Genomic DNA, 115,343 nt, shown 5'->3' with positions numbered 1-115,343 from the left:
TGATATTGATGACTTTAAAAAGATTAACGATACCTATGGCCACGCCATCGGGGATGATATCTTGTGTGATATAGCGCAGTTAGTGCAGGAGACGCTGAGAGCTGATGATCATCTTGGTCGCTGGGGAGGCGAAGAGTTCGTCGTCATATCCAAGGAGCTTGACCAAGACGCCAGCTTGAAGCTGGCGAACCGGCTCTGCCGCTGTGTGGAGCAACACACCTTCTCCATCGCCGAGCAGTTAACGGTGAGTATCGGCCTGACCCTATTAAAGCCCGGCGACCAGCCTCGACAGCTATTTGAGCGGGCGGATCAAGGCATGTATCTGGCCAAAATGGCGGGTAAAAACCAAGTCTTTGTCTGCTAAACATCCCCTAGCTCCTTGCTTCTCTATAGGCGATGCCCATGCCGCAATTATTACTGATTGGTGCGGGCCATGCCCACGCCTTTGTCCTCGAAGCCTTTGCCCAACAGCCCGCTTCAGATATTGCCATTACTGTAGTGAGTGATAGCCCCTTAGCCGCTTACTCAGGTAGTGTACCCGCATGGCTAGCGGGGGAGTGTACGCTGCGGGAGACACAGATCGACGTAGCGGCGTTGTGTCAGCGGGCCAACGCCCGACTCATTCTTTCCCCAGCTAGCATGATTCACCCCCAGCAGCGTTATGTGGCGCTGGAGAATGGCGAGCGCATTAATTTTGATGTGGTCTCCTTTAATATCGGATCGACCCTGGTGCGCCCCCAGCAACACGGGGAGAACCTCCCCAAGCTACTCGCCATGCGACCACTAAGCAGCCTGCACCAGCGCTGGCAAACAGTAAACAATGAGCTTAGCCAATTACCCAGCGGCGGCGCCCAACGAGTGCTAGGCGTGGGTGGCGGTGCCGCAGGCTGCGAAACACTGATGTGCGTACTGACCCAGTTGCGCAAGCAGCGCCCGGATATTGATTGGCAGGGGCACTTACTCACTGCCGCTAATGCACTCTTGCCTGAAGCCGGGTACTTGCCACGCTGGCTTACCCGACGCGCGCTCTCCAAGGCAGGCATTACCGTGCACGTTGAGCAACGCGGCGAAACCTTGGTGGAAGGCGGGGTAACCACCCAGGACGGTACTCGTATTGATGCGGACATCGTGCTCTGGGCAACCGGGGCTATCGGCCACTCTTGGCTTACAAGCACCGAACTACCATTGGATAAACACCACTTTATTCAGGTAGAAAACACCTTGGCAGTCACCGGCCAGCCAACTATTTTCGCCGCGGGCGACTGTGCAGCGTTTACTCCAGCACTGCCCAATGCGGGTGTATATGCAGTGCGTATGGGGCCACACTTAGCGGACAACCTCCGCCGCGCCTGCCACGGCGAACCGTTACGCCCCTGGCAGCCGCCCAAACGAGTGTTGGCACTCATTGGCACTGGCGACGGCCGCGCGATTGCCAGCCGCGGTGGCTTTGGAGTTTCCGGCAGGTGGGTATGGCAATGGAAAAAGCGGATTGATGCGCGCTTTATCGCTCGCTTCAATCCGCCTTTTGAAGGCTAACTGGCTAAATCAGTTGCCTTCGCGCCAGCCGCCTAGCACCCGACTGTCTGGCCCAAAGAAGACCAATCGGTCATGGTCAATCAAATACCGATAGGCAGTCTCCAGCATCTCGGTCACTCGCTTGGCATCCCCCATTTGCGGGCACGCCATGCGAGTGGTAGCCAACTGACTAAACTCGATACGCTGGTTCTCACCAAGTGTTACTTCTCCGCTAAAGCGGTTACAGCCGTCGTGACCGCTAACTTTTCCCTCTTTTGAAATCTCGAAAAATGGCGTTTCCGGCATAGAGAGCCGCTCATCAGTTCCCACCAACAGCAGATTCCAACGCTGCTCAACAATAGCCCCCTCAAGCGAGGCATCGCTGGCGCCCTGTTGTGGCGTAGAACTTGGCCCTGGCGAGCTGCTACACGCACTTAACAGTAGCGCAGCAAAAGCGAGCAGGGGCAGTAAACGCCCACCTTTTATGGTCATGATGAACTTTCCTTGTGGCATAGTCTTAGTGGCATAGCTCTTGCTGGAATCACTACCAGCTACCGGTATTTTCCATGGAGGCCCAGGGCTCTTGCGGCGCCAGGGCATCACCTTTCTGCAGCAGCTCGACCGAGATTCCGTCCGGTGATTTAACAAACGCCATATGGCCATCACGGGGTGGGCGGTTAATCGTTACGCCGTTGTCCTGAAGGTGTTGGCAGAGCGCATAAATGTCATCCACCCGATAGGCTAGGTGACCGAAATTACGCCCGCCGGTGTACTCTTCGGGATCCCAGTTATAAGTGAGTTCAAGCTCTGGTGCGGTCAGCCGTTCTGAGCGTGGCTTATCTTCTGGCGCGGCCAGAAACACCAGCGTGAAGCGCCCTTTCTCATTCTCTTTACGACGTACTTCTTTAAGCCCCAGCAGATCGCAGTAAAAACGCAGCGAAGCATCCAGGTCACTGACACGCACCATGGTATGTAGATATTGCATATCGACTCCTGATAAAAAACGCTCTTAGTCATGCTTTACAACAACGTGACAGCGAAAATAAATCGCCGCGACGCTGTATAATTTAATCATAACGTTTATCTTAGCTGGGTTTACCCGTCGGAGAAACCTGTGGACTCAATGACTCAAGCCGCGCTGGGCGCAGCCATTGGCGGTGCCGTGTTGGGCCGACGTTTAGGCCGTAAGGCCATTCTCATCGGCGCCGTACTGGGCACCCTGCCCGACCTTGATGTAGCGTTGGATTATGGCGACGCCGTGGCCAATGTCACCGAGCATCGCGGTTTTAGTCATTCCCTTTTTGTACTAACAGGATTGGCGACTCTGCTGGCGTTGCTATGCGCGCGGTTGGCTCCCGCAAAAGCTATTAGCCTGCCTCACTGGTGGTGCTTTTTTGCGCTGATTCTGATTACCCATCCTCTGCTTGATGCGCTAACCACTTACGGCACCCAGCTATTTTGGCCGTTTGACCTCACTCCCGCCGCTTGGCCGATTATTTTCATTATCGATCCCCTCTATACACTGCCGCTGTTATTCGCTTTGGGGGTCGCTTTGATCTCTCAGCGGGTACGTAAAGCCTGCACATGGGGATTGGCCATCACCAGCGTTTACCTCATGCTGGCGGCGGGTGCGAAATTAATGGTCGAGCAACGTCTGGCACCGGCTCTGGCAGAGCTGGGATTGGAAGAGGCGCCGCTGTTGATACAGCCAACGCCGTTTAACATTGTGCTCTGGCGGGCTACGGTGATTGACGGGGATCGCTATTATGAAAGCCTGATCAGTGTGTTTGATGGTGACCGTCAGCCGCGTTTTGAGCCGCTTATTCGTAATGCTGCCCTTGAGGACGTCGCCCTGGCCAGCCATCAAGGGCGACGCCTGGACTGGTTTGCAGGCCCCTTTCTGCGCTACGAAACACGCCTGCTGGACGGCAAAGAGACGCTGATAGCCACCGATATTCGGCTTGGCTTCCCAGGCTTCCATCCGTTTAGCTTTACCCTGGCGACTCTCGAAGGTGAGCGCTGGGAACCACTTGCGGTAAGCGAACAGCTGGCGAGTACCCGCGGCATTCAAATGGCAACGCTTTCGCGTCTCGCCGCACGTGCCGCTGGCAACACCTCGGCCCTGTGCGCCAGCGATTTCGAGGCGCATGAGTGGCGGGCCGAGCGTGTTGTTTATCGCTGCTGAGCTAGTGCTTTATTAGGGAGCAATACCTTGGCCACAGCCACTATATTGCTCCCCACCATAGGTCAGCGTAACGCGGGCGGGAAAAGGCTTGCCGCTCATATTGTCGAAGCAGGCGCCAGCGTCAATGCGCACGCGGAAAAAAGGCTCCACATCGGCGTTTTCAATCACGACCCGGCCAGCCTCATTGTCCATCACACTGACCATATAGGGTAATTGAAGACGCTCTTCCCCATAGTTCATCTCCAGTGTCAGCGTCGGCGTGTCATTAGCGAGCGCAACCGTCCAGCCCGGCTCGTTGCCCTGGCCAAAGAGCATCACACCTGGCTTCTCCGCACGGGTTAAAGCATCACGCTGCTCGGCCAGCGAGCACTGCAGTTGGCCTCGTGGTGTTTCCACAAGCGCCTTGTCTCCTCGGTTCCAGAAACTGATCTCACCATCTTGGTAGCGGGCGCCGCTAGCCACGACTGCTTGGGGCAGCCGCCATGCGCCGTGTAGCGACCATAGGCGCAAATCTTTAGCATTAGTGGCAGTCACTAAGTGCTGCTGTGCAGGCTCGCAGTGCCACGCAGCAAACGCCTGGGCGGAGCCAGGAAAAAGCGCCGAGGGCAGAAAGGGCGCCCGGTTATCCAATGTTGCCTGGTTAGCGGCTGTCGTTTCTGCTGAGGGGGTGGCTGCACATCCCCCAAGTAGCAACATCATACTGGCTGCGGCGATGCCCCCGCCCCATGCTTTTAACGTATTCATACGCCTGCTCCCTGTAGAACTCATTCTATTGCTTGCTGAACTACTTACCCGCGTTTGAACGCCTGTAGATCGTGTGTATCGATACTTTCTACCTGCGGGGGCAATCCCAACTCTTCGCGTTTGATTTTAACCTGCATTTTTTCCGCTAGCCGCTCGGCATCATCGTCGGTGGTGCGCCCGTTAAGCTCCGCCAACTGTGCCATTCCCTGATGATAAAAAGTGAGTAGATCCAACGCCGCGCGATTATTCTCTTCCACCGCTTTGCGCAGTTGCGAAAGGTAGCCACTGACTTGCGACAGGTGATGTTTGAGCTGCCAGACGTAACGCACCTCCGTCATCCATGGGCGCTCGCGCAGCACGGCAAACAGCGCGCTGGTGGCCAATAGCCCAAGCAGCACACCCAAGGCATTGAGCCATAGGCTGCTGCCAAAGGTGGAGGTAAGGAGCATTGAGAACAGGAGGCCAAAAATAATCAGTTGCCCCGCCATGGCAAAGCTGATCATGCGGGCTTTGCGGCGGTAGGTCTCGGGGTCGTGATGTTCTAAGGTAAATACCATGGCCAGCCTCATTATCGCTACAAACGCCCTATGATACGGGGCTGGCCAGGGCAAACAAGTAATAGCGTTTGCAAATGCAATTACGCCAATCTATCGGCAGCCGTTTTAAGTAAGTGCTCGGTCGTTTCCCAGCCCACGCAGGCATCGGTGACCGATACGCCGTAGCGCAGGGCGCCAGGCTTGAGCGGCTGCTTACCTTCGAACAGGTGGCTTTCCAGCATCAGCGCGACCAGGTTGGCTTCGCCTGCCTGACGCTGCGCCAATACATCCAGCATGACTTCACTCTGTCGGCGATGATCTTTGCGGGCATTGGCATGGCTGCAATCCACCATGAGCCGTGGGTTTTGCCCGGCATTATGCAGCGCGGTGGTCGCCGCACGTATGTGTTGGGCCTGATAGTTAGGCTCACCGTGACCACCGCGTAGCACCACGTGGGTATGCGGGTTGCCCACGGTATGCTGGACGACCGGATGACCGTGAGCATCCACTGCAAAACGCTGGTGCGGATGGGTCGCCGCACTCATGGCATCAATCGCCACTTGTACATCGCCACTGGTGGCATTTTTGAACCCCACCGCCGCTGACAAATCACTGGCCAGCTCACGGTGCAGCTGAGATTCGGTGGTGCGTGCGCCAATCGCCACCCAGCTTAGTAAGTCGTCTACGTAGGGCGCCAACATCGGCTGTAGGAGCTCGGTAGCCACTGGCAAGCCGCGAGCAGCTACGGCATGCATCAGTTCACGAGAGAGCGCCAACCCACGGGGCATATCACCGCTGCCATCCAAGCCAGGGTCGTAGGCCAGCCCTTTCCAGCCCACGGTAGTGCGCGGTTTTTCAACGTAGACGCGCATGACCGGTAAAATACGTTCGCTGATCTCTTCGCTTAGCGCAGCCAAGCGGTCGGCGTATTCCAGCGCTGCATCTGGGTCGTGAACGGAGCAAGGGCCAACGACAACCAGCAGGCGGTCATCGTGACCACTCAAAATTTGCTGTACGGCGTGGCGCTGGCGGGCAATTTGTTCCGTTAGCGGGTCGCTTAACGAGATACGTTGCCTGAGTTCAGCGGGGGTAGGCAGCCGCTTGGCAGTGGGCTCAGGCGCTGAAGGCGTTAGTCGAGCAGTAGCGTGGGCAGTGGTTACAACAGTTTTATTAATAACAGGGCTGACAGGCGCATTCATGATTAACTCTCCGCGATCGTGTGACATCGTATGGCTGTGTGACCACCCAAGTAAACACGGTCGGAGGTGGCAGCTAGCACCGACCGCGCGTCGCTAAATCGCCAGCTATAGCCATAACCCACAAAATAGGTAGCGAAAGCGTTAGTCAGTGCGCGATAGATCATGATGCTGCTCCTTGATGAAATAATGATGAATAACTATTGCCGAAAATCGCTCAGTCTATAAATCGCTGGGGCCCTAAAACGCCAGAAGCCCCGGCGGGGTTACCGACCGGGGCTTCTGTGCTTGCGGCAGGCAACCGAGTGGTGTGCCTGGTGGCGCGACGTTAGGCGTCGGCCAGGGGCACACCGTGGCTAAACCAATACCCATAAAACGCAAAGCCACCAGCCAATACTGGCTGTGGGTTTACTGTATGTGGGGTGGTTAGTCGCTGCATGCCCATATTCCGTTAAATTCTGTTAGTTCCGCTGGCAATCGCTAGCCCAAGTAAATCGTATGATAGGGCTGCCGCCATGGCGTTGAGGTTTTATCCTGCCTGCAAGCGCTGCAAATGGCAACACTCAACCGCTAAAAGCTTGTACCCAACCAATGGTTGCGGGCAGCGCGCTCATGCTAACCAGCACCACCAAGCCTAGAAAGATGGACAGGAAACCAGAATCGTCTTTAAAGTTTTCGTCGTGTTGGGCCATGTTAGCCTCCTTTTTTGACAACGCTATATCAGGGGGAGCGTTACAACGCTGCGGTCATATTAAGTAGAACGGGGGGCGTAGGCAAACACATCCGAAAACACCCGCTCAAGCTTTGTGCCTTTTGTGTCGAGCACATCCAGGCAGGCGTAGACCATGTTGGGCGAACCCGAGATATAGACATCGTGGGTGTCTGGGGTGATATCGGCGCTTTTCAACACCTGATCAATACGGCCCAAGTGATGGGAGATCCGCTCGCCCGCTGCTAACGGCTCTTCCAAAGGCGATTCGGTTACCGCATGGAAGCAAACATTGGCGTGGGTTTGTGCCCAGTGGCTCGCCAGTTGCTCCAAATAGAGATCGCGGTGTTCGCGGGCTGCCCACCACAGCGAAATTTCCCGCTCAGGCTGTTCGTGCAGCACCGCTTCGATGATCGCTTTCATCTGGGAAAAACCGGTGCCCGCGGCAATCAGCATTAACGGACGTTGGCTTTGACGATCAAGCACGCACTCGCCGCTAGGTAAACGCAGCGTGAGCTGGTTGGCTACCTGCAGCAGTTCACGCAGCCGCGCTGAGTTATCCCGCTCCGGCCAGTGCTGTATATGCAGCTCGATAACACCATCACTGCGGTCGGCACTGGCGATCGAAAACGGCACCCAGGTGGCATCGTCCAGTTTAAGCTCTAAATATTGCCCTGGCGCGTGCTGCATGGCTTCAGCGCGCCCGGCGAGCGTCACACCAAACACATCGGGGCTTAAGTTCTCAACCTCGGTGACCTGGCACGTCAACGTCCTTGCACTCATGAAAGCCTCTTTTAACAAATTTGGTCAGCGATACATCGCATTCAGCGGCGAGCGGGCGGCAATTCAAGGTCAATCCCCAGCGCTTCCCAACGTTCATCCACCCGCGCTTTAACGGCATCGTCCATCACAATCGGGGTGCCCCATTCACGATCCGTTTCGCCTGGCCACTTATTGGTGGCATCCAGGCCCATTTTCGAGCCGAGGCCCGAGACTGGCGAGGCGAAATCGAGATAATCAATCGGGGTATTTTCGACCATCACAGTGTCCCGGGCGGGATCCATCCGGGTGGTGATCGCCCAGATTACGTCTTCCCAATTGCGCGCGTCCACGTCGTCATCCAGCACAATCACAAACTTGGTGTACATAAACTGACGCAGGAAGCTCCACACCCCCATCATCACGCGCTTGGCGTGGCCGGGGTACTGCTTCTTCATGGTGACCACCGCCATGCGGTATGAACAACCTTCCGGCGGCAGGTAGAAGTCGACAATTTCGGGGAACTGCTTACACAGAATGGGCACAAAGACTTCGTTGAGCGCCACACCCAGAATCGCCGGCTCGTCCGGCGGACGCCCGGTGTAGGTCGAGTGATAAATCGCATCACGGCGCATAGTCATCCGCGTGATGGTAAACACCGGGAAGTGGTCGACCTCATTGTAGTAACCGGTGTGGTCACCAAAGGGGCCTTCCGCCGCCATATCATCGGGGTAGATAAAGCCTTCGAGGATAATCTCGCTGGACGCGGGCACATCCAGATCAGCATGGGCGCACTTCACCAACTCGGTGCGCGAACCGCGCAGCAGGCCCGCAAAGGCGTACTCCGAGAGCGAATCCGGCACCGGAGTAACCGCACCCAATATCGTCGCCGGGTCGGCGCCAAGCGCCACTGCAACGGGGAAAGGTTCGCCTGGGTGGGCTTTTTGGAACTCCAGAAAATCCAGCGCGCCGCCACGATGGGAGAGCCAGCGCATGATTAGCCGGTTTTTGCCAATTTTCTGCTGGCGGTAAATACCTAGATTCTGGCGCTTCTTATGCGGCCCTTTGGTAATCACCAGTGGCCAGGTAACCAGCGGCGCTGCATCGCCAGGCCAGCAGTGCTGAATCGGTAGCAGGCCAAGGTCGACCTCGTCGTCTTCATACACCACCTCTTGCACCGACGCGTGCTTAACGTTTTTCGGCCCCATGCTAAGCACTTGCTTGAAGATCGGCAGCTTGTCCCAGGCGTCTTTCAAGCCTTTGGGCGGATCAGGCTCTTTGAGAAATGCTAACAGCTTGCCCACTTCTCTGAGTGCTTCTACCGACTCCTGCCCCATGCCCAGCGCCACCCGCTTTGGAGTGCCAAACAGGTTACCCAGCAGCGGCATGTCGTGGCCTTTGACGTTTTCAAACAGCAACGCCGGGCCACCGGCACGCAGTGTGCGGTCACAAATTTCGGTGATTTCCAGGTAAGGATCGACTTCGACATGGATACGTTTGAGTTCACCCTGGGCTTCAAGCGCCGCGATGAACTCACGCAGGTCTTTGTACTTCAAGGCACGCTCCCTGGCTGGCGAATGCGCCGCTAGATGACATTAGCGGCGTTGATCATAGCGGCGGTTCTGCACTACACGCTAGCGTCGCATTTGCGCTACCACTTAGCGACGTTTCATCGCTTCAAAGAACTCGAGATTGGTCTTGGTATCTTTCAGACGGTCAATCAGGAATTCAGTGGCGGCGGTATCTTCCATCGGATTGAGTAGCTTGCGCAGAATCCACATACGCTGCATTTCATCCTCAGAGGCCAGCAGGTCTTCACGACGGGTGCCACTGCGACGGATATTGATCGCCGGGAATACGCGACGCTCAGCCAGCTTGCGATCCAGGTGGGCTTCCATATTGCCGGTACCCTTGAACTCTTCGAAGATGACTTCGTCCATTTTGGAGCCGGTATCGACCAACGCCGTGGCGATAATCGTCAGGCTGCCGCCCTCTTCGATGTTACGCGCCGCACCAAAGAAGCGTTTCGGCTTTTCAAGGGCGTGGGCATCGACACCACCGGTAAGTACTTTGCCGGAGCTCGGTACCACGGTGTTGTAGGCACGCGCTAAGCGAGTAATCGAGTCGAGCAGAATGACCACGTCTTTCTTGTGCTCGACCAGGCGCTTGGCTTTCTCGATGACCATTTCAGCCACTTGCACGTGACGCGCCGGTGGCTCATCGAAGGTCGACGCCACGACTTCGCCACGCACGGTGCGCGACATTTCGGTCACTTCTTCAGGGCGCTCATCGATCAGCAGTACGATCAGATGACACTCTGGGTTGTTGCGTGTGATGGAGGTCGCGATGTTCTGCAACATCAGCGTCTTACCCGCCTTGGGCGGCGATACCAGCAGACCACGTTGGCCTTTACCGATTGGCGCGGTTAGATCGATGATCCGCGCGGTAAGGTCTTCCGTGGAGCCGTTACCGATCTCCATACGCATACGATCGTCTGGGAACAGTGGCGTTAAGTTCTCAAACAGGATCTTGTGCTTGGCATTTTCCGGACGGTCAAAGTTGATTTGACTGACCTTCAGCAGGGCGAAATAGCGTTCACCCTCCTTCGGCGGGCGGATTTTGCCGGAAATGGAGTCACCCTTGCGCAGATTGAAACGGCGGATCTGCGAAGGCGATATATAGATATCGTCGGGACCGGCGAGATACGAGCTGTCAGCGCTACGCAGGAAGCCGAAGCCATCCTGAAGAATTTCCAGCACACCGTCGCCATAGATATCCTCGCCACTTTTGGCGTGTTTCTTGAGGATGGCGAAAATGATGTCCTGCTTGCGCGAACGGGCCAAGTTATCAATACCCATTTCACGGGCGATATCGAGGAGCTCGGGAACGGTTTTTTGCTTGAGTTCAGTGAGATTCATCGGTGTGTTAGAAAGTTGCTCATGGAAGCTGGGCGCCAGGCGCCGGGAGTAAGACAGGAGGCGTGAAAGTGACGCCGTGTGATGCGTTCAGACCCCGGTAAAGGCACGCGCTCGAAGATGAAAGGAACGTCGCTGAACTTAACTAACAACGCTGCTGCTTGTTGTTATTAAGACTCAACTCGAGGGTGCTAACACTTGCCAACTCTGGTTCCCACAGGAGAGTGGTTGAACCAGTGGGTTATCTGACGACTTGGAATTTTGGCTGACGCTAACGGGATACACTGTGAGTAACGTCTGGGGCGACCAAGGTGCCGTACTTGAACGACGCATGCAAGATGTTTTACCTAAGCAACGTATCTAAGACGCTCTTTATCTCTGAGCTAGCTCTAATAAACTATTCCTAAGACGTTGCGCAATCTCAACCGCGGCGTGCTTGTGGGCACACTAACTAACCAGGTCAGATCAAGCCAGTAGGTCGATGGTAGTCAAGCGCCGCGACAAACGCAAGCCTTTAGGCGTCTGGCAATTGACAATAGATAAAGGTCGCCGCAACCTTGGCACAGCCAACACGAAGGAAAGCTCATGCCCAAGGACATTACGCTCCCCATTGCCCCCTCTGCAGCTGAGGTAGACAGCGGTGCGCCGCAGCGCTTCGCCGCTATAGATCTGGGCTCCAACAGCTTTCACCTACTGGTGGCTAACTACCAGCACGAGCGCCTCCAGGTGGTGGCCCGCTTGGGTGAAAAGGTACAGCTCGCTGCTGGCTTGGACGATGACGGCCTGCTCAGCGAAGAGGCGATGCAGCGCGCGCTGGACTGCCTGGGGCGGTTTGCGCCGTTTTTAAGCGATATTACCAACGCCAATTTGCGTATTGTCGGCACTAACGCCCTGCGCGATGCCGATAATAGCCAGGCATTTATCGAGCGCGCCGAGACCCAACTAGGTCACGCCATCGAAATTATTGCCGGCCGTGAAGAGGCGCGCCTGATCTATTTGGGTGCTGCCCACGCGCTGGCCGAAAATGGCCGCCGATTAATCGTCGATATTGGCGGCGGTTCAACCGAATTTATCATTGGCGAAGCCTTTGAGCCCAAAGCGCTGGAAAGCCTACGCATGGGCTGCGTGACCTTTTCCCGGCGCTTCTTCCCCGACGGCGAATTAAATGAAAAACGCATGCGCCGCGCCGAACTCGCCGCACTTTCCGAGCTGGCTAATATTCAGCGCCCCTACCAACGCCTGGGATGGGACGACCCGGTCGGCTCCAGCGGCACCATTAAGGCTGCCGCCAGCGTACTGCATGCCTACGGCGACACTCCCCATGAGGGCGTGATCACCCGCGACGGTTTGCAAAAGCTGCGCGAACGGCTGCTGAAGTGTAAACAGCTGGATAAAGTCGTGCTGGATGGACTTAAAGCCGACCGCGCCAAAGTCTTCCCGGCAGGTATTGCCATTCTTGGAGCGATTTTTGAGGCCTTTGATTTAACCCAGATGCGCTATGCGGATGGCGCGCTGCGCGAAGGCGTCCTCTACGACATGGCCGGACGCAACACGGCAGAGGATTCACGCTCCAAGAGCCTGGAGTCGCTGAAGCGTACCTACGACGTGGATAGCCGCCAAGGGCTGAACGTTGCTGATACCGCCACGCGCCTGTTTAACCAGGTTCGCCACGCTTGGTCACTCAGCCCCGAGCAAGGGCGCTACCTGCAGTGGGCCTGCCATGTACATGAAATAGGTCTGGCGATCTCGCATAGCCAGTTTCATCGCCACGGTGCCTACCTGTTGGAGCATTCCGATCTCGCTGGCTTTTCACGCCCGGAACAGCGCCAACTGGCGTTTCTAGTGCGCGCCCACCGGCGCAAATTTCCGCTCAAGGAGTGGCAGACCCTGCCCGAGGCGCAGCAGGCGACCACTCAAAAACTTGCCCGACTGCTGCGTTTAGCCGTGCTGCTCAACCATTCACGCCCTGAAACCGCTCCCTCGCTGCCAGAAATAAGCGCCGACAGCGATAGCCTGACCATCACTCTGCCCGCCAATGATGAACCCACCCTACTGAGCACTGATTTGGAGCAGGAGCAGGCCTTTATGGAAGCTGCCGGTTTTAAACTGGTGATCAAGCAGGCAAATTAAGACGCGTAAAGCGAGTGCCCTCTGCCTGCCATAACAGCTTAGCAGGGGGACGTATGACGCCGACACATGCCCCTGCTTGCATAATCACCACCAGCCGCTCGCGCTCCCAAGGGGGAATGCCCGCCTCTTGCAGTAACCGCTTTACATCCCGCCGTCCTCGTTTGGGCAGTTGAATCACCTCCCCACCCTGCCGCCAGGCTGCTTTCAGGGCCTGAGACGGCTGTTGTAACACCACCACTTGCCAGCCTAACGGCCCGATGGGCGTTTCCAGTGGCGTTTGACCATCCCAGTCAACTTCCCAAGCCGGGAGCGGTTCAAGCGGCGCCAGCAGATAGAGCCGCTGGCGCCACAAGCGCGCCTGAGCGCCCGGCCACTCGATGCATACTGCAGCATCCGCTTTGGCTGATAGCTGCTCAAGAAGGCTCTCTAGGCGCTTCTGGGGCGGTGTCGGCAAGCCTTGGCGCTGGCATAGAGTGCGTACCAGCAGCCGCTGGCGTGCCCGGGGGCGTTCGCCCAGTGCCGCCGCGTCGATGCATGAACCAAGGTGCGGGCTATCGAGCCGTAAGCGGTGCAGCTCTTCTTGGGCGTATTCGCGCAGCAACAAATCCGCTTCACCGACATGGGCAGCACTGCTCGCCAGGGCTGTATCGGCCGTTGGCCAGCGCTCACGTAATACGGGCATTAGCCGGTGACGCAGGCGGTTGCGATCAAAGCGAACATCCTGATTGGTGGGATCTTCGCACCAGCTCAAATCGAGCAACTCTGCAGCAGCTTCCAGTTCAGCCCGGCGCACGCTGAGCCATGGCCGCACCAGGGTAATGCCCTGGACATCGCGTCGGAAGGGCATGCTCGCCAGGCCAGGCAGTCCGCTGCCGCGCAGAGCGGCAAGCAGAAAGGTTTCCGCCTGATCATCCTGGTGCTGGGCCAGCCAGAGGGTATCGCCCGCGGCAAGGGTGGCAGAAAACGCCTTATAGCGGGCAGTGCGGGCGGCACCTTCGATGCCTTCACCTTGTGCATCTACCGACACACTGACCACCGTCAACGGCACGCTCAAACGCTCGCAGAGTGTTTGAGCGTGCGCTTGGAAGGTCTTTGCCGCCGCCTGGAGACCATGGTTAACGTGAATGGCTTGCAAGTGGCTGCCTGCTTGTTCGCAGACCTGGGCAGCTAAAGTGAGCAGCAGGCAGGAGTCCAAGCCGCCGGAGATTGCCACCCAAACAGAGCGCCCCGGCGGGGTTTCCGCCAGGGCGTCGTTGAGCAGGCCTTGCAGCGTATTAAGCGGCTGGGGCGCCATAGCTCATTAAGCGTTTGTAACGACGCTCTAGCAGCGCGTCGGTGTCCATCGCCTGCAGGCGTTCCAGGCTGGCAGTCAGCGCCTCTTTGACCCGCTCCGCGGTGGTCAGCGGGTGGCGGTGGGAGCCACCGAGGGGCTCTTTGATCAGTGAATCGACAAAGCCCAGCTCTTTTAAGCGTTCGGCGGTGATCCCCATGGCTTGGGCCGCTTCAGAGGCTTTTTCAGCGCTTTTCCATAAGATTGAGGCGCAGCCTTCCGGTGAAATAACCGAATAAGTAGAGTACTGCAGCATCTGCAGCTCATCGCAGACGCCAATAGCCAGCGCGCCGCCGGAGCCACCTTCGCCCACCACGGTGGAAATAATCGGCGTTTTCAGTCGCGACATAACGGCCAGATTATAGGCGATGGCTTCGGACTGACCGCGCTCTTCCGCATCGATGCCGGGATAGGCACCAGGTGTGTCAATGAAGGTCAGCACCGGCATCTTAAAGCGCTCAGCCATCTCCATCAGACGGCACGCTTTGCGGTAGCCTTCGGGGCGGGGCATGCCGAAGTTACGGCGCACTTTCTCTTTTACATCACGGCCTTTTTGATGGCCAATCACCATCACCGGGGCATCGTTCAAGCGTGCGATGCCACCGACCAGCGCCGCATCATCGGCGAAGTTGCGGTCGCCGTGCAGCTCGTCGAAGTCGGTGAAGATGTGTTCGAGATAGTCCAGCGTGTAGGGCCGCTGGGGGTGCCGGGAAAGCTGAGAAACCTGCCAGGGAGTCAAATCCTTGAAGATCGATTCCGTCAGCTTACGACTCTTCTCTTCCAGCCGAGAAATCTCGTCGGAAAGGTTGACTTGGCTATCGGAGCTGACTAACCGCAGCTCCTCAATTTTTGCCTGTAGTTCGGCAATCGGCTGTTCAAAATCGAGATAATTAGGATTCATCGGCGCTGCCTATAAAAAAGTAGCCTGATCAAAATAAGCATTGATAAGTAATAAAAGAGTAAGCGCATTATCGCACCCTGACCCAGCCACGCAAGTTGAGTGCCCGCCGCCCCTCTTTTAACGATAACGGAGTTGCACACCCGTCTGGCCCTGGACATCCCGCAGCGCCAGCAGCAAATCATCGCTAGGGGCAACCTTCCACTCATCATCCAGTTCAAGCCAGGCCACCGCCGCTGGGTGGCGGTACTGCAGCCGCACGGGCAAGCCCTCTTGATCGCGATAGGGTGTCAGGCTGTCGCGCAGGGTTTCGATTAAGCGACCATTGATCTGCCCCGCATCCAGCGCCAGCTCCACCGCCTGACCATAGCGAATGCGCGCCGTCACCATAGGCGTGACATCTTTACCGCGTAGGCGCAGGCCGCCAGAGAATTCATCGCTGGAGACCTCGCCTTCAACGATGAGTACCTGATCGGCCTCAATCTGACCGCGCAACTGCTCGAATAGCTCCCCAAACAGCGAAGCTTCAATACGTCCGGTGCGGTCATCCAGGGTGATAAACGCCATGGTATCACCACGCTTGGACTTCATGGTGCGCACGCCGACCACGAGCCCAGCCACGCGCTGGGGATCGCGGGAGGGTTTCAGATCGCTGATCCGGGTCGACACAAAGCGCTTTAACTCACGCTCGTACTCATCAATCGGGTGGCCCGTGAGGTAGAGTCCCAGGGTGTCTTTCTCTCCCGAGAGCCGCTCGCGATCAGTCCACTCACGGGCGTTGATATACTCGGCATAAACGTTGCTATCACCGTCGCCTTCATCGTCAGCGGCGAACGCATCACCAAACATGTCCAGCATGCCCAGGTTCTGATTGGTATGGTTCTGCGCGGCGGCTTTAAGCGCGTCTTCCATTGCCGCATACAGCACCGCACGATTGGGGCCTAGGGTATCCAGCGCGCCGGAGCGAATCAGCGCTTCCAGCGTACGTTTATTCATCCGTTTGGGATCAATGCGACGGCAGAAATCAAAGATATCCTTGAAAGGGCCATCTGCTTCGCGGGCTTCGACAATGGCGCCAATGGGGCCTTCGCCCACGCCGCGAATGGCGCCTAGCCCGTAGACCACCCGGGCATCGGTATCGACAGTGAACTTGTAGCCACCGACGTTGACATTCGGCGGCGTCACGGTGAGGCGGAGATTGCGGCACTCCTCAATCAGTGGCACCACTTTATCCAGGTTGTCCATTTCCGTGGACATTACCGCGGCCATAAAGGGCCCCGGATAGTGGGCTTTCAGCCACGCGGTTTGGTAAGAGACCAGCGCGTAGGCGGCCGAGTGTGACTTGTTAAAGCCGTAGCCAGCGAATTTCTCTACCAGGTCAAAGATGTTACCGGCCAGATCTTTATCGATACCGTTGGCGGCGCACCCTTCCATAAAGCCGTCGCGCTGCTTGGCCATCTCTTCAGGCTTTTTCTTACCCATGGCCCGGCGCAGCATATCGGCTTGGCCGAGGCTGTAGCCTGCCATGACCTGAGCGATCTGCATGACCTGCTCTTGGTAGAGAATGATGCCGTAGGTGGGTGCCAAGACAGGTTTCAACAGCTCGTGCTGGTAATCCGGGTGTGGATAAGAGACTTCCGCACGGCCGTGCTTACGGTTGATAAAGTCGTCGACCATGCCCGACTGCAGTGGGCCGGGGCGGAACAGCGCCACCAGGGCAATCATGTCGTCCAGGGAGTCAGGCAGTAGGCGCTTGATCAGTTCCTTCATGCCGCGGGACTCAAGCTGGAACACCGCCGTGGTTTCGGCGCGCTTGAGCATCTCGAAGGTAGGGGCGTCGTCCAGCGGGATGCTGTCGATGTTGAGCGGATCCTGGCCGTTAACGCTGCGCACCTTGTCGACCATCTCCAGCGCCCAGTCGATAATTGTCAGCGTACGCAGGCCCAGGAAGTCGAACTTGACCAGCCCGGCCTCTTCAATGTCGTTTTTATCGAACTGTACAACTAAACCAGAGCCATCTTCATCGCAGAGCAGCGGTGAAAAATCAGTCAGTTTGGTGGGGGCGATAACCACCCCCCCGGCGTGCTTGCCGGTACCGCGGGTGGTGCCCTCTAGCTTGAGCGCCATCTCCCAGATCTCTTCGGCTTCGTCGTCGTTGCCAATAAATTCTTTGAGCGCGGGCTCCTGCTCAATCGCTTTAGACAGGGTCATGCCCACTTCAAAGGGGATCAGCTTGGAGAGCTTATCCCCCAGCGAGTAGGGACGGCCTTGGGCACGGGCCACGTCGCGTACCACGGCCTTGGCCGCCATGGTGCCGAAGGTGACAATCTGGGAGACCGCATTGCGCCCGTAGCGCTCGGCTACGTACTCGATCACCTTGTCGCGCTTCTCCATGCAGAAGTCGACGTCAAAGTCGGGCATCGAGACACGTTCCGGGTTCAAAAAGCGCTCGAACAGCAGGTCGTAACCAATCGGGTCTAAGTCAGTGATCTTCTGTGCATAGGCCACCAGCGAACCGGCACCAGACCCCCGCCCAGGACCAACCGGTACACCGTTATCTTTCGCCCACTGAATAAAGTCCATTACTATCAGGAAGTAGCCGGGGAACCCCATCTGGATAATAACGTTGAGTTCGAACTCCAGCCGGTCGCGGTAGCGCTGGTCGATCGCCTGGTACTCTTCGCTGTCGCGGGGGTAGCGCTGCGCGGGAAACAGAAAATCCAACCGCTCGGTTAAGCCGTCATGGGAGACTTTGCGGAAGAACTCATCCTGGGTCATGCCCTCGGGAATGCCGAACTCGGGCAGGAAAATCTCGCCCAGGCGTACGTCCACACTGCAGCGCTCGGCAATCATCACGCTGTTTTCCAGCGCTTCGGGAATATCGGCAAACAGCGCCGCCATCTCCTCGGGGCTTTTTAGATACTGCTCTTCGCTATAGCGACGCTCCCGGCGCGGGTCGTCCAGCGCTTTACCTTCGCCGATGGCGACGCGGGTTTCGTGCGCCCAATAATCGTCACGCTCAAGAAAGCGCACATCGTTGGTCGCCACCACTGGCGTGCCCGTCTCAATGGCCAGCTTGACGCTGGCGTGAACACAGGCCTCTTCCAGCGCACGCCCGGTGCGAACTAGCTCCAGATAAAACCGATCCGGAAATGCCGCCTGCCACTCTTCGAGTAGTACCCGCGCATCCTGTTCATGATCAGACAGCAGGTGGCGGCCAATTTCCCCCTCCCGGGCGCCGGAAAGTGCAATCAAGCCTTCGCTCTGTTCCAGTACCCACTGTTTATCGAGAATGGCGCGCCCCTGGCGCTGGCCATGGGTCCAACCTTTCGAGATCAACTCGGTCAGATTGCGATAGCCAACATCGTTCATCGCCAGCAGCGTTAGCCGGTAAGGATGGGACTCGTCATGGGGATTCTGGAGCCATAAGTCGCTGCCAATAATCGGCTTCAACCCCGCCCCCTGGGCGGCTTTGTAGAACTTCACCAGACCAAACAGGTTGGTTTCGTCGGTCAAGGCCAGCGCTGGCATCGCCCGTTCAGCCGTGGTACTCACCAGCGATTTAAGCTTCACCAAGCCATCGACCAGGGAGTATTCACTGTGCAAACGCAGATGAACAAACGGTACCGTCATAACACTCTCGCTAAATAAATAAACAGGCTTAAAGCAGCGCCAACTGCCGCTGCACCGGCGCGAAGCTGCGGCGATGTTCGGCCAGTGGCCCGTGTGCTGCAAGCGCCGTCAGGTGCTCTTTGGTCGGGTAGCCTTTATGGCGCGCAAAACCATACTCAGGATAGCACTCATCCAAGGCGACCATCTGCGCATCGCGAGCGACCTTGGCCAAAATCGACGCCGCGGCAATGGCACAGTGGCGCGAATCGCCCTTTACCACGGCCTGCCCAGGCAGCAGATGGCCAGGTAATTTATTGCCATCGACAAGTAAATATTCTGCTGCAGGTGCCAGTGCATCGATGGCGCGGCGCATGGCCAAGTGGGTGGCATGGTAAATATTCAGCGCATCCACTTCGGCGGCGCTGGCTTCTGCTACGGCAAAAGCTAACGCCCGCTCTCGAATCTGACTATCCAGCGCTTCACGTTTGCGCGCCGTCAATTTTTTAGAGTCCGTAAGACCGTCGATGGGCTGAGCGGGGTCAAGAATCACCGCGGCGGCCACCACGCTACCTATCAGCGGCCCTCGGCCGACTTCATCGACCCCCGCCAGCCGCTCGCCGCTGTAAGAAATTTCTAATAGTGGAAAATCCTTGTGCTCGATCAACCAGTGCGCTGTCACCCTATCTTTAATGGCCATCAACACTCTCCAGTGGCTGACCCGCGGCCAACAGGCTAATCGCCTCGGCGGCGCGACGGCTGGCGTTACGCTGGAGCGTAGCGTGCATCTCGGCAAAGCGTATTTCCAAGGCATATCGACTTGCCTCGTCGGCCAACATGGCGCTGAGCTGGTCGGCAATCGCCTCCGGCGAGGCGGCGTCTTGAATCAGCTCAGGCACCAGCGTCTCCTGGGCAATCAAATTGGGCAGCGAGACCCACTGGGTTTTCACCATTCGTTTAGCCAGCCAGTGGGTGGCCGGAGCCATTTTATAGGCCACCAACATGGTGCGGTGACACAGCATGGCTTCCAGCGCGGCGGTACCCGAGGCCAGCAGTACAACATCGCTAGCCACCATCGCCTCACGGGCCTGGCCATCCAGCAGCGTAATCCGCTCCGCCAGTAGCGGGTAGTTGGCAAGCAGTGCGCTAATTTCCCGGCGGCGATCAGAGGTGGCCGCAGGAATAACCACTTTCAGCGCGGGGTGGCGCTGGCAGAGCTGTTCGGCAGCGTTGAGAAAAGTATCGCCCAAAAAGCGAATTTCATTGGCTCGGGAGCCGGGCAACAGCGCCAACACTTGGCTATCAGGCGCCAGCTCCAGCGCTTGGCGGGTGGCAGCACGGTCATTTTCTAGCGGCATTTCGTCAGCCAGGGGGTGACCCACAAAGGCGACGGGAACACGGTGTTCGCGATAGAAAGCGGCTTCAAAAGGGAGCAGTGTTAGCATGCCATTTACCGATTTAGCGATGCCTTTTACCCGCCCCTGGCGCCATGCCCATACGGAAGGACTCACGTAGTGAGCGGTGGTAATGCCGGCTTCGCGCAGTTGGCGCTCCAGACCTAAATTGAAGTCAGGCGCATCAATGCCCAGCATGATATCCGGCTGCCAGGCGAGCGCTTCGGCTTTCAACGTACGCCGTACCCGGATCAGTTCGGGGAGATGCTTTAGCACCTCAACCAGCCCCATCACCGCCAGGGTCTCTAAAGGAAAACGGCTCTCCATGCCCTCTGCCTGCATGCGCGGGCCGCCGATGCCGCGAAACTCGACGCCAGGATGGTGTGCTTTAAGCTCGCGCATCAGACCAGCGCCAAGAATATCGCCGGATAGCTCTCCGGCCACGAGATAGACGCGTTGCAGGGTCATAGGCAGATCAGCATGGGTTAGCGGGTGATGCCGCGGGTCGAACGCTCAATAGAGGCGGCAAAATGCTCGATTTCGGGCAGGTCAAAACGGCTACGCATTTCGACTAGTGCCTGCTCAGTGGTTAGCCCTTGGCGGTAGACCATTTTATAAGCAGCGGTTAAGGCACTAATCGCATCGCGGCTAAAGCCTCGGCGCTTTAAACCCACCAGGTTAAGGCCACGCGCTTCTGCTGGGTTGCCATTAATCATGATATAGGCGGGAGTGTCTTTGGTAATGATCGAGCCACCACCTGCCATGGCGTGATCACCAAAGTGGCAGAACTGATGCACTGCCGCCAAGCCACCCAGAATGGCATGATCGCCGACGGTGACATGGCCCGCCAGGGTGACCTGATTGGCTAAAATGCAGTCGTTACCAATCACACAGTCATGGCCGACATGCACGTAGGCCATAAACAGGTTGCGCGAACCAATGGTGGTTTCACTGCGATCCTGAACGGTGCCACGGTGAAGGGTGGCGCCTTCGCGAATCACGTTATCGTCCCCCATCACTAACCGCGTGGGTTCACCTGCATATTTTTTGTCCTGACAGTCTTCGCCTACCGAGGCAAACTGAAAGATACGCGTGCGCTCACCCAGGGTGGTGGGGCCTTTAACCACCACATGAGGGCCAATCACCGAACCCGCACCGATGGTGACGTTAGGGCCGATAATGCTAAAAGGGCCTACCTCAACATCGTCGGCAAGGCGCGCCGTCGGGTCGACCAGGGCAGTAGGATGTATCAAGCCACCTTCCTCTCGGCACAAATAATTTCCGCTTCGCAGGCCAGCTCACCGTCAACCGTGGCACGGCAGGCGAATTTCCAAATACCGCGTTTACCTTTAATCACATCGGCCTCTAGAGTGAGCTTGTCACCCGGCATTACCGGGCGCTTAAAGCGCACTTTGTCACTGCCTACGAGATAATATACATAGCCATCGGCAGGCAGTTTATTGACCGTTTTAAAGCCGAGAATGCCGCAGACCTGGGCCAGCGCTTCAATCACCAGCACGCCAGGCATGATCGGGTGATGCGGAAAATGGCCGTTGAAGAACGGCTCATTGATGCTGACATTCTTGTACGCAACGATGGATTCACCGATGGTGAGTTGCGTTACTCGATCCACCAGCAAAAACGGGTAGCGGTGGGGCAAGTACTCGCGAATTTCATTGATATCCATAACCATCGTAGCGACCTCTAAAATAAAAACGCCTGATGTACTCCTAAAGAGAGCCAGGCAAATACCAGCACGTCCGCTGATTAAAAGGCTGAGATTATACCCTGCCGCCATCTAGCCTCAAAACAGCAGCCGGCAAAATTCAATCAGCACTCATTAATCACGCTGTTTTTTTCCAATCTGGCTAGGCGCTTAGCGATGTCATCAAGCTGTTTAAAACGCACCGCGTTCTTACGCCACTGGCTATTGGCCATGGCGCCGGTTCCGGAGGAGTAGACCCCTGGCTCATGGATTGAGTTCGTTACTAAACTCATTCCTGTTACCTGAACGCTATCGCAAATCGTCAAATGGCCTGACAAACCAACGCCGCCACCCAGCATACAGTGCTTACCAACCTTGGTAGAGCCAGCAATACCGACACAACCCGCTAAGGCGCTGTGGTCACCAATGATAACGTTATGGGCGATTTGCACCTGACTATCAATTTTGACGTCATTACCAATCACCGTATCACCCAGCGCGCCACGATCAATGCTGGAGCAGCTTCCCACCTCAACATCATCGCCTAGCACCACGCCCCCCAACTGGGCAATTTTATGCCATCCAGCACCGTCATGGGCGAAACCAAACCCGTCACCACCGATGACACAGCCGCTTTGCAGGATGACTCGCTTACCCACCACCACCCCATGGCAGACAGTGACATTGGCGTGCAGCCGCGTTGCTTCACCGATAATGCTGTCGGCCCCCACCACGCTCCCTGCCCCAATCACTACACGGTCGCCCAATACCGCACCCGCTTCAATCACGGCGTGCGCTTGAACGCAGACACCGGTGCCTATCTGGGCGTCCTCTGCCACTACCGCCGTGGGGTGGATACCGACGACGTCGCGGGCAGGCAGCGGGTCAAACAGCTGAGATAGCTTGGCATAACCCAAGTACGGGTTATCGATTTCCAAACGCGCTACCGGGCAGTGTTTGCCATGCTCCGGGTGCAGCAATACCGCTGCCGCCTTGGTCGTCGCCAAATCTTTCAGATAGGCACGGTTGGCCAGGAAAGCGACTTGATCCGGCTGCGCTTCTTTTAGCGTCGCCAAACCACGTATCGGCTGCTGGGCGTTGCCGCTAACGGTAACGCCCAGTTGGCGCGCAATGTCTGCGAGGGTTAGGTGATGAGAAGCGTGCGTCATGGGAGCCCAGGGAAGCTTTAGTGTGGCTTGGCCACAGCATTCATCGTTTAAATTTAGTTCAAGGTATCAAAAATCTGCGTGACTTCGTCGGTCACATTGGGCAGATCCACACCGGAGTGCAGTACGCCCTGGGGCTCAACCAGTACATCAATACCGTGGCGCTCCAGTACCTGTTCGACGGCTTGCTCCAACTTCGGTTCAGCGCTTTCCAAAAACTGCTGTTCGGAGCGCTGCTGGGCCTGCATGACTTCCTGGCGAAGCTGCTCAAAACGGCTACCCTTCTCTTGTAGTTCGCTAATTAGCGACTCACGCTGAGACTGGGCCATGGTTTCGCCTTCGTTCTGCAAACGCTGCTGGAGTTGCTGCAACTCATTACCCAGGTTTTGCGCTTCCCGCTGCTGATTGCCGATTTGCCCTTCCAGAGTACTCATTGACGCCTGTGCAGACTGGGTATTCATCAATGCTGCTCGCCAGTCCAACACCGCGACTTCTGCAGCGTGAGCGGGCAAAATCATCGCGCCCAACAGGCATACCACCGCTGTCAGTTTACGCATCCTATTATCTCCTTAGGTCACGCCAGCCGCGCGCCACCATGGCACGCGGTCTAGCAAAATTAGCACGATTGCCCTTTAGAACGTTTGTCCTAATGAGAACTGGAAGAACTGAGTGTCGTCACCGCTCTCATCGTTCAATGGCTCAGCAACGCTAAAGGTCAGCGGGCCTACCGGTGTCAGCCAAGAGAGACCAATACCGGCACTGTAGCGCAAATCGCCTAGATCAACGCCGGAGTTGCACTGCTGGCGCCCTGCATCTTCATCCAGCACATCGTAGCAAGAGGTCAGGAAGGTGTTACCGCCATCCAGGAACAGTGATGTTTGCAGTGCACGCTGGTCTTCAATAAAGGGCAGCGGGAAAATGATCTCGGCACTGCCTTCTATGGAAACATTACCGCCCAGTGTACGGTCACGGCCGCCTTCGGTTGCTGGTGTGGTGCGCTGCCCCAGCGTATTCGACGTAAAGCCACGCACCGAGCCAAGACCGCCCGCGTAGAAGTTCTCATAGAAAGGGAACGGATCGTTGCCGCCCAGCGTATCGGCATAACCAGCGTTGCCGGTAAATTTGAACGCCCAGGTCTCATCATCGTTAATCGGGAAGAGCTGTTGCGCCCGCGCGCGCAACTTGTAGTACTCCGAATCGCTGCCCGGCACGCCGGTTTCCAGCGATAAACGCTGATAGTTACCATCGGTCGGCATAATACCGCGGTTGAGGTTGTTGCGTGTCCAGCTAGCGGTCAGCTTCAGGCTTTGCGCATCTTCGCCCTGATCTTCCACATAGCGACGAATTTCTGAGGCGGTGTCGAAGTAGGTTTTCACCGTTAGGTCTTCAACGCTTGCACCGAAGTTAAGACGCGACAGTTCGCTTACGGGGTAACCAAAGTTGATGCCGGCACCATAAGCGTCGGTCGAGAACGTCGAAATATCCGAATCGGCGTAATCGGTTTCGCGGTAAAAAACATTGTAGCCGCGAGAAATGCCATCCAATGTCCAGTAGGGATCCGTGAAGCCAAAGTTCACACTGGTAAAGGTGTCGCTACGCTGAGCCCCTACATTGACCCGGTTACCCGTACCCAGGAAGTTATTTTGTGACAAACCGACGCCGTAAATAACCCCGGCACTCTGGGAGAAGCCAACGCTTGCCGAGACAGAGCCAGAAGGCTGCTCTTCGACATTATAAGTCACATCAAGCAAATCCGGCTCGCCAGGCACTGACTCCGTATCCACTTCTACCTGGCTAAAGAAGCCCAGCCGCTCAAGACGCTGACGCGATTGAGTTATGGCCTCGGTGGAAGCGGGCGCGCCCTCCAACTGAATCATCTCACGCCTCAGTACTTCATCCTGAGTGGTGGTATTTCCGTAAAACTCGATACGGCGTACATAGGCGCGCTCACCGGGATTGACGGCAATCACCAGGTCGACCGTTTCACCGTCATCAGCCATTTCAGGCACGCCCTGAATATCAGCGAAGGCGAAGCCTTCGGCGCCTAAACGCTGGCGAAGGGCTTCCGTAGAGGTATTCACATCACCACGGGAAAAAATCTCCCCCTCTTTGACGGTGAGTAGCTGGCGGGCTTCATTTTCGCTGATCTGTAGATCACCTGCGAAACGGATATTGCCCACCCGGTACTGGGCCCCTCATCAACGTTGAGAGTAATAAATATTTCTGATTTTTCAGGGCCAATCGATACCTGAGTCGAGGTAACATCGAAGTTTACGTAGCCGCGATCAAGATAAAATGATCGCAGCCGCTCGATATCACCCGAAAGCGCTTCACGGGAGTACTCGTCGCTAGAGAACCAGCCGAAAAAGCGTCCTGGCCGATCATTTAACTCAAACACACCACGCAGCGTTTCATCATCAAACGCTTCGTTACCAACGATATTGATTTGGCGAATCTTGGCTACTTCGCCTTCGTTGATATTGATATTGACCTGCACCCGGCCCTCATCAACCTCCTCCACTTCGGTATCGATGCTGGCGCTGTAGCGACCTTGGGACTGATAGACGCCCTCCAGCTCGCGCTGAATCTCTTCCAGTGTAGAGAGCTCCAGTACCTGACCTTCGGAGAGTCCTGATTCACGCAAACCATTGCGCAAGTCCTCTTCGGAGATCTGATCGTTGCCGCTGATCTGAAGTCGCGCAATGGTTGGCCGCTCGACGACCTGAATAACCAGCACATCGCCTTCGCGTGCCAGGGAGACATCGTCAAATAGGCCTGTGGCGAACAAGTCACGGGCAGCGGCAGCTAACTGCTCTTCGCTGACGCGATCATTGGCACTCACCGGAAATGCATTGAAGACCGAGGCGGCAGATACCCGCTGCAGTCCTTCCACTCGAATGTCTGAAACATCAAAGGATTGTGCTTGGGCGCCGCTGGCGCCTGCCAGCAAGAGTGCCGCCATTCCAAGGGTCTTGATTTTCATGCAGTCAATTCGCTCGCGTTGGTCTGCCTATCATTCCAGAAAGGCACCATATACATTTGTGCAGGCAGATGACAAGGCATCCTGCGCGCTACACGCGTCATTACCACAGGCGCATCAGATCAAAATAGAGAGCCATCAACATCAGGGTGCCGACCATGGCAAGCCCTATGCGCAATCCTACGGCTTGGGTTCTTTCGGATACTGGCCGTCCACGCACCACCTCCATAAAATAATAAAGCAAGTGGCCACCATCGAGCACCGGGATGGGTAGTAAGTTAAGCACCCCCAGGCTGATAGAAAGATACGCTAGAAAACCAATAAACGCTTCCATACCCGCACGGGCAGAGTCACCCGAGACCTGGGCAATGGTGATTGGCCCCGACAGATTGGAGGGCGAAATCAGCCCAACCAACATCTTACGGATAGCGTCCAAGGTAAGCAGTGTCATTTCACCCGTGCGTGAAAGCGCCTGCCCTACCGCTTCAATAGGCCCATAACGGATTTCACGCTGGAACTCTGCTGGCCACTCGACCTGCTCAGCGCCTGCGCCGATATAACCAATCTCAACCCCAGTTTCCAAACGGTTACTCCCGGGGGTTAAGTCAACACTCGACTGCTCCCCATTTCGCTCATAGGTGAGCCGCAGCGTTTCACCTGGACTACTTCGCACCATATTAACGAAGTGCATCCAATCATCCACCGGTTCGCCATTAATCGCCACCATCTTATCGCCAGCTTCCAGGCCTGCTTGTTCTGCAGCCTCCCCGCTCACGACCTGGCCTAAAATGGCTGGAAACTCAGGCTGCCACGGGGTAATACCCAGTGTTTGCAACGGCTGAGGCGGATCCTGGCGCACCAAATAATCAGTTACCGACAACCCAAAGCGCTGTGGCTCGCTCACGCCTTCGGGGCGGGCGTCGATATCCAACTCTCCGCTGAAGCCAATAATCGACACCAGCTTGAGGTTAACATCCTCCCAAGAGCGCATCTCATCGCCCTGAATAGCGACAATTTCATCGCCATTGGAGAGCCCGGCCTCGGCGGCCGGGGAGTCAGGCGCAACGCTGCCTACCATTGGCGATACCACCGTGGTTCCCGCCACGAACAGCACCCAATAAGCCACGATCGCCAGTAAAAAGTTAGCAATAGGCCCTGCCGCCACAATCGCAATGCGCTGCCAAACGGTCTTGCGGTTAAACGCCTGATCGAGCTGCTCTTCCGGAACCGGTGCCTCACGCTCATCGAGCATTTTGACATAGCCACCCAATGGAATGGCGGCTATGGCAAATTCGGTGCCCTGGCGGTCAACCCGCGACCATAGCGGCTTGCCAAAGCCCACCGAAAAACGCAGCACTTTGACGCCACAGCGCCTTGCCACCCAAAAGTGGCCAAACTCGTGGAAGGTCACTAACAGGCCCAACACCACGATGACCGCTAAAATATTCTGTATTAGGCCCACATTCACTCCTTAACGCCCTGCACTAACGACCAACTCATCGAATGCTTAAGCGGACCACCTTGTTACCAGTTCCAGCGCCTGCTGCCGCGCCCATTGATCGGTTGCCAATACGCTGTCCAGGCTGTCGACCCGGCCTTGATAGGGGTGCGATAGGACGTCGGCCACCAGTTGTCCAATCGCCTTAAAGCCGATCCGGCGCTGCAGAAAGGCGTCTACAGCGATTTCATTAGCGGCGTTGAGCACAACAGGTGCAATACCGCCCTGTCGCATCGCGTCGCGGGCAAGCCCCAGGCAGGGGAAACGGACTTCATCGGGAGCTTCAAAATCGAGCCGTGCCACCTGAAAAAGGTCAAGGGTTTCAACGCCAGCGTCAATGCGCTCCGGCCAAGCAAGCCCATAGGCAATCGGTGTACGCATATCTGGATTACCCAACTGGGCAATCACAGAGCCATCGTGATACGCCGCCATGGAGTGAATCACGCTTTGGGGGTGGACTACCACTTGGATCTGCTCAGGGGTAGCGTCAAATAACCAGCAAGCTTCGATCAACTCCAACCCTTTGTTCATCAGCGTGGCGCTATCCACCGATATCTTACGCCCCATCGACCAGTTCGGGTGAGCGCAGGCCTGCTCGGGAGTGACATTGTTGATATCCGCCTGGCTCCAGGTACGAAACGGCCCCCCAGAGGCCGTTAGCAGCAGTTGTCGAACGCCGTGCTTGGCAAGCCCTCCGCGATGCTCCGCAGGTAGACACTGATAAATGGCATTATGTTCGGAATCTATCGGTAGCAGTGTCGCCCCCGAACGTGAAACTGCCTCCATAAACAGTGCGCCGCTCATCACCAGCGCCTCTTTATTGGCCAGCAGCACCCGTTTGCCTGCTTCCGCGGCGGCGAGAGCAGGCAGCAAGCCCGCGGCACCTACAATAGCGGCCATTACGCAGTCGACGCTGGCGTCCCTTGCAACATCACACAGCGCCTGCGGGCCTGCACTCACTTCGGTGGGTTGGCCCGCTCGCTTAAGCTCCTCGCGCAGCCAAGCGGCATCGGCTTCATTATCCAATACAGCTACCGCGGGGCGATGCACTAGACACTGCGCTAGCAGAGCCTCTTTGGAAGTGTGTGCGGTCAGTGCATGGACACTATAGCGGTCAGGGTGGCGACCAATCACATCCAGCGTGCTGGTGCCCACAGAGCCTGTCGACCCAAGTACCGTCACGCGCTGCATAGCCGTGGGCTGATTAGCGTATTGACTCATAGCGGCGGCACCTGAGCAAACACTTGAACCAGCACTTCTACATAGAACAGCGCAAACAGCGGAATCGCTGCGGTGAGACTATCAATGCGATCCAACACCCCGCCATGGCCGGGGAGCAACTGGCTCGAATCTTTGATATTGCGATAGCGCTTGAGCATACTTTCCAGTAGATCACCTAGCACAGAAGCCAGGGTGACCACGGCGGTGACGAGTACCAGGGTAATCCCGCCGACCAGGTTCAGCGGCAACCACAGCGCAAACAGGATGGCCAGAATCGCGGTCGCCGCCAAGCCACCGAATACGCCCTCCCATGATTTGCCCGGGCTCACGTGGGGAGCCAATTTGCGCTTACCCCAGAGTCGTCCTACAAAGTAGGCGCCAATATCCGCACTCCAAACCAGCAGCAGCACAAACAGCAGCCAGGCCATTCCAATGTCACGCAGAACGTTAAACCCCACCCAGCAGGGCAACAGTACCCATAGGCCCATCGCCAACCGCCGCCCAGTGGCCTGCCACTGGCTACCTGAAGCAGGATAGCGGGTAACCCAATAGAGATTCACCAGCCAGCCAGCGGCGGAGAGCCAAAGCGGCCATATCGATGTGGCGGCGCCGGTCAACCACATGGCCAGCATCAACGCCGCCATCCCGGCTACCAGCTGAACGCGTTGCCCCATGCGGGTAACACCCGCCAGATTGGCCCACTCCCAGGTGGCAAGTAGCACCATCAACGCCGTAAATAGCGCGAATGCGCCCCCGTCTAATCCAAACAGGCCAACCAGCACCAGGGGTGCCAGCCAGGCTGCGGTGATAATCCGCTGTTTAAGCACCCTGCGCCTCTATTTGTTCGTCCGTCATCCCAAAGCGACGACGGCGCTGACAGAAGTCGTTTAATGCCGCGTCAAACGCCTCCGCACCGAAGTCGGGCCATAGCAGCGGGGAAAAGTGCAATTCAGCATAAGCCAACTGCCAAAGCATAAAGTTGGATAGCCGCTGCTCACCGCTGGTGCGTATGCACAGATCCACCGGCGGTACGTCTTCAACCCCCATTGCAGTGTCAAAACACGCCTCGTCGATCTCCGCAGGTGATAACTCGCCAGCCGCCACCTGTTCGGCGAGCGTGCGTGCCGCACGCGCTATATCCCACTGCCCCCCATAGTTAGCGGCAATCACCAAATGCATACCCGTGTTGCCCGCGGTTAACGCTTCAGCACGCTGAATATGCTTCTGGATGGCGTGGGAAAAGCCCCGTTGTTCACCAATGATCGAGAGGCGCACATTACGCTCGTTGAGTTTTTTGACTTCGCGCTTTAGCGCCATCAAAAAAAGCTCCATCAAGGCGTTAACCTCTGCGGCTGGGCGCTTCCAATTCTCACTGGAAAACGCAAACAGGCTAAGCGTTTGCACTTCGCGCTCGGCGGCCCGCTGAATCACCGCACGCACGGTTTCCACTCCGGCCCGGTGCCCGCGCACCCCCGAAAGTCCGCGCGCGCGCGCCCAGCGGTTATTGCCATCCATAATGATGGCAACATGAGACGGCGGGGCTTCCCCGGCCAGAGAAGACGCACTGGCATCGTCCGGCTGTTTTTCAGGAAGCTGCGGTGACGTCATGGATTCTCGCACCAAAGATCAGTCATAAAAAAACCAGCCAGAGTGTGGCAAAACGGGCAGCCTAAGCTGCCCGCGGCTGAGCTGAATACAGCACTGGGCACAGATTTATACCTGCATGAGATCCTGCTCTTTTGCAGTTAGCGCCTTATCGATTTCAGCAATATATTTGTCGGTCAGCTTTTGAATCGCGTCTTCACCTTCACGCTGATCGTCTTCGGTGATCTCTTTATCTTTTAGCAACGATTTGAAATCACCGTTGGCGTCGCGGCGTACGTTACGCACGGCAACGCGGGCATTTTCAGCTTCGCTGCGGGCCTGCTTGATGTAGCCTTTGCGGGTCTCTTCGGTGAGCATGGGCATCGGCACACGAATCACGTTGCCAGCACTGGCCGGGTTCAAACCCAGATCAGAGGTCATGATGGCCTTTTCGATCTTCTGCACCATGCCCTGCTCCCACGGCGCAATCGTCAGCGTGCGGGCGTCTTCAACGTTGACTGAAGCCACTTGGCTAAGCGGTACCTGGCTGCCGTAATACTCCACAGTCACCGCGTCTAAAATGCTCGGGTGAGCACGACCGGTACGAATTTTATTGAAGTTGCTATGCAGTGCCTCAACGCTTTTCTTCATGCGCGATTCGGCATCTTTCTTAATATCGTTGATCACGTCATTACCCTCTGTATATCAGCGTGCCTTCCTTGCCCCCTACCACCATGTTCAGTAGGGCACCAGGCTTATTCATATCAAATACCCGCACCGGCATATTATGGTCACGTACCAGGCAGATTGCGGTCAAATCCATAACGCCCAACTTTTGATCCAGAGCGTCATCATAAGAGAGCTGGTCGTACTTCACTGCATCCGAATGTTTTACCGGGTCTTTATTGTAGACGCCATCGACTTTGGTCGCTTTGATCACCACATCGGCGTCTACCTCAATACCGCGTAAACAGGCAGCAGAGTCGGTAGTGAAGAAGGGGTTACCTGTGCCTGCAGAGAACAGCACTACGTCCCCTGAGGTTAAATAGCGAATGGCGGTACGCCGGTCATAGTGCTCTACTACGCCGCTCATGGGGATGGCCGACATCACTCGCGAGCGGATGTTGGAGCGCTCTAAGGCATCGCGCATTGCCAACGCATTCATTACGGTAGCCAGCATACCCATATGGTCACCGGTAACGCGATCCATACCTGCTTCATTGAGCGCCGCGCCACGGAACAAGTTACCACCGCCAATCACGATACCCACCTGTACCCCAATGCCGACGAGCTGGCCAATCTCCAGCGCCATGCGGTCAAGCACCTTAGGGTCAATACCAAAATCGTGCTCCCCCATTAACGCTTCGCCAGACAGTTTGAGCAAAATACGTTTGTATTTTGACTTGGTGCCCGCGGCTTTGCTGGGTGCTACATGGGGGGTAGGCTCTTGAACATCACTCGACATGGCATCTCTCCTGAGGCAGACCTGTAAACAGGCAGGCGGGGCAGCCCCTTGGTATAAAACCAGTGTATAAAGCCAGCTATATCTGGGCTGTTTATACTAGCATTCATTATACAGGGGCCGGATACGCGAAGGCGTGCGCTCGCGCGCACGCCATCTTCTTTCTGAAACCTCTGACCTCAGCGACGGCCAGCCTGTTCCATTACTTCTTTAGCAAAGTCGACTTCTTCTTTCTCGATACCTTCGCCAACCTCAAAGCGCGTAAAGCCAACCACTTCGCCGCCCGCCGCTTTAACGAACTCAGCAACTGTCTGGTTAGGATCTTTTACAAACGGCTGCTCGGTCAGGCTGTTTTCTGCCAGGTACTTTTTCAAGCGACCCTGAACCATTTTCTCAGCGATCTGCTCCGGCTTACCGGCCATATCCGGCTGCGCCAGAATAATCGCCTTTTCCTGATCCAACTGCTCTTGGGGCATATCGGCAGGATGCGCAACCGCAGGATTAATTGCAGCGACGTGCATCGCAACGTCTTTTGCGACTTCCGAAGTACCACCTTTCAGTACGGTCAGAACGCCAATGCGGCCACCGTGGACGTATTCGCCCACCAGACCACCGTCAGCAGCGTTCACAACGATGGCACGACGCACACCGATGTTCTCACCGATTTTCTGAACCAGCTGCTCGCGGGCAGCTTCCAGTTCGCCAGCCATAACGGCAGCGACATCTTCACTTTTGGCAGCAAAGAAAGCCGCGGCGATTTTGTCGGCAAAGGCGATGAAGTTGTCATCACGAGCAACAAAGTCAGTCTCGGAGTTGATTTCAACCATTACGCCGTAGCTGCCATCTTCCGCTACACGCGTAACCACTACACCTTCGGCGGCGATACGATCGGCTTTCTTCGCCGCTTTTAGGCCGGAGCTTTTGCGCAGGTTTTCAATCGCAACTTCGATATCACCGTCGGCTTCGGTGAGTGCTTTTTTACACTCCATCATGCCGAGACCGGTACGTTCGCGAAGTTCCTTGACCTGAGAGGCGCTGATAGCTGCCATGAGAATTCACCTCTGAAATGGTTCTATGAGAGTTAAACGCAACACAGAGTATAGGCATGATAAATGACCATCATGTATCACACGCCCTATGTCTCTCTGCATCACGGGGCCGGTATTGAGTGCCGGCAAATTCGTCCGCTCAGACAGTTCATCTGTAGCGGGAAAAAGGGGGCAAAGCCCCCTTTATCTTGATGCGGAACAACTGCTCACCGCACCCACTGCTGCACTTACTCAGCGGCAGTGTTGTCTTCAGCTGCAGCGGCCTCTTCGGTCACTTCAACGAACTCTTCAGCGTTGGCTTCTTTAGCACGACCACACGCATCCGCAATCGCTTTCACGTAGATCTGGATAGCGCGGATAGAGTCATCGTTGCCGGGGATTACGTAGTCAACGCCATCGGGGTTGGAGTTAGTATCCACCACGCCGATAACCGGGATGCCCAGCTTGTTGGCTTCGTTGATCGCGATACGCTCGTGGTCAACGTCGATCACGAACAGTGCGTCCGGCAGGCCGCCCATGTTCTTGATACCACCGATAGAGCGCTCAAGCTTTTCCTGCTCGCGAGTCGCCATCAAGACTTCTTTCTTGGTCAGCTTCTCGAACGTGCCGTCTTCGCGCATGGTTTCAAGATCACGCAGACGCTTAATGGACTGACGGATAGTCTTGAAGTTAGTCAACATGCCGCCCAACCAGCGATGGTTGACGAAAGGCTGACCAGCACGGTTAGCTTCTTCTTTAATTACCTTGCTAGCGCTGCGCTTGGTGCCAACAAACAGAATCTTGTTGTTGGATGCCGCCATCTTCTCGACCACATCGATCGCTTCGTTCAGCGCCGGAAGGGTGTGCTCAAGGTTGATGATGTGAATCTTGTTGCGCGCGCCGAAGATAAATTTGCTCATCTTCGGGTTCCAGTACTTGGTCTGGTGGCCGAAGTGAGCACCTGCTTTAAGCAGGTCACGCATATTAACGTGAGACATGGTAGAACTCCTAAAACTCGGGTTAGGCCTCCACGCACCCCATGGATCCGACCGTTGACCACGTTAGACGTTGCCAGCGGCACCCGGGACCATGTGCCGGTGCATGTGTGTTTTTAAGGCTTGATAGTGAGCATTGTGTCTCTTGAGAGGCATAATGCGGATTCATCGCCCTGCCCTACTGCGTCCTTCCCAGCCAAGAAGCTCGGAATCACGATTGCAGGAAAGCGCGCGGCTTTATACCATAGATCATTGCCAAGATGAAGTCGCACCCCGTTTGACGGTCTTAAATTGCGCCATTCAATTTTCCACTCTGCATTCATATCGAGCATTCATGAACGTTCCTATCAAGACGCCTTCTGAAATCGAACACATGCGCGAAGCCGGGCGCCAAGCGGCTAGCGTGATAGAAATGATCACCCCCCATATCCAAACGGGTATCAGCACGGGTGAAATCGACCGTCTCTGTCATGAGTATATTGTTAACGAGCTGGGTTCAGCCCCGGCCCCCCTGAACTACCACGGTTTTCCCAAAGCGACCTGTACATCGATCAACCATGTGGTGTGCCACGGCATCCCCGACGATGCCAAGAAGCTTAAAAATGGCGATATCATGAACCTGGATATCACCGTCAAAACCAGCGCCGGCTACCACGGCGACTCCAGCGTGATGTTCGTGGTGGGTGAGACGATCCAGGGCGAACGACTGTGCCGCATCACTCAGGAGTGCCTGTATAAAAGTATCGAGCGGGTGAAGCCTGGCGTCCGCCTCTCAGAGCTTGCCCGGGTGATCCAAAAACACGCCGAAAGCAACGGCTACTCTGTCGTTCGCGACTTCTGCGGCCACGGCATCGGCGCCGACTTCCACGAGGAGCCGCAGTTTCTTCACTATGATGGCTACGCACCGGATGCCGACATTAAGCTCGCCGCAGGCATGTGCTTTACCATTGAGCCGATGATTAACGTCGGCGGCTATAAAACCAAAGTGCTGCGCGATGGCTGGACCGCCGTCACCAAGGATCGCAGCCTCTCGGCCCAATGGGAGCACACGCTGCTGGTGACCGAAGGCGGCGTTGAAGTGCTGACCGCGCGCGGCGATGAAGACTTTAGTTTTCTGACCAACTGATGCTCCTTCACCACCACCGGTTTGAACCGGACACCACGCTTTACGACCTGGATCTTTTCCGCACCGAGCTTGCTGGCTCGCGCTCACCGGTGGCCCCCTTCAAGGCCGCACTACGCGAGCTGCAAACCCGGCTGGACGAACAGTTTCGCGCCGGTGCGGACATCCGCGACCTGGTGCGTGGCCGCGCCTGGTATCTGGATCAGCTATTGGCGATTGCCTGGGCACAGCATGAGTGGCCCGATGATGGTATCGCGCTGGTAGCGGTAGGCGGCTATGGCCGCGGCGAGCTACACCCCCACTCGGATATCGACCTACTGCTACTGCTGGAGCAGGACGATGACACCGCCTACCGGGAACCACTTACCGCTTTTATCACCTTTTTATGGGATATTGGCCTGGAGATTGGCCATAGCGTGCGCTCGCTCAACGACTGCGAGCGTGAGGCCGAAGCGGACGTGACGGTGATCACCAACCTGCTCGAATCACGCTTGATTGCAGGGCCAGAAAGCCTGCGCGAAGCGATGCGCGAGCGCCTCAGCGCCGAGCACATTTGGCCCGCCGACCGTTTCTTTGAAGCCAAGTGGCAGGAGCAGATCTCCCGCCACTACCGCTACAACAACTCTGAGTACCACTTGGAGCCGAACCTTAAAAGCTCTCCCGGCGGGCTGCGCGATATCCAGATGATCGGCTGGGTGGCCAAGCGCCACTTCGGCACAGAGCAGTACACCGACATTGTTGCCAACGGCTTTATGAACGACGCTGAGCTACGCATTCTAAGCCAGGGCCAGGCGTTCCTGTGGCAGGTGCGTTACGCCCTGCATATGCTCACCGACCGTGCCGAAGACCGCCTGCTGTTTGACCACCAGCGCACCATCGCCGAGATGTTTGGCTTTCGCGATACCCCGGAACGTCTGGCAGTTGAGCAGTTTATGAAGCGCTACTACCGCCATGTCACTGCGCTCGCCGGGCTCAACGACATGCTGCTACAACACTTTGACGAAGTGATCCTGCGCGGCAAGGAGACACTGGAAACCGTCAAACTCAACGAGCGCTTCGAGACCAAGGGCGGTTATATCCAAGTGCGTTCGCGAACCCTGTTCCGCGAGCGCCCAGCAGCGATGCTGGAGCTGTTTCTGCTGATGGCCAAGCACCCCGAAATCGAAGGGGTGCGCGCCGACACTATCAGGCTGATTCGCGACCACCGCCACCAGATCGACGATCACTACAGGGAAGACCCGCGCCACCAGCGGCTCTTTATGGCCATTATGCGCGCTCCCGGCAACGTGCCCCGCCAGCTACGGCGCATGAACCGCTACGGCATTCTGGGCAAATACCTGCCGGAGTTTGGCCGCGCGGTAGGCCTGATGCAGCATGATCTGTTCCACATTTATACGGTCGACGCCCATACCCTGCTGCTGCTCAAATTTCTGCACAATTTCCGCAAACCGGAAGCGAAAGGCGACTTCCCGGTAGCGGCAGCGCTAATGCAGCAACTGCCCAAGCTGGATCTGCTGTGGATTGCCGGCCTGTTTCACGATATCGGCAAGGGGCGCGGCGGCGATCACTCGGAGATTGGCGCCAGGGACGTTGAGCAGTTCTGCCAGCGCCATAACATCTCGGTTCACGATACCAACTTGGTCAGTTGGCTGGTGGAGCACCACCTGTTGATGTCAATGACTGCTCAAAAGCGCGACATCAGCGACCCTGACGTCATTCGTGATTTCGCCCTGATCGTGCGTAACGAAACCCGGCTGGACTACCTGTATGTGCTCACCGTCGCCGATATCAATGCCACCAACCCCACGCTGTGGAACGGCTGGCGAGCGTCGCTACTGCGCCAACTGCACGCCGAAACCAAACGCGCCCTGCGCCGCGGCCTGAACAATCCGCCCGACCGCGACGACTGGGTGCGGGAAACGCGCACCGAAGCGCGCTCTTTGCTGCTAACCATCGGCGTTAATCGGGAGCAAATCGATCATCTCTGGGAATCGCTAGGGGAGGACTACTTTCTGCAGTATGCGCCCAGCGAAATCGTTTGGCAGACCCAGGGCATACTCAATCACAACCAGTCGCCGCTGCCGTTGGTGTTGATCAGCGCACCTACTGCGGACATGTCCGAAGGCGGCACCAAAGTGTTTATCCACACCCGTTCGGTAGACGACCTTTTCGCGGCTACCGCCGCTGCCATGGAGCAGCTGGGGCTCTCGATTCACGATGCGCGCATTGCGACCTCCCATAACGATTGGACGCTAAATACCTTTATCGTGCTCGACAGCCATGGGCAGCCCATTCGTGACCCAGGCCATATCGAAGAGATGCGCCAGCACCTGGTGGAAGAGCTCGATGACCCCGACGACTACCCGGATATCGTCACCCGCCACACGCCGCGCCAGCTCAAGCACTTCAAGGTGCCCACGGAGGTGCTGATTGAGCAGGATCCGGCCAATGAGCGCACCATGCTGGAGCTAACGGCTCCCGACCGCCCTGGCCTGCTGGCCCGGGTGGGGCGGATTTTTATGGAGCAGGATATCTCGCTTTCCGCGGCAAAAATCGCCACCCTCGGCGAGCGGGTAGAAGACGTTTTTTTCATCACCACCAAAGCAGGCGAACCGCTGACTGACCCCGAGCGCCAGCAGCAGCTGCGCGAACGTCTGATTGAGGTATTGGGGGTTTAAGAAACAACTGCGTTTAAGAGTGCAGGTAACTAGGTGCCAAGGGCAGGTTGGAGCGAGGGTCTTTCGACATGGCCGGAAATTGTTCCCGACAATTCCGGCATTTCCGCCATCCATGGCGGTCAGATGTCGAAAGTAGCGCCCACGGACGGGTTCACAGCGCCCTCGCGGAAACCTGCCCTCGGCACCGACAAGCCTGCTCGAGAACTATGATCGCCCGGTTAGGTTTGAGCCTGCACCTGGGCTTGCCTATAATCGACGGTTTACGCCGCCAGCCATCAACGGACACATCATGAACGCCGACCTCGACGCCCTGCATCCTTACCCGTTTGAAAAGCTGGCCGCGCTGAAAGCCGAACTAACGCCCTCAGCTGACTTGGCGCATATTCCGCTGACCATTGGCGAACCCCAGCACGCGCCCTACCCCGCGGCGCTTGAAGCGCTGGTGGCGCACCAGCTGGAAATGGCCCGTTATCCGGCGACCAACGGCCTACCCGCGCTCCGCCAAACCATCGCCAACTGGGCAAGCCAGCGCTTTCAACTACGCGAACTCGACAGCGAGCGGCACGTGGTGCCCGTTAACGGCACGCGGGAAGCGATTTTTGCCTTTGTGCAGGCAGCGTTGGATCGCAGCCGCCCGGCGAAGGTGGCGGTGCCCAACCCGTTTTACCAAATCTACGAAGGTGCGACGCTGCTGGCCGGCGGTGAGCCGCTTTATTTGGACTGTAGCGCTGAGAATAATTTTCGCCCTGATGTTAGCGCCGTGCCCGCTGCAACGTGGCGAGATGTGCAGATCGTGTTTATCTGCTCGCCGGGCAACCCGACCGGTGCCGTGACGCCTGTTGAGGAGTTTAAGCAGCTCATTGCACTGGCCGATGAACACGACTTTATTATCGCCTCCGACGAGTGTTACTCGGAGCTCTACCTCGACGAAGCCGCCCCACCACCAGGGTTGCTGCAAGCCTGTGCCGAGCTGGGTCGTGATGATTACCGGCGCTGCGTGGTGTTTCACTCGCTCTCCAAGCGCTCCAACTTGCCGGGCCTGCGCTCGGGCTTTGTCGCGGGGGATGCGGCACTGCTCACGCCGTTTAAGCGCTACCGCACCTACCACGGCTGCGCCATGTCGCTACCGCTGCAGCACGCCTCTATCGCCGCCTGGCAGGATGAGCAGCACGTGCGCGCCAACCGCGATGCCTACCGTGAGAAGTTCAGCGCGGTGACCGATGTACTTGCCCCGGTAATGGATTTTCCCACGCCACAAGCTAGCTTTTACCTATGGCCCGCCGTACCGGGTGGCGACGATATCGCCCTGACCCAGCGGCTATTTGCCGAGCAGCACGTGAGCGTACTGCCTGGCAGCCTAATGGGCCGCACGGGTGCAAACGGCATCAACCCCGGCGCGGGCCGTTTACGCCTTGCGCTGGTGGCTGAGCTGGCCCCCACGCTGGAAGCCGCCCAACGCATTCGTCATCTTATCGAACGCGGTTAACCGCGAGATTTAACCTTTCAGGGAGGCCATATGCTGACGCTGTATATCATCGATAACTGCGATACCTGCCGCAAAGCGCGTAAAGCCTTGGATGAAAAAGCGCTGTTGTATAAAACCCACGACCTGCGCAAAGATGGCCTGTCCGCTGCACTGCTTGAGCATATTTTACATCGCGTGCCACTGGTCGAGGTCATTAACAAGCGCAGCAAAACCTGGCGCGAACTCTCTGATGAAGAGAAAGATTACGACGCCAATTCCGCCCGCCAGCTACTGATGAAATACCCTACGCTGCTGAAGCGGCCGCTACTGGAAAAAGACGATGGCACCATTGTAGTCGGCTACCGCGACGGCGATTACGACAAGCTAAGCGGCTAACGTTACAAGGCCCTAGGCAATCAGGCTCTTTTTTCTAACCTTCACTTCCCAACACGACAGGACAACTTCTTATGCTGAGCTTTGCGCTTGGAATCGGCACCCAAAACACCCAGGGCGACTGGCTGGAGATCTACTACCCGGCGCCACTGCTCAACCCACCCGCAAGCCTAGTGGAAGCCGCTAAGCAGGCCCTGGATGCCCCCCAAGGCAACGCCGCCATCAGCTTTTTACCCGAAGACTGCACCCGCTTGGCTAAAGCGTTAGAAGCCGCGGGGCACTCCGCCCAGGCAGAGCTCGCCGAAGCACTCTCTGCAAGCCAGCGCCCGCTGGTCGCGATGTTCCTAGAGAGCGACGAAGCGCCACAAACCGCGCCCGAGGTGTATCTAAAACTGCATCTGCTGTCCCACCGCTTAGTCAAACCTCACGGCCTTGATCTCACCGGTATGTTTGGCCTGCTGCGCAATATTGCCTGGACCAACGAAGGCGCCATCGATATCGAAGAGCTGCCTACACGCCGCCTGAAAGCCCGCATGGCAGGCCGTGCTCTGTCCGTCGACTGTGTCGATAAATTCCCCAAAATGACTGACTACGTGGTACCCACCGGCATCCGCATTGCCGACACCGCCCGCGTACGCCTGGGTGCTTACCTGGGCGAGGGCACGACCGTGATGCACGAAGGCTTCGTCAACTTCAATGCGGGCGCCGAAGGCCCCGGCATGATCGAAGGCCGCATCTCGGCTGGCGTCGTGGTCGGCAAAGGCTCAGACTTGGGCGGCGGCTGCTCCACCATGGGCACCCTCTCCGGCGGCGGCAATATCGTGATCAAAGTGGGCGAAGGCTGCCTGATCGGCGCCAACGCGGGCATCGGCATTCCCCTGGGTGATCGCTGCACGGTGGAAGCAGGGCTCTACATCACAGCGGGCTCCAAAGTCGCGCTGCTCGATGATCAAGGCCAAGTGGTGAAAACCGTCGCTGCACGCGAACTGGCCGGCCAAGACGACCAGCTGTGGCGCCGCAACTCCCAGAGTGGCCGCATTGAGTGCCTGACCAATAAAAGTGCCATCGCCCTGAACGAGGCACTGCATGCCCACAACTGAGCCTGAAGGAGTGTCGCCAACGCTCACGCTCGCTTTTGAGCTGCTCAGCCGGGCTTCGGTAACGCCGGACGACGAAGGCTGCCAGGAACTCATGATCGAGCGCTTAGCGGCGCTCGATTTTCATATTGAGCGGCTGCCGTTTGGCGACGTGAAAAATTTCTGGGCGGTTCGCGGCCATCACGGCCCAGTGGTGGCCTTTGCCGGCCACACCGACGTAGTACCTACAGGCCCCTATACCAACTGGCAGTACCCTCCGTTTGAGCCCTGCATCGATGATGAGGGCATGCTGTGCGGACGCGGCGCGGCGGATATGAAGGGCAGCCTGGCCTCAATGCTGACCGCCGTTGAACGCTTTGTGGCCAGCCACCCGGATCACGATGGCCGTATTGCCTTTTTGATCACCTCCGATGAGGAAGGTCCGGCAGTGGACGGCACCCGCGCGGTGGTCGAGCATCTGCGCGAGCGTAATGAGCGCCTCGACTACTGCATTGTCGGCGAACCCTCCTCGACCACTTACCTTGGCGATGCGATCAAAAACGGCCGCCGCGGCTCACTGGGCGCTACGCTGCACATTAAAGGTGTGCAGGGTCACGTGGCCTATCCGCATTTAGCGCGCAACCCCATCCACCAGGCGATGCCAGCGCTGGATGCGTTAGTCAACGAGCACTGGGACGCGGGCAATGACTTTTTCCCCGCCACCAGCTTTCAGATTTCCAACCTGCGGGCCGGCACCGGCGCCACCAACGTTATTCCTGGCGATGTAGAAGTGGTATTTAACTTTCGCTTCTCTACCGAGGTGACCTCTGATGAGCTCAAAGCGCGCACGGAGGCCATTCTAGACCGGCATGGGCTGGAGTATCAGATAGACTGGACGCTCAACGGTGAGCCATTTTTAACCGCGGAAGGCGCGCTGGTTGACGCCGCCATTAAAGGCGTTGAAGCGGTAACCGGCAGGCGCCCAGCGCTCTCCACCAGCGGTGGCACCTCGGATGGCCGCTTTATTGCCACCCTGGGTGCCCAAGTGGTTGAGTTGGGTCCGCTCAACGATACTATCCACAAGGTCAATGAGCGCGTTCGCGCCAGCGACCTGGACGACTTAAGCCGGATTTACGAAGCAACGCTGCAAGCGCTGCTCTGCTCCGGCGAGGTAAACCTATGATGGAGCGTTACCCCGATATAGAGATTTACCTGGCCAGCGTGTCGCTTGATACGCTCAATGAGTGGTTGAAAAACACACTAATAGCGCCACCGCTGAGTCCTGCAGGCAAAGGCAAATGGCAAACCCGCGGTCAATACCAGGGCGACTGCGTGCCGGTACTGTTGGTCGATAAAGCCGCTGATGGGTTTGCCAGCCTCTGGTTTGATAGCAATCACACGCCCTGGATGACCGACCAGGAGTGCGCCCAACAGGCCGCAGAAGCGTTGCAAACAGAGGTGCGTTGCTCTCTAGGCGGCTGGCACCCCGGCGATGACCCTGACCGTTTCTGGCAGGTGCTGCCCGGCGGAAAGGAGGGTGCAATAGAGTGGCCCGACTCAGGGCGTTAATCGGGTGCGTTAACGACAACGACCCCGCCAAGGCGGGGTCGTTTGCTATCCAACTAACCATTTAGCTAGCCGTAAGGCTCACTCAATAATACTGACATCGTCGGCCTGCAAACCACGCTCATTTTAATCACGTGATAACGCACGATTTGGCCTTCTGCCAGCATTCGCGGCCCACGGCCCCGAATGGCCCGGAAGTGTACAAACACGTCTTCGCCATTATCGCGGGTAATAAAACCGTAGCCTTTGTTGGTGTTGAACCACTTCACTTCACCCTCTTCACGGCCATCGTTAGGATCGATGATATCTTCTTCCTCATCATCGTCCAACGAAGCGGCTGCCTGGGGCTGGCGTGATGTTGGCTTGGCATGAGCCACCGGCGCCACCACGATCGAGGGCGCAAAAGCGGCAGACGCTAGTGTGCCAATCCACAGAACAATAAAACTACCTATAGCAACGGCAATATAGACACCGCTAACTCCACTGATTGCCAGCTCGGCCATCCACAGCTCGGCGAGGGCACTATCGGTTAAATGAACAATCCCCGCCAGCAACAGTGGCGTGGGGGCGGCAAGTAATACACTGATTAAGAAACAGCGAAACACAACTTTTGGGTTCATAGAAAAAAAAGCTCTCTTGTTGTATGGGTAACAGACGAAGGACAATACCGGCACTATCAGGCCCATTCCCAATAGCACTGGCATACTACTACATAAGGTTGCAATGATATCATGACCCACGAATTATCGCCTGCTGACCTGGCTCAACGCCTTGAGTCTTTAGAGAGCCGACTCGCCCACCAAGAGCACTGGCTGGACACCCTGGATCAAGCCGTGGTTCAGCAGGAGCGACGCCTGGAGAAACTGGAGCAGCTCAGCGGCCTGATGCGCGAACGCCTACGTGAGCAGCACCAGGCACTCCAGGCAAGCGACCCCCAGGGCGGCCAGCGCCCCGAGGATGATGTGCCGCCCCACTACTGAGCTAACAGAAGCCTTGATCGATAGTCCCCGATGCGACTAATTGATTAGCCGCCAGCCACTAGCTTCCGATAACTTAGTTAGCTGCAACAACGCTCGCAGGATCGCTGCTCTCCAGTCCGAAGGCGTCTGCCACAGCCTGGTAAGTGACTTGACCCGCATGTACGTTCAGGCCCGGCAGGAAGTGCGGGTCGTCTCTTAGCGCCTGCTGCCAGCCTTTATCCGCCAGGGCGAGCACAAAGGGCAGCGTGGCGTTGGTCAGCCCCTGGGTGGACGTACGCGCCACCGCGCCGGGCATATTGGCGACACAGTAGTGCACCACCCCATCGACGATATAGGTCGGCTCGGCATGGGTGGTGGGCTTGCTGGTTTCAAAACAGCCGCCCTGGTCGATGGCCACATCGACCAGTACACTGCCGGGCTTCATATCGGCCAGCATACTGCGCGTAATCAATTTTGGCGCTGCGGCGCCGGGCACCAGCACCGCACCAATGATCATATCCGACTCGCGGGTGGCCGTTTCCAGGGCGTCTGCTGTGGAGTAAACCGTTTTGATGCGGCCCTGGTAGCGGTCATCCAGCACTTCCAATCGCGCTAACGACTTATCCAGAATAGTGACCTCTGCGCCTAACCCCAACGCCATACGGGCAGCGTTTTCGCCCACCACACCGCCACCAATCACGGTCACCTTACCCGGCGCCACACCCGGCACCCCCGGCAGCAGCACGCCTGCACCGCCCTGAGCCTTCTCCAGGCTATGAGCCCCTGCTTGCACCGCCATTCGCCCGGCTACGGTGCTCATAGGGGCCAGAAGCGGCAAGCCGCCGCGGGCATCGGTAATGGTTTCATAGGCGATACAGGTGGCACCGCTCTCCATCAGCCCACGGGTAAGGGGCTCTTCGGCGGCCAGGTGCAGGTAGGTGAACAGCGTATGCTGTGGGGTGAGTCGCGCCACCTCGTCCGGCTGCGGCTCTTTCACCTTGAGGATCAGCTCAGCGTTGCGCCATAAAGCATCCACATCTGCTTCTATTTGTGCGCCGGCAGCCTGGTAATCGGTGTCCGCAAAGCCTGCGCCTTCGCCGGCACTGCTTTGAACGCTCACTTGATGGCCGCGCCCTGTTAACTCCCGGGCGCCAGTCGGCGTTAAGGCCACGCGATATTCGTGATTTTTGATCTCTTTAGGGACGGCAATTTTCATTGGATTTTTCCTGTGCTTGTAAAGATCATTCGTGTTGATAAACAAATTACAGCACAGCTAACGTTGACCACCAGCCCAGAAACACAAAACAAAAAAAACGCCGGTTAAGGCGTTTTTAGGAGAAAAATCTAGCGATTGCCGGTTCTACACGAAAAAATCCACTTTACTCTTCGTCACTCCACAATAACTGCGTTGCCGTAAATACGCCGATACTCCTCTGGTAAACGCTTGGGCCGCCCCGTTGAGAGTGCCACGCAGGCAAAACGGGTGCGGGCGTTAAGCAGCGTTTTAGCATCTTCGGCACGCACCAGCTGAAAACGACGGGTCAGACTGAAGCGCTCGTCACAATCGACAATCCAGGTCGCAAGCTGTAACGCATCGCCGGCAAAGGCAGGTGCCAGATAATCCAGCTCATGGCGGTGAACCACCATGGCACGGTCAAGCTCGCGGTAACGCTCGAGAGAGAGGCCGAGCGCCTCGGAGTGCGCCCAGCTAATCTGCTCAACCCAGCGCAGGTATTCGCTGTTATTGACGTGCTGATAGGCATCAATCGCTTCATCAGCCACATGGATATCGATCACAAAAGGCTCGGGTAGCGCCCATTCCATGGCGTTGGCTCCTCCGCTGATGGCTCAAAACGTGGTTAGTCGCGGAACACCCGCACACCCAGTGCCTTCAGGTAAGACGTTTCGGGAATAGCCGGGTGCACCGGATGATCTGGCCCTTGGTGACCTTGGAAAATCACCTGCCCATGGCGATCCTGGTGGCGAACCGCACCACGCACCACATCCATTAGCCGCTCGGGCGCTAGGTGCATGGAGCAGGAGGCTGACAGCAACAGGCCATCGCGCCCCAACAAACGCATGGCTTCCCGATTCAAGCGGGCATAAGCACGCTCGCCGTTGGGGATATCCTTGCGCTTTTTGATGAATGCGGGAGGATCAAGAATAACCACATCGAACTCCTCGCCCTCCGCCTTCAGCGCCGCTAACGCTTCAAACGCATCTCCCTCACTCACCGCCACCTTCTCCTGCACGCCATTGAGCGCAGCGTTGCGGGCGACTTGATCCAGCGCCGGGCCTGAAGAGTCAAGGCACATCACCGCTTTCGCACCATGAACAGCCGCCTGTACGCCCCAACCGCCTACGTAGCTGAATACGTCCAGCACGCGTTTACCTTCCACATTGCGATTGATCCATTCGCGATTAACCCGGTGATCAAAGAACCAGCCGGTCTTCTGCCCATTAAGTACCGGCACTACAAAGCGGGCACCATTCTCTTCGAGCACCACCTCGTCAGGCAGTGTGCCTTTGACAACCTCAACGTGGGCCTCAAGACCTTCCTGACGACGACCACCCGTATCGTTTCGGAAAACAATCACTTCCGGCTTGATGACTTTTTCCAACGCATCGACGATCTCATCCGCCAGCGCCTGCATACCCGCGGTGTTGAGCTGCACGACGAGGACATCGCCAAAGCGATCAATCACCAAGCCTGGCAACAGGTCACCTTCGCCGTGGATCAAGCGATAGAACGGCTGGGCATAGAGGCGCTGGCGCAGTGCCAGCGCTTGATTAAAGCGGTGCACAAACAGCGAGCGATCCAAGCGCATCTCAGGGTCGCGGGACATGACCCGGGCAGCAATTAACGAATGAGGATTCACATACGCAACAGCCATCACTTTGCCATTGGAGGCTTCTACCAAGGCGGTTTCGCCTGCCGCAAAGTTTTTCAGCGGCGTCTCTTTGATATCCACTTCATTGGAGTAGATCCAGAGATGACCCGCTTTCAAGCGACGGTCAGCATTTTTATTCAGGCGCAGGCGTTGGGTCACAGCAATCTCCAAAAAAACGTAAGCAAAGCAATACTTAGATAAAACAATAGCACTTATAGGTCGCCATCAGCGCTGGCAGCCGGGGCAAAACACGCTGGCACGCTGGCCAAGCGTAATTCGGCGAAGCTCAACGCCACAGCGCAAACAGGGCTGGCCGTGGCGGCCGTAAACATTCAAACGCTGGGCGAAATAACCGGGCTCGCCCTGGCCACTGACAAAGTCCCGCAGCGTGGTACCTCCTTGGGTAATTGCCGCCGCCAGCACCTCTTTCACAGCTAGGGCCAAGGCGTCGTAACGCGCACGGGAAACCCTACCCGCCGTGCGGCGCGGGTCAATACCGGCCATAAACAGCGCTTCCGCCGCGTAGATATTCCCGGCACCGACTACCACTTGGTTATCCATCAGAAACGGTTTTACTGCCACGCGCTTATTGCGTGAGAGCGTGTAGAGCCATTTGCCGTTAAACGCATCAGACAATGGCTCGGGGCCCAAGTGCGCAAGCCGCTTATCCTGTGTTTCGTCTTCGGCCTGCCAATCCACAAAGCCAAACCGACGAGGGTCGTGATAGCGCAGTACATAGCCGCTGGCGGTGACCACATCCACGTGATCATGTTTTTTAGGCAAATCCCCTACCCGGGCAATCCGCAGGCTACCTGACATACCCAAGTGCCATAGCAGCGTCGCACCAACGTCACCTTCGCCCCCGTTAGCAGGCTGGACAGGAATCTGCAGGTATTTTGCCCGCCGCTTCAATTCCCCTATGCGCGCGCCCACCAGCCGCTCGGCCAGGTCATCGGGCACAGGTACACGCAGCCGCGGCTGACGCACCAGCACTTCGGTAACTTCCTGGCCTTCAATATAGGGAGCAATTCCGCGGCGGGTAGTTTCAACTTCAGGCAGTTCGGGCATAGTGAGGCATCGTACCGGCTTGTAATGACAGCCTTGTGAAGGGGTCTAGCAAAGCTGTGACATGGGAAATGCATGCATGCAAAACCCGGCTTGGGGCCGGGTTTTTGAACAGGCGCTAACCTGCAGTGGAAGCCGATCATTATCGCGACAGCGATTACTTGATCTTGGCTTCCTTGTAGATCACGTGCTTGCGGATGACCGGATCGAATTTCTTGAATTCGAACTTATCAGGCGTGTTCCGCTTGTTTTTATCAGTGGTGTAGAAGTGGCCCGTACCGGCGCTAGACACCAACTTGATTTTATCGCGCATGGTTAAACTCTCCCAAAATGCTTGGCCGAAATGCTTGACCCAAAATACCTGGCCCAAAGGGCTTGGTATAAAAAGCTGGCTTAGATAGCGTCGCCGCGCTTACGAATTTCACCCAAAACTGTGTCGATACCTTTCTTGTCGATGATGCGCATTCCTTTAGTGGAAACGCGCAGCTTGACGAAGCGGTTTTCAGACTCAACCCAAAAACGGTGAGTGTGCAGGTTTGGCAAGAAACGACGACGTGTCTTACGCTGGGAGTGTGAAACGTTATTTCCAGTTACCGGACGCTTGCCGGTAACCTGACATACTTTGGACATTAGAGCCTCCAACTGCTTGGCCAGGATATAATTACCTGAGTGTTCAAAACTGTCGGGCAAACCGGAGCAGGGAAGGTATCGGCGCCGTTAACCGCCAAGCTTTATCCAAATCCGTTATTCAACCCAAGTTTAAAGGTGGCACTTTATACCAGAGCGCCCGACTTGCAGCAAGCAAAACCCACAAAAAAGGCTGGAAAAGCACTTTTTTGCTCATTCTACTTAATCAAAACGGCATAAAGCAGTGCATTCTTATGCTGCTTATAGCCAGCCACGCTCGGCAAAAGAGATCACTTCTCCATCCCCCACCACGAAATGATCCAGCACGCGCACGTCAAAAAGTACCAGCGCCTCTTTGAGGCGTTCCGTGATACGTCGATCAGCATCGCTTGGCTCTGCCACACCAGAAGGGTGGTTATGCGCCAGGATAACGGCGCCAGCGCTCAGCTCTAACGCGCGCTTGGCAACTTCGCGGGGGTATACAGATGCGCTGTCTAGGGTACCGCGAAACAGCGATTCATAGCGAATAATTCGGTGCTGAGTATCCAAAAAAAGCACCGCAAACTCCTCATGCCCTAAATGGCGTAGCTGCGAACTCAGGTAGTGGCGCACCAAGGCAGGTGATGTCAGCGCATTGCCCCGCGCCAACTGGCTGGCTAAATGGCGCCGCGACAGCTCAAGCGTCGCCTGGAGCTGAGCGTACTTGGCGCTACCTAACCCACGGGCAGCACAAAAACTTTCCTGATCGGCCTCCAACAGTTGGCGCAAGCCGCCAAAACTGCTGAGTAGATCACGTGCTAAATCGACTGCCGAACGCCCCTGCACGCCAACGCGCAAAAAAATCGCCAGTAATTCAGCGTCGGAGAGCGCCTGGGCGCCGACGTTAAGTAACTTTTCCCGGGGCCGCTCACCTTCCGGCCAGTGATTGATTCCCATCGCACCTCACCCACGCTGCTCATCTATGTTGATCGAAGCCAGCCTCAACACGCATCGCTTTATAGCAACAAGCCTCATTAAACCTAGCTTACCCTTGTTTGTGCTCAATATGCCAAATTGTTAGTGCCAGTGGTATGGTAAGCCTCCTTACGAACGTGGATAGGGATCGCTGACCATGGCCTCTGCTGTTAACTCGACAAGCGCTTCGACGCTGGCAGGCAAACGCATACTGCTTGGCGTCAGTGCGGGTATCGCTGCCTATAAAAGCGCGTTGATTGTGCGACTGCTCAAGCAAGCGGGCTGCCAGGTGCGCGTGGTGATGACCGCCGGAGCCCAGGCCTTTATTACCCCGCTTACGCTTCAGGCACTCTCTGGCGAGCCAGTGCGCACCTCTTTGCTCGACCCCGAAGCCGAAGCGGGCATGGGCCATATTGAATTGGCCCGCTGGGCGGATCTGGTGCTGATTGCTCCGGCCACTGCCGACCTTATCGCCCGTTTGGTGCACGGCATGGCCGACGACCTGCTCACCACACTCTGCTTGGCCTCAGAAGCGCCCAAGCTGATTGCTCCGGCGATGAATCAGGCGATGTGGCGTCACGCCGCCACCCAGCGCAACGTGCAGCAATTGGAATGCGATGATTGGCAGTTGATTGGCCCCGCCGCTGGCGACCAGGCCTGCGGCGATGTGGGGCCAGGCCGCATGAGCGAACCTGAAGAGATCTTTAGCGCGGTATCGGCGCTGTTTGCGGCACCTGTCACCAGCGCCCTTCTCACCGATGCACCGCACACTAATGCCCCCCATGTGGTGATTACCGCTGGCCCCACCCGGGAACCGCTGGATCCCGTGCGTTACATTTCCAACCACAGCTCGGGAAAAATGGGTTTTGCCCTGGCCGCCGCGGCAGTGGCTGAAGGAGCCAAAGTCACGCTGATCAGCGGGCCGGTTAACCTACCCACTCCGCAAGGCGTTACGCGGATCGACGTTGAGTCAGCAGAGCAAATGCACGCACAAGCGCAGCGACTAGCGCCCCAGTCAGCGCTGTTTATCGGCTGCGCGGCTGTGGCCGACTATCGCGCGGCAACCCCTGCCGAGCATAAGCTCAAAAAGCAGGATGATAGCGACACACTCACTCTGACCCTGGTTAAAAACCCCGATATTATCGCTGGCGTTGCGGCGCTGCCCGCAAAACAGCGCCCGCTGGTGATCGGCTTCGCCGCCGAAACCCAGGAGATTGAGCGCTACGCACGGGATAAACTACAGCGCAAAGGGCTGGATATGATCGTCGCCAACGACGTCTCCCAGGCTGGCCTGGGCTTTGGCAGCGACCAAAACGCCGCCTGGCTACTCTGGCACACCCCTCAAGGCGTCGAGAGCCGCTCAGAAGTTGCACAGCCGAAGACCCAGCTGGCCACCACCATTATCCGTCAAGCGCTCGCGTTGCTACCCACAACACCCCCTACGCAAACACCAGGAGAGTCCTCATGAGTGCCCGTCCCCGCCTACAGTGCAAAGTATTAGATGAGCGTTTGCACGATTACATGCCGCACTATGCCACCGAAGGCTCGGCAGGAATGGATCTGCGCGCCCTGCTGGATGAGCCGTTACTATTAGCGCCCGGCGATTGCCAGCTCGTACGCACCGGCATTGCCATCTATATTGAAGATCCGGGTTTGGCGGGCATGATCCTGCCGCGCTCCGGTTTGGGGCATAAACATGGCATCGTGCTGGGCAATTTAGTCGGTTTAATCGACTCAGATTACCAGGGCGAGCTGATGATTTCGGTCTGGAACCGTGGCCAAAGTACGTTTACGCTAGCTCCTTTCGACCGACTGGCACAGTACGTGCTTGTGCCAGTGGTACAAGCCGAACTCTCCCTGGTGGACGCTTTTAAAGACTCCTCCCGGGGCAGCGGCGGGTTTGGCAGCACTGGCAGTCAGTAACCAATGATCACGCCTATTTAGGAAGCCTTGTTAAGGCAACGTCTGTTTAGCTGGGAAGCCCTATGAACGCACAGCCTGTACCCGCTTCGATTTTTCGCGCCTACGATATTCGCGGCATCGTTGACGACACGCTCACTGAAGAGACGGTAGAAATGATCGGGCGTGCGGTGGGTTCTGAAGCCGCCGAGCGGGGCGAATACAGCGTGGTGGTCGCCCGCGATGGCCGCCTTTCCGGCGCCCGGCTGCAATCGGCACTGATGCGGGGCCTGGCCGCCGCTGGGTGCGACGTCATCGACATCGGCATGGTGCCCACCCCGGTGCTCTATTTCGCCACCCATACACTGGATGGCACCCAATCGGGCGTCATGGTCACCGGTAGCCATAACCCGCCTGACTATAACGGCTTTAAAATCGTGCTGGGCGGCGAGACGCTCTCCGGCGATGCAATCACGGCGCTTTTTGAGCGTATTCAGTCCGGGGCGCTGGCAACTGGACAAGGCAGCATAAGCCAGCAGGATGTCCGTGAGCGCTATTTAACGTGCATTTTAGGCGACGTTAAGATCCATCGAGCGATTAAAGCCGTGGTCGACTGTGGTAATGGCGTTGCCGGAGAGCTGGGCCCCCAACTGCTGGCACGATTAGGTATCGAGACCATCCCGCTGTTTGCGGAAATAGATGGCCATTTCCCCCATCATCACCCTGATCCTGGCAAGCCGGAAAATATGCAGGATCTGATCCGCACCGTTCATGAAACTGGGGCAGATATTGGCCTTGCCTTCGATGGAGATGGCGACCGCCTGGGCGTGGTGACACCCTCAGGCAAGTTGATCTATCCCGACCACCTGCTAATGGTGTTTGCCACCGATATGCTCGCGCGCCAGCCCGGAGCCAAGGTCATTTTTGACATCAAGTGCACCGGCAATCTGGTCAAAGTGATCAGCGAGGCCGGCGGTGAACCCGAAATGTGGCGTACCGGGCATTCGATGATCAAGGCGCGTATGCAGGCGACCGGCGCACAGCTGGGTGGTGAAATGAGCGGGCACATCTTTTTCAAAGAGCGCTGGTACGGTTTTGACGATGGACTCTATGCCGCTGCTCGGCTGGTAGAGATTCTCGCCAACCAAGCCGCCGATGCCGATACTTTTTTTGCCCACTTCCCCCAGGACGTTGCGACCCCGGAAATTAATATTGCGGTTAGCGACGATAACAAATTTTCTCTGATGGATAAGCTTGCTCGCGAGGGCGACTTCGGCGAAGGTATCAAAACAACTTTGGACGGTATCCGCGTTGACTACCAGGATGGCTGGGGGCTGTGTCGCGCCTCCAACACCACGCCTGCCCTGGTGATGCGTTTTGAAGGTAAAGACGATGCCGCGCTAGCACGTATCAAGGCCGTTTTTAACGACGCGCTTCGGCACGTCGCGCCAGACATCGCGCTACCCCACTGACCCGGCAACTCAGTAGGTAGCTCGCCAAACAGTTCGGCGCTGAAGGGATCGCGACCACCTAGAAAGCGTGACCCTCATCACTTAATCAACATAAACGTTAGCAGCACAATAAACGTTCGCAAGGGACAACCTCATGAGTTCAGCCAGTCGCGACCCCAAGGTCGTTGTGGAGGTGCTTTCCGAAGCCCTCCCGTATATCCAGCAGTTCTCCGGCAAAACCGTGGTGGTCAAATACGGCGGTAACGCCATGACCGAAAGCACCCTGATCGACTCCTTTGCCCGCGACATAGTGCTAATGAAGGAAGTCGGCATCAACCCGGTGGTAGTACACGGCGGCGGGCCGCAGATCGGAGACCTGCTCAAAAAGCTCAACATTGAGTCGCGCTTCGTCAACGGCATGCGGGTCACCGACTCGCAAACCATGGACGTGGTCGAAATGGTGCTGGGTGGCTTGGTCAACAAAAGCATTGTCAACCTGATCAATCAAAGCGGCGGTAAAGCGATTGGCCTGACTGGTAAAGATGGCTCACAAATTCGAGCCCGGCAGCTCAAGGTCGAGCACCAGAGCCCCGAAATGACGGCGCCCGAGATTATCGATATTGGCCACGTGGGAGAAGTGGAGTCGATCTCAACCGAGCTTATCGAGATGCTGGCGGCGCGTGATTTTATCCCGGTGATTGCCCCCATTGGTGTCGACGCCGCAGGCCACAGCTACAATATCAATGCGGATCTGGTGGCCGGTAAGATTGCCGAGGCGCTCAATGCAGAGAAGCTGATGCTACTCACCAATGTGGCCGGGTTAATGAACACCGAAGGTGAAGTGCTCACCGGTTTAAGCACCGCTCAGGTGGATGACCTCATCGCCGATGGCACGATTTATGGCGGCATGCTGCCGAAAATCCGCTGCGCACTGGATGCGGTGAAGGGCGGTGTGAACAGCTCGCACATTATTGATGGTCGTGTCCCCCACGCGGTGTTGCTGGAAATTTTCACCAACGCTGGGGTCGGTACTCAAATCAAGGACGCGAGCTAACCGCGACGGAGGCCACATTATGAGCGAAGATCAAAAACCACGCCGCCGCGAGCAGATTCTCCAGGCCCTGGCATTAATGCTCGAGGAAGATAGCGGCAAGCGCATCACTACCGCCGCCCTTGCTCGCCAGGTCGGCGTTTCAGAAGCGGCACTCTACCGCCACTTTCCCAGCAAAGCGCGTATGTTCGAGGGGCTGATCGACTTTATTGAAGAGAGTATTTTTGCCCGCATCACGCGCATTTTAGAAGACGTTCCTGACGCCACCTCCCGCTGCGGCACCATACTGGCGCTACTGCTGGGCTTTGCTGAAAAAAACCCTGGCCTGGCCCGGGTAATGGGCGGCGACGTACTCACCGGCGAAACCGCCCGGCTACGCCAGCGGGTCAATCAGCTGTTCGAGCGACTGGAGATGCAGCTTAAGCAGATTCTGCGCGAAGCCGAACTGCGTGAAGGCCTGCGCCCCACGATCCCCGCTTCTGCCGCTGCCAATTTGCTGGCAGCCCAGGCGGAGGGGCGCATTTCACAGTATGTGCGTAGCGACTTTAAACGCCTGCCCACTGAACACTGGGAAGATCAGTGGTCGCTACTGTCCGCCCACTTACTGCGCGCCACCACTCAGCCAGCTTAGGCTAGCGTGATGGCTGCACAAAAAACCGGCTCCCTTTAAAGGGGCCGGTTTTTTGCTACTGAAAAGCCAAAAAATCAAGCAGTAAGTAATGATCTTAGGCGACCATCATCTCTTCGCCCATTTTCTGACGCAGCTTTTTCATGGCATTTTTTTCAAGCTGACGGATACGCTCCGCACTTACGCCGTAAACATCGGCCAAGTCATGCAGCGTCTCTTTGCTATCGGCCAGCCAGCGGCGTTGGAGGATATCCCGCGAGCGCTCATCGAGGCCCTCCAGGGCAAGCTGTAAACGGCGCGTTGAGTCTTCCTCGAAGTTGCTGTCTTCCAGCTGTGTAGCAGGGTCGGAAGCAGCATCATCCAAGAAGTGCACCGGCGCTTGATAAGTGCTCTCTTCATCATCGCCTGCCGGGGCGTCATAGCCTGCATCGTAAGACGACAAGCGCCCTTCCATATCGCGCACGACCTCAGGCTTAACGTCGAGATCTTTGGCGATGGCATCGACTTCGTCGTTATTCAACCATGCCAAGCGTTTCTTCGCACCGCGAAGGTTAAAGAACAGCTTACGCTGAGCTTTGGTTGTGGCGATTTTAACGATTCGCCAGTTACGCAGCACAAATTCGTGAATTTCCGCTTTAATCCAGTGCACGGCAAACGAAACCAGACGAACGCCCTGGTTCGGGTCGAAACGCTTGACAGCTTTCATCAAGCCAACGTTACCCTCTTGAATCAGATCCGCTTGGGGCAACCCATAGCCCGAATAGCTACGCGCGATATGCACCACAAAGCGCAAATGCGACAGTACCAAACGACGAGCGGCTTCCAGATCGCCTTCATCATAGAGGCGGTAAGCGAGTTCGCGCTCTTCATCGGCCGTTAGTACCGAAATTCCATTGACCGCGCGGATATAGCCGCCCAGATCGCCGCCGGGCGAAAGCTGCCCCACCGGTAGAAGACTAGTGCTCATGTGCAGGTGGTCTCCCCTGTAACCCATCGTGGTTGACGTAGCACGTTATCAATAACCTATTACAAAACCGTGATACTAATTCAGTGATACAAATGTCTGCGGTACTGAGACCTTAACCCAAGCATAAAGTTCGCAGGTTAAGCATTGCCAACAGTATCGCTTAGTTGCATAAAACGCATTAATTATCTAGGTCGAATGCTGGAGAGATGGCGAGTCACCGCCAACCAGGCACCCAACCAGCCTAGTAGTGTACTGCAAGATAGCAGAATTGTAGAGCCTGTCACGTCGAGTTGGGGTAAAGAAAAACTCGCCCCGTAACTGGCCGCCAGAGCGGATACGGGCAGGGAAAGCCAGTGATTGCCCAGACCTAACAACCCCAGCGCTAGCAGCCCACCGCCCAAACCGTACCAGGCACCGCTATATAGGAACGGCCGCCTAACAAAGGCATGCGTGGCGCCAATCAGCATCACGACTTCAATTTCCCGGCGTCGACTCTCCACCGAGAGGCGAATAGTATTCCCTACCACCAGCAGCACGCCTAAACCAAACAGCGCCCCCAGCGCCAACGCCACACGCCGACCGAGTTCCGCCAGGTTTCTCAGCCGTTCCACCCAGGCCAGGTCAAGGCGCACCTCATCCACCCCAGCGAGCGCTTCAAGGCGGGTGGCCAACTGCTGCATGGCAACCGGGTCAACGCTTTCCGGGCGCACCACCATGCTGATAGGTAGCGGGTTACTCTCCAGCCCTGCCAAGGCATCATCGAGCCCCAGCGACTGCTGGAACTCCGCCATCCCCTGCTCGGCGCTGATCAGCTGGGTTTCGAGCACGTCTGGTTCCGCGTTAACCGCTTCTTCGATACGCAGCGACTGGGCATCATCGGCACTCAACTCCAGGTAGACCGTTAACGTAGCGCTCTCATCAAGCTCCGCATCCAGCAGGCGGGCACTGTCCAGGGTTAGCCACAGCGCCGCAGGCAGTACCAGCGCAATAGCAATCGCCAGCATAGTCAGGAGGTTACCCAACGGATAGCGTATCAAGCGCTGAAAGCTATCCCACGCCATGCTGCGGTGGTGGCGACCCCATGCCCGCAGGCGGCTGGAAAAGCGCGTTTGCTGCGACCTGGCGCCTCGCTGGGGCGCTTTATCGACCGCGGGTTTAACAGCAGATTTGCGCGGCGTTTTCAGTGCTGCTCCCTGACGACGCTTGGGTGTCGCGGATGACTTCATACCGCCCCCTCATCGGCTACCAGCCTGCCGTCGCTTAAGCGCAGAATGCGGTGACGCAGTCGGGCAATCAGGGCCAGATCGTGGCTGGCGATCATCACCGTGGTACCAATCCGATTAAAGTCCTCAAACAGCGCCATAATATCCGCCGAGAGCTGAGGATCCAGATTGCCCGTGGGCTCATCGGCCAGTAGCAGCGCGGGCTTATTGACCACCGCCCGGGCAATACCCACCCGCTGCTGCTCGCCGCCGGAGAGCTCTATGGGCAACGCTTTTTCACGATGCAGCAGCCCCACTTTATCTAACGCGGCACGCACACGGCGGGCAGCTTCCCGAGGTTCAACCCCTTGAATCTCCAGCGGTAGAGAAACATTGTGAAAAATGCTGCGATCAAAGAGCAACTGATGATCCTGGAAGACCACACCAATTTGGCGCCGATAGAACGGCACTTGGCTGGCATGCAGCTGGGCAATGTCATGCCCCGCTACAACGACGCGCCCTCGGCTAGGTTTCTCAAGGCGCATCACCAAGCGTAGTAGCGAGCTTTTCCCTGCACCGGAGTGGCCAGTAAGAAACACCATCTCGCCCCGGGCAACCCGAAAGTTAAGGTGCGCCAGCGCCTCAAAGCGCCCGCCGTAGCGTTTACCCACATGCTCAAAAGCGATCATGCGCTGGCATCGTCCCCTTGGCGGTCAAACAGCGCTTGGACAAAGTCATTGGCCTCAAAGGGACGCAGATCGTCGATGCCCTCCCCCACGCCAATAAAGCGAATCGGCGTTTCCAGCTGTTTCGCCAGCGCGAAAATAATCCCGCCTTTAGCGGTGCCGTCCAATTTGGTGAGAGTGATCCCGCTGACCGGCACGGCGTCATTAAAGGTGCTGGCCTGAGAGATCGCGTTTTGCCCGGTGCCCGCATCCAGCACCAGCATCACTTCGTGAGGCGCGGTGTCATCTAACTTCTGCATCACTCGATGAACCTTTTTCAGCTCTTCCATCAAGTGGCTTTTGTTATGCAGTCGACCGGCGGTATCGGCGATAAGTACATCGATACCGCGCGCGGTAGCGGCTGCTACCGCGTCATAAATCACCGAGGCGCTGTCGGCGCCGGTGTGTTGGGCGATTACCGGCACCTTGTTGCGCTCGCCCCAGACTTTGAGCTGCTCAACAGCCGCGGCACGGAAGGTATCGCCTGCTGCCAGCATGACGCTTTTGCCTTCGCGCTGAAAACGCTGGGTAAGCTTGCCGATGGTGGTGGTTTTACCCACGCCGTTGACGCCGACCACCAAAATAACAAACGGCCCCTTGCCTTCCTTCTCAAGCACAAGCGGTTTGGCGACCGGCGCCAGCATGGCGGACAACTCTTCTTGCAGGCCTCGGTAGAGCGCTTCGGGGTTATTCAACTCTTTGCGCGAGACGCGCGCTTCCAGGCGGCCAATAATCTCGGTCGTTGCTTCAATGCCCACGTCGGCCATTAACAGCTGCGTTTCGAGATCTTCCAGCAGCTCATCATCGATCTGTTTTTTACCTAAGAACAGGTCGGCGATGCCATCGGTTAAATTGGCCCGGGTTTTCCCCAGGCCTGACTTGATACGCGCAAACCAGCCTTTCTGATCGCTTTTGGCAGCCACCGGTTTCTCTTGCAAGGCGGGTGGCGGCGTCGCCTCACGGCCGGGCGCGGGCGTCAACTCTGGCTCTGGCTCTGGCTCTGGCTCTGGCTCTGGCTCTGGCTCTGGCTCTGGCTCTGGCTCTGGCTCTGGCTCTGGCAAAGCTTCCGGCGCTTTTGAGGCCTCTTCAACAATGTCAGTAACAGTGTCAGTGGAAGTCTCGGGCATCGCAATGTCCAGCTCATCGGCGTGCTCTTGAGGCTGCTCCTTTAACGGCTCCTCCTGCGCCTGTTTGTCTTGAGGCGCCTCTTGTGGATCTTGCTTATTCTTACGTTTAAAAAAACCAAACATGAGTGTTACCCGACATAAAGTGTGGACATTAGGGTTATGCTAACACCGTAACCCAAGACTTTGGATAAACAGCCCGCTACAATCCGCTGCATGACACGACAACGCCCCCCTCAATCCTCCAAGTCCCGCCAAACGCCTACTCAGCGGGGCGGTAAACAACGTGGCAAACCGCTTGGTAAGCCACATGGAAAGCTACGTATTATCGGCGGCGAATTCCGTCGTCGCCAGTTGCCGGTACTGGATAGCCCCGGCTTGCGTCCAACCCCAGACCGCGTGCGTGAAACGCTGTTCAATTGGCTCGGGCAGCAGCTTTACGGCCAGCAGGTACTCGACCTATTCGCAGGCACCGGTGCGCTAGGCATTGAGGCGCTGTCTCGCGGCGCGGCGTGGGTCGATTTTGTCGAGCGCGACCCGCGGGTAGCGGCACAGCTATCGACCAATCTGGCATCGCTCAATATTACCGCAAGCACAGTGCATGTTAACGATGTTCAGGCTTATCTGGCTCGCCCCGCCAAGCCCTATACTCTGGTCTTTCTCGACCCACCTTTCCATCAGCAGTTGGCCCCGCCCTGCTGCTTATCATTGGAAAATAGCGGCTGGCTGGATAACGAGGCAATGATTTACCTGGAAACCGAGACAGTGCTGGTACCCGATGTGCCCGCCAACTGGCTGTTGCACCGGGAAACCCAGGCGGGTGAAAGCACGGCAAGGCTTTATCAGCGTCACGCACCGTAAACAGCGCTTGCCGCCAAGCGACGGTGGCGTTACGCTCGCCTCATTCGTCCCTACTGACAAGCGCTGCGCTTGTTTTTTTGGGTGGCTTTTTATGACCTGTTTTGGGTTTTCGTTTTTACGCTAGGGAGAGATAAATGAGTCTGGAGCTATTTAATCAGCTTGAACAGAAAGTCACCGATACCGTTGACGCGCTGGAGATGATGAAACTGGAAAATGAAGAGCTGCGCGGCGAAAACGCCAAACTGAAAGAGGAGCGTGAAGAGTGGGAGCGCCGTCTCAACAGTCTGCTCAGCAAATTCGACAGTCTCGACACCTCCAGCACCTCCTAAGCGCCTGATAGATACGCTGCTGGCTAAAGTACCAGAGACATCAGCAGCGCATCCTCACGCCCGGCGGCCCCTGTTGCCGCTGGGTAGTAGCCCCGTCGACAGCCATCTTCGCTAAACCCACAGCGCCGATAGAGCCGTATAGCGCTAAGATTACCCACCCGCACTTCGAGCAGCAGTCGCTCACTGAGCCAGCCTTTTGCCATCGCCAGCACGGCCTCCATCAACGCCAGACCAGCGCCGCTTCGGCGATACTCCGGTGAAACCCTGATCGCCTGCAGCTCCGCTTCAAACGGCAGTCGTGCCACAATGGCGTATCCTAACAACTGCTCATTCTGCCACCAGCCCAATACACAGGTGTCCTGACTGCCCAGAGCCTCCAGCATTTGCGTCTCGGAGGTGCCGCTCTGTGCCCGCTGCTCAAGCGCAATCAGCAGTGCCAGGTGCTCAACGTTGAGTTCAGTGATCATCAGCAGTCTGCTTGGCGCCAGCCGCCCATAGCTGACCTAGCGTCTGCAGCGCTGGCCAGAGGTCACGCTTGCTATGGCTATCGTCGAGAAGCACCCCAAGCGAGGGCCCCTGCCAGAGGGGCAGCGAAAGCGTTTGGCTTTGGCCATCAGCAACGTTCAGTATGCGGCTCAGCGGTGCCTGATTAGCCCCAGATTCGGTATCTGGCTCAGCGTCTAACTCGCCCCACCAAAGTAATCGCTCTAATCGCCATCCCTGTCGGCTCGCGCTTCCGGCGATAAACGCCGCCAAGCCCTCGCGGGCTTCGTCCAGGGGATCCTCCACCGCAAAGGCGTTGGCCATTTGCGGCCAGGTGAAGTGACTGATTTCCGGAAACGCCCCACGCTGAATACCCGCCGCCTGGAGCAGGTTAGCCAGTAGCTGCTGCTCAAGGGTAGACATACTCCCTGCTTTCAGCACCAGCCAGCGACCCTCAAGGCACACACAGGAGAGCTCGAACTTAAGGGGTTTAGCTGGCGCTGCCTCCGCGCGGGCCCGCCGCATCCGGGTTGGCAATCGCCGGCTTATGTTGGCCCGGCTTGTCCGCACGCTGCTTGTCTTGATCCAGCAGTGCCCGCACCGCCGAGGGTGAGGCAATGGCTTCGCCTGAGGCCAGGGGGTCGGAAGATTGAAGCTCGGGCGGTTGAGGTTTGGACGTTTGACGTTTAGGCGCAGGGGCGTCGTCCAGCAATGCCTGTAGGCGCTCCCGAGGCGGCGTAGGAGCAGGCGTCGAATCTTCCCACTCACAGGCCTCAGTGGGCAGCGCATTAGGCAACTGATACTTAGCTGCCCAGGCAGTAATGCCCATGGCGTCCAGATAGTGGCGCCGAGTAACTTCCTGGTTCACTGCCCGCCGCCGCGGCAGTTGGGTGAATCCGGACGCTCACCGCTCCGCGCCTTCCACTCGCTGGGAGTATAAAGATGCAGTGCTAAGGCGTGCACCGGCCCTGAAAGCTCATCAGCCAACAGCGCATAAATTTGCTGGTGACGCTTCACCGGCATTATGCCGTCGAAGGAGTCACTCACTAGCGTCACTTTGAAGTGGGTTTCAGAGTTCGCGGGCACGTTATGCATGTGGCTTTCGTTTTCAACCTGCAGCACGTCCGGCGCGAGTGCCGTTAACTTCTGCTCAATCTGTGTCTGCAGCGTCATAAGGTTCTCCTTGAGAGATCATAAACCGTTTTATTGTACGCGCTTACTGGCCCGCAGACGATGCCCGTCGAGCGTGTAACGCACGCCTTGCCAGCGGCATACGCGCCACGCTGGCCAAGAGCGCCAGCAGCGTGGTCGCCGCCCCCAGCCAGAGCGTTACTTGTACCGGCCAGCCTAGCGCTAGAGCAGCCCCCACCAGAGCCACGCCAAATGACTGCCCCACGGTTCGCGTGGTGCTCATCACGCCAGAGACGCTGGAACTGCGCTCCGGCGGCAGGCTGCCCATCATTTCGCGGTTGTTGGGGGGCTGGAACAGGCCAAAACCAATACCGCATAACGCAGTGCGCCATAGACTTCCCGCCACGCCGGTCGACTCATCGACCAGCGCCAGCGCAATCAGACCAATGATAAGTAGGCCAAGCCCCGCGCTGGAGAGAATACTGGGATTAATACGGTCGGCTAAGCGCCCCGCGACAGGACCAACGAACATGATAGCCAGTGGCCAGGGGGTGAATAGCCAAGCGGTTTCCAGGGGTGAAAAGCTCATCTGCTCCTGGTAGAAAAACGACAGCGCTACAAACGTAAGGCCCTGGCCTATAAAGGCAAGCCCAGAGGCAGAGACCGCCAGTGTAAAGCGCAGCTCGGCAAATACGCTGAGCGGCAGCAGTGGGTAAGGCGCACGACGCTGACGCGCAATAAACCCAGCACAGGCCAATACTGCTAACAGCGCCCAGCCACCGCTTTGCCAAATCGGTGCGGCGTGGCTCACGGCGTCCATAGCAATAAAGAAGCTGGCCAGCATAACGATAGAGAGCAGCGCCCCAGCAACATCAAAACTGCCTTTGCGTGGCGCTTCTCGGGGCAGCGCACGCTTGGCGAGCCATAGCGAGCAGAGACCCAGCGGCACATTTAGCGCAAACAGCCAGGGCCAGTCGGCAAAGGAGAGGATTACCCCGCTTAGCGTGGGCCCTGCTGCGTAGCCACCGGCCACCACCAAGGCACTCAAGCCAAGGGCGCTGCCCAAGAGGCGCGAGGGAAAAATCGCCCGATAGAGTGATGGGCCAATCGATAGCGTGGCGGCGGCCCCTAACCCCTGAAAGGCACGGAACACCAGCAACGTTTCTAAATTGCGCGATAGCGCTGCCCCCAGCGCGGCAGCGACAAAGGTGGCCAGCCCAAACAGGTAGAGCCTGCGACGTGTGATCAATTCACTAACGCCCGCAAACACGAGCAAAAAAGCCGCACACACGACCTGAAACAGGTTGGTGATCCATACTGCCCGGGATGCCGACACATTTAAATCAGCGGCAATAGTGGGCAGCGCCAGGTTGATCATGGTGGTATCGACCACCGCCATTAAAGTGCCGGTCACCAGCGCCAGCACTGCAAGGGCGCGTTCCGGCCCAGGCAGGCCATCATCACCGGGGCGAGTTTCAAACAGTCGCATGCAAGAGTTCCTAGACAGGAGAGTTGCTAAACGAAACCGCCAAGCGTCTAAAACCAACGAACCAACACAATGAAACCGGCCTAAGCCGGTTTCGAAGTGCGCTATCGAGCTGTTAGCTATCCCGTTATTACCGGGCAGCCGCGCAGGCAGAACTTAGCTTGCTTAAAATATTAGCACGCTAATCCTGTTCGCTGTCGAGCAGCAGCGCATCATCCACTTCAGAAATCTCTAACGCCGTTTCGTCATCCAGGTCAATGGCCAAATAGCTGTGCTCGACGCGCACAAATTCCTGGAATAATGCCCAGTCGAGTTTATCTGGCCACTGCCGTTCATCCTCTTCCCAAGCGCGCAGCTCAGTCTCGAGAATTTCCACGTAGCGGTCACGCACAAAGGTTTCCAGCGCTTCCGGGGTATCCATCTCTGGAATCAGGTAAATGGTACTTTCACGTTCGACGTCGTCCAGGGTCAGGTCGTCGTCTCCCATGGTGGGTTCCAGCGCGTTGATCCAGTCCACAAAGGGCTGGGTCGGCCTGACGCTCAGTGCGGAGCGGTTAAGCAGTTTCATGGGATTCTCCTCGCCGTCGAAACGTTGACCATTATGGGCGCTATAACGCGCCCTTACCAACTATTCATCCGTTATCTTAGCGTGTTAGTCCACTTCAGGGCGCATCGCCGGGAACAGCAATACATCGCGAATCGAGGCGCTGTCGGTGAACAGCATCACCAGACGGTCGATACCGATGCCTTCGCCCGCGGTGGGCGGCATGCCGTACTCCAACGCACGCACGTAATCTGCATCGTAGTACATCGCTTCCAGGTCGCCGGCATCTTTTTCCGCGGACTGAGCACGGAAGCGCTCGGCCTGGTCTTCGGCGTCGTTGAGCTCTGAGAAACCGTTGGCGATTTCGCGCCCGCCCACAAAGAACTCAAAGCGGTCGGTGACGAAGGGATTAGCGTCATTACGCCGGGCAAGCGGACTCACTTCCGCCGGATATTCGGTGATAAAGGTCGGCTGGTCGAGCTTATGCTCGGCCACCTCTTCAAAGATCTCTGTTTGTACTTTACCCAGGCCCCAGCTCTCTTTGACCTTGATGCCGAGCTTTTCGGCGGTGGCCCGCGCCGCTTCCAGCGAATCCAAGTCACTGTCGGCAATGCCGTCACCGTGATCAAGAATCGCCTGACGCAGCGTCAAACGGGCAAAAGGTTTGCCGAAATCGTAGCTCGCGCCCTGATACTCAATCACTGCGTTACCGAGCACTTCTTCAGCGGCGGTGCGCAGCATCGCTTCGGTCATATCCAGCAGGTCGCGGTAATCCGCGTAAGCCCAGTAGAACTCCACCATGGTGAACTCTGGGTTGTGGCGGGTCGAAAGACCTTCGTTACGGAAGTTGCGGTTAATCTCAAACACTTTTTCAAAACCGCCCACCACCAGGCGCTTGAGGTAAAGCTCCGGAGCGATACGCAGATACATATCGATATCCAGCGCATTGTGGTGGGTAATGAAGGGGCGCGCCGCCGCACCGCCAGGAATCGGCTGCAGCATCGGCGTTTCCACTTCCATAAAACCGCGCGCTTCAAAGAAGCGGCGCATAGAGCTGACCACCGCTGCGCGGGTTTCAAACACCTTACGCGACTGCGGATTCATGATCAGATCCACATAGCGCTGACGATAGCGGGCTTCCATATCGGTGAGGCCGTGAAACTTATCCGGCAGCGGGCGCAGGCTCTTGGTGAGCAGCTGCGCCTCCTTCATCATCACGTACAGATCGCCCTTGCCGGATTTATGCACCGGCCCGTGGGCAGCGACGATGTCACCGATATCCCAGCTTTTAACGTCTTCCAGCACGTCGGCGGGCAGGCCCTTTTTATCCACGTAGAGCTGGATCTGCCCGGCCACGTCCTGAATGACGATGAAGGGGCCACGTTGACGCATTACACGACCAGCCACAGCGGCGTGGTGATCCAGCGCTTCAAGCTCGGCCTTGTCTTTATCACCGAAGGCATTTTGCAGCTCGACGGTTAGGCTGTCGCGGCGAAAATCATTGGGAAACGCACTCTTTCCCTGCTCAGCGGCGCGCTCACGGCGAGCAGTCAACTTGGCACGGCGCTCGGCGATCAGGTGGTTTTCGTTGTCTGCAGGAGACGCGTCTTGGTTAGCCATGGGGCACCCTGTTCATGTTCAAACGCTAAAAAAATTACAAACCTTGCTTCAAGCTAGCGACGATAAATTGATCAATATCCCCGTCGAGCACTTTATCGCAGTTACTGGACTGCACGCCGGTGCGTAAATCCTTGATGCGCTGATCATCCAGCACGTAAGAGCGAATCTGGCTTCCCCAGCCGATGTCAGCTTTGGAGTCCTCGGCCTCCTGCTTGGCGGCGTTGCGCTTTTGCATCTCGTGTTCCCACAACCGCGCTTTCAACTGCTTCATGGCAAAATCGCGGTTGGCGTGCTGGCTGCGTTGCCCCTGGCAGGCCACCACGATACCAGTCGGCTCGTGGGTAATCCGCACGGCCGAATCGGTGGTGTTTACGTGCTGACCGCCCGCGCCGCTGGAGCGGTAGGTATCGATGCGTAAGTCCGAAGGATTAATCTCCACCTCGAAACTGTCGTCAATTTCCGGCGACAGGAATACCGAAGCAAAGGAAGTATGCCGACGACCACCGGAATCAAACGGGCTTTTACGTACCAACCGGTGCACGCCAGTTTCAGTACGCAGCCAGCCGAAAGCGTAATCGCCCTGGATATGCACCGTGGCCGACTTAATGCCCGCCACTTCGCCAGCAGAGATTTCGGTGATATCGGCTTTGAAGCCGTGACTATCCGCCCAGCGCAGGTACATGCGCAATAAAATATTGGCCCAATCCTGAGCTTCGGTGCCACCAGAGCCGGACTGAATTTCCAGGTAGGCGTTGTTCTGATCCATTTCACCGGAAAACATGCGCCGAAACTCCAGCTTTTCTAACGCCGCCTGCATGCTCTCCAGCTCTTTGCACACTTCTTCGACGGTGCCTTCATCCTCTTCCATTTCGGCAAGCTCCAGCAGATCCCGGCTATCGCCAAGGCCCTGCTCAAGCTCATCAATGGTCGCCACAATGGCTTCGAGGGAGGCGCGCTCTTTGCCTAACTTCTGCGCGTAGTCTGGATCGTTCCAGACATTGGGATCTTCCAGTTCGCGGGTGACCTCTTCTAGCCGATCTTTCTTCTCGGCATAGTCAAAGATACCCCCTAAGAACGTCTGTCCGCTCAGACAGGTCCTTAAGCTGGTTGTGAATCGGATTGGTTTCCAACATGGGATCGCCCTAGCTTGGTCTACTCGGATCGTACAGAGGTGTATCGATCAGAAAAGCGCATAGTGTAGCGAAATTGGCTGTCAACAACCATGCAGGTTTGTCGCGCATAACGCTCATAGTATCGAAATTGCGCATAGCTACATGTTTAATTTCTTATGGACGCCTGCTTTTCCCCGATGCTAGTACTTAACTAGCACTCAAACAGTCAAACAATCGTATTAAAATAATATTGGAGGGATCAGAATGCTAAAAACTCGCACTCTCATGGGCTCAATAGCGCTGGCCCTAAGCTGCGCTACACCTCTCCAGGCGGACACACTGCGTTTAGCCATTATGGGCGAGCCCGCCTCTCTAGATCCGCATAAAATTAGCGGCGTCTGGGAAAACGATGTGGTGGGCGATCTGTTTGAAGGGCTCGTCACTGAAGCCGCCGACGGCACACGTATTCCCGGCGTTGCAGAATCCTGGGAAATCTCCGATGACGGCACGGTGTACACCTTCACGCTAAGGGACAACGCCAAATGGTCGGACGGTGAACCTGTCACTGCTGATGATTTTGTGTTCGCCTTTCAGCGCATTTTATCACCAGCCACCGCCGCTAATTACGCCTATCTGCTATATCCGATTAAAAATGCTGAAGCTGTCTATGCAGGTGAAGCCGACACAAGCACCCTCGGCGTGCAAGCCATCGACGCGTCGACACTGCAAATCACCCTCGAACGTTCAACGCCTTATTTTTTAGATCAACTCTCCCACTACACCGCCTATCCGCTGCCACGTCACACGGTGGAAGCACATGGCAATGAGTGGTCCAGGCCAGGCAATATGGTCTCCAACGGTGCTTTTCAGCTAGAGGATTGGCAGTCGCAAACGCGTATCACAGCCACTCGCAACCCCAATTTTCACGATGCTGATCAGGTAGCACTGGACGAAATCGTTTATTTCCCTATTGAAGAGCGCAACACAGCGCTCAACCGTTTCCGGGCAGGAGAGATTGATATTGCTCGAGAGTTTCCGACTCAACAGTATGACTGGCTGATGGATAACCTGCCTGAAGCCGTTCAGATAGCCCCCTACCTCGGCATTTATTACTACGTTTTCAATGCTCGTGATGGCCATGCGACCACTGACCCGCGGGTGCGTGAAGCGCTAAGCCTCGCCGTTCGTCGCGAAGTCATTACCGATCAAATTCTCGGTACCGGCGAACTGCCTGCGTATAGCTTCGTGCCACCTAACGTCAGCCATTATGAAGCCCCCACCGCCAGCTTCGCCGAGCTCTCTCAGGAAGAGCGGATGGAACGCGCGCGGGAATTACTACAGGAAGCAGGCTATGGCCCTGATAATCCGCTGGAGCTCATGCTGCGCTATAACACCAGCGAGGATCATCGTAAGGTCGCCATCGCTATCGCCGCCATGTGGAAGCCCCTTGGCGTTGAGGTTGATCTGTATAATTCGGAGGTCGCCGTTCACTACGCGGATATTCGTCAGGGCGACTTCGATGTTGCACGTGCAGGCTGGATCGGTGACTACAACGACGCCCAAAACTTTCTAAGTCTGTTGGAAAGCAATGTATCGAATAACTATGGCGCCTATAGCTCGCCTGAGTTTGATGCTCTGATGAGCGAAGCCGCGAATACTCAGGATCTGGATAAGCGAGCCGACATCATGGCCGAAGCAGAGACCCTCGCCCTAGAAAACAGCGCTACGCTACCGATCTACTACTACGTCTCGCGCAATCTTGTTAGCCCCGACATTTCCGGCTGGGAAACCAATATTGAAGATATCCATCGCTCACGCTGGGTTCACTTCGACGATTAATTCCCTGTAGTTCGTTTTTTATCACAACTGACTACCGCTACCCCCCTCAGGCCTTTGGCCTGAGGAGCGAGGCCCGATAATGCTCAGCTACACCTTAAGACGCTTACTTCAGGCGATCCCGACGCTATGGATTGTGATTACCCTGTCGTTCTTTTTAATGCACTTGGCCCCCGGCGGCCCCTTCGACGGTGAACGACAACTACCGCCTGAGATAGAGGCCAATCTCATGGCTTCGTACGGCCTGGACAAACCCGTCTGGGAGCAATATGCCACCTATATGGGAAACCTGCTTCAAGGCGACCTTGGCCCCTCGTTCAAATATAAGGATTTTTCGGTCACTGAGCTCGTCGCTCAGGGCTTTCCTGTCAGCCTGGAACTCGGCCTATGGGCAATCAGCCTCGCGCTTCTGGTCGGTATTCCCATGGGGGTTATTGCGGCACTTAAACGCAACTCCACCATTGACTATATGGTGATGGGCACAGCGCTTGCTGGGGTGGCCATTCCCAACTTTGTGGTTGCCCCGCTATTGGCGCTGGTGTTCGGTGTTTTTTTGGCCTGGCTACCGGTCGGCGGCTGGAACGATGGGCATTGGCGAAATATGGTGCTTCCTATTGTCGCCCTCTCCCTTCAACAGATTGCCTATATTGCCCGCATGACGCGAGCCAGCATGATTGAAGTGTTAGGCAGCCACTTCATCCGCACCGCGCGGGCCAAAGGACTCAACGAGAGTGAAGTGATTCTGCGCCACGCCCTGCGCCCTTCAATGCTACCGGTTATTTCCTACTTGGGGCCTGCCATTGCCGGCATTATCACTGGATCCGTCGTGATTGAACAAATTTTCGGCATCCCCGGGATTGGCCGCTATTTTGTCCAAGCTGCGCTTAATCGTGACTACACCCTGGTAATGGGCACGGTGGTGTTTTATAGCGCCCTGATCGTGCTACTCAACCTTTTGGTCGATTTACTCTACTCGGCACTGGATCCGCAGATTCGTTATGACAATGACTAATACCGTATCGTCCCCGCCGATCGCTGGCCATAGCCTGGGCGGCGAAGCTTGGCGACGGCTACGCCAAAACAAAGCGGCTTTGGCCAGCCTCGTACTCATCGCGCTGATTACCCTCGTTTGCCTCGTCGGCCCCTGGCTAACACCCTGGGCACTCGATGAAGTAGATTGGAATGCCTTTTTAGCACCGCCCAACATGGAAAGTGGTCACTTGGCCGGCACCGATGCCAATGGGCGTGACCTCTTGACGCGAGTCTTTCACGGCGGGCAAATCTCGCTCTCTGTTGCCATCGTCGCCACCCTCGTTTCCCTGGTGATCGGTGTATTGTATGGCGCCATTGCTGGCTATTTCGGTGGGCGGATCGACAACCTGATGATGCGCTTTGTCGACATTATGTACTCACTACCGTTTATGTTTATGGTCATCTTGCTGATGGTGGTTTTCGGACGCAATATCCTGCTCATCTACGCCGCCATTGGTGCCGTCGAATGGCTTGATATGTCTCGTATCGTGCGCGGGCAAGTACTGGCATTAAAGCGCCGTGAATTCGTAGAGGCCGCCCATGCGCTTGGCGTAAGCAGTTTTAAGATTGTCACACGCCACCTGATTCCCAATGCCCTTGGCCCGGTGATCATCTACGTCACTCTCACCGTACCTAAAGTGATTTTGCTGGAAAGTTTTTTGTCCTTTCTGGGGCTTGGCGTTCAAGAACCCTTAACCAGTTGGGGGGTTCTGATCAGTGAAGGAAAAGACATGATGGAAACGGCGCCTTGGATGCTGATTGTTCCCTCAGCATTTCTCGCGACTACCCTGCTGTGCTTAAACTTTCTGGGGGACGGTCTGCGCGACGCCCTTGATCCCAAAACACGTTAACAAAAGACGCGTTAATAAAGGCAAGGAGGTGATATGCCACAACCACTGCTGGAGTTTGATCACCTGCGCGTAGACTTCGACCTCCCCAACGGCACCGTTACCGCAGTTAACAACGTTAGCTTTACGCTTAACCAAGGCGAGACAATGGCACTTGTGGGAGAGTCGGGCTCTGGAAAGTCGATCACCTCGACTGCTGCGATAGGGCTACTGCCCGAGCTAGCCCACTCCACGGGCAGCATTCGCTGGCATGGCGGCGCAGGTGATGAAGACTTGCTAACGGTTAGCCGTCAGCGCCTGCGGGCCATCCGTGGCAATGAAATATCCATGATCTTTCAAGAGCCAATGACCTCGCTCAACCCACTGCACCGCATTGGTAAGCAGATCCGTGAAGTATTGCATAAGCACACAAAATTACGTGGTCGCGACTCACATCTGCGCGTGCTAGAACTGCTTGCACAAGTGGGTATTCCTGAGGCTGAACGCCGAGTCGACAGCTACCCTCACGAACTTTCCGGCGGCCAGCGTCAACGGGTGATGATTGCTATGGCGCTGGCTTGCGAGCCTAAACTGCTGATTGCTGATGAACCAACCACGGCCCTTGATGTGACCGTGCAAGCTCAGATACTCGCGCTTCTGAAAGACCTCCAGGCCCGCTACGGCATGGCTATTTTGTTTATCACCCACGACCTGGGGGTTGTTCGTCACTTAGCCGATCGCGTATGCGTTATGCAGCACGGTGAAATCGTAGAATCGGGGGCAACCAACACCCTGTTCCAGTCACCGCAGCATCCTTATACGCAGATGCTAATCGCTGCCAATCCAAGCGGCCAAAAGGCGCCCGTTCCCGACACGGCCCCCGTTTTGCTCACAGCCAGCAACCTCAGCGTGCGTTTTGCGATTAAAAAGCAGCTCTTTGGCCCTAACCGCTATTTTGAAGCAGTGAAAAACATCAACCTGACGTTACGCAAAGGCCAAACCTTAGGTATTGTGGGCGAATCAGGTTCTGGCAAAACCACCCTGGGCCGTGCACTGCTTCGTCTGGTGAAAAGTCACGGTAAGATACGTTTCGATGATATCGACGTTGCCCAACTTGACCGTGCGGGGATGCGCCCGATACGGGCACGTATGCAAGTTGTCTTCCAAGACCCCTTTGGTTCACTTTCCCCGCGCATGACGGTGGGCGAGATCATTGGCGAAGGGCTGCGCGTCCATCAACCCTTGTTGACCAGAGCTGAACGCGATACACAGGTCATCCAGTCTCTCGAAGAAGTCGCGTTGGATCCTGCCCATCGGCATCGCTACCCGCATGAATTTTCAGGCGGGCAGCGGCAAAGAATTGCGATTGCCCGAGCCCTGGTCGTCAAGCCCGAGTTTCTGTTGCTTGACGAGCCAACATCTGCGCTAGACCGCTCGGTTCAAATGACCATCATCGAGCTATTACGCGACTTACAACAGCGTCATCAACTGACCTACCTGTTTATTAGCCACGACCTTGCCGTGGTACGGGCGTTGGCAGACGAGGTGATCGTCATGCGCCAAGGCGAAATCATTGAGCAAAACGATACCCAATCGCTGTTTAACGCCCCACGCCAAACTTACACCAGTGAATTGATGCGCGCCGCTTTCCTGGAGAGCCCAGCCGCCTAGGCTCTCAAGCTTGCATATTAATGCTTGAGAGCGTTATTCCGTTCAATAAAAAACCCGGCGCGGGCCGGGTTTCGTTGGCGTTTGGCTCTTAAAAGCGATAGGTTAACTGTGCACCAAAACCGTGAGCTTCGTTTTTGTAGTCCGCTGAGTAGGAGGCTCCGCCTACCGGCTGGCCACCCGTCGCTTGGCTGGCCAGCAGGTCGCTACGATCCTGCTCAACAAAGGTGCCGCGCTCTGACAGATAGGAGTAAGCCACGTCGACAGTCAGGTCAGGCGTTGGGCTCCACCCTGCCCCCAACGAGAAAATGCGCCGATCATCGGAAGGGATACGTACGCTACGATCCTCATCATTGGTCGGCGTCATGTCTAACGTAACCCCAGCACGAAGCGCCAATGTCTTCGTTAACTGATACTCGCCGCCGGTGGCAAACGCCCAAGCGTTTGAATAGTTCTGAACCTCTTGGGTAATCGTATCGCCTTGGCTGCCGGTAACCAGGATTTGGTCGAATTGGCTCCAACGCACCCAGGAGGCACCGAACATCAGCTTGAGACGGTCAGTCATCTGCTGGGTAAGCGAGAAGTTAACCGTCTCAGGGGTGGTTAAATCCAGGTTCGCACTATCTGAGCGAACGACATTACCAAGCGGGTCGGTAGCACTAAAATTCCCTTCCAGTGTGTAATCCACCTTCGAGCGATAAGTCAGACCCAGCGTGGTTTCAGGCATTGGGCGATAGATCACGCCCAGATTATAACCCCACGCTTCATCGTCACCATCCACCCGTGAGTCGATGTCATTATCGGGATTAAACGTAGCCTCAGAGGGTAGCTGGCGACGCAGTTCCCCTTCCACCTGGTTGTATGTGATGCCTGCACCAACCGACCACTGATCGTTAAAGCGATAAGAGACCGTTGGCTGCGCACTGACCACCTTGACTTCGGTATAGTCGCCAAAATAGCGGCCCTGGAAATCATCTTCGTAGTCGGTTTTAGAACCAAAGGGTGCATACACACCGAAGCCGAACGCGAGCTGATCAGTCACTGGCTGCGCATAGAAAGCAAAGGGAATGGGTGTTCCTGGCACCATATCGCCATCGTTACCTCCGGGAATACTGCCTACCGGAATCTGATTGCCATTTGGCGCACCGCCAGTGGCTACGCCCGAATCAATGAAGCGGCTCGCTTGGACATTGGAAATATCTGTATTTACGTTTAGGTAGGTTGCCCCCACCGTGACTTGCGCACGGTCTAAAAACGACATACCCGCCGGGTTGCCGTACACAATGGTTGCATCATGAATGTTAGAGCTTCGCCCGGCGTGACCATAGCCCTGCCCACTCACGCTCTGCTCGTTGATTTGATACCCGCCTGCATGAGCTTGACTGGCGAAGGCAGCGGCTGTAATGGCAGCGGCCAGGGTGAGCTTATTAAAGTTATTTTTCATAGTAGGCCTCTCTTCCCGATGATCCAGTGGATACCGACAATCCACCCTAGTTATTGTTACATGACTGTTTTCTCGCAACTGAGCCAAAGGTTCAAGGGCAAACGCTCGTTTTATTTTATTTTTGGCTTATACATTAGTCGCACGACCGTTTTAAATCAGTGTTTTAGTCATTTCAGCGTATGGAGCAAAGGTGGCCTTGACCTATAGGTAACCCATAGGTTCTACACTCAAGGGACACTATTTAACCGGTCGGGAGAACAGGCCATGAAAGTTAATGAGCTTGCCAAACGGGGCGGCGTTACCGCTGAGACCGTGCGTCACTACGCTCGTGAGCGGTTACTTGCCCCACAGCGCCACCCAGATAATGGCTATCAGCTATTTTCAGATACCGATTTAGAGCGGCTGCGTTTTATTCAGCGGGCGCGCAAACTCGGTTTTAGCGTGGCAGAAATTCGCGACATCCTAACTCACGCCGACCAAGGCGATTCCCCCTGCCCTTTGGTACGCGACTTACTCGCCATCCGCCTGCCGCAAATCCGCGCACGCATTGCCGAGCTGGAAGCACTGGCCGAGCGCATGGAACAGGCCATGGAGAGCTGGCAGAAAATGCCCGACGGATCCCCCGACGGCCACAGCGTGTGCCGCCTGATTGAGAGCTTTCCTGACGCCACGCCTATCAAGGAGACCCCATGAGCGACGCCTTTACCGAAGCCGCCTCAAGTGAGAGCCCTACCAATGGAGTCACCACCCGGATCATTCCTGGCATGAATTGCCAGGGCTGCGTCAAGCGCATGCGCGAGGCGATTCAAAGTGGTGACCCTGAAGCAGACGTCACCGGCACGCCTAGCGAAAAACGCCTAAAGGTTGTTTCATCCCTAACCGACGCGGAGCTTGATCAACGCTTGACCGCGGCGGGCTACCCGCCAGGCGAAGCAGCTCTGGAGGAAGCAGCCCCAGACGATGCTGATAAGCAGCCAGAAACCGCGGCACCCGCTGATGCCGAAACTGAAAAAACCGCAAGTGCTCATGCCCATTCTCAAGGGCAAGGCAAGAAGCAGCGCTTGGCGATTAGTGGGATGACCTGCGCCAGCTGCGTCAATAGCGTGCAGAAAGCGCTAGAGCGCACTGAGGGAGTCGTCACCGCCAGCGTCAATTTTGGCACCCACTCCGCCCAGGTGTTTGGCAGTGCAAAGACCCAAGCGTTAATCGCCGCCGTTGAGTCAGCCGGCTACGGTGCCGAACCGATTGTGGATATGCGCGAGGCCGAGCGCACCCGGGCCGAGCAGGACGCCAAGACTTACCAGAAACGGCTGCGCGGCAGCGCCATTTCACTGGCACTGGCCATTCCGCTGATGCTCAGCATGCTCTTTTTCCACCCCCATCCGATGGGGCTGGGGCGTCTCTACTGGTTGGGAATTGGTCTGCTCACGCTAGGCATTATGGCTTTTCCGGGTCGACACTTTTTCGTCAATGCCTGGAAGCAGTTCAAGCACCACCAAGCCAATATGGATACGCTAGTGGCACTGGGCACAGGCACCGCTTGGTTGTACTCAATGGCGGTAGTGTTGTTTGCACCCTGGCTTCCCGAGGTCGCCCAGGGCATCTATTTTGAGGCTTCGGCCATGGTGATCGGGCTGATTCTGCTCGGCAATGCCATGGAGCTGCGCGCCCGGGGCCGCACCAGCGATGCACTAAAGCGACTCCTTGACCTACAGAGCCGCACGGCGCGGGTGATCCGCGACGGCCATGAGCAGGAGATCGAGATTGATGCCGTGCGCACTGGCGACCAGATACGGGTGCGCCCCGGCGAGCGCTTGCCGGTAGATGGCGACGTCATTGAGGGCCAGAGCCATATTGATGAATCAATGCTTACCGGCGAGCCGTTACCTGTTGCCAAGGGCGCTGGGGATGAAGTCAGTGCGGGCACCGTGAATGGCCGTGGCGGGCTGATCTATCGCGCCACCCGGGTGGGTAGCGATACGCGCTTGGGGCAAATTACCGAACAGGTAGCGAGTGCCCAGAACTCGCGCCCACCGATTGGCGAGCTGGCCGACCAGGTCTCCAGTGTTTTTGTCCCTTCCGTCATGATAATTGCCCTATTGACGGCCCTGGTGTGGTTCAACCTTGGGCCTGCGCCGGAAGTGATTTATATGCTGGTCACGGCGACCACCGTGCTGATTATTGCCTGCCCCTGCGCGTTGGGTCTGGCAACCCCAATCTCGACCATGATCGGCGTCGGTAAAGCGGCAGAGCATGGGGTGCTGGTGCGCAGCGGCGAGGCGCTGCAAACCGCCAGCAAGCTGACCACGCTGGTGGTCGATAAGACCGGCACCCTCACCCAGGGCAAGCCCAGCGTTACCGATGCGGAGATGTTTGGCGTGGAGCAATCCACTGTTCTGGGGTTGGTGCACGCGCTGGAGCGGGGCTCAGAGCACCCGCTGGCGGCAGCGCTAATGAGCTACGTGGATGAACACAACGTCAACCCTGCCGAGATTCATGATTTCGACAGCGTGACTGGCGGCGGAGTGAAAGCTAAAACCGTCGACGGTAAAGCACTGCTGCTGGGCAATGCGCGGCTGCTTAAAGAGGCAGGCGTGGATCTCACGGCGGGTGAAGCGCAGGCCCAAGCGCTTGAGGCACAGGCGCGCACGCTGGTGTACCTGGCGGTGGAGGGCAAGCTGGCCGCGCTATTTGGCATCAGCGACCCGCTGCGTCACGACACCGTGGCCGCGATCAAGCGCCTGCAAAAAGACGGCTTAACCATCGTTATGTTAACCGGTGATAACGAGCACACCGCCAGGGCCATTGCCCAGGAAGTGGGCATTGATGAGTTTCGCGCAGGCCTGTTGCCTGAGGACAAGCACGCCGAGATTGAGCGCCGTCAGCAGGCAGGTGAAATCGTTGGCATGGTGGGCGATGGCATCAACGATGCTCCGGCGCTGGCCAGGGCGAACGTGGGGTTTGCGATTGGCCAGGGCACCGATGTGGCCATTGAGAGCGCGGGCATCACACTAATGCGCGGCTCGTTGCACGGGGTAGCATCCGCCATTGAGATCAGCCGCGCCACCCTGCGCAACATCAAACAGAACCTGGTGGGCGCCTTCGGCTATAACATGCTTTGCATACCTATTGCCGCAGGGGTGCTCTACCCAATAACAGGTACGCTGCTCTCACCAATGATTGCCGGAGCGGCCATGTCACTCTCTTCCATCACCGTGGTGAGTAATGCCAACCGTTTGCGGCTATGGAAAGCCAGCCAGGAGGAATCCTCATGAGCTTACTGATCAATTTGGCAGGGCTGGGTCTAATCGCGCTGATTGTGTGGTGGTTCTGGCTTGGCTAAACGTTTTTAGCTCACCCCAATATAACGCCCTGGCTTGTGGTTCAGGGCGATGATTAGGTTGAGTGTCAGCGCGCCCAGTACCGAGTAGCCCACGCGATCCAACGGCAGTTGGGTCAGGGCAATCAGCAGGATGACGCCGTCGATGGCGAGTTGAACGTAGCCTGCACGCAGGCCGTGTGTATCCTGCAGATAGAGCGCGAGGATATTGATACCGCCCAGGCTGGTGCGGTGGCGAAACAGCATCAGCATGCCGATGCCCATCAGCGCGCCGCCCATCAAGGCGGCGTAAAGCGATGGCACCTTGGCAAACTGCACCCAACCCTGGGTTAGCTCGGAAAACAGCGATACCAAGCCGATGGCGGCAAAGGTACGCAGGGTAAAACTCCAGCCCATCCGCTTCACCGCCAGGTAGTAAAACGGCAGGTTAATGGCAAAAAAGTACACCCCAAAACCCCAGCCGGTCATGCTGCTGGTCATATAGCTCAACAGCAGCGCTAAGCCCGCCGTACTCCCTGTTAGCAACACCGCATGGGTGTAAAAGGTTACCCCCAGCGCAACAAAGAACGTGCCCAGCAGCATCGCCATCATATCTTCATAGGGGCGATGCTGATCCTTGGGTAAATCTTCCACGCGCATGGGGCGTCCTTACTTAAGTTGCCAGTAGATGATGCGATGTACAGCTTAAATTGGGCTGGCGTGCTCGACCATCAACTGCAGCGTCTCCCGGCCGCGCCAGCGGTTACGGTTGAGCTTGTAAGCACAGTGCAGCGTATCGCCGACGCTAAACCCAGGCAGTTCCCCCGGCGTTAGAGCGCGAAACCAGATCGCTTTGCAGGTTACCGGGCCAGTGGAGAGCTCCAGCATCAGGTGGGAACCTTCGGCGCCCACCGGGCGCAGCGCTTCGACGATAAAGCGCCCCTCAAACAGCGGCGGGTCGAATTCACGCCCGTAGGGGCCAAGGGTTTCGATCTCCTGCAAGGTGGTCAGCGAAAGCTGCGCCGTGGAGAGCTCACCATCCGTCCATAGGCGCGGATAGAGCGTTCGTCCCTCCAGCTGTTCGCCTACGGCCCTCAAGAAAGCCGCTTTAAAGGCGTCAAGCCGATCCCGTGGTACGCCTACGCCTGCCGCGCCACTATGGCCGCCAAAGCGTGGTAACGCTTGGGGAGCAAGCTCAAAGGTGCGCTGTAGGGCATCGCGCAGGTGCAGCCCATCAATCGAGCGGCCGGAACCGGTCAGCATGCCCGGTGCCGAGGCTTGGGTAAGCACCAACGCTGGGCGTCCATAAGCCTGCACCAACCGCGAGGCGACGATACCCTGTACGCCAGGGTGGCCATCTTCAAGCAGCACCACCACGGCGGGCTCATCGGCATCCAGCGCTGCCGTGGCAAGAGTGCGCGCCTCGGCGGCCATATCGGCCTCAATGGCTTTGCGGGACTGGTTATCCTGATCCAGCACGTCGAGCTGGCGGTTGGCGACCCCATCATTCTCGGCCAACATAAAGTGCAGCGCCGCATAGGGGTCGTCTAGCCGCGAACGAGCATTGATGCGTGGCCCCATCTGAAACGCTAATGTCTCGGCGTTAAACGGTACGCTGTCGGCGCCGAGGCGCGTGGCCATCGCACGCCAGCACGCCGCATCCATACGATTGATCAGTTTTAAACCTTGATTAACCACCGCGCGGTTAGCAGGGCTACCGCCCAGGGAGACGCAGTCGGCCACCGTGCCCAGCGCTACGTAAGAGAGCCAGGGCGACAGCTTGGGCGTCGACTCTGAAAGCGCCCCCCACTCAATCAGCACGCCGCGGGCGAGTGACATCAACAGCCACGCCACCATACACCCGGCGATGGTTTTGTCGGGGTAATCACAGTCAGAGCGAGTGGGATTAACGCAGGCATAGGCGGAAGCTGGCGGCCCCTCAATGGGTAGCGCGTGGTGGTCGCTGACCACCACATCGATACCCGCGGCTTTTAAGCGCGCGATACGCGGCTCATCACTGCTGCCGCAATCGGCGGTAATCACCAGGGTGGGGAACGGCTTTTGCGCCAGCGTACGCTCCACCAGTGGCAGGCTAATGCCGTAGCCGTCGTGAATACGGTGACCAATCAGGCTGTGCAGCTTGTCCTCCGGCACTCCAAACAGCTCCACCAGGGTGCGCCGAATCACCACGTGGGAGGTAATACCATCCACATCGTAGTCGGTAAGAATACCAATCGCCTCACCCTCAGCCACCGCTTGAGCGATACGTTCGGCGGCGCGGCGACCGTCGGCCAGTTTCTCCGGGTGGGCCAAATAACGCAGGCTAGGTGCTATTAATGGTAGCAACTCACCGCTGTAGCCCGGCAAGCGCGAGGCCAGCAAACGCGCCTGCAGTTCGCTTAGCCCCTCTGCCTGGGCACGGGCATAGAGCGCCTCGTCCACCGGACGAGGCTCTAAACGCGGCCCGGTTGAGCGAGAAGAGCGCACATTCTGGGGTAAGTCGGTGACGGAGGTCATCGGCATTTCAACGAGCGGGCTTTCAACGACGATTTTCCACAACAAACTGCTGCACGGCGGCAAGCTCGGCAGGCAGCACGGTGTAGCGCTCTTCGCGCTCAATCAGGTCTTCCATATGCGGCGGTAGCGGCACGCCCAGGAAGCCCGCCTTCACAACAGCCTCGGCGAATTTAGCCGGGTGCGCAGTGGCCAGGGTTATCATCGGCGTTGACTGATCTGCCCGGGCGCGTTCGGCGGCACGATAGCCGGTAGCGGTGTGCGGATCGAGCATTTCACCGGTGCGCTTGTGAGCGTCACGGATGGCTTCCAGAATCGTCGCGTCATCCACGCTGTAGCTGGAAAACTTCTCGCGCAGCTTGGCCAGCGGCGCATCGGCCAGCGCCGTGGGTTCCCGCTGGAAACGTTCAAGTAGCGCCGCGACGGCCAAACCATCGCGGTCGTAGGCGTCAAACAGCAGGCGTTCAAAGTTAGACGACACCACGATATCCATGGAGGGCGCCAAAGTAGCCGCCAGCTCTTTTTTGGAGAAATCGTTGGCGGCCAGGGTGCGGTGCAGAATATCGTTGGCGTTGGTGGCGATGATGAACTGCTTCACCGGCAGACCCATTTTGTAGGCCATATAACCGGCAAACACGTTGCCAAAATTAGCCGAAGGCACACAGAAGCTTACTTCGCGGTGCGGCGCGCCCAGGGCAACGCCGGAGGCGATGTAGTAAACGATCTGCGCCATAATGCGCGCCCAGTTGATCGAGTTCACTGCGACCAACCGCGTACCGTTGAGGAACGATTGATCGGCAAAGCTGGCCTTGACCATCGCCTGGGCATCGTCGAAATTGCCTTCAATGGCAATATTAAAGACGTTATTGGCCAGCACCGAGGTCATTTGCCGGCGCTGCACTTCCGAGACCCGGTTGTGCGGGTGCAGGATAAAGATATCCAGGTTGTCGCAGTGGCGGCAGCCCTCAATCGCCGCCGAGCCGGTATCACCCGAGGTCGCGCCCATGATCACCGCGCGCTCGCCGCGCTTTTTCAGGAAGTGATCGAGCAAGCGGCCGAGCAGTTGTAACGCTACGTCTTTAAATGCCAGGGTCGGGCCGTGGAACTGCTCAAGCAGGAAGTGATTGGCATCCAGCTGCTTGAGGGGCACGACTGCGTCGTGATTAAAGGTCGCGTAGGCCTCGGTCACGATGCTGCGGAAAGTCTCGTCGTCGATCTCTCCGTTCACAAACGGCTTCATCACGCGGAAAGCGATTTCCGCGTAGGAGAGCCCGGCCATGTCGGCCAACTCTTCACGGGAGAGTTCAGGCAGAGTTTCCGGCACATAGAGGCCGCCGTCGCTGGCCATACCGGTGAGCACCACTTCTTCAAAGGAGAGCGCGGGCGCTTGCCCACGCGTGCTGATATAGCGCATCTTGCTTACTCCCCTTCGTCCAGGCTTTCTACGCGAATGCGCGTTAACGACCCGGCAATATCGGCCATGGACTCAATTTCGCGGATTGCTTCATTCATCTGCTTCTCTTTGGTGCGGTGAGTAAGCAGGATAATTGGCACCAATTCGCCTTCAGTGGCCTCTTTCTGAATCAGCGCTTCAATAGAGATGCCCTGCTCGGCCAAAATGGTGGCCACCCGCGCCAGAACACCGGGGCGATCAACCGCCAACAAGCGCAGGTAATAGGCGGTGGTGATGTCTTCCATCGGCATGATGGGCAGTTGGCTGACATCTTCGTCAATGCCGCTAAACGCCAGATAGGGAACCCGGTAGTGGTGGTCGGTGGAGATATCCCGCGCCACGTCGAGTAAGTCAGCCACCACCGCCGAGGCGGTAGGCTCTGCGCCCGCACCCGCGCCGTAGTAGAGCGTCGGTCCTACCGCATCGCCCATCACCGCAATGGCATTTTTGACGCCGTGTACATTGGCCAGCAGGCGCTCTTTCGGGATCAGCGTGGGGTGAACCCGCAGCTCAAGGCCCTGATCAGTGCGCTTTGAAATACCCAGGTGCTTGATCACATAGCCTAGATTGTCGGCTTGCTCGACGTCTTCCGCAGTAATCCGCGAGATACCTTCAGTGAAGGCTTTCTCGAACTGCAGCGGCACGCCGTAGGCAATCGAGGCCAAAATCGTCAGCTTGTGCGCGGCATCGATACCTTCCACGTCAAAGGTGGGATCGGACTCGGCGTAGCCTAGCGCCTGGGCTTCTGCGAGCACGTCTTCAAAGGCGCGGCCTTCATCGCGCATATGGGTAAGGATATAGTTGCCAGTGCCGTTGATAATGCCCGCCACCCACTCGATGCGGTTGGCACCCAGGCCCTCGCGCAGCGATTTAATGACGGGGATACCGCCGGCCACCGCGGCCTCAAACGCCACGATGACGCCCTTTTCATGAGCGGCCTTGAAGATTTCGTTGCCGTGCACTGCAATCAGCGCCTTGTTGGCAGTGACCACGTGCTTGCCGTTTTCAATGGCGGTGAGCACCAGCTCGCGGGCGATATCGTAACCGCCTATGAGCTCCACCAGGACATCCACATTGGGATTGGTCGCCACTTCAAACACATCGGAGGTGGCATTGATGCCGGTAATATCGCAGTCAGGATGAATACTGCGGTGAGCAACCTGCTCAATCACAATAGGGCGGCCAGCACGACGCGCAATATCATCAGCGTTGCGAGTCAATACGTTAAAGGTGCCGCCACCGACAGTACCTAGACCACAAATACCTACTCTTACCGGTTTCAAAATACTTCCCCTTTCGTGTTGTGCACCTGGTGGTGCTGGCCTTAATTACGGTGTTGAAGTCGATCTTAAAGACCGTGTCTCAGCGTTTTGCTTTATCTTTGGAGGTGACGTTATGCGTCATCCAAGCCTAACATGGCAGAGAGCCGCTCGGGGGGCACAAACCCCGGCACCATTTGCCCATCGGGCAAAATAATCGCCGGCGTGCCCTGTACGCCCAGTGCCTTACCCAGATCATACTGCCCCGCCACTGGATTGTCGCAGTCTGCTGCACTGGAAATCGCCTCACCCTCTTTGGCTTGGGTCATCGCTTCGCTGCGATTATCCGAGCACCATACCTGCTGCAGCGTGGTCGCCGCTTGGCTGCCCATGCCCGCACGGGGAAACGCCATGTAGTGAACAGCGATACCGCGTTCATTCAACTCTGGAATGGTGTCGTGTAACCGCGCGCAGTAGGGGCAGGTAGGGTCAGTAAACACCGTTATAGTGGCTTTCGGTTCATCGGCACCGCGGAAGATCACTAACTCATCGTCAGGTACGGCTGCCAATGCATCGGCACGTTCTTGGTTCTGCTCTTGTTCGGTCAAATTGACCAACCCTTCATCGGCATTTTCGTACAGGTCACCGACCAGAAAGTGGCTACCGTCAGCGTTGGAGTAGAAGGCTTCGCCACTCTCCAGCTGCACATGATAGACGCCCTCCATGGGTGTCTCAGTGACCGTTTCCACCGGCATTTTCTGTCCATTAACACTCAGCGATTCAGCAAGTCGATCAGCCACCTCGTCCGCCTGGGCAGCGGAAGGTAACAGGCTGACGGTTAACAGGCACGTCAGCAGTGAGACAGGTGTTACTAAAGGAGATACTACTAAACGGCGTTGACGCATCATCAATTCAGCCTCTTGGGTGATGTTCTGCATGTAAGCTTTCCAAGCGCGCCTGGGCTACATGGGTATAAATTTGGGTCGTCGACAGGTCGCTATGACCCAGCAGCAGCTGTACGACCCGCAAATTGGCCCCATGATTCAATAAATGGGTAGCAAATGCATGGCGAAGTGTATGTGGCGACAGTGGTCGAGTAATCCCGGCTGTTATTGCATGCACCTTAATCCGGTGCCAAAAGGTTTGCCGGGTCATGGCTTTATCGCCCCGCCCAGGAAACAGCGCTGGCCGGGTCGGGTCGCTCATTAGCGCCAGCCGTGCGCTCTGCATATAGTGCGCCAGCCAATCCGCCGCCTCTTCTCCCATGGGCACCAAACGGTCTTTATCGCCTTTACCGCGCACCCGCACCACGTTTTGGCTTAAATTAACCGCGTCTCCGGTAAGCCCCACCAGCTCAGAGACACGCAGACCACAGGCATAGAGTAACTCCAGCATGGCGCGGTCGCGGACGCCCAGCGGGGTATCGGTATCCGGCGCCATCAACAGGCGCTCTACCTCATCCTCTTCCAAGGTGTTCGGCAAACCTGGTATGACGCGGGGTAACTTGATATCGGTGAGTGGATCGCTCTCCACCTGATTATTTAAACGCCCCCAGCGGTAAAAGCTGCGCAGCGTCGACAGCAGCCGGGCATTGCTGCGCAGTTGATAGCCTTCCTCCCGGCGGCTGGCCAGCCATTCACTGAGGCGCTCCGGCGGCGGCGCCAAGAGGGCTTCACCGTGGCTCTCCAGGTGGCCCTGCCAGGCGGTTAAATCACGCCGATAGGCGGCTAACGTATGATCGCTGGCGCCCTGCTCAAGCCAGAGAGCATCTAAAAAAGCATCGATAACGCTCATAGGTTAGTCACCTCCAGCCGCTTTTATTGAGCGGCATAAACAAAACCCCGCCCCGCAAAGCGGTGACGGGGTCTTGGTATCCGGACGCAACGCCAACAGCGTGCGCCCGGGGAACAGTGGCGTTTAAGCCAGCTTTTCCTTGATACGTGCAGAACGACCGCTGCGCTCGCGCAGGTAGTAAAGCTTGGCTTGACGCACGTCACCGCGACGCTTGACTTCGATCGAGTCAACCAGCGGGCTGTAGGTCTGGAAGGTACGCTCAACGCCAACGCCGTGAGAAATTTTACGCACGGTGAAAGCGGAGTTCAGGCCACGGTTACGCTTACCAATGACCACACCTTCAAACGCCTGCAGACGCTCGCGAGTGCCTTCTTTTACTTTTACCTGAACGACAATAGTGTCGCCGGGGGCAAAGGTAGGAATTTCCTTGCCCATTTGCTCAGATTCGATCGCCTGGATCACTTTGCTTTTGCTGCTCATCATCATACTCCTGAATAACGTGTTGGCTTGACCGCTCTATCATGGGTGGCGGAAGCCGTGATCCCGGCGCTCGAAACGAGCTACGCGGGAGTCGTTATGGGTGACACAGGTGCGCTTTTTCGCCCTGCACCGCCGCTCTGATCTAGGTAGCTGAAACACACTACTTAGTAGGCAGAGCGTGTTCTTCGATAAACTCGTTCAACAGCTTGCGCTGTTCGACATCTAACGTGCGCCCTTCCAACAGGTCTGGACGGCGCTGCCATGTCCGGCCTAATGACTGCTTTAATCGCCAGCGTTTGATGGCTGCATGATTACCGCTTAACAGCACATCCGGCACCTGGCGCCCGTCGATGACTTCTGGACGGGTATAGTGCGGGCAGTCTAACAGACCGTCATTAAACGAGTCTTCGATAGCGGAATCCTGATGACCCAGTACACCGGGAATCAGCCTTGCCGCTGCATCGATCAGCACCATCGCCGGCAGCTCACCGCCGCTCAGCACATAGTCACCAATCGACCACTCTTCATCAATGTCACTCTCCACCACGCGTTCATCAATGCCTTCATAGCGCCCTGCCACGACCACTAAAGGCCCGGCGGATGCCAGTGCTTGAACGCCCTGCTGATCCAGCTTACGCCCCTGGGGCGAAAGGTAGATCACCGTCGGCTTTAAGCCGGTGGCTTGCTGCGCCCGCTCCCGGGCCGCAAAGATCGCTGCGCGCAGGGTGTCGACTTTCATCAACATGCCTGGACCACCACCATAGGGGCGGTCATCGACGCTGCGGTGGCGGTCAGTGGCGTAATCCCGCGGGTTCCAAAATTCCAGTGCAATACGCTGTTTCTCTACCGCTCTGCCGACCACGCCCTGTTGGGTTAGCGCGTCAAACATCTCGGGAAACAACGAGACTACACCAATCCACATTGCCGGCGCTGCTGCTTCGCTCGCCGTTTCCGGCGCGTTGCCACTCTCCAACTCGGTTGAGTCGGTCGATGCATCACTGCTCAAACTGTTCATACGTTTGGTCAAAACTCAGGATCCCAATTGACGACCATCCGGCCCTCTTGGGAACTGATTTCAATAATGACGTCGTCTGGCAAAAATGGCAGCAGTCGCTCACGCTTGTCGATTGACTCAGAATCGCCGCGAACCACCATGACATCGTTGGCGCCGGTTTCAAACAGGTAGCTGACCCGTCCTAGCCGTTCACCAGCCTGAGTGAAGACCGCCATGCCTTCAAGCTCATGCCAATAATACTCATCGTCGGAAAGCTCAGGCAGCGCCTCTTTGGGCATCAGGATGTCCGTTTGGGCTAATGCTTCCGCCGCACTACGGTCATCGACCCCTTCAAGTTGCACTACAATTCCCTTGCCCTGCCGACGTCCCTGAACAATGCTTATGCGCTTTAGGGTTTCGCCTTGGCGCACCCACCATTCCGGGTACTCAAGAATGCTGTCCATTGGGCTAGTGTAGGAGTACACCTTGAGCCAACCTTTCACCCCATAAGGGCTAGTTAGCTTGCCTAGCACCACATGCGTGTCGTCAGTTTGGCTATTTTCAAAACGCGTCATCGACGACCTCAGCTACCCAGCACTCACTTTCTCACACAATAAGTCTCAGACAACAAGACTCAAAAGCAGGCTTAAGCCTGTTTGCGTGCTTCTTTAACCAGCTCAGCAACACGACCAGACAACTGGGCGCCTTGGCTCTGCCAGTGAACAACGCGATCCAGGTCAACGCGCAGACGCTCTTCCTGACCACGGGCAACCGGGTTGAAGAAGCCGATACGCTCGATGAAACGACCGTCGCGAGCGTTACGCGAGTCGGTAACGGTCAGGTGGTAAAAGGGACGCTTCTTGGCGCCACCACGGGCCAAACGAATGGTAACCATACGATAACTATCCTTCGGTTGAGGTTACGAGAGTGTGTTGTTAGCGCTAACCGCTACCGGAACACTCGTCGTGCTATAGGCTATATAAAGGCCTTCATTGGGTGGCGCTGCTACCGCGATTGACGCGATTTTACGCAACGCCCACGCATGAAGAGGCCGCATTCTACGCAAATGCGCTCGGCTTGGAAAGCCTGATAGCCAGAAAACTCATAGACCGTCAACCTCAGCCAGCGCATCAGCGCTTTCACTATTGGCATTTTAGCGCCGCGGCAATCCACCGGGGCCGCCCATACCACCCATGCCACCTGGGCCGCCCGGGCCACCGCCGCCGCCCATCATGCCGGACATACCGCGCATCATTTTCTGCATGCCACCTTTCTGACCTGCTTTCTTCATCATTTTCTGCATCTGCTTATGCTGCTTGAGCAGACGGTTCAGGTCAGGCACCTGTAGGCCCGCGCCAGCAGCTATACGGCGTTTGCGCGAGCCGTTGATAATGTCGGGCTTGCGGCGCTCTTTGGGGGTCATGGAGTTAATCAGTGCCTCCAGCTTACCCAGCTCTTTCTCTGGCCCAGGGCCCTGGGCCATCTCGGCCATCTGGCCCATGCCGGGAAGCTTGCCTAACAGGCCACCCATACCGCCCATTTTCTTGAGCTGCTGGAGCTGGTCGCGAAAATCTTCCAGGTCAAAGCCGTCGCCTTTCTTGACCTTTTTGGCAAGTTGCTCGGCTTTGGATTTGTCGACGGTGCGCTCGGCTTCCTCGATCAGCGACAGCATGTCGCCCATCCCCAGGATACGTGAAGCGACCCGGTCTGGGTGGAACGGCTCTAAGGCATCGACTTTTTCACCGACACCCATAAACTTGATCGGCTTGCCGGTAATGTGGCGCACAGAAAGCGCCGCACCGCCGCGGGCATCACCGTCCGCTTTGGTAAGGATCACACCGGTTAGCGGCAGCGCTTCACTGAACGCCTTGGCGGTATTGGCGGCGTCCTGGCCGGTCATGGCGTCGACGACAAACAGCGTTTCTTGAGGCGAGACCGCTTTATGCAGTGCCTGGATCTCCGCCATCATGGCTTCATCAATCGCCAGTCGACCGGCGGTATCGATCAGCACCACATCGTGAAACTGGATCTTGGCGTGCTTGATAGCCGCTTCGGCAATCGCCACCGGCTGCTGGTCGGAGCGCGAGGGGAAGAAATCCACCTCGACCTCTTTGGCCAGGGTTTCGAGCTGGTCGATGGCTGCCGGGCGATAAACGTCGGCAGACACTACCAAGACTTTCTTCTTCTCGCGCTCGCGAAGGTAGCGTGCCAGCTTGGCCACAGAGGTAGTTTTACCCGCCCCCTGCAAGCCAGCCATCAATACAACGGCGGGGGAGCCCTTGAGCACAAAGCCGTCGTTGGCTTCGCCCATAATCGCTTCCAGCTCCTGCTGGACGATTTTGACGAACTGCTGGCCTGGTGACAGGCTTTTGGATACTTCCTGGCCGACCGCCCGCTCGCGGACACGTTCGATAAACGCCTTGATGACCGGCAGTGCTACGTCGGCCTCAAGCAGTGCGCGGCGTACTTCGCGCAGGGTATCTTTAATATTGTCGTCAGTCAGGCGAGCCTGACCCTTGATCGACTTTAGCGTCTGGGAAAGACGCTCACTTAGATTCTGGAACATGGGGCCTCTCTGCCTCCGTCACTGCCGTCGGCGCGCACGCCCTGGACTATTTAGTAAAAAGATTATACGCGCTCACGCTTCGAGTCTCCATGGGAGAGGATTAGCAATCCTACCGACCTACTCCGAGTCTTTACCTATTTTCATACGTTTGCCCTGCTGGGCGACGCCGCTTTGATTAGTTATAGTAGTTGGATAGATTCTCATCGCAATCACACTTAATTCGTTTATTTATTCACAGCAACGCGCTGCAAGGCGCACGGATAGCATCATGCAGGCGCTCCCTTTCGCCACGATTGCTTTTGTTCTTTATGTTGCCGCTGCCATTTGGCAAGGCATGACGCTGTTCCGGCGCGTGCCGCCCCGCCAGGGCATGGTACGCCTGCTCGCCGTATTGGGCCTACTGTTGCACATTCCTGTGGTGGTCAAACTATTGGGGCAGTCCCCCGGCCTACTGCCTGGGTTTACCACCAGCGCCACATTGCTGATGGCGGTCGCGGTCAACGTCGTGCTAGTTGCCAGCCTGTTTAAACCAGTGCTTAACGCCGGGATTGTACTCTTCCCGTTGGCGGGTATTGCGCTACTCGCCGCCACTTGGCTGCCGAATCAGGGTGGTCATACCGGGCTTACACCGGGCATTTTGTTGCATGCGATAAGTTCAGCGCTGGCGTTTGCCGTGCTGGCAATTGCCGCCGTCCAAGCGGTGCTGGTCGGCCTACAGAACCAGGCGCTGCGTCACCATCATATCCGCGGCATCGTGCAGTCGCTGCCGCCGCTCACCACCATGGAGCGGGTACTTTTTGAACTGGTGTGGGCGGGCATTATTCTATTGACGCTCTCCATCGCCAGCGGGCTTATTTTTCTCGACAACTTCTTTGCCCAGCATTTGGCGCACAAAACCGTACTCTCGCTACTGGCCTGGGTAATCTTCACTACCCTGTTGGTTGGTCGTTATCGCTTTGGCTGGCGCGGCATGCGTGCCGTGCGCTGGACACTGGGGGGCTGCGGCCTGCTGGTGCTGGCCTACTTTGGCAGTAAGTTCGTACTTGAGGTTGTACTCAATCGATAACGACTCAACCGCTAACGGGGGCGCAACCACGCCTTTGGTTGTCTTGACACACTACTCGCTACCTTCTACAAATCGAGCCTAATTCGCCACAAAGGACTTTTCGACTTGAGCGACGACTTCCCCCTGGGGTTACTGTTCGGCCTGCTAGCCTTACTGATACTGCTTTCTGCGTTTTTCTCCAGCTCTGAAACCGGCATGATGTCGATTAACCGCTACCGCTTGAGCCATCAAGCCAACAGCGGTGACCGCAGAGCCAAACGGGTTATGCGCTTGCTCACCCGCCCAGACCGCCTGATCGGCGTTATCCTGATCGGCAACAACTTCGTCAACAACCTGGCGGCGTCCATTGCGACTATTATCGCCATTCACTTCTTCGGCGACGTATCAGGGCCTGCGATCTCGACCGCCCTGCTGACTATCACGATTCTGATCTTTGCCGAAGTCACGCCGAAAACTTACGCCGCAATCAAGCCCGAACGCATCGCCTATCCTACGTCCTATGCCCTTGAGCCGCTGTTAAAGCTGCTTTACCCGCTGGTATGGTTGGTCAACGTCATGTCTAACGGCCTGCTCCGGCTGGTGGGCGTCAAAAGCGTTGATAACGGCGGCGACAGCCTGACCCGCGACGAGCTGCGTACGGTGGTTCATGAGGCGGGCACGCTGATCCCTTACCGCCACCGGGCGATGCTGCTGTCGATCCTTGACCTTGAGAATGTCACCGTGAACGACATTATGGTGCCCCGCCACGAGGTGCTGGGTATCGACCTGGATGACTCTCTCGAAGATATTTTGACCCAGATTCGTACCAGCCAGCATACCCGGCTACCGGTCTATAAAGGCGATATCAATAATATTATCGGCATGCTGCATCTGCGCAACGCAGCCCGCTTTCTCTCCCGGGACGAAGTCACCAAGGCCTCTATTGTGCAGGAGGCACGGGAACCCTATTTCATTCCCGAATCCACGCCGCTACATACCCAACTGCTCAACTTTCAGAAGCAGAAACGGCGTATCGGCATTGTGGTGGATGAGTACGGCGACGTAGAGGGTTTGGTCACCCTGGAAGATATTCTGGAAGAGATCGTGGGCGAGTTCACCACCGATGTCTCTGAGGATGAAGAAATTCACCAGCAGGATGACGGCAGCCACGTAATTGAAGGCACCGCCAATATTCGTGAGATTAACAAGATGCTCGGCTGGCAGTTGCCGACCGATGGCCCCAAGACGCTCAACGGACTCATCCTTGAGCATCTGGAAGCCTTTCCGGAAGGGCCTGCGTGTCTGCAAATTGGCAATATGCGCATGGAGATTTTGGAGATTCGCGACAACCTCATCACCTCGGCGCGCTGCTGGCAAAAGCAGCGGGCGGCTCGCCGCTAGCAAGCGAGCTAACGGCGGCGGGATAGCTCCTGATCAGCCGCCGCTTTTAAAGCCCTGACCCGCGCTTCTAGAAACCGCCGCAGCGCTATATCATCGGCGTCCAGACGGTTGAGTGGAGGCCCAAAGTGCAAGCTCACCGGCGCCCGGAAGCGCCTTGGGCACTTTTTGAGTGCTTTGCCGTTATGGTGGGATGTCCACGACCCCCATAAGCCTGCCAGCCCTGCGGGAATCACCGGCACATCATCCCGAGCGAGAATGGCTTCCAAACCGCGCCGAAAGGCGTGAATTTCACCATCCGGGGTCAGTCGCCCTTCAGGAAAGACCATCACGACCTGCCCCTGGCGCAGCGCTGTGCTCACGTCATCCAGGGCGCGCCTTAGAGCACCGGGGCTACGCCGCTCAGACTCAATGGGAATGGCGCCTACCAACTGAAACCACCACTTAAGCCAGGGTGAGTCGAAGATCGGCTGATCCATAACAAAACGCAGCGGCCGAGGACTAGCGCCACCAAGCACCAGGGCATCCATAAAACTGACGTGGTTACACACCACTAATGCAGCGCCCTGCTTAGGGATATGCTCACGTCCATGCACCTGCAGCCGGTAGCAGAGGCGCATTGAGACAAAAATCAGCCAGCGCAGCGCCTGACGCCCCGCATTGACACCCCAGGTCACGTCGCCGCCTCACGATGGCGCAAGCCGGCCAGAATGGTGCTCATCAGTTGATCCAACAGCTCATCCACTTTCAACTGCTGGCCCTGCCAATAGCCCAATCGCTCATTAAGCCCTAGCTGAACCAAGCCGTGGACGCTACCCCACAGCGTGCGCCCCAAACGGCGGGCTTCGAGATCATCCAGCGCGGGCTGGTAGGCTTTCAGCGAGGCCTCCACTTGAGTAAATAGCGCTTCGATCAAATCGCTTTGGCGCTGATCAAGCTCACCCTCCTGGGCCAGTGGGTAATCGAACAGCAGTTGCCAACGGTAACAATCCTGCTCGGCGAACCGCCAGTAGGCATGCGCCAGCGAGCGCAGCCATGGCTCAGGGTCATCATCGACCAAGCTGGTAATGGTGTGCTGTAAGCGTGCCAAAGTTTCCACATTGACGTGCTGCAATAAGTTATTGAAGCTGCCATATAGCTTCAGTAGGGTGCTGGGGGCACAGCCAACCTCTCTAGCCAAAGCACGCAGTGAGAGACCATGGACTGGCTGTTCAGCCAACCACTCATCACAAGCGTGCATGACCTGCGCGTGGAGGGCATCGGGCGCATGCTGTCTAGGACGGGCCATGGCGATCTCTTAAGGTCAACGGCAAACAAGGAGGAAAGCCTCACTGCGCTTTAGCGGGAGCAAGGGATACGATAGGATACCTTACATCGAACACTGTTTTCGACACTAAAACACACCATTTCGTGCTTTATTGCGCGAAGTCGCCCGCTATCCAGTTACACTTTCTCGACAATTTTGCTTAATTTCCGGGAAGATCTTAATGAGTAGGAGATAGGTATGACGGGGCGACTGCATGTGCAAAATTTACCGCTGACCCGTTTACTGCCGACGCTAGTCAACGCCGAGCCCCTGGTTGAGTCGCCTAATCTGGCCCCCCGGCGGCCAATCTCGGCAATTCGACTAGAGCAGGGCGAATACCGGCTTTCGTCGCTTTTTTGGGGCCTGACGCCGCCCTGGCTGGAGGTGCTGGATCACGCGCCCCACTGCGCCCGGGCGGAGACGCTTGAATCACGGGCGATGTTTCGCGATGCCTTTAGCGCGCGCCGCTGCGTTATTCCGGTGAGCGGTTTCTATGTATGGAAAACCCAGCCGCGCAGCAAGCAGCCCTATTTAGTCACCCAGGTATCCCGCGCGCCGCTGCTGTTGGGCGCCCTATGGTGCCGCTACCACACCTCGTTAACGGCATTCACCGATTCAGCGGCACTGATCACCGTGCCCGCCAATCTGCTGTTATCACCGTTAACCGACCGCTTGCCGGTCACCATTCCCAGCCATGCGCTAGCCGCCTGGCTCAACCCCGACACCGATACCGAAACGCTTAATTCGCTGTTAGCACCCGCGCCGTTGGAACTGTTGGGCGCTTTTCCGGTATCTAAACATGTCAATAATCCCGCCTACCAGTCACCGGCCTGCGCCCATCCCAATGGGTCGATGCTGCGCTGGACTGTGTCACAGGAGCTGTAATGTTGCGATCCACTTGCTTGAACCGCTGGCGTCTTTTTCCTCAGTGCACAGTGATTGGTATTATCGCCAGCATCGCCATAACGCCACTTGCCTTCGCTGAAGACGATGACGCCGTTGCCGACGCCATTGCCGAAACCGTCACCCCGATCATTAGCCCTTATGACAGCCGGGACTACCGCGTGCTGACCCTTGAAAATGGCCTCAATGTGTTGCTGGTCAGCGACCCGGAAGCTGACAAGGCAGCGGCCTCGATGAATGTGCGTGTCGGCAGCGCCCAAGATCCCGACGACCTCCAGGGGTTAGCGCACTTCCTCGAGCATATGCTGTTTTTAGGCACCGAGCCCTACCCGGAATCTGATGCCTACCAGCGCTATATTTCCAATAACGCGGGCTCTCACAACGCCTTTACCGCGCAGCAGGATACCAATTACTTCTTTGATATTGAGCCCTCGGCACTGCCGGGTGCACTGGATCGTTTCAGCGAATTTTTCCTCTCACCACTGTTTAACGCCGACCACCTGGAGAGCGAACGCAATATCGTTCACTCGGAGTACATGGCACGTATTCGTGATGAGTCCCGTCGCGAAAACGATGTGCTAAACCAACTGTTCAACCCTGACAACCCCACCACCGGTTTTGCCGTGGGTAGCCGGGAAACACTGGCCAGTCCGCCTGAAGGTGAAGCGACGCTACGCGAGCGGGTCATCGACTTCTATCATCAGCACTACGATGCCAATGTGATGAACTTGGCCATTGTAGCGCCTCAGCCGCTCGAGACGCTTGAGGAGTGGGTAGCCGAACGCTTTGCCGATATTCCCGACAACGACTTAAGTGTGCCGACGATTGACGCGCCACTGGTTGATTCAGACACGCTCCCCCGCTATATCGAGCGTCAGTCGCTGCAGGATCGCCGCCAGGTGAATTTCTACTTCCCGGTGCCCGACCCCACCGACGACTACCGCACAAAACCCACTCAGGTGATCGCCCACCTACTGGGCGATGAGGGCGAAGGCAGCCTGTTAGCGGTGCTACGCGATGCGGGACTGGCCGATGGGCTTTCCGCCGGAGTAGGACGCGGCGATGGTAACGAAGCGCTATTTACTATCTCCATCAGCCTGACGCCTGCAGGCGCCGAACGCTTGGACGACATTGAAGCCACCCTGTTTGCCGCCATTGAGCAACTGCGTAACGACGGCCTCTCTGAATGGCGTTACCAGGAGCAGGCAGACCTCAATGAGCAAGCCTTCCGCTTCCAGCAGCACGGCGCCCCACAGCAGGAAGCCACGCGCCTCTCCATGAGCCTATCGCGCTACCCGGTAGAAGACGTGCAGTACGCAGCTTACCGTATGGATGGCCCCGACGCAGAGCGCCAGCAGACTTACCTGGATGCCCTAACGTCGGATAACATGCTGCGCTTCTACTCGGCGCCGGATGTGGAAAGCGACACCGTCTCACCGTGGTTCAATGCCCAATGGAAAGAGCAAACACCCGACCAGCCAGGCCAGGTGCTTGATGGTTTAGCCCTCCCTGGCCCCAACCCCTTTATTGCCAATGATTTAACACTGCTGGAGGGCCAGGATGAGCGCCCCAGCCTGCTGGTCGATACGCCATCGTTCAGCGCCTGGCATATGCAGGATGATCGTTTTAACACGCCCAAAGTTGAGTGGCGAGTCAGCCTACAAAGCCCCACCGCCAGCTACTCTGCCCATGAAGCAGTGCTCACTCGGCTGCTCGCCAGTTGGCTCAACGACAGTTTGAATGAAACCCTCTACCCCGCGTGGCTGGCAGGACAATCGTTTAGCGCTTACCCCCACGCCAGGGGCATGACGCTATCGTTCTCAGGCTGGCGTGATGGCCAAACCCCGCTGATTGAACAAGCCCTTGAGCAATTAGCGCACGCGGAGATCAGCGACAGCGCTTTCGAGCGCGTGCGTTACCAACTGCAGCGCGAGTGGCGCAACGCGCCTCAGGCGTCGCTCACCGGGCAGGCCAGCCGTACGCTGGGGGAAGCCCTGCTCACACCACAATGGTCTACTGCTGAGCTTCTCGCTGCCAGCGAGCGTTTTGACCGCAGCCATCTGGAAGATTTCCGCCAGCGCTTTCTCGCCGATCTGTACGTCGATGCCATGGCAGTGGGCAACCTGGACGCTGACCTGGCGCGTGAGCAAACACAGCTAATGCGCGCCAAGCTCAAGCCACGGCTAACCCGCGACGCTATTGCGAACTTAACGCCACTTGCGGCCAGTGAGGAGCACAGCGTGCTGCACCCTCACAGCTCACGGGATGAGTCTTTGGTGCTGCGTTATCTACAGGGTCGCGATCAGACGCCAGCGGAGCAAGCCACCACCGCGGTGATTGCCCAGTGGCTAGAGACACCGTTCTACCAACAGCTGCGCACCGAGCAGCAGCTCGGCTACATCGTCAACGCTGGCTATTCGCCGCTGCTCGAAGCGCCAGGAATTGCCCTTATGGTGCAATCCCCCGATGTCGAGAGCGGCACTATTGCTGAGCGGATAGATGCGTTTCTTGACGAGGCCAGCCAACGTCTTGAACAGCTTAGCGACGCTGACTTAGCGCCTTATCGCCAAGCGGTGCACGACCAGTTGCGCCAGCGCGATACCAGCCTGGCGGGCATGGCTAACCGCTACTGGCAGGCCACGGCACTTGAAGACGTTCGCTTTGACCGCCGTGATAAGTTGGCCGAGCTAGTGCTGAACGTTAGCCTTGAGGATATCAAAGCTCTCTGGCCATCGCTGCGCGAGCGCACTCTGGACATACGCTTTAACCCTGGCGACGAACCCAGCGATGTCAGCACTTATCGGGAGGAACGCTCAGCGCTGCCTAAAGTGCGTGAATAAGCAGCGTTGTTAAACCACCGGCTCAGGCATCAAACGCCTGGGCCGGCATCATCGCCTCCACGAACATCACCAGCTCTTCCAGAATCTGCCGCTCACGGTCAGTAAGGGTTTGCTGATTGTATTGAGCGATTTCCCGCGCAAACGCCTTGAGGGTAAAGCCTGCCAGGGCCGGATCATTGATTCGCATCCAGCGAAACGCCTCCCACTTCTCGCGCTCCTCGCCTTCCAAGGTGTCGGGGTAACTGCGCGCGCGATAACGAAACAGCATCTCTTCCAGGCGCGGATCCTGAAACGCAAAGCGCTGCCCTACCAGATCCCACGGTTCCATCTCCCGCACCCGCTCCATCTGCTGACGGTCAGCGGCGGAGAAGAAGCTGCCCGAATAGAGCATTAGATCAGGGTCTTGCGGGGCGTCTTCGTAACCAGCGCTAAACACCTCGGCGACCTTAGCGGCAACACCGCTGGCATCGCGCAGGGTTTTCCAGTGCTGGCGACAGGCCGCCACATCCAGGCCTAAGCGCGCAACGATAATGCCATACTCCCCCTTTTGCGGCCCCTCAACGTCTCTTAAAGCCGTTGCGGGGAACACCACCGGGCAACGGTTAATATGGATCACCTTCAACGGAATACGTGCTTCACCTTCAGCCAAATCCTGCTGACTGACGAATACCCGCTCGCGAATCTGCTCCGCTGACATGCTCAGCATATCGCTGGGATCAACGCTCAAATCGTAAACAATCACCCCATTAGGGTTTGTCGGATGTTCGGCCAGCGGCATCACCAGGGCACTGCAGCCCCGGCTGGCAGGATAGCGGCGGGAGATATGTAGCAGCGGCTTGGCGTTGGGCAAGTCAAGCTGCTTGGCCACCGCGCGCTTACCGCGCAGGCCGAGCAGATAGTCGAACAGTTTGGCATTGCGCGCTTTAAGTAAACGCGCCAAGGCAATCGTGGCCCGCACATCGGCTACCGCATCGTGAGCCCCCTCATGGGCAATACCGTTTGCTGCGGTTAAGTGCTCTAACTTGAAGCTGGGTGCACCGTCTTCGCGCAGCGGCCACTCAATGCCATCCGGGCGCAGCGCATAAAAAGCGCGCACAACATCGATTAAATCCCAGCGGGAATTGCCGTTTTGCCACTCACGGGAATAGGGGTCGAGCAAATTGCGGTAAAACAGATGGCGGGAGACTTCGTCATCAAAGCGTAGGCTGTTGTAACCCACCACACAAGTGCCCGGCTCACTCATATGGCGCTGAATCTCGCCCGCAAATTCTGCTTCGGGCAGACCATGGCGTTGAGCTTTTTGCGGGGTAATGCCGGTAATCAAACAGGCAGTAGGATGAGGCAGGTAATCATCGGCGGGCTTGCAGTAGAGTTCGATCGGCTTGCCGATCTCGTTCATATCAGCATCAGTGCGCAGGGCAGCGAACTGAGCGGGCCGATCGCGACGCGGATCCGCCCCGAAGGTTTCATAGTCATGCCATAGAAAACTGGCAGGGGCAGCATTGGGTGGCGCCATGAGCAATCACTCCGCTGGGCAGTTAAAAGCCCAAGCCTAGCACACCCGCCACCCCTTTCGCCCCGTCTTCAGTTCTTGCACGTAGACGAAGGCTCAGCTCTTGGGAAGCGTCACGTTCAGCTCCAGCACCGAGCAGTTGTCTTCGCTGTCCAAGGAAATTTGAATGGCGTCGTCATCCACATGGACGTAACGACGAATCACCTCAAGCAGTTCGCGCTCTAGCATCGGCATATAGTCGGGCTGACCGCGCTGACTACGCTGATGCGCGACAATAATTTGCAAACGTTCTTTGGCGACCGAGGCGGATTTCCTGCGCTCACGCTTCAAGAACTCCAGTAATTTCATCGGCGCGCCCCCCCAAACATACGGCTCAGCAGGCCTTTGCGTTGCATTTCATGGAAACGCAGCGGCATGTCTTCACCAAGCAGGCGCGATACCGTATCGCTATAGGCTTGGCCCGCGTCGCTGGAGATATCGTGGGTAACGGGCACGCCCTGGTTGGAAGCACGCAGCACAGCCTCTGACTCAGGAATCAAGCCCAGTAAATTGATCGCCAAAATTTCGCGGATATCGTCCAGCGTCAGCATATCGCCGGAGGTAACCCGTTCGGGATTATAGCGGGTCACCAGCAGGTGCTCTTTAATAGGATCATCGCCCTGCTCTGCACGCCGGGTTTTCGAGGCCAACAGCCCCAAAATACGGTCAGAGTCACGCACTGACGATACTTCAGGGTTGGTGACCACAATCGCCTCGTCGGCGAAGTACATGGCCAACTGCGCACCGCGTTCGATACCGGCGGGTGAATCACACAGAATGAAGTCGAAATCTTCTTTCAACTTCTCCAAAATCTCTGCAACGCCCTCTTGGGTCAGGGCATCTTTATCGCGAGTTTGGGAAGCGGGCAAAATAAATAGATTCTCGACGCGCTTGTCGCGAATCAGCGCCTGATTAAGCCCTGCTTCGCCTTGAATCACGTTGACTAAGTCATACACCACGCGCCGTTCGCAACCCATGATCAGGTCGAGATTACGCAGGCCCACATCAAAATCGATGACGACCGTTTTTTTACCGCGCAGCGCAAGTCCTGTGGAGATGGCTGCCGCACTGGTGGTTTTGCCGACCCCTCCTTTACCAGAGGTCACTACAATTATCTTGGCCAAGATTCACTTCCTTCTTGAAGTCGTTCGTCGCGAGCGCGAGTCAGTTGGCGCTCTGCGCATAACGGGAACGTCAATGTCATCAACATGCCATACTGTAACGGATAGCGTCTTCGGCGTCGCTAGGCATGAAGCACCAACGCAGCCTCATACTAATACCTTAGCCCAGTGGCTTAATTTCAAGCTGTTCTTTTGTAAAGTGAACTTCTGCGGGCTGCCCCAGAAGCTGAGCGTCGATATCTTCCGAGCGTTTGTAATTGCCTGCCACCGAAAGCAGCTCAGCCTCCAGCTCGCGGCAATAAATACCTGCCTGGGTATTACCATGAATGCCTGCCAGTGCCCGGCCCCGCAGTGCACCGTAGACATGAATACTGCCAGCAGCCAGCACTTCCGCCCCGGCATTCACCGCCCCGATGACCACTAAATCTCCATCAGAGGCGCTTACTTGCTGGCCAGAGCGAACGGTACCGCGATAGAGCCGCGTGGCCAACGTTGGCGCTTCTGACTCGCTCACTGGCTCCTCACGGGCGACCTCTTGCACCGGCGAGCTGCCGACACTTTCCAGCACCCGTGCCCGCCCTTCCGCCACCGGCGGAAACCAACCCAGCCCCAGCGCCCAGGCCGATTGGCGAACCGGCTCAGTACCACCGCGCACAGCTACCGGCAACAGCTTATGGTCACGGCACACGGCACAAATGCGCTCAAGGGCTAAGTGGGGTTCATCGAGTTTTTCCACGCTGAGCACAACCGGTGTATGCTGAAAGAACGCAGGGGACTGGGAAAACTTACCAGCCAACTGCTGCCGGATTTGCTCTGGGTCAGCACTACTTAGCTCCATGACGGTCATCGGCAGCATGCCGCCTTTGAAGGTAAAGGCCACTACGGCACTATCCACGTTAAGGCTCATGGCCGAACTCCCCGTCATGTTCATATAAGATTAAGGTAGCGTACTATCACGCATTTCGTCGTCTAGAAACACTGTAGTCTAAAAACAGTGTGATCTAGAAGCAGTGTGGCCTAGAAAATAGACGTTTATCACACCATGCTTATTACGAGACAGCAATAGTAACGCCAAGCTAAGCGACTGTGCCGGTGACTGCAACCACCGAGCCGTTTTTTTCATGCTACGCATTTCATACTCGCAGGATGATCCATGCACGGACTGTTAAGACGCCTGTTCGCACCTCGGTGGCAACACCCTGACCCAGAGGTGCGCCGTCAGGCCCTCCAACGACTAAACCCAGAGCAGGCGGATCAGCGTCAAGCGCTGCAGTCGCTCACTCAAGATAGCGATAGCCAGATTCGCCTTGCCGCGCTGCTGGCTCTGGATGACTGCGTAGGTCTGGTAAACGCATACCCCCGCCATCAGCAGGAGGAAACCTGGTTCAATGCGGTTTGCCAACGGCTTAGTGGGCGTGAAGGCCATACCGACCTGAACCAGCGCCAGATACTGGTTGAACAGATTGAAGAGCCGCGGGTATTGAGTGCGGTCGCCCTCCAGGGCGACAACCTTAATCTACGCTTGATCGCCCTGAGCAAGCTGAGTGATGAGAATGACCTGATACATCAAGCTTGCTACAACGGTGTAGCCGCCGTTCGCCACCAGGCCGCCGAGCGCATTGAGGACGAGGAGGGGCTTAAGCGATTATTGAAAGAGGCACGCCGTGACCGCCAGGTGGTTCGTCTGGCCCGGGAACGCCTCAATCGCTTGCGCAGCGACGCCCAGTGGCTGGAAGCGGAAGAGCAGCAGCGCGAAACGCTTTTGAATCAGCTAGAACAGCATGCCCGCGCGCCCTGGGAGCCCCTTTACGGTGGCCGTTTTCGCCACCTTGAACGGCAGTGGGAGCAACTAACTCAGCCGCCCAGCGTGGAACAGGAGCAGCGCTTTCATCAAGCCGTGCTCAATTGCCGCAAAACACTCCACGACCACGAGACCCAGGAGCAGGCTCGCCAGCAGAGCGACGAGCGCCGCGAAGAAGCTGAAAACACCCGAGAGCAGCTGCTTGAAGGCATCGAAGAGACCCTTGACGGCCTACGCCACGCTTCCGCCATGACCGTACAGGATATCGACAGCCTGCGCGCCCAGCGTCAGCTACTCGGCCAACGCTGGCAGGCGCTTTCCGATATCCACCCGCCCAGTGACACCATGCGCCAGCGCTATACGCTGGCGATTCAGCACTACGACCAGTGCTTAGAGGCATGGCAGCGCTGGTGCGCGGTAAGCGCGCCCATCGAAACCGCCCTGGCCAGTGGCGATCATGAGACCCTGGCCACCCTGATTAGCGACTGCCGGTGGCCAGACACCTTAACCCCCCCGGCGCTGCTCGGCCGCGCCCTGGCTGCGTGTAATGCTGACAGCACCGCCCCTTTGCAACCTGCAGAGGACAGCGCCACGCTGGAGGCCCATGGCGCGGAACTCGACACCTTTGAGCACTTGCTAGAGCGCGGCGCCTTTAAAAGCGCCAGCCGCCTGCATCAGCGCCTAAAGCCGCGCATTGAAGCCCTGGAGAGCTCAGCCGCTCAACCGCTCAAAACACGCTTAAAGCACTTAGCCGCCCGGCTCGCGGAATTACGCGACTGGCGGGGGTTTGTCGCCGGGCCAAAGCGCGAGCAGCTATGCGCGGGTATCGAAGCGTTGGCGAACGATCTCTACATGGCAGAAGAAGCGCTTGACCGCCATCATCGCCAGTTGGTCAAAGAGTGGAAATCACTGGGCGATGCGGCGGCCAACCGCGAACAGTCTGCGCGTTTCCGTAGCGCTTCGGATCGTATCCACGAACGTCTTGCCCCTTGGCGGGATCAGCTCAGCAAAGAGCGTGAGAACAACCTGAAAGCCCGGGAAGCGCTATGCGACCAGCTAGAGAGCCTGCTGGCTCAGCCCGCAGAAGATGCCGATCCTGATGTGCTAAGGCAAATCCGCGACAAAGCGCGCCACCAGTGGCGGCACTACAGCCCCGTTCCACGTGAGCGTTCAGAGACCGTTGGGCGACGCTTTGGGACTATTCGCCATCAACTACAGGCGTTGATTGATCAACGCGCTGAAACGATCGCCTCAAAAAAACGCGAACTGATCAGCCAGGTGAGCGCACTGCGTAGCGACGACAGCCAGCCGCTGGCCCAGCGCATCCACCTGACCAAACAGCTGCAGCAGCAGTGGCGTGCACTAGGCCGAGCCCCAAAAGGCGAAGAGCAAACGCTGTGGAAAACCTTTCGCCACGAGTGTGATCAACTCTTTGCCCAACGCGATGCACATAAAAATGAGCAGGCAGCGCGCCAGCAACAGCAGCTTGATGAGATGCAGACGCTCATCGATGAAATGGATAGTTGGCAGCCACTGGAGGCGAGCGAGTCGGCCACACTGGAGCGCTTTATTGAGCAGGCCAACCAGCTTGAGCCGCTGCCACGCAACCGGCGCAGCGAAGGCATGCAGAAGCGGATGAGCGGCATTGTGCGTGCACGCCGAGAACGCCTAAACCGTCTGGCGGTGGCCGACACGGTTCAACAGTGGCATGCGATTATGCCATTAGTGAACGCTCACCTGGCCGCCGACCAGCGCTATCTCAGCGAGGAAATTCCTAGCGATGTGGACGCGCAATCGGTTCTCGACACTTCATTGCCTAGCGCTTTCAGTCAGTCACATAACGCACGCAATCAACAGCGCCATAGCGTAGCAGTACCGCTATCAGACGCTGAGCACGCCCGTATCGCCGACTCCCTTGCGAGGCTAAGAGTGCACCTCTCGATGCTGGCCGTGGGTAGCGTGCGGCAGAGTGATGAGCCACTGCGCCTGGCGATTCAGGTAGAACGTTTGAATGAAGGCTTCAATCAAGAGCGCAGCCGTGATCAAGAAGTGATCGACATCCTGGCGGCACTATTGGCGCTAGGGCCAATGCCAGCCACGCTATGGGATGCTGAAGTGGAAGAGTTGGATAACCTGCTCAGCCGACTGGCACGAGTACCACTGCCATAGCGTTAGCAAAAGAAAACGGGAGGCTTATAGCCTCCCGTTTACGCTCTCCTCTTGGGCTAACCACTAACCCATGAACTGACCACCGTTGATGTCGATGTTTGCACCGGTGATAAAACCTGACTCCTTATCGGCTAAGAAGGTGACCAATCGGCCAATCTCCTCTGGCGTGCCATAGCGCTTCACTGGAATGGTTTCCCGGATTGCCTCGCGTACTTTTTCAGGAATATTCATGATCATATCGGTGGCAATATAGCCAGGCGATACGGTATTGACGGTAATTCCTTTGGTCGCTGTTTCCTGTGCCAACGACATGGTCAAACCATGCATGCCGGCTTTCGCCGCCGCGTAGTTCACCTGACCAAACTGGCCTTTACGGCCATTAATGGATGAAATATTGATAATCCGGCCATAGCCATTCTCAAGCATCATCTCAATGACGCTACGGCAGGTGTTAAATACACTGTTGAGGTTGGTGTCGAGCACTTCGTACCACTGCTCGTAGGTCATTTTCTTCATGGTGCCGTCACGGGTGATCCCCGCACAGTTCACCAGCACACTAATCGGGCCATACTTGTCGTGGATTTCGCGGGCACCTTCCAGGCAGGCGTTGTGGTCAGAAAGGTCGACACCTGACAATTCGATATTGTTGTAGCCGTCGGCATGCTGCGTTTCTAGCCAGGTTTTGGCCTTGTCGGGGTTGCGATAACCCGCCACGACCAGATATCCCGCATCTGCCAACGAACGACAAATTGCCGTACCGATACCACCAGTTCCACCAGTTACCCAGGCGACGGGGGCTTGATTGGCCATTGACTACCTCCCTGATATGACAAATGGCTTGGATCTCAAAACATGCACGTTATGTCGCAAGCCATTGTGAATAAGCGCGACTGCGCCTGTATTACCCTAGTGCATTATTTGCGTGAACAATGCACCAACGTAAGCTTTTTGTTATGGCTATTTAAAGCATAGCTGCACTTACCCCATGTTGCCGTAGGTCATAATCAACGACTATAAGCCAAACGTGTTAACCCCCCTATTGACTTCATCTAAAACTTCTGTAGAATACGCCACACGTTGATGCGGGGTGGAGCAGTCTGGTAGCTCGTCGGGCTCATAACCCGAAGGTCATCGGTTCAAATCCGGTCCCCGCTACCAATACTTTGAAAGGCAGATCAGTAACTTACTGGCCTGCTTTTTTTGTTTTTACTTGTCGGCTAATTTCCTCTAGTACATTAGCTTTCACTACTACCTCAGCTATCTCTTCTGACGCCCCTTCCGCCGACTTTACTCACTTAATACTCTCCCAATTTCGAAAATCATCCGTTTGAGCAGTGCTCACTGGTATGGTTCAGGGCGATGACTACATGCGTAGTTGGCTTCTTGTGCAGCCCATAGAGAAAGGGGGGCCGCCCCGCCGACAGTGGCCAACCAAATTCACTGCGCAAATCAAGCCTGCGATTTCTCGCAGGCTTGATTAACACTTTCTCTTTCTATCTCATCAGCACCGCCTCGCAGACTCTAGCAAGTGCTACATGATTCGAGCATTACATCAAGGCGCCTTGGTCATTTTCCTGCACGCCGCTGATGCTCACATCATCACTCATCGCAACGAGTTCTTCCTCCATGGACGAACCATCGCTCATATCGCTGGCCATGTTCATCATATCCATATTCAGCACACTGGCTGCATTCACATCAGCATCTCGACTGATCTGAAACGAAGCCAGATCTTGAGAGCCACCGTTGAAGGTAAGACGCAACACCTGGATCCCCTCTTCAAGATCCAGCGTCAGCGAAGGTCCGTCCACATAGGTTCCCCAGGCACCAGAGTTTGGCACCGACGCCGGGGCGGACTGTTCGTAAAAGACGCCATCCTGTTCAACCGCAGCAGAGATGGTGCGGCCGTCATTGGGTGACGAGGTCACGAACGACAGGGTGTGGCTGCCAGCTTGTTCGACGTTGATGGTGTATTCCACCCATTCACCCTCATCGACCCAGCCTATCGCCTCGCCCTGCCCAACGATATCGACCCCTTCATCCGGGCGGAAGTCCGATCCAATCTGAACAGCATCGGCGTCGTTGTAGGCAACGTCCTGGCCACCTTCGTCGAACAGAGCCGCATTAAGCGTCAAGCCTTCATCAGCATCCACCACCCATGGAGTGCCGCCTGCATTGAAAGCCTGCTGACCATCACGCGCCAAGCTGAACGAAGCCAGATCCTGCGACCCGCCATTGAAGGTCAATCGCAGCACCTGCTCACCGGTCTCTAACGCTACCTGGGTGGCATCAGTAGGCTGAAAATTGCCCCAGCCACCTGTCGGCGATATCACCACCGGGTCAATCGAGGCGTAGGGAGTACCGTCGCCTTTAGTAAAGGTCGCCGTGATGCTGCGCTGTGCACCGCTGCTATCACCAAGTGCAGACAAGAACGACAGGTCGTAGACCCCAGCCTGCTGGATGTTAAGGGTGTATTCCACCCATTCGCCCTCGTCCACCCAGCCAATGGCGTCACCGTCACCGACGATATCCACGCCATCGCCCGGGCGGAAGTCCGTGCCAATCTGCTCGGCATCGGCATCGTTGTAGGCAACCCCCTGACCACCTTCATCGTAGTTGACAGCGTCGAGTGTGAAGTCACTACCCACCTGCCAGGGGTCACCGTTATCAGTGAACGCCTGCTGAGCGTCGTCGACCGGCGGCGGCTCAACGGGTGCCAGGTTGAACGAGGCCAGATCCATGGGGCCGCCATTGAAGGTCAACCGTAACACCTGCTCACCGGCTTCGAGCGTTACCTGAGTAGTATCGGTCTGGGTGAAGGAGGTCCAGCTTCCCGTTGGGGATACCCCGACCGGTGAGGCCGTCACGTAGGGCGTATCGCCTTTGGCGAAGCTTGCGGTAATCGAGCGTGCGGCCGGGTTGGAGGAAGCCATAGAGGTCAGGAAGTCGAGGTCGTAAACGCCGTCTTCCGCCACATTGATGGTGTATTCCACCCACTCGCCATCCTCGATGAAGCCAATCGCCTGCGAAGGGCTAGAGATGTCCACCGCCTCGTCGGAGCGGAAGGCGTCACCCTGGTGAGCGGCGGTGGTGTCGTTATAGGCGACACCCTGGCCACCGTTGTCATAGAAGCGCGCTTCCAGACTCAAGCCCTCCGCGCCAACCTCCCAGGCAGCCTGGGTGTCATTAAAGGCGCTCTGTCCATCGTTCACCGGTGCTTCAAAGTTCAGGGTGAACGACGCCAGATCCAACTGGCCACCGTTAAAGGTGAGCCTTAGCACCTGCTCGCCCTCTTCCAGTTCAAAGGTCAGTGGACCGACGGTCTGGAAGCTGGTGAAGCTACCGGTGTTAGGCAGACTCTGTACCTGCGCCGGGGTATAGAAGCCACCACCCTGTTCGAAGGCCGCGGTGATGGTCTTGCCATCGGTGACCGCAGACGTGGAGAAGCTAAGCGTATAGGTGCCCGCCGTCTCGACATTCAGGGTGTACTCGACCCACTCGCCATCGGCAATGTAGCCCAGCGCCTCGGTGCCGTTGGAGATATCCACCGCTTCGTCAGCGCGGAAAGCTGCTCCCTGATGCGCAGTAGTCGTGTCGTTATAAGCCACCCCCTGGCCGCCGTTATCATAAAGCTTGGCTTCGAGGGTCAAGCCATCGTTGCCTACGGCCCATGCAGTTTCACTGTCATTGAAGGCGGTCTGGCCCACCGGCTCGGGGTTGTCGAGGAAGTTCGGTACGCCGTCGTTGTCATCGTCGTCGTACAGGTCTACTCGACCGTTTCCGTCAGCATCTTCCGCCCCGGTGGGGTCGTAGGTCTGAACGTTCTCGACCAGGAAGATATTATCGTTGTAGTCGTAGTTAACCCCGGCGTAATCCTGAATCACGATATAGGTGTCCGGGATCACGTTACCGGCAGCATCCTTGGCAATGTAGACGCGGATCAGGTGACCATCGCTCTCGTCCCAATTGAGATTGGTGCCCGGATTGCCGATAGCATCAATGGTGTCCTCATAAAGGTTGGCATCCGGATCCGACCAGGAAATATAGCCCTGGCGACCCGAGATCTCAGCGAAGAAGCCAAACGGCGCATCGCGATCCAGCGTCGTCGTGGTCAACAGATCGCCATTGTTGAGCGTGCGCGGCAGTAGCGTCTGACCATCGGCCTCGTCGTGGGCCAGAATCTCATCGAGATTGCGACTGTCCACATCGTGGATGAACAGCCGGGCCACGTCGCCCTGGGTGTGATACGCCGCCAGTTGGGTGATCTTGATCGGCGATCCACCGTCGGCGCGCTGGAAGTACGGTGACAGAATCTCATCGCCGTTAGCTTCCACTAGCCCGCCCTGGTTCATCTGCCCCTCGGCCACATTGGTGGTATAGCCGAAGGCGTTGATGATTTCCTGAACCAGTGGCTCTTGTCCGCTCTCCGACTGGTTCTGGGCCAAACCGGCGAGTTGAATGACCTTCTCGCCCTCATCAGCATCGCTCGAGTTGATGACCAGGCTTGCCTCGTAAAGGCTGGCATCGTTGGGGTCATCGGCAATGAAGCGCACCGTTACGTCGATAGACTCGCCCGGCTCCAGGCTAATCGCCGCGAACGCCTCCGTCAGCTCGAACAGGGTGGTATCACTGACCTCAATGCTGTTGACATCAAGGGTTTCGAAGCCATCGTTTCTGATCGTAATGGTGACTTCGTCATGCACTTCCTGCGCGGCGTTGACCGGATTCTCGATGCGCGACATCACCAGGCGATCATTGGACGGAATGCCGTCGTTATTGATCACCGTCAGCTCACCCCCGGTTACCGGCGTTACGCCCTCAATGAGGAACATGTTGTCGTTATAGTCGTAGTTGATGCCGGTGTAATCCATGACACCCAGATAAGTATTGGGAATCACGTTACCCTCGGCATCCAGCGCCCGGAACATGCGTACCGTGTAGCCACGCTCGATACCCTCGGCATCGGCCGGCGGCGTGCCGCCCCCCTCAGGATTCAGCGATGGGTCGGTGGAGAGGTTCGCCACCTCGATACCAAACACACCCTGGCCGGCCCAACCGCTAGGAATATCTGCAAGCGAGAAACTCGCGGTAGCGAAATCACCATTTCCTTTAATCGGCAGAAGGCTTTGGTTGTTGTCGCCGGCATGGTTGCTGAAGATGATGTCCTGGTTTTTATTCCCAGGATTGTGAATGCCCAACGTCGCGCCACCATCCCCATGATAAGCCGCCAATTGGGTGATCTTCGCCTCGCTAGCACCGTCAGCCAGCGTCCAGTAGCGCGACAGTACTTCGTCATCGTTGACGGGGCGATAGAGGTCGAAGTCATTGAGTACGGAGTTTTCGCCGCCTCCCACTGTGGTCAGGCCATCAATGCGGTTACCGAAGCCGAAGACTTCCCAGACCTCGTTGACATTGGGTTCCCAACCACCCTCGTCTCGCGCCTGCCAGAAGCCTGCCATGTGAATCTCGGCAATCGGCGAGTCGGCATCGTTGGTCGTCAGACGAATGCGCCCTTCAAACACTCCGTCGCCAGCGTCGTTGGTTGGCGGGGTGTAACTATCACGGTCAAACAGCACCGTCACCTCTAGCGACTCTCCGGCGGTGAGCGTCAAGCCTTCGAAGATGCTCGGATCTTGGAGCACGAATGGGCCATCAATATCGGCATCGAGAATCTCCAATGTCTCGCTTCCGGTGTTAGAAATCGTTACCGTTGCGCTCTCTTTGAAGTCCCGATCAGGGTTCGAGGCGCTATTGTTCTCCAGATAGCTGAAGTGCAGCCGGTCAGAGTAGTAGGCAGCATCGCCGCTTTGGATGGCAATGTCGGCGTTGTCATTTCCCGAGACCGGTGTCACATCAAGATAGTCCAGCTCATCGGCACCATCGGCACTGGAAACCACTCGCAGGTTGTACTCCACGCCCGCCTCAAGCTCGACATAGGTGCCTTCTTCCCCGGCATCCCCCTGGCCCGGATAGGCCAGTACATCCACTGGCTGACCGTTAAGCGTCAGGGTCAGGCCCTGGCCATCGTTGGCACCGGCGTTAGCCGCAAGATCCAGGCGATAAAGGCCATCGGTATCCACCGTAAAGTAGAAATCGGCCGTCAGGTCGTTGATCGTGCGCGCATTGTCGCCACTCTCAAGTTCAATGCGCGCACCGTCGGAGACATCGGCGTACACCGGCATAAAGGTGTCGGTAGGTGCATCTGGAACCCGAAGTAGATCCACATTGGGGCCGTTGGCCTCAGGTGCCGTCACGCTGATGGTGTTGCTGCCCGCTTGCAGGTTGACCAATAGCTCCTGGAAGAACCAGTCGTTTTCCGCCTCATTGCTCTGGCCGACGAAGTTGACCAGCCCTAAGTTAACGCCGTTGATGGTCACTTCCATCGGGCGGTCGGCTTTGCTCGCCGCCAGGGCGTAGCGGAAGCCGATTTCGTAGTTGCCGGTCTCATTGACATCGACGGTCCAGGTAATGGTCTGATCGCCAGTGCCATTGAAGTCGACGAAACCTTCCCCAGAGGCGTTGCGGTCATCAGCGCTTTCCGGCACCACTACAGGGCCATCAAGCAAGGCGTCCTCAGCCTCATACTCGGTGAAGCCTGGCGTAGTATCCGGCGGCGACTGCAGCACTTCAAGCTGGTCAATATTGGGGCCGGTATTATCCGTAGACTGCAGCCGGACGGTGTTTTCTCCCACCACCAGTGACGCCGCCACGTCCTCGGTCAGCCACTCGGCCCAGGCCGCATCGCCAGTCAGCCCTGGAGGAGGACTAAAGTCGAACACCCCGACACTCACGTTATTGACGAATACCTCAAGCGGGCGATCGGCGGCACCACCATTGGCATAGCGCAGCCTCAACACCGACTCCCCGGCTTGGTCGGCATCAAGATTGAAGCTGAAAGTGAGGAAATCGGCATTGGTGGCACCGAAATCTGCATAGCCGCCGGGCACACCGTCATCACCGTTGGTATTGCCATCCAGACCAAAGGCGCCGGGACGCAGGCCGTTAGGTAAGCCAGCTGTGGATTCTGGATTGTCAATGTCACGAATCTGGATTTCCGCGCCCCCCCCCTCGGCGATCGTCACCGCAGTGCCGTCATTGGGGGTGTTATCTTCAGCCTGGATGACCAACAGCGATACCAGATCGTCGCCCGGATCGGGATCGACCGGATCAACGACACCGCCCGGTGCTGGGTCGAGGCGAATGATCTGGCTTTGTCCGTTACCCCGATTCAAGGTCAACAGATATAGCTGGCCGGTCACCGGATTTTCGATAATATCCAGCGGATCGACGTAGCTGATAACGTTACCTTCAGGATCGCGCAGCACATCGTCGCCAATCACGTTGCCGTTGGCATCAAGGGTAATGCTACGCACGTCATCACCGCCTGAGTATTCGGTGAAGAGCAGATTACCCTGCAGATTACCGCCGAAGATACCGCTGGTGTATTCCACCGCGCCGTTGGGTGAACGGTTCTCGCCCAGCGAGTAGACGCCGGAGATATCGTAGTTCCCCTCGGGATTAGTCCCGACCGGGTACCGGTCAACCTGGTTGGGGTCGCTGCCGCCGGTGGGGTTGCCACCGTTCATGATGTACTCGTCGCGCAGCGGGTTGGGGTGACCGTAGTAGCCCCCTTCGACCACCTTGAACAGGTAGTCGTCCTGCTTCTCGACGTTCAGGAAGCGTTCATCCTCCGGTGTCGAGGGGTCGTCCGGCACGTTGCCGCCTGCTGCCGAGCCGTTGGTCGGCACGTACAGGAAGCCATTGGAGTGCCATACCAGGTCGTAGGCATTACGCGCCCCGGTGGCAAAGATGGTCAGCACCGCGTCTTCGGCGTAGGGGTCGTAGTAGCTCTGCAGTACGTTGCCGTCGGCGTCCTGCACGGTGGCCACGCCGCGTTCGTCAAACACCAGAAACTCGCCGTTGCCCATGGGGATAGGATCATCCTTGGGATGGCCGTCCGGGTCATCGAAGCGGGTGTTCTGGCCATTGTCGGGCACCGGTTCGGTGGAGACATCAAAGCCCCCGGGAGGCGCATCGCGGGTCGGGTCGATCTCCATGACCGCGGCATTCAGCAAACGCTCGGGGCGGTTGCCCCAGGCACTATCCGGTTCGCCCATGGCCGAGTTGGAGCCCTGAATCAAATACAGCAGATGCGTCGGCACGTCGGGATTGGTGGCCGCGTCGTAGTCGGGATTGGCGCGGAACTCGAGGCTGTTGGTCACGTGGTCGCCATTGGAGCGTGGCAGCCCGCTAATGTAGGGCTCTGCAGTACCCGAGAACTCATTGCCACCATCCAGCGTAATCTTGGTAATGCGTCCGCTGAACTCCGGCACACCGTTATCGCGCCCGTTGAGCGGGATCGGGTAGTTGTCGGTAATCCACAGTACGTTCGGGTCGGTGGGATCGACCGTCAGGCCGATGATACCCCGCCGATCGTTGCCGCTTTCGGCGCCGGGCTCGAAGAAGTAGTCGCTGGGTAACGAAAGCTCCTGGCGGTTGATTAGCGACCCGTCGCTTGGATCGATGTCGAAGCGCAAAATCTGCCCACCGATAGTCGCCACATACATGGTCGAACCGTCGGAGGTAATCTCCAGCGACGTGAAACCGAAGGCGTTATCCGCAGCGCCGTTGAGTTCGACCACATCGTTGAAGGCCACATCGCGGGCAACGACTTCCGGCTCCTCTCCGGTAACGAAGGTGTTGGTGTACTTCTGGAACTCGCGAGTCGGCGCATCGGCATCGTCGTTGGGGCCGCGATCCTGGAAGCCATCGATCACCAGCGTATAGCTGGTAAACGGCTTGAGCATCTGGCTGGGCGAGATGGTCAGTGAATCAAAGCCGCCGGTCGTATTAACGTTGAACGAGACCTCTTCACCGGTAACCGTTTCGAACAGCTTCACCGAGCCGTCGTTTAGGCTTTCCAGCAAGGCACCGCCACGCCCATCGACCACCGAAATACCCACGAAGATATCCGAGGTCGGATCAACACCGGTGGGGACAGCGCCATCTTCGCCGTCGAGATCAACCTCCACTTCATTCTCCCCGACGCCAGCAATAGCACGGGCATCGGTGAAGAAAGCATAGTCCTGCGGCGCTTCACGATCATCATCCGGGGTCAGGTCGGGAAGCGACTGGATCTCAATGTACTGAATCTCAGTATTCTCGTTATCGAGACCCAGTGAATCCAGCGTCAGACGACCGTCGCTCACCTGTACGATGCGAGTGACCAGGTCGGAGCGCACGCCCTCGGTATCGTCGCCCGGATTGCTGTCCGCCGGGAAGTCGTCAGGGCGAAACGGGGTGAAGGGGTCGTTGAACAGCTCGCCTTCGGCATTCAGCACGTTGCGGCTGTCGTAGGGCCCAGAGGTATCGCCAATCGAAATGGTCACCTCGTAGTAGCCGTCTTCCAGCTCTATTTCCCAGCCTGCGCGCACATAATCGCTTCCAGGCTGGTCGAAGTGGGCGTAGGTGCCCTGGCGAGGATCGAGCCCGGCAATATCATCGGTGCGGTCATTGACCGCCACGTTGGTAAGGCTCGAAATATCCAGTGGAATGGTACCGGGCTCGTCATCGTAGATCGATGCCTCGGTGACCCAGCCATATTGGTAGGTCTGGCCGTCGATGGTTACCGACTGAGTGCCGAAGGCTTTGCCGTTGTCGGCAATATAGCCTTCCGGTATCGCTACATCGTCGGGTTGGAAGTTGATCTTGACCGAGAAGCGGTCAACCGGTTCCACCACATCCGGCGGCTCGACACCGTCCCGCGTGACGCTCAGGCTATCGATGTTGGGGCCTGCATTGCCCATGTTCTCAAGCCGGATCGTATTGCTGCCCGCCTCAAGCTCAACTTCGATAGTGGCTTCTTGCCAGTTCAACCAGCCAGCGTTGCCTTCACCCGTGATGGGGAAGGCCATTTCACCCTGGGACTCGCCGCCCACCAGAATATTCATGGGCCGATCAGCACCGTCTCCACCGCCATTGGTGTAGCGCACGCTCAGGGTATAGGTGCCCGCCTCTTCGACATTCACGTCAAAAAAGGCCGCATCACCGGCTTCGCCACCCATGTCCAGATAGCCAGTGCCAGTATAGCCATCCCATAGCCCATCGGGGCCCGCCGCTTCGTTTGTTTCAGGATTGCTGGCGTCACGCACTACTGTATCGGGAGTAGGCTCATCATCGTCGATCGACAACGCCTCGCCCTGAATCTCGAAGGTGAACGGCGCTGGGGTCGTATCACCATCATCGAAGCTGAACACGACCTGATCGATGTTGGGGCCGTTGTTCGTACCACCGTTAGCCACCGTGGGGATGGTCAGCGTGAAGGTATTGGCCCCCTCTTCAAAGGTGACCTGCACCTCCTGCTCCAACCATTCATCCCAGGGGTCGTTGACGCCATCGTCCGGCGCGTTGGCAAAAGGCACCTGCGGTTGCGCACTGCCATTGACCGTCAGGTCGAGCGGCCGAGGTGTGGCGGCGCCGTTAGCATAACGAATCGTCGCCGTGTAGGTACCCGCTGCGGGTGCGTCGATATTGAACGTGATCTGATCGCCCGCGTCGGTGCCGAAGTCCAGGTAGGCGTCGCCGACCGCGCCCTCCCGGAAGTTGCCGAAGTCATCGGGATTGTCGGCATCCACCACACGCGTGACGGCCCCCTGGCCGGTGCCACCGACATCGGTGACGCTCGCCTCCTCGCCTTGCAGGGTGATCGGCGCCAAGGGGTCTTCGTCGACGTCATTCACGGTCACTTCCAGCGTCTGGACGTCGGTCAGATCGCCGTCGGTAACGGTGACCTCTACTTCATAAACGCCATCTTCATCGTCATCCACCGGAAGCTCGAAGTCACGAGCACTGGTGAAACTCAGTACCCCGGTCGCCGCATCGATAGTGAACAGCGGTGCATCAATGCCGCCGGTGATGGCAAATACCGGTGCGTTAAGGCCGCTGGTAGCACCCTCTTCGTCAACCACCGAAATCGCACCGACTTCGGTCAGGTTCTCATCAATGGAGTATGTGGTCTGATCGATGACGATACTTTCGTTAATATCCGCCACCGTAATCAGGGTGTCCTGCGAGACGCTGTCTTCACCGTCGGAGACGGTTACGGTCAACTCGTATACGCCGTCTTCATTGCTGTCGGCGGCCAGCTCGGCGTCCGGCGGGTTGACGAACGCAAGCTCCCCGCTCACCTCATCGTAAGTAAATAGCGCTGCGTCGGCACCGGATAGCGTGACGGTCAGGCTGTCACCATCGGTATCGTCGATCACCAGGTTAGCCACGGCTGAGCTGTTTTCGTCGATGCTAACGTCGGTAGAGAGGCCTGCAAGCGTCGGTGCCGAGTTAACCGGCTCATCGATTCGCTCGAACGTCAGCGAATCGATGCGCATTTGTTCGCCACCGGCGCCGCGAAGCTCAAGGCTTGCCAGATCACCGGCGGTCACCTCAAAGGGCGTTTCGAAGACGATCTCCTTGCGGTTACCGCTCTGCCCCGCATTCCCCCTTGGCCCGCTGCCCACGATGGTGCCAAAGTTGTCGTTGAGCACCACATCGGAACTTAGGCTATCACTTGCACTATTGCGCGCCTGCAGCACGGTATCGCCAATGGTGAGCGTCAATGCACCTTCACCATCGTTTTCATCAAACACATACAGCCGCGCCACGTACCAGCCAGGCTCGACACCACCGGCGGCCAAGTCGGTGCCGATGGTGGCGGGCTCGTTACTAGTCAGCCGGATCAGCTGTTCATTGGACGCGCTCGCACTGCCGGTCACGATCAAGTTGGCGGCATCCAAATCGGTGAAATTTTCCGCCTCAATGGTGATGGCATCCCCTACTTGTGTGCCCTCAATTACAAAGCTCAGCGTTTGGGTAGCTGAAAGGCCAGACGGATCGGTGGCGCGAATCACTACGTCGAAAGTGCCCCCTTGGCTGGGAATACCCTGGATAATGCCGTCTACCACCTCAAGACCGACGGGCAAATCCTCGGCGGAGAGCGTTAGGGTGTCGCCGTCAGGGTCAGAGAACAGCGTGGCGAAGTCCGCAAGCGGAATCTGGATGAAGCTCTCACCCACTTCGCCGAAGTAAGGTTCAAGCGCAACAGGCTCGGCGACTGGCGCATCGTTGACGTTGTCGACCGTCAGCATGAAGTCGGTCGAGGTGCTGGCGGTACCGTCATCAGCGGTCACCGAAACGGTGTAGTCGCCGGGGGCTAGTCCTTCGAGACTGCCGCTCAACACTTGATCTGAGACACTCAGGCCGTCCACGATGACTTCTTGACCATCGCCGTCGGTCACCACGAAGCTGTAGCTCAGGGCATCGCCATCATCATCGACGAAGGGCAAATCAATCTCGATGTTGGCGCCTTCATCAAGGCTGATATCGGCGATGCCGCCGCCGACAACGCGCGGCGCGCTGTTGGTATCCACACCCTCGTCTTCGGAAAGGCTCACGGTGCTGAAGCTCGTGCTGCCCTTGGCTCCCACATCATCGTCGTTCACAAACACTAACGAGTCGATAGTTGTGCCAGCGTGCGCTGACAGATCAATGGTGAAACGGAAAGTGCCATCGCCATTATCGACACCCTGGCCGCGCAGATCGACAAAACCGCCCTGAGTCTGGGTACCACCAAGCTGATAGACGCTATTACCGCCGTTGAAGGGGTTATCGTCGTTATCAAAGCCAATTGCGACGATTTCGGGAACTGGTGACTCTGAAATCGCCACATCCAGCGTCAGCAGCGTCTGATTGGTAATGGTATAGCTGCTCGGCAACTCGGCCCGCTTCCAAACGTTATCGGTTAGTGAAAGTGTGTCACCGTCGTCTTCCACTGCCGCGCCGGTACCGCTTGCCGGGTTGTCCTGAGTCTCGTTATAGGGAGTAATAGAAGCTTCATCAAAGACCACATCGAGAGTAACCGGCCCAGATGCTGCGGCGAGCGTCACCGTATCCTGCACGCTGGCTTCGTTACCGGCCGCGTCGGTGACAATCAGCGTTACCGTTACATCGCCTGAACCCTGGCCGCTAAGGTCAATCATCAGGCTATCACCATCGCTGGTGACAGATTGACGCGTCGCGCCGCCATCAAAGCTGACTTCAAGGGTCGAGTCGGCGTCGATACCCGCCACACCGAATACGACCGTAGCACTGTCGTCAGTGGCGATTTCGGCATCCGGGCCCTCAAGGGCTAGGTCACCATCTTCATCGGCGGTGGTATCCAGGGTAAGGTCGAGTGACTGCTCGACGCGGTTACCAAAGGCGTCCATAGCGATCAGGGTAGCCGTGAGATCGCCATCGACGCGTCCTGACAGGTCTAGGGTGAAGCTGCCATCCGGATTGGGTGCTACCTCCTCGACGGTAACGCCGCCATCAAAGCTTATCCCCACAGAGGCAATGTCTTCATCGAGCCCGGTCACACTAAAACCAGCCTCGCCAACGGCAGCGCCGTTGATCACGCTATTGTCAGCGCTGAACACCAGCGGCGTTTCATCGGCATCTGCCTGAACATCGCCGACCGGGCCGGTGCCCGCGGTCGTGACCTCAAGGCGATCAAGGTTCGGTCCGCTTCCAGCACCTTCGGGAATGCTTAGAACGATCGTATTGTCGCCCGCAACGAGTTCGGTCGTCAGGCTTTGATAGGCCCACACATCGAAGCCTTCCGGCGCTTCGTTAGTCGCATTGGGATCCGTGGAGGCAAAGGCCTGCTGCGCCAGCGGCGAACCGTTGACGGCAAGGCTCATCGGACGGTCGCCGCTGCTGGCATAGCGGAAGTTCAGATCATAGCTGCCGGCTTCGGCGACATTGACCGTAAAGGTCAGGCTATCGCCCGGCGCGCTACCGTAGTCGACATAGCCGGTACCGGAATAATCAGGACGAAGTCCTTGAAAACTTGTCCCGCTTTCGGGGTTCTCGGCGTCGCGCACCAAGGTGCCTGCGTCATTACCAGCCCCGAGTTCGGCGTCTTCAGCCTGCACCACGATGGCATCGATCACAGGCGTCGTGGGGTCGACTGGGTCTGCCGCCAATAGCGCCACCTCGAACTTATCGATATTGGGGCCGTTGGCGGCGCCGCCAAGGCGTAGGGTGTTGCTGCCCGCGGCGAGGGAGATTTCAATGGTTTCAGTGGACCAGCCTTCCCATTCGGTTTGTCGAGTCGGGTTATTAGTGCTGGGGCCCGCCGGCTGGTTAGCCGTGGGTACATCGCTGACGTCATCGGGGTAGTAGTTTGGCTCAGCTGTCGGGGCGAAATTGAACGTACCTAGCGGTGTCAAAACACCCTCGTCTACCAAGGAGAGGCCCAGCGGACGCGCAGAGCTGGTCGCATAGGTCACCGTCACGCTGTAAGTGCCCGCAGTGGCGACATCCAGGGTGAACTCGCCATAGGCATTGGCATTGTTGAATGCCCAGTCGAGGTAGCTTGCGCCCTCGGCGCCCACACGGAAGGTTTCCAACCCATTGGTAAAATCAGCGATGTTATCGACGGTTACCACGCGGTTGGTCGCACCGTTTTCGTTGTCGGCCACTGGCGAAAGCACGAGCTCTTCCGCCTGAATAACGTACACATCAGGATCCGGTGCGCGGACTTCCAGGTAGTCGACATTAGGGCCGCTAGCGCCGTTAGAGGTGAAGGTTACCGTGTTCTCACCCGCCTCGAGCTGTACGCGAATGGTACGTTCACCGTAGTCACTGAAGTCGGTTGAAGTGCTCGTCAGGGTGGTACTGGGCAGATCGAACATGCGATCTACTAACTGGTCGTTGACGTCCAGCCGTAGGGGCCGGTTTCGATCGCTGCCATCATCGTTTTGACTAAGCGCATAGCCCAGCGCCAGTTCGTACTCACCCGCCTCTTCAACGCTGAACGTGAACGTCAGTGTTTCCCCACCATTAACACCGTCGCCATAGTCCACATAAGCTTGCCCATCGGCATTGAGCGCATTCGGCTGGCTAACAGGGTCATCGACCACGTTAATACCGGAGCCTGCAATAACCGCCGAGACACCATCGCTGTCGTCAGCATCTTCTGCCTGAATCCGAATCGGAGTAAAGGTATCTGCTATCAG

General features: G+C 57.2%; 95 protein-coding genes, 1 tRNA gene and 2 pseudogenes (2 of these 98 only partly in view). 31 read left to right on the top strand and 67 right to left on the bottom strand.

Features of this window, described 5'->3' with window-relative positions; all coding sequences use genetic code 11:
- Together OM794_RS02830 and OM794_RS02825 are read left to right on the top strand one after the other, a co-directional pair.
- Window positions 1-364, top strand: partial view of a GGDEF domain-containing protein gene (locus tag OM794_RS02830; protein ID WP_226250130.1) — the final stretch only. It extends 1,034 nt beyond the left edge of the window; the window shows 364 of its 1,398 coding nt (coding positions 1,035-1,398); its start codon lies beyond the left edge, outside the window; its stop codon occupies window positions 362-364.
- A gap of 32 nt (window positions 365-396) precedes the next feature.
- On the top strand, window positions 397-1,536 hold the full coding sequence (locus OM794_RS02825; RefSeq protein ID WP_226250129.1) for an FAD-dependent oxidoreductase: 1,140 nt from the start codon (window positions 397-399) through the stop codon (window positions 1,534-1,536).
- Window positions 1,537-1,545: 9 nt separating this feature from the next.
- Here OM794_RS02825 and OM794_RS02820 read toward each other — a convergent pair whose 3' ends face one another.
- Together OM794_RS02820 and gloA are read right to left on the bottom strand one after the other, a co-directional pair.
- Window positions 1,546-2,007, bottom strand: coding sequence for an META domain-containing protein (locus OM794_RS02820; protein ID WP_226250128.1), 462 nt, complete (start codon window positions 2,005-2,007; stop codon window positions 1,546-1,548).
- A gap of 52 nt (window positions 2,008-2,059) precedes the next feature.
- Window positions 2,060-2,500: a lactoylglutathione lyase gene (gloA, locus tag OM794_RS02815; RefSeq protein ID WP_226250127.1), complete on the bottom strand. Its 441-nt coding sequence runs from the start codon at window positions 2,498-2,500 to the stop codon at window positions 2,060-2,062.
- A gap of 129 nt (window positions 2,501-2,629) precedes the next feature.
- On the opposite strand from gloA, the gene OM794_RS02810 reads away from it, so the two are divergent.
- Window positions 2,630-3,700, top strand: a complete 1,071-nt coding sequence (locus OM794_RS02810) for a metal-dependent hydrolase (protein ID WP_226250126.1) — start codon at window positions 2,630-2,632, stop codon at window positions 3,698-3,700.
- 12 nt (window positions 3,701-3,712) lie between these two features.
- Here OM794_RS02810 and OM794_RS02805 read toward each other — a convergent pair whose 3' ends face one another.
- From OM794_RS02805 to rho, 7 genes are all read right to left on the bottom strand, one after another.
- The gene (locus OM794_RS02805; RefSeq protein WP_226250125.1) at window positions 3,713-4,444 is read right to left on the bottom strand and encodes an MliC family protein; all 732 of its coding nucleotides are present in this window, start codon (window positions 4,442-4,444) and stop codon (window positions 3,713-3,715) included.
- A 44-nt stretch (window positions 4,445-4,488) separates the two neighbouring features.
- A complete protein-coding gene (locus OM794_RS02800) occupies window positions 4,489-5,001 on the bottom strand; it encodes a DUF3087 family protein (RefSeq protein ID WP_226250124.1) in 513 nt (170 codons plus the stop codon).
- A gap of 80 nt (window positions 5,002-5,081) precedes the next feature.
- Window positions 5,082-6,179 carry a 3-deoxy-7-phosphoheptulonate synthase gene (locus OM794_RS02795; protein ID WP_226250123.1) on the bottom strand — a complete coding sequence of 366 codons (1,098 nt, stop codon included), beginning with the start codon at window positions 6,177-6,179 and terminating at the stop codon, window positions 5,082-5,084.
- 560 nt (window positions 6,180-6,739) lie between these two features.
- Window positions 6,740-6,868 carry a hypothetical protein gene (locus OM794_RS02790; RefSeq protein ID WP_261377686.1) on the bottom strand — a complete coding sequence of 43 codons (129 nt, stop codon included), beginning with the start codon at window positions 6,866-6,868 and terminating at the stop codon, window positions 6,740-6,742.
- A 59-nt stretch (window positions 6,869-6,927) separates the two neighbouring features.
- The gene (locus OM794_RS02785; RefSeq protein WP_226250122.1) at window positions 6,928-7,668 is read right to left on the bottom strand and encodes an FAD-binding oxidoreductase; all 741 of its coding nucleotides are present in this window, start codon (window positions 7,666-7,668) and stop codon (window positions 6,928-6,930) included.
- A gap of 41 nt (window positions 7,669-7,709) precedes the next feature.
- Complete coding sequence (gene ubiD, locus OM794_RS02780) at window positions 7,710-9,200, bottom strand: 4-hydroxy-3-polyprenylbenzoate decarboxylase (protein WP_226250121.1); 1,491 nt, start codon at window positions 9,198-9,200, stop codon at window positions 7,710-7,712.
- Window positions 9,201-9,302: 102 nt separating this feature from the next.
- Entirely contained in the window at window positions 9,303-10,562 is a 1,260-nt protein-coding gene (gene rho / locus OM794_RS02775; protein ID WP_007111700.1) for a transcription termination factor Rho, read from the bottom strand.
- 582 nt (window positions 10,563-11,144) lie between these two features.
- Here rho and ppx point away from each other — a divergent pair.
- A complete protein-coding gene (ppx, locus tag OM794_RS02770) occupies window positions 11,145-12,689 on the top strand; it encodes an exopolyphosphatase (RefSeq protein WP_226250120.1) in 1,545 nt (514 codons plus the stop codon).
- Here ppx and tilS read toward each other — a convergent pair.
- From tilS to rpsB, 18 genes and pseudogenes are all read right to left on the bottom strand, one after another.
- A complete protein-coding gene (tilS, locus tag OM794_RS02765; RefSeq protein WP_226250119.1) occupies window positions 12,673-13,983 on the bottom strand; it encodes a tRNA lysidine(34) synthetase TilS in 1,311 nt (436 codons plus the stop codon). The genes ppx and tilS overlap by 17 nt on opposite strands.
- Entirely contained in the window at window positions 13,964-14,920 is a 957-nt protein-coding gene (accA, locus tag OM794_RS02760; RefSeq protein WP_088698815.1) for an acetyl-CoA carboxylase carboxyl transferase subunit alpha, read from the bottom strand. The genes tilS and accA overlap by 20 nt, the downstream gene beginning before the upstream one ends.
- A gap of 117 nt (window positions 14,921-15,037) precedes the next feature.
- On the bottom strand, window positions 15,038-18,550 hold the full coding sequence (gene dnaE, locus OM794_RS02755) for a DNA polymerase III subunit alpha (RefSeq protein ID WP_226250118.1): 3,513 nt from the start codon (window positions 18,548-18,550) through the stop codon (window positions 15,038-15,040).
- A 28-nt stretch (window positions 18,551-18,578) separates the two neighbouring features.
- Complete coding sequence (gene rnhB, locus OM794_RS02750) at window positions 18,579-19,226, bottom strand: ribonuclease HII (RefSeq protein ID WP_226250117.1); 648 nt, start codon at window positions 19,224-19,226, stop codon at window positions 18,579-18,581.
- On the bottom strand, window positions 19,216-20,388 hold the full coding sequence (gene lpxB / locus OM794_RS02745) for a lipid-A-disaccharide synthase (protein ID WP_226250116.1): 1,173 nt from the start codon (window positions 20,386-20,388) through the stop codon (window positions 19,216-19,218). The genes rnhB and lpxB overlap by 11 nt, the downstream gene beginning before the upstream one ends.
- 17 nt (window positions 20,389-20,405) lie before the next feature.
- A complete protein-coding gene (gene lpxA, locus OM794_RS02740; protein WP_226250115.1) occupies window positions 20,406-21,173 on the bottom strand; it encodes an acyl-ACP--UDP-N-acetylglucosamine O-acyltransferase in 768 nt (255 codons plus the stop codon).
- Window positions 21,170-21,613, bottom strand: coding sequence for a 3-hydroxyacyl-ACP dehydratase FabZ (gene fabZ / locus OM794_RS02735; protein ID WP_088698819.1), 444 nt, complete (start codon window positions 21,611-21,613; stop codon window positions 21,170-21,172). Before fabZ ends, lpxA begins: the two co-directional genes overlap by 4 nt.
- A gap of 137 nt (window positions 21,614-21,750) precedes the next feature.
- Entirely contained in the window at window positions 21,751-22,794 is a 1,044-nt protein-coding gene (lpxD, locus tag OM794_RS02730) for a UDP-3-O-(3-hydroxymyristoyl)glucosamine N-acyltransferase (protein WP_265154243.1), read from the bottom strand.
- Between the two features lie 53 nt (window positions 22,795-22,847).
- Entirely contained in the window at window positions 22,848-23,348 is a 501-nt protein-coding gene (locus OM794_RS02725; protein ID WP_226250113.1) for an OmpH family outer membrane protein, read from the bottom strand.
- A 75-nt stretch (window positions 23,349-23,423) separates the two neighbouring features.
- Window positions 23,424-25,774, bottom strand: a pseudogene (bamA, locus tag OM794_RS02720) (outer membrane protein assembly factor BamA).
- Window positions 25,775-25,874: 100 nt separating this feature from the next.
- Window positions 25,875-27,233 (bottom strand): RIP metalloprotease RseP, encoded by a 1,359-nt coding sequence (gene rseP, locus OM794_RS02715; protein ID WP_226250112.1) that lies wholly within the window; start codon window positions 27,231-27,233, stop codon window positions 25,875-25,877.
- A 45-nt stretch (window positions 27,234-27,278) separates the two neighbouring features.
- Window positions 27,279-28,490: a 1-deoxy-D-xylulose-5-phosphate reductoisomerase gene (gene ispC / locus OM794_RS02710; protein WP_226250111.1), complete on the bottom strand. Its 1,212-nt coding sequence runs from the start codon at window positions 28,488-28,490 to the stop codon at window positions 27,279-27,281.
- The gene (locus OM794_RS02705; protein WP_226250110.1) at window positions 28,487-29,317 is read right to left on the bottom strand and encodes a phosphatidate cytidylyltransferase; all 831 of its coding nucleotides are present in this window, start codon (window positions 29,315-29,317) and stop codon (window positions 28,487-28,489) included. Before OM794_RS02705 ends, ispC begins: the two co-directional genes overlap by 4 nt.
- A complete protein-coding gene (gene uppS / locus OM794_RS02700; protein ID WP_226250109.1) occupies window positions 29,310-30,098 on the bottom strand; it encodes a polyprenyl diphosphate synthase in 789 nt (262 codons plus the stop codon). The genes OM794_RS02705 and uppS overlap by 8 nt, the downstream gene beginning before the upstream one ends.
- A 105-nt stretch (window positions 30,099-30,203) precedes the next feature.
- A complete protein-coding gene (gene frr / locus OM794_RS02695) occupies window positions 30,204-30,761 on the bottom strand; it encodes a ribosome recycling factor (protein WP_226250108.1) in 558 nt (185 codons plus the stop codon).
- 4 nt (window positions 30,762-30,765) lie between these two features.
- A complete protein-coding gene (gene pyrH / locus OM794_RS02690; protein ID WP_226250107.1) occupies window positions 30,766-31,539 on the bottom strand; it encodes a UMP kinase in 774 nt (257 codons plus the stop codon).
- A 176-nt stretch (window positions 31,540-31,715) separates the two neighbouring features.
- On the bottom strand, window positions 31,716-32,585 hold the full coding sequence (gene tsf / locus OM794_RS02685) for a translation elongation factor Ts (RefSeq protein ID WP_226250106.1): 870 nt from the start codon (window positions 32,583-32,585) through the stop codon (window positions 31,716-31,718).
- A gap of 227 nt (window positions 32,586-32,812) precedes the next feature.
- Window positions 32,813-33,562 carry a 30S ribosomal protein S2 gene (gene rpsB / locus OM794_RS02680; protein WP_226250105.1) on the bottom strand — a complete coding sequence of 250 codons (750 nt, stop codon included), beginning with the start codon at window positions 33,560-33,562 and terminating at the stop codon, window positions 32,813-32,815.
- 331 nt (window positions 33,563-33,893) lie between these two features.
- On the opposite strand from rpsB, the gene map reads away from it, so the two are divergent.
- The 7 genes from map to OM794_RS02645 all read left to right on the top strand — a co-directional run bounded on the left by map (window position 33,894) and on the right by OM794_RS02645 (window position 41,863).
- Window positions 33,894-34,685, top strand: a complete 792-nt coding sequence (gene map / locus OM794_RS02675) for a type I methionyl aminopeptidase (protein ID WP_226250104.1) — start codon at window positions 33,894-33,896, stop codon at window positions 34,683-34,685.
- Window positions 34,685-37,360, top strand: a complete 2,676-nt coding sequence (locus tag OM794_RS02670) for a [protein-PII] uridylyltransferase (protein WP_226250103.1) — start codon at window positions 34,685-34,687, stop codon at window positions 37,358-37,360. Before map ends, OM794_RS02670 begins: the two co-directional genes overlap by 1 nt.
- Window positions 37,361-37,649: 289 nt before the next feature.
- Window positions 37,650-38,846 carry a succinyldiaminopimelate transaminase gene (gene dapC / locus OM794_RS02665; RefSeq protein ID WP_226250102.1) on the top strand — a complete coding sequence of 399 codons (1,197 nt, stop codon included), beginning with the start codon at window positions 37,650-37,652 and terminating at the stop codon, window positions 38,844-38,846.
- A gap of 30 nt (window positions 38,847-38,876) precedes the next feature.
- On the top strand, window positions 38,877-39,221 hold the full coding sequence (locus tag OM794_RS02660) for a Spx/MgsR family RNA polymerase-binding regulatory protein (RefSeq protein ID WP_211596385.1): 345 nt from the start codon (window positions 38,877-38,879) through the stop codon (window positions 39,219-39,221).
- 71 nt (window positions 39,222-39,292) lie between these two features.
- Window positions 39,293-40,318 (top strand): 2,3,4,5-tetrahydropyridine-2,6-dicarboxylate N-succinyltransferase, encoded by a 1,026-nt coding sequence (dapD, locus tag OM794_RS02655; protein ID WP_088699677.1) that lies wholly within the window; start codon window positions 39,293-39,295, stop codon window positions 40,316-40,318.
- On the top strand, window positions 40,305-41,477 hold the full coding sequence (gene dapE / locus OM794_RS02650; RefSeq protein WP_226250101.1) for a succinyl-diaminopimelate desuccinylase: 1,173 nt from the start codon (window positions 40,305-40,307) through the stop codon (window positions 41,475-41,477). Before dapD ends, dapE begins: the two co-directional genes overlap by 14 nt.
- Window positions 41,474-41,863 (top strand): hypothetical protein, encoded by a 390-nt coding sequence (locus tag OM794_RS02645; RefSeq protein ID WP_226250100.1) that lies wholly within the window; start codon window positions 41,474-41,476, stop codon window positions 41,861-41,863. The genes dapE and OM794_RS02645 overlap by 4 nt, the downstream gene beginning before the upstream one ends.
- A 78-nt stretch (window positions 41,864-41,941) precedes the next feature.
- Here OM794_RS02645 and OM794_RS23240 read toward each other — a convergent pair.
- A pseudogene (locus OM794_RS23240) lies at window positions 41,942-42,480 on the bottom strand (cold-shock protein).
- A 111-nt stretch (window positions 42,481-42,591) separates the two neighbouring features.
- Between OM794_RS23240 and OM794_RS02635 the strand changes: the two are divergent.
- On the top strand, window positions 42,592-42,840 hold the full coding sequence (locus OM794_RS02635) for a SlyX family protein (protein ID WP_226250099.1): 249 nt from the start codon (window positions 42,592-42,594) through the stop codon (window positions 42,838-42,840).
- A 73-nt stretch (window positions 42,841-42,913) separates the two neighbouring features.
- Here the strand turns inward: OM794_RS02635 and ald are convergent, their stop codons facing one another.
- The 7 genes from ald to radC all read right to left on the bottom strand — a co-directional run bounded on the left by ald (window position 42,914) and on the right by radC (window position 48,338).
- Window positions 42,914-44,035: an alanine dehydrogenase gene (gene ald, locus OM794_RS02630; protein WP_226250098.1), complete on the bottom strand. Its 1,122-nt coding sequence runs from the start codon at window positions 44,033-44,035 to the stop codon at window positions 42,914-42,916.
- Between the two features lie 173 nt (window positions 44,036-44,208).
- Window positions 44,209-44,643 (bottom strand): acyl-CoA thioesterase, encoded by a 435-nt coding sequence (locus OM794_RS02625; protein ID WP_226250097.1) that lies wholly within the window; start codon window positions 44,641-44,643, stop codon window positions 44,209-44,211.
- Window positions 44,644-44,678: 35 nt separating this feature from the next.
- The gene (locus OM794_RS02620) at window positions 44,679-45,869 is read right to left on the bottom strand and encodes a class I SAM-dependent rRNA methyltransferase (protein ID WP_226250096.1); all 1,191 of its coding nucleotides are present in this window, start codon (window positions 45,867-45,869) and stop codon (window positions 44,679-44,681) included.
- Between the two features lie 66 nt (window positions 45,870-45,935).
- Window positions 45,936-46,778 carry a bifunctional DNA-formamidopyrimidine glycosylase/DNA-(apurinic or apyrimidinic site) lyase gene (mutM, locus tag OM794_RS02615; RefSeq protein WP_226250095.1) on the bottom strand — a complete coding sequence of 281 codons (843 nt, stop codon included), beginning with the start codon at window positions 46,776-46,778 and terminating at the stop codon, window positions 45,936-45,938.
- A 154-nt stretch (window positions 46,779-46,932) separates the two neighbouring features.
- Window positions 46,933-47,088, bottom strand: a complete 156-nt coding sequence (gene rpmG / locus OM794_RS02610; protein ID WP_022520204.1) for a 50S ribosomal protein L33 — start codon at window positions 47,086-47,088, stop codon at window positions 46,933-46,935.
- 80 nt (window positions 47,089-47,168) lie between these two features.
- Window positions 47,169-47,405, bottom strand: coding sequence for a 50S ribosomal protein L28 (rpmB, locus tag OM794_RS02605; protein ID WP_226250094.1), 237 nt, complete (start codon window positions 47,403-47,405; stop codon window positions 47,169-47,171).
- A 258-nt stretch (window positions 47,406-47,663) separates the two neighbouring features.
- Window positions 47,664-48,338: a RadC family protein gene (radC, locus tag OM794_RS02600; RefSeq protein WP_226250093.1), complete on the bottom strand. Its 675-nt coding sequence runs from the start codon at window positions 48,336-48,338 to the stop codon at window positions 47,664-47,666.
- A 175-nt stretch (window positions 48,339-48,513) separates the two neighbouring features.
- On the opposite strand from radC, the gene coaBC reads away from it, so the two are divergent.
- The 5 genes from coaBC to slmA all read left to right on the top strand — a co-directional run bounded on the left by coaBC (window position 48,514) and on the right by slmA (window position 53,388).
- A complete protein-coding gene (gene coaBC / locus OM794_RS02595; RefSeq protein WP_226250092.1) occupies window positions 48,514-49,824 on the top strand; it encodes a bifunctional phosphopantothenoylcysteine decarboxylase/phosphopantothenate--cysteine ligase CoaBC in 1,311 nt (436 codons plus the stop codon).
- The gene (gene dut / locus OM794_RS02590) at window positions 49,821-50,279 is read left to right on the top strand and encodes a dUTP diphosphatase (protein WP_226250091.1); all 459 of its coding nucleotides are present in this window, start codon (window positions 49,821-49,823) and stop codon (window positions 50,277-50,279) included. Before coaBC ends, dut begins: the two co-directional genes overlap by 4 nt.
- Window positions 50,280-50,341: 62 nt before the next feature.
- Window positions 50,342-51,727 carry a phosphomannomutase/phosphoglucomutase gene (locus OM794_RS02585; protein ID WP_226250090.1) on the top strand — a complete coding sequence of 462 codons (1,386 nt, stop codon included), beginning with the start codon at window positions 50,342-50,344 and terminating at the stop codon, window positions 51,725-51,727.
- 133 nt (window positions 51,728-51,860) lie between these two features.
- Window positions 51,861-52,760, top strand: coding sequence for an acetylglutamate kinase (gene argB, locus OM794_RS02580; protein ID WP_088700067.1), 900 nt, complete (start codon window positions 51,861-51,863; stop codon window positions 52,758-52,760).
- A 19-nt stretch (window positions 52,761-52,779) separates the two neighbouring features.
- Complete coding sequence (slmA, locus tag OM794_RS02575) at window positions 52,780-53,388, top strand: nucleoid occlusion factor SlmA (RefSeq protein WP_226250089.1); 609 nt, start codon at window positions 52,780-52,782, stop codon at window positions 53,386-53,388.
- 94 nt (window positions 53,389-53,482) lie between these two features.
- Here slmA and rpoH read toward each other — a convergent pair whose 3' ends face one another.
- The 4 genes from rpoH to ftsY all read right to left on the bottom strand — a co-directional run bounded on the left by rpoH (window position 53,483) and on the right by ftsY (window position 57,529).
- Window positions 53,483-54,352: an RNA polymerase sigma factor RpoH gene (gene rpoH, locus OM794_RS02570; protein ID WP_088698771.1), complete on the bottom strand. Its 870-nt coding sequence runs from the start codon at window positions 54,350-54,352 to the stop codon at window positions 53,483-53,485.
- 182 nt (window positions 54,353-54,534) lie between these two features.
- Complete coding sequence (ftsX, locus tag OM794_RS02565) at window positions 54,535-55,578, bottom strand: permease-like cell division protein FtsX (protein ID WP_226250088.1); 1,044 nt, start codon at window positions 55,576-55,578, stop codon at window positions 54,535-54,537.
- Entirely contained in the window at window positions 55,575-56,243 is a 669-nt protein-coding gene (gene ftsE / locus OM794_RS02560; protein WP_071695259.1) for a cell division ATP-binding protein FtsE, read from the bottom strand. The genes ftsX and ftsE overlap by 4 nt, the downstream gene beginning before the upstream one ends.
- On the bottom strand, window positions 56,240-57,529 hold the full coding sequence (gene ftsY, locus OM794_RS02555) for a signal recognition particle-docking protein FtsY (RefSeq protein WP_265154239.1): 1,290 nt from the start codon (window positions 57,527-57,529) through the stop codon (window positions 56,240-56,242). Before ftsY ends, ftsE begins: the two co-directional genes overlap by 4 nt.
- Before the next feature lie 90 nt (window positions 57,530-57,619).
- On the opposite strand from ftsY, the gene rsmD reads away from it, so the two are divergent.
- Window positions 57,620-58,264, top strand: a complete 645-nt coding sequence (gene rsmD / locus OM794_RS02550; protein WP_226250086.1) for a 16S rRNA (guanine(966)-N(2))-methyltransferase RsmD — start codon at window positions 57,620-57,622, stop codon at window positions 58,262-58,264.
- Between the two features lie 134 nt (window positions 58,265-58,398).
- The gene (zapB, locus tag OM794_RS02545) at window positions 58,399-58,593 is read left to right on the top strand and encodes a cell division protein ZapB (protein WP_088698767.1); all 195 of its coding nucleotides are present in this window, start codon (window positions 58,399-58,401) and stop codon (window positions 58,591-58,593) included.
- Window positions 58,594-58,616: 23 nt separating this feature from the next.
- On the opposite strand, the gene rimI is transcribed toward zapB, so the two are convergent.
- From rimI to prfB, 8 genes are all read right to left on the bottom strand, one after another.
- Window positions 58,617-59,060, bottom strand: a complete 444-nt coding sequence (gene rimI, locus OM794_RS02540) for a ribosomal protein S18-alanine N-acetyltransferase (protein WP_226250085.1) — start codon at window positions 59,058-59,060, stop codon at window positions 58,617-58,619.
- A complete protein-coding gene (locus OM794_RS23235; protein WP_319001090.1) occupies window positions 59,050-59,499 on the bottom strand; it encodes a hypothetical protein in 450 nt (149 codons plus the stop codon). The genes rimI and OM794_RS23235 overlap by 11 nt, the downstream gene beginning before the upstream one ends.
- Window positions 59,500-59,566: 67 nt before the next feature.
- Window positions 59,567-59,944, bottom strand: a complete 378-nt coding sequence (locus OM794_RS23230; RefSeq protein ID WP_319001089.1) for a hypothetical protein — start codon at window positions 59,942-59,944, stop codon at window positions 59,567-59,569.
- Entirely contained in the window at window positions 59,941-60,249 is a 309-nt protein-coding gene (locus OM794_RS02530; protein ID WP_226250084.1) for a BolA family protein, read from the bottom strand. Before OM794_RS02530 ends, OM794_RS23230 begins: the two co-directional genes overlap by 4 nt.
- Window positions 60,250-60,292: 43 nt before the next feature.
- Window positions 60,293-61,696 carry an MFS transporter gene (locus tag OM794_RS02525; RefSeq protein ID WP_226250083.1) on the bottom strand — a complete coding sequence of 468 codons (1,404 nt, stop codon included), beginning with the start codon at window positions 61,694-61,696 and terminating at the stop codon, window positions 60,293-60,295.
- A 178-nt stretch (window positions 61,697-61,874) separates the two neighbouring features.
- Window positions 61,875-62,261, bottom strand: coding sequence for a hypothetical protein (locus OM794_RS02520; RefSeq protein ID WP_022520220.1), 387 nt, complete (start codon window positions 62,259-62,261; stop codon window positions 61,875-61,877).
- Window positions 62,262-62,345: 84 nt separating this feature from the next.
- Window positions 62,346-63,857 carry a lysine--tRNA ligase gene (gene lysS / locus OM794_RS02515; RefSeq protein ID WP_226250082.1) on the bottom strand — a complete coding sequence of 504 codons (1,512 nt, stop codon included), beginning with the start codon at window positions 63,855-63,857 and terminating at the stop codon, window positions 62,346-62,348.
- Between the two features lie 34 nt (window positions 63,858-63,891).
- Window positions 63,892-64,990 (bottom strand): peptide chain release factor 2 gene (gene prfB / locus OM794_RS02510; RefSeq protein ID WP_226250081.1). Its coding sequence is split into 2 segments (ribosomal slippage): window positions 63,892-64,914 and window positions 64,916-64,990, totalling 1,098 coding nucleotides; the frame shifts between segments, so codons are not numbered across the junction.
- 243 nt (window positions 64,991-65,233) lie between these two features.
- On the opposite strand from prfB, the gene OM794_RS02505 reads away from it, so the two are divergent.
- The 4 genes from OM794_RS02505 to OM794_RS02490 all read left to right on the top strand — a co-directional run bounded on the left by OM794_RS02505 (window position 65,234) and on the right by OM794_RS02490 (window position 70,335).
- The gene (locus tag OM794_RS02505) at window positions 65,234-66,808 is read left to right on the top strand and encodes a peptide ABC transporter substrate-binding protein (protein ID WP_226250080.1); all 1,575 of its coding nucleotides are present in this window, start codon (window positions 65,234-65,236) and stop codon (window positions 66,806-66,808) included.
- Between the two features lie 79 nt (window positions 66,809-66,887).
- The gene (gene oppB / locus OM794_RS02500) at window positions 66,888-67,817 is read left to right on the top strand and encodes an oligopeptide ABC transporter permease OppB (RefSeq protein ID WP_226250079.1); all 930 of its coding nucleotides are present in this window, start codon (window positions 66,888-66,890) and stop codon (window positions 67,815-67,817) included.
- Complete coding sequence (locus tag OM794_RS02495; protein ID WP_226250078.1) at window positions 67,804-68,688, top strand: ABC transporter permease subunit; 885 nt, start codon at window positions 67,804-67,806, stop codon at window positions 68,686-68,688. Before oppB ends, OM794_RS02495 begins: the two co-directional genes overlap by 14 nt.
- 33 nt (window positions 68,689-68,721) lie before the next feature.
- On the top strand, window positions 68,722-70,335 hold the full coding sequence (locus OM794_RS02490; RefSeq protein WP_226250077.1) for an ABC transporter ATP-binding protein: 1,614 nt from the start codon (window positions 68,722-68,724) through the stop codon (window positions 70,333-70,335).
- An 88-nt stretch (window positions 70,336-70,423) separates the two neighbouring features.
- Here OM794_RS02490 and OM794_RS02485 read toward each other — a convergent pair whose 3' ends face one another.
- Complete coding sequence (locus OM794_RS02485; RefSeq protein WP_226250076.1) at window positions 70,424-71,776, bottom strand: OmpP1/FadL family transporter; 1,353 nt, start codon at window positions 71,774-71,776, stop codon at window positions 70,424-70,426.
- A 264-nt stretch (window positions 71,777-72,040) separates the two neighbouring features.
- Between OM794_RS02485 and OM794_RS02480 the strand changes: the two genes are divergently transcribed.
- On the top strand, window positions 72,041-72,469 hold the full coding sequence (locus tag OM794_RS02480) for a MerR family transcriptional regulator (RefSeq protein WP_088698756.1): 429 nt from the start codon (window positions 72,041-72,043) through the stop codon (window positions 72,467-72,469).
- 71 nt (window positions 72,470-72,540) lie between these two features.
- Entirely contained in the window at window positions 72,541-75,051 is a 2,511-nt protein-coding gene (locus OM794_RS02475; RefSeq protein ID WP_413229685.1) for a heavy metal translocating P-type ATPase, read from the top strand.
- Between the two features lie 74 nt (window positions 75,052-75,125).
- On the opposite strand, the gene OM794_RS02470 is transcribed toward OM794_RS02475, so the two are convergent.
- The 11 genes from OM794_RS02470 to ffh form a co-directional block, all read right to left on the bottom strand.
- Window positions 75,126-75,755: a YitT family protein gene (locus tag OM794_RS02470; protein ID WP_226250074.1), complete on the bottom strand. Its 630-nt coding sequence runs from the start codon at window positions 75,753-75,755 to the stop codon at window positions 75,126-75,128.
- A 45-nt stretch (window positions 75,756-75,800) separates the two neighbouring features.
- On the bottom strand, window positions 75,801-77,612 hold the full coding sequence (locus tag OM794_RS02465; RefSeq protein WP_226250195.1) for a single-stranded-DNA-specific exonuclease RecJ: 1,812 nt from the start codon (window positions 77,610-77,612) through the stop codon (window positions 75,801-75,803).
- Window positions 77,613-77,634: 22 nt separating this feature from the next.
- Window positions 77,635-79,023 carry a threonine synthase gene (gene thrC / locus OM794_RS02460; protein WP_226250073.1) on the bottom strand — a complete coding sequence of 463 codons (1,389 nt, stop codon included), beginning with the start codon at window positions 79,021-79,023 and terminating at the stop codon, window positions 77,635-77,637.
- A 5-nt stretch (window positions 79,024-79,028) separates the two neighbouring features.
- On the bottom strand, window positions 79,029-80,345 hold the full coding sequence (locus OM794_RS02455) for a homoserine dehydrogenase (protein ID WP_226250072.1): 1,317 nt from the start codon (window positions 80,343-80,345) through the stop codon (window positions 79,029-79,031).
- Window positions 80,346-80,455: 110 nt separating this feature from the next.
- Window positions 80,456-81,259: a DsbC family protein gene (locus OM794_RS02450; protein ID WP_226250071.1), complete on the bottom strand. Its 804-nt coding sequence runs from the start codon at window positions 81,257-81,259 to the stop codon at window positions 80,456-80,458.
- Window positions 81,234-82,115 carry a site-specific tyrosine recombinase XerD gene (gene xerD, locus OM794_RS02445; protein ID WP_226250070.1) on the bottom strand — a complete coding sequence of 294 codons (882 nt, stop codon included), beginning with the start codon at window positions 82,113-82,115 and terminating at the stop codon, window positions 81,234-81,236. Before xerD ends, OM794_RS02450 begins: the two co-directional genes overlap by 26 nt.
- Before the next feature lie 123 nt (window positions 82,116-82,238).
- The gene (gene rplS, locus OM794_RS02440) at window positions 82,239-82,595 is read right to left on the bottom strand and encodes a 50S ribosomal protein L19 (protein ID WP_088698749.1); all 357 of its coding nucleotides are present in this window, start codon (window positions 82,593-82,595) and stop codon (window positions 82,239-82,241) included.
- Window positions 82,596-82,755: 160 nt separating this feature from the next.
- Entirely contained in the window at window positions 82,756-83,517 is a 762-nt protein-coding gene (gene trmD / locus OM794_RS02435) for a tRNA (guanosine(37)-N1)-methyltransferase TrmD (RefSeq protein ID WP_265154621.1), read from the bottom strand.
- Between the two features lie 101 nt (window positions 83,518-83,618).
- Window positions 83,619-84,164 carry a ribosome maturation factor RimM gene (rimM, locus tag OM794_RS02430; RefSeq protein ID WP_226250069.1) on the bottom strand — a complete coding sequence of 182 codons (546 nt, stop codon included), beginning with the start codon at window positions 84,162-84,164 and terminating at the stop codon, window positions 83,619-83,621.
- A gap of 71 nt (window positions 84,165-84,235) precedes the next feature.
- The gene (rpsP, locus tag OM794_RS02425; protein ID WP_007111767.1) at window positions 84,236-84,484 is read right to left on the bottom strand and encodes a 30S ribosomal protein S16; all 249 of its coding nucleotides are present in this window, start codon (window positions 84,482-84,484) and stop codon (window positions 84,236-84,238) included.
- 258 nt (window positions 84,485-84,742) lie between these two features.
- Window positions 84,743-86,155 carry a signal recognition particle protein gene (gene ffh, locus OM794_RS02420; RefSeq protein WP_226250068.1) on the bottom strand — a complete coding sequence of 471 codons (1,413 nt, stop codon included), beginning with the start codon at window positions 86,153-86,155 and terminating at the stop codon, window positions 84,743-84,745.
- 268 nt (window positions 86,156-86,423) lie between these two features.
- On the opposite strand from ffh, the gene OM794_RS02415 reads away from it, so the two are divergent.
- Both OM794_RS02415 and OM794_RS02410 read left to right on the top strand, forming a co-directional pair.
- The gene (locus tag OM794_RS02415; RefSeq protein WP_226250067.1) at window positions 86,424-87,221 is read left to right on the top strand and encodes an inner membrane protein YpjD; all 798 of its coding nucleotides are present in this window, start codon (window positions 86,424-86,426) and stop codon (window positions 87,219-87,221) included.
- Between the two features lie 105 nt (window positions 87,222-87,326).
- Window positions 87,327-88,601 carry an HlyC/CorC family transporter gene (locus OM794_RS02410; protein WP_088698745.1) on the top strand — a complete coding sequence of 425 codons (1,275 nt, stop codon included), beginning with the start codon at window positions 87,327-87,329 and terminating at the stop codon, window positions 88,599-88,601.
- A gap of 8 nt (window positions 88,602-88,609) precedes the next feature.
- On the opposite strand, the gene OM794_RS02405 is transcribed toward OM794_RS02410, so the two are convergent.
- Window positions 88,610-89,275 carry a 1-acyl-sn-glycerol-3-phosphate acyltransferase gene (locus OM794_RS02405; RefSeq protein ID WP_226250066.1) on the bottom strand — a complete coding sequence of 222 codons (666 nt, stop codon included), beginning with the start codon at window positions 89,273-89,275 and terminating at the stop codon, window positions 88,610-88,612.
- Window positions 89,272-89,886, bottom strand: a complete 615-nt coding sequence (locus OM794_RS02400; protein WP_226250065.1) for a TetR/AcrR family transcriptional regulator — start codon at window positions 89,884-89,886, stop codon at window positions 89,272-89,274. Before OM794_RS02400 ends, OM794_RS02405 begins: the two co-directional genes overlap by 4 nt.
- A gap of 216 nt (window positions 89,887-90,102) precedes the next feature.
- Here OM794_RS02400 and OM794_RS02395 point away from each other — a divergent pair, with 216 nt between their 5' ends.
- Window positions 90,103-90,789, top strand: a complete 687-nt coding sequence (locus tag OM794_RS02395) for an SOS response-associated peptidase (protein WP_226250064.1) — start codon at window positions 90,103-90,105, stop codon at window positions 90,787-90,789.
- A complete protein-coding gene (locus OM794_RS02390) occupies window positions 90,789-93,647 on the top strand; it encodes an insulinase family protein (RefSeq protein ID WP_226250063.1) in 2,859 nt (952 codons plus the stop codon). Before OM794_RS02395 ends, OM794_RS02390 begins: the two co-directional genes overlap by 1 nt.
- A gap of 22 nt (window positions 93,648-93,669) precedes the next feature.
- Here the strand turns inward: OM794_RS02390 and sbcB are convergent, their stop codons facing one another.
- The 4 genes from sbcB to minC form a co-directional block, all read right to left on the bottom strand.
- Window positions 93,670-95,163: an exodeoxyribonuclease I gene (sbcB, locus tag OM794_RS02385; RefSeq protein WP_226250062.1), complete on the bottom strand. Its 1,494-nt coding sequence runs from the start codon at window positions 95,161-95,163 to the stop codon at window positions 93,670-93,672.
- A 93-nt stretch (window positions 95,164-95,256) separates the two neighbouring features.
- Window positions 95,257-95,508: a cell division topological specificity factor MinE gene (gene minE / locus OM794_RS02380; RefSeq protein WP_007111776.1), complete on the bottom strand. Its 252-nt coding sequence runs from the start codon at window positions 95,506-95,508 to the stop codon at window positions 95,257-95,259.
- Entirely contained in the window at window positions 95,505-96,323 is an 819-nt protein-coding gene (gene minD, locus OM794_RS02375) for a septum site-determining protein MinD (RefSeq protein ID WP_088698739.1), read from the bottom strand. Before minD ends, minE begins: the two co-directional genes overlap by 4 nt.
- A 157-nt stretch (window positions 96,324-96,480) precedes the next feature.
- Window positions 96,481-97,227 carry a septum site-determining protein MinC gene (minC, locus tag OM794_RS02370; RefSeq protein ID WP_211595865.1) on the bottom strand — a complete coding sequence of 249 codons (747 nt, stop codon included), beginning with the start codon at window positions 97,225-97,227 and terminating at the stop codon, window positions 96,481-96,483.
- Between the two features lie 246 nt (window positions 97,228-97,473).
- Between minC and OM794_RS02365 the strand changes: the two genes are divergently transcribed.
- Window positions 97,474-100,290: a DUF349 domain-containing protein gene (locus OM794_RS02365; protein ID WP_265154236.1), complete on the top strand. Its 2,817-nt coding sequence runs from the start codon at window positions 97,474-97,476 to the stop codon at window positions 100,288-100,290.
- Between the two features lie 63 nt (window positions 100,291-100,353).
- Here OM794_RS02365 and phbB read toward each other — a convergent pair whose 3' ends face one another.
- Entirely contained in the window at window positions 100,354-101,100 is a 747-nt protein-coding gene (gene phbB / locus OM794_RS02360) for an acetoacetyl-CoA reductase (protein WP_226250061.1), read from the bottom strand.
- 271 nt (window positions 101,101-101,371) lie between these two features.
- On the opposite strand from phbB, the gene OM794_RS02355 reads away from it, so the two are divergent.
- Window positions 101,372-101,448, top strand: a tRNA-Met gene (locus OM794_RS02355).
- Window positions 101,449-101,837: 389 nt separating this feature from the next.
- On the opposite strand, the gene OM794_RS02350 is transcribed toward OM794_RS02355, so the two are convergent.
- On the bottom strand, window positions 101,838-115,343 hold the 3' portion of the coding sequence (locus OM794_RS02350) for a carbohydrate-binding protein (protein ID WP_226250060.1). Its footprint extends 459 nt past the window's final position; the window shows 13,506 of its 13,965 coding nt (coding positions 460-13,965); its start codon lies beyond the right edge, outside the window — the gene reads right to left on this strand; the stop codon is at window positions 101,838-101,840.

It is taken from the genome of Halomonas sp. BDJS001, from assembly GCF_026104355.1.
Taxonomy (GTDB): domain Bacteria; phylum Pseudomonadota; class Gammaproteobacteria; order Pseudomonadales; family Halomonadaceae; genus Vreelandella.
This window is presented reverse-complemented; position numbering and strand designations above follow the sequence as displayed.

Excerpts from the sequence above, each read along its gene's own strand:
- OM794_RS02790 (WP_261377686.1), bottom strand. The coding sequence starts at position 6,868 with ATGGCCCAACACGACGAAAACTTTAAAGACGATTCTGGTTTCCTGTCC.
- OM794_RS02635 (WP_226250099.1), top strand. The coding sequence starts at position 42,592 with ATGACCCACGAATTATCGCCTGCTGACCTGGCTCAACGCCTTGAGTCT.
- OM794_RS02365 (WP_265154236.1), top strand. The coding sequence starts at position 97,474 with ATGCACGGACTGTTAAGACGCCTGTTCGCACCTCGGTGGCAACACCCT.
- tsf (WP_226250106.1), bottom strand. The coding sequence starts at position 32,585 with ATGGCAGCTATCAGCGCCTCTCAGGTCAAGGAACTTCGCGAACGTACC.
- OM794_RS02475 (WP_413229685.1), top strand. The coding sequence starts at position 72,541 with ATGAATTGCCAGGGCTGCGTCAAGCGCATGCGCGAGGCGATTCAAAGT.
- OM794_RS02825 (WP_226250129.1), top strand. The coding sequence starts at position 397 with ATGCCCATGCCGCAATTATTACTGATTGGTGCGGGCCATGCCCACGCC.
- thrC (WP_226250073.1), bottom strand. The coding sequence starts at position 79,023 with ATGCGCTATATCAGCACGCGTGGGCAAGCGCCCGCGCTCTCCTTTGAA.
- OM794_RS02660 (WP_211596385.1), top strand. The coding sequence starts at position 38,877 with ATGCTGACGCTGTATATCATCGATAACTGCGATACCTGCCGCAAAGCG.
- oppB (WP_226250079.1), top strand. The coding sequence starts at position 66,888 with ATGCTCAGCTACACCTTAAGACGCTTACTTCAGGCGATCCCGACGCTA.
- OM794_RS02485 (WP_226250076.1), bottom strand. The coding sequence starts at position 71,776 with ATGAAAAATAACTTTAATAAGCTCACCCTGGCCGCTGCCATTACAGCC.
- OM794_RS02480 (WP_088698756.1), top strand. The coding sequence starts at position 72,041 with ATGAAAGTTAATGAGCTTGCCAAACGGGGCGGCGTTACCGCTGAGACC.
- OM794_RS02400 (WP_226250065.1), bottom strand. The coding sequence starts at position 89,886 with ATGGCCCGTCCTAGACAGCATGCGCCCGATGCCCTCCACGCGCAGGTC.
- OM794_RS02530 (WP_226250084.1), bottom strand. The coding sequence starts at position 60,249 with ATGACGCTGCAGACACAGATTGAGCAGAAGTTAACGGCACTCGCGCCG.
- sbcB (WP_226250062.1), bottom strand. The coding sequence starts at position 95,163 with ATGGCGCCACCCAATGCTGCCCCTGCCAGTTTTCTATGGCATGACTAT.
- OM794_RS02465 (WP_226250195.1), bottom strand. The coding sequence starts at position 77,612 with ATGACCTCCGTCACCGACTTACCCCAGAATGTGCGCTCTTCTCGCTCA.
- rho (WP_007111700.1), bottom strand. The coding sequence starts at position 10,562 with ATGAATCTCACTGAACTCAAGCAAAAAACCGTTCCCGAGCTCCTCGAT.
- accA (WP_088698815.1), bottom strand. The coding sequence starts at position 14,920 with ATGAATCCTAATTATCTCGATTTTGAACAGCCGATTGCCGAACTACAG.
- ftsY (WP_265154239.1), bottom strand. The coding sequence starts at position 57,529 with ATGTTTGGTTTTTTTAAACGTAAGAATAAGCAAGATCCACAAGAGGCG.
- lpxD (WP_265154243.1), bottom strand. The coding sequence starts at position 22,794 with ATGACGCACGCTTCTCATCACCTAACCCTCGCAGACATTGCGCGCCAA.
- OM794_RS23235 (WP_319001090.1), bottom strand. The coding sequence starts at position 59,499 with ATGTCTACCCTTGAGCAGCAGCTACTGGCTAACCTGCTCCAGGCGGCG.
- trmD (WP_265154621.1), bottom strand. The coding sequence starts at position 83,517 with ATGTGGATTGGTGTAGTCTCGTTGTTTCCCGAGATGTTTGACGCGCTA.
- OM794_RS02645 (WP_226250100.1), top strand. The coding sequence starts at position 41,474 with ATGATGGAGCGTTACCCCGATATAGAGATTTACCTGGCCAGCGTGTCG.
- zapB (WP_088698767.1), top strand. The coding sequence starts at position 58,399 with ATGAGTCTGGAGCTATTTAATCAGCTTGAACAGAAAGTCACCGATACC.
- OM794_RS02490 (WP_226250077.1), top strand. The coding sequence starts at position 68,722 with ATGCCACAACCACTGCTGGAGTTTGATCACCTGCGCGTAGACTTCGAC.
- OM794_RS02585 (WP_226250090.1), top strand. The coding sequence starts at position 50,342 with ATGAACGCACAGCCTGTACCCGCTTCGATTTTTCGCGCCTACGATATT.
- rpmB (WP_226250094.1), bottom strand. The coding sequence starts at position 47,405 with ATGTCCAAAGTATGTCAGGTTACCGGCAAGCGTCCGGTAACTGGAAAT.
- ald (WP_226250098.1), bottom strand. The coding sequence starts at position 44,035 with ATGAAAATTGCCGTCCCTAAAGAGATCAAAAATCACGAATATCGCGTG.
- coaBC (WP_226250092.1), top strand. The coding sequence starts at position 48,514 with ATGGCCTCTGCTGTTAACTCGACAAGCGCTTCGACGCTGGCAGGCAAA.
- map (WP_226250104.1), top strand. The coding sequence starts at position 33,894 with ATGAACGTTCCTATCAAGACGCCTTCTGAAATCGAACACATGCGCGAA.
- mutM (WP_226250095.1), bottom strand. The coding sequence starts at position 46,778 with ATGCCCGAACTGCCTGAAGTTGAAACTACCCGCCGCGGAATTGCTCCC.
- rpoH (WP_088698771.1), bottom strand. The coding sequence starts at position 54,352 with ATGAGCACTAGTCTTCTACCGGTGGGGCAGCTTTCGCCCGGCGGCGAT.
- OM794_RS02670 (WP_226250103.1), top strand. The coding sequence starts at position 34,685 with ATGCTCCTTCACCACCACCGGTTTGAACCGGACACCACGCTTTACGAC.
- radC (WP_226250093.1), bottom strand. The coding sequence starts at position 48,338 with ATGGGAATCAATCACTGGCCGGAAGGTGAGCGGCCCCGGGAAAAGTTA.
- dapC (WP_226250102.1), top strand. The coding sequence starts at position 37,650 with ATGAACGCCGACCTCGACGCCCTGCATCCTTACCCGTTTGAAAAGCTG.
- rimM (WP_226250069.1), bottom strand. The coding sequence starts at position 84,164 with ATGACGCGTTTTGAAAATAGCCAAACTGACGACACGCATGTGGTGCTA.
- ispC (WP_226250111.1), bottom strand. The coding sequence starts at position 28,490 with ATGAGTCAATACGCTAATCAGCCCACGGCTATGCAGCGCGTGACGGTA.
- OM794_RS02795 (WP_226250123.1), bottom strand. The coding sequence starts at position 6,179 with ATGAATGCGCCTGTCAGCCCTGTTATTAATAAAACTGTTGTAACCACT.
- rpsP (WP_007111767.1), bottom strand. The coding sequence starts at position 84,484 with ATGGTTACCATTCGTTTGGCCCGTGGTGGCGCCAAGAAGCGTCCCTTT.
- OM794_RS02785 (WP_226250122.1), bottom strand. The coding sequence starts at position 7,668 with ATGAGTGCAAGGACGTTGACGTGCCAGGTCACCGAGGTTGAGAACTTA.
- OM794_RS02625 (WP_226250097.1), bottom strand. The coding sequence starts at position 44,643 with ATGGAATGGGCGCTACCCGAGCCTTTTGTGATCGATATCCATGTGGCT.
- argB (WP_088700067.1), top strand. The coding sequence starts at position 51,861 with ATGAGTTCAGCCAGTCGCGACCCCAAGGTCGTTGTGGAGGTGCTTTCC.
- OM794_RS02390 (WP_226250063.1), top strand. The coding sequence starts at position 90,789 with ATGTTGCGATCCACTTGCTTGAACCGCTGGCGTCTTTTTCCTCAGTGC.
- dapE (WP_226250101.1), top strand. The coding sequence starts at position 40,305 with ATGCCCACAACTGAGCCTGAAGGAGTGTCGCCAACGCTCACGCTCGCT.
- ftsE (WP_071695259.1), bottom strand. The coding sequence starts at position 56,243 with ATGATCGCTTTTGAGCATGTGGGTAAACGCTACGGCGGGCGCTTTGAG.
- minC (WP_211595865.1), bottom strand. The coding sequence starts at position 97,227 with ATGAGCCTTAACGTGGATAGTGCCGTAGTGGCCTTTACCTTCAAAGGC.
- OM794_RS02415 (WP_226250067.1), top strand. The coding sequence starts at position 86,424 with ATGCAGGCGCTCCCTTTCGCCACGATTGCTTTTGTTCTTTATGTTGCC.
- rnhB (WP_226250117.1), bottom strand. The coding sequence starts at position 19,226 with ATGGCCATTAAAGATAGGGTGACAGCGCACTGGTTGATCGAGCACAAG.
- OM794_RS02525 (WP_226250083.1), bottom strand. The coding sequence starts at position 61,696 with ATGCGACTGTTTGAAACTCGCCCCGGTGATGATGGCCTGCCTGGGCCG.
- rpsB (WP_226250105.1), bottom strand. The coding sequence starts at position 33,562 with ATGTCTCACGTTAATATGCGTGACCTGCTTAAAGCAGGTGCTCACTTC.
- fabZ (WP_088698819.1), bottom strand. The coding sequence starts at position 21,613 with ATGGTTATGGATATCAATGAAATTCGCGAGTACTTGCCCCACCGCTAC.
- ftsX (WP_226250088.1), bottom strand. The coding sequence starts at position 55,578 with ATGAAGTCATCCGCGACACCCAAGCGTCGTCAGGGAGCAGCACTGAAA.
- rsmD (WP_226250086.1), top strand. The coding sequence starts at position 57,620 with ATGACACGACAACGCCCCCCTCAATCCTCCAAGTCCCGCCAAACGCCT.
- pyrH (WP_226250107.1), bottom strand. The coding sequence starts at position 31,539 with ATGTCGAGTGATGTTCAAGAGCCTACCCCCCATGTAGCACCCAGCAAA.
- OM794_RS02800 (WP_226250124.1), bottom strand. The coding sequence starts at position 5,001 with ATGGTATTTACCTTAGAACATCACGACCCCGAGACCTACCGCCGCAAA.
- ffh (WP_226250068.1), bottom strand. The coding sequence starts at position 86,155 with ATGTTCCAGAATCTAAGTGAGCGTCTTTCCCAGACGCTAAAGTCGATC.
- OM794_RS02820 (WP_226250128.1), bottom strand. The coding sequence starts at position 2,007 with ATGACCATAAAAGGTGGGCGTTTACTGCCCCTGCTCGCTTTTGCTGCG.
- OM794_RS02725 (WP_226250113.1), bottom strand. The coding sequence starts at position 23,348 with ATGCGTAAACTGACAGCGGTGGTATGCCTGTTGGGCGCGATGATTTTG.
- lysS (WP_226250082.1), bottom strand. The coding sequence starts at position 63,857 with ATGGCTAACCAAGACGCGTCTCCTGCAGACAACGAAAACCACCTGATC.
- gloA (WP_226250127.1), bottom strand. The coding sequence starts at position 2,500 with ATGCAATATCTACATACCATGGTGCGTGTCAGTGACCTGGATGCTTCG.
- uppS (WP_226250109.1), bottom strand. The coding sequence starts at position 30,098 with ATGACGTCACCGCAGCTTCCTGAAAAACAGCCGGACGATGCCAGTGCG.
- phbB (WP_226250061.1), bottom strand. The coding sequence starts at position 101,100 with ATGGCCAATCAAGCCCCCGTCGCCTGGGTAACTGGTGGAACTGGTGGT.
- OM794_RS02520 (WP_022520220.1), bottom strand. The coding sequence starts at position 62,261 with ATGAAACTGCTTAACCGCTCCGCACTGAGCGTCAGGCCGACCCAGCCC.
- OM794_RS02505 (WP_226250080.1), top strand. The coding sequence starts at position 65,234 with ATGCTAAAAACTCGCACTCTCATGGGCTCAATAGCGCTGGCCCTAAGC.
- OM794_RS02395 (WP_226250064.1), top strand. The coding sequence starts at position 90,103 with ATGACGGGGCGACTGCATGTGCAAAATTTACCGCTGACCCGTTTACTG.
- dut (WP_226250091.1), top strand. The coding sequence starts at position 49,821 with ATGAGTGCCCGTCCCCGCCTACAGTGCAAAGTATTAGATGAGCGTTTG.
- rimI (WP_226250085.1), bottom strand. The coding sequence starts at position 59,060 with ATGATCACTGAACTCAACGTTGAGCACCTGGCACTGCTGATTGCGCTT.
- rpmG (WP_022520204.1), bottom strand. The coding sequence starts at position 47,088 with ATGCGCGATAAAATCAAGTTGGTGTCTAGCGCCGGTACGGGCCACTTC.
- slmA (WP_226250089.1), top strand. The coding sequence starts at position 52,780 with ATGAGCGAAGATCAAAAACCACGCCGCCGCGAGCAGATTCTCCAGGCC.
- OM794_RS02450 (WP_226250071.1), bottom strand. The coding sequence starts at position 81,259 with ATGCAGAACATCACCCAAGAGGCTGAATTGATGATGCGTCAACGCCGT.
- dapD (WP_088699677.1), top strand. The coding sequence starts at position 39,293 with ATGCTGAGCTTTGCGCTTGGAATCGGCACCCAAAACACCCAGGGCGAC.
- OM794_RS02495 (WP_226250078.1), top strand. The coding sequence starts at position 67,804 with ATGACAATGACTAATACCGTATCGTCCCCGCCGATCGCTGGCCATAGC.
- rplS (WP_088698749.1), bottom strand. The coding sequence starts at position 82,595 with ATGAGCAGCAAAAGCAAAGTGATCCAGGCGATCGAATCTGAGCAAATG.
- OM794_RS02805 (WP_226250125.1), bottom strand. The coding sequence starts at position 4,444 with ATGAATACGTTAAAAGCATGGGGCGGGGGCATCGCCGCAGCCAGTATG.
- tilS (WP_226250119.1), bottom strand. The coding sequence starts at position 13,983 with ATGGCGCCCCAGCCGCTTAATACGCTGCAAGGCCTGCTCAACGACGCC.
- ppx (WP_226250120.1), top strand. The coding sequence starts at position 11,145 with ATGCCCAAGGACATTACGCTCCCCATTGCCCCCTCTGCAGCTGAGGTA.
- minE (WP_007111776.1), bottom strand. The coding sequence starts at position 95,508 with ATGAAATTACTGGAGTTCTTGAAGCGTGAGCGCAGGAAATCCGCCTCG.
- lpxB (WP_226250116.1), bottom strand. The coding sequence starts at position 20,388 with ATGACCCTGCAACGCGTCTATCTCGTGGCCGGAGAGCTATCCGGCGAT.
- xerD (WP_226250070.1), bottom strand. The coding sequence starts at position 82,115 with ATGAGCGTTATCGATGCTTTTTTAGATGCTCTCTGGCTTGAGCAGGGC.
- dnaE (WP_226250118.1), bottom strand. The coding sequence starts at position 18,550 with ATGACGGTACCGTTTGTTCATCTGCGTTTGCACAGTGAATACTCCCTG.
- OM794_RS02470 (WP_226250074.1), bottom strand. The coding sequence starts at position 75,755 with ATGCGCGTGGAAGATTTACCCAAGGATCAGCATCGCCCCTATGAAGAT.